General features: G+C 65.9%; 114 protein-coding genes and 1 riboswitch (1 of these 115 running past the window's edge). Of the genes, 47 read left to right on the forward strand and 67 right to left on the reverse strand.

Annotated features, from left to right (window positions below; all coding sequences use genetic code 11):
* The 5 genes from AC1DV8_RS05535 to AC1DV8_RS05555 form a co-directional block, all read right to left on the reverse strand.
* The coding region (locus AC1DV8_RS05535) for a cobaltochelatase subunit CobN (protein ID WP_477156763.1) at window positions 1–2388 on the reverse strand (2388 nt) is incomplete at its 3' end.
* A complete protein-coding gene (cobW, locus tag AC1DV8_RS05540) occupies window positions 2388–3449 on the reverse strand; it encodes a cobalamin biosynthesis protein CobW (RefSeq protein WP_477156764.1) in 1062 nt (353 codons plus the stop codon). The genes cobW and AC1DV8_RS05535, both read right to left, overlap by 1 nt.
* On the reverse strand, window positions 3446–4210 hold the full coding sequence (locus tag AC1DV8_RS05545; RefSeq protein ID WP_477156765.1) for a CbtA family protein: 765 nt from the start codon (window positions 4208–4210) through the stop codon (window positions 3446–3448). Before AC1DV8_RS05545 ends, cobW begins: the two co-directional genes overlap by 4 nt.
* Window positions 4211–4234: 24 nt before the next feature.
* Complete coding sequence (locus AC1DV8_RS05550; protein ID WP_477151010.1) at window positions 4235–4417, reverse strand: CbtB domain-containing protein; 183 nt, start codon at window positions 4415–4417, stop codon at window positions 4235–4237.
* 35 nt (window positions 4418–4452) lie between these two features.
* Window positions 4453–4673: riboswitch (cobalamin riboswitch) on the reverse strand.
* Between the two features lie 20 nt (window positions 4674–4693).
* The gene (locus AC1DV8_RS05555; protein WP_477156766.1) at window positions 4694–5293 is read right to left on the reverse strand and encodes a hypothetical protein; all 600 of its coding nucleotides are present in this window, start codon (window positions 5291–5293) and stop codon (window positions 4694–4696) included.
* Window positions 5294–5414: 121 nt separating this feature from the next.
* Between AC1DV8_RS05555 and AC1DV8_RS05560 the strand changes: the two genes are divergently transcribed.
* The gene (locus tag AC1DV8_RS05560) at window positions 5415–5771 is read left to right on the forward strand and encodes a DMT family protein (RefSeq protein ID WP_477151008.1); all 357 of its coding nucleotides are present in this window, start codon (window positions 5415–5417) and stop codon (window positions 5769–5771) included.
* Here AC1DV8_RS05560 and AC1DV8_RS05565 read toward each other — a convergent pair.
* Together AC1DV8_RS05565 and AC1DV8_RS05570 are read right to left on the reverse strand one after the other, a co-directional pair.
* Window positions 5746–6654 (reverse strand): NAD(P)/FAD-dependent oxidoreductase, encoded by a 909-nt coding sequence (locus AC1DV8_RS05565; protein WP_477156767.1) that lies wholly within the window; start codon window positions 6652–6654, stop codon window positions 5746–5748. The two genes, AC1DV8_RS05560 and AC1DV8_RS05565, sit on opposite strands and share 26 nt — an antisense overlap.
* 68 nt (window positions 6655–6722) lie before the next feature.
* A complete protein-coding gene (locus AC1DV8_RS05570) occupies window positions 6723–7655 on the reverse strand; it encodes a zinc ABC transporter substrate-binding protein (protein WP_477156768.1) in 933 nt (310 codons plus the stop codon).
* Between the two features lie 119 nt (window positions 7656–7774).
* On the opposite strand from AC1DV8_RS05570, the gene AC1DV8_RS05575 reads away from it, so the two are divergent.
* The 3 genes from AC1DV8_RS05575 to AC1DV8_RS05585 are packed head-to-tail and all read left to right on the forward strand — an operon-like array spanning window position 7775 to window position 9833.
* Complete coding sequence (locus tag AC1DV8_RS05575; protein WP_477151016.1) at window positions 7775–8590, forward strand: ATP-binding cassette domain-containing protein; 816 nt, start codon at window positions 7775–7777, stop codon at window positions 8588–8590.
* Complete coding sequence (locus AC1DV8_RS05580; RefSeq protein WP_477151005.1) at window positions 8550–9392, forward strand: metal ABC transporter permease; 843 nt, start codon at window positions 8550–8552, stop codon at window positions 9390–9392. Before AC1DV8_RS05575 ends, AC1DV8_RS05580 begins: the two co-directional genes overlap by 41 nt.
* A 3-nt stretch (window positions 9393–9395) precedes the next feature.
* Window positions 9396–9833, forward strand: coding sequence for a Fur family transcriptional regulator (locus AC1DV8_RS05585; protein ID WP_477151004.1), 438 nt, complete (start codon window positions 9396–9398; stop codon window positions 9831–9833).
* A gap of 3 nt (window positions 9834–9836) precedes the next feature.
* Here the strand turns inward: AC1DV8_RS05585 and AC1DV8_RS05590 are convergent, their stop codons facing one another.
* Window positions 9837–12065 (reverse strand): putative bifunctional diguanylate cyclase/phosphodiesterase, encoded by a 2229-nt coding sequence (locus AC1DV8_RS05590; protein WP_477156769.1) that lies wholly within the window; start codon window positions 12063–12065, stop codon window positions 9837–9839.
* 187 nt (window positions 12066–12252) lie between these two features.
* On the opposite strand from AC1DV8_RS05590, the gene AC1DV8_RS05595 reads away from it, so the two are divergent.
* Complete coding sequence (locus tag AC1DV8_RS05595; RefSeq protein WP_477151002.1) at window positions 12253–12693, forward strand: ester cyclase; 441 nt, start codon at window positions 12253–12255, stop codon at window positions 12691–12693.
* A 118-nt stretch (window positions 12694–12811) separates the two neighbouring features.
* On the opposite strand, the gene AC1DV8_RS05600 is transcribed toward AC1DV8_RS05595, so the two are convergent.
* Genes AC1DV8_RS05600 through AC1DV8_RS05620 form a run of 5 tightly spaced genes read right to left on the reverse strand, consistent with a single transcriptional unit; the run spans window position 12812 to window position 18063 of the window.
* Entirely contained in the window at window positions 12812–13648 is an 837-nt protein-coding gene (locus tag AC1DV8_RS05600; protein ID WP_477151001.1) for a dipeptide ABC transporter ATP-binding protein, read from the reverse strand.
* The gene (locus tag AC1DV8_RS05605) at window positions 13648–14484 is read right to left on the reverse strand and encodes an ABC transporter ATP-binding protein (protein ID WP_477156770.1); all 837 of its coding nucleotides are present in this window, start codon (window positions 14482–14484) and stop codon (window positions 13648–13650) included. The genes AC1DV8_RS05600 and AC1DV8_RS05605 overlap by 1 nt, the downstream gene beginning before the upstream one ends.
* Window positions 14485–14488: 4 nt before the next feature.
* On the reverse strand, window positions 14489–15391 hold the full coding sequence (locus AC1DV8_RS05610) for an ABC transporter permease subunit (protein WP_477156771.1): 903 nt from the start codon (window positions 15389–15391) through the stop codon (window positions 14489–14491).
* Window positions 15391–16398 (reverse strand): ABC transporter permease subunit, encoded by a 1008-nt coding sequence (locus AC1DV8_RS05615; RefSeq protein WP_477156772.1) that lies wholly within the window; start codon window positions 16396–16398, stop codon window positions 15391–15393. The genes AC1DV8_RS05610 and AC1DV8_RS05615 overlap by 1 nt, the downstream gene beginning before the upstream one ends.
* 57 nt (window positions 16399–16455) lie before the next feature.
* Window positions 16456–18063: an ABC transporter substrate-binding protein gene (locus AC1DV8_RS05620; protein WP_477150997.1), complete on the reverse strand. Its 1608-nt coding sequence runs from the start codon at window positions 18061–18063 to the stop codon at window positions 16456–16458.
* Between the two features lie 279 nt (window positions 18064–18342).
* On the opposite strand from AC1DV8_RS05620, the gene AC1DV8_RS05625 reads away from it, so the two are divergent.
* The 3 genes from AC1DV8_RS05625 (at window position 18343) to AC1DV8_RS05635 (ending at window position 20255) form a co-directional block, all read left to right on the forward strand.
* Entirely contained in the window at window positions 18343–18732 is a 390-nt protein-coding gene (locus tag AC1DV8_RS05625; protein ID WP_477156773.1) for a VOC family protein, read from the forward strand.
* A 93-nt stretch (window positions 18733–18825) separates the two neighbouring features.
* Window positions 18826–19752, forward strand: coding sequence for an aldo/keto reductase (locus AC1DV8_RS05630; protein WP_477156774.1), 927 nt, complete (start codon window positions 18826–18828; stop codon window positions 19750–19752).
* A complete protein-coding gene (locus tag AC1DV8_RS05635; protein WP_477156775.1) occupies window positions 19749–20255 on the forward strand; it encodes a hypothetical protein in 507 nt (168 codons plus the stop codon). Before AC1DV8_RS05630 ends, AC1DV8_RS05635 begins: the two co-directional genes overlap by 4 nt.
* Here AC1DV8_RS05635 and AC1DV8_RS05640 read toward each other — a convergent pair.
* The 3 genes from AC1DV8_RS05640 to AC1DV8_RS05650 form a co-directional block, all read right to left on the reverse strand.
* Window positions 20240–20968, reverse strand: a complete 729-nt coding sequence (locus AC1DV8_RS05640) for an SDR family NAD(P)-dependent oxidoreductase (RefSeq protein WP_477156776.1) — start codon at window positions 20966–20968, stop codon at window positions 20240–20242. The genes AC1DV8_RS05635 and AC1DV8_RS05640 overlap by 16 nt on opposite strands.
* Complete coding sequence (locus AC1DV8_RS05645) at window positions 20965–21462, reverse strand: 2,4'-dihydroxyacetophenone dioxygenase family protein (protein ID WP_477156777.1); 498 nt, start codon at window positions 21460–21462, stop codon at window positions 20965–20967. The genes AC1DV8_RS05640 and AC1DV8_RS05645 overlap by 4 nt, the downstream gene beginning before the upstream one ends.
* An 86-nt stretch (window positions 21463–21548) precedes the next feature.
* Complete coding sequence (locus AC1DV8_RS05650; RefSeq protein WP_477156778.1) at window positions 21549–22487, reverse strand: Gfo/Idh/MocA family protein; 939 nt, start codon at window positions 22485–22487, stop codon at window positions 21549–21551.
* Between the two features lie 152 nt (window positions 22488–22639).
* Between AC1DV8_RS05650 and AC1DV8_RS05655 the strand changes: the two genes are divergently transcribed.
* Entirely contained in the window at window positions 22640–22840 is a 201-nt protein-coding gene (locus AC1DV8_RS05655; RefSeq protein ID WP_477156779.1) for a hypothetical protein, read from the forward strand.
* Between the two features lie 36 nt (window positions 22841–22876).
* Here the strand turns inward: AC1DV8_RS05655 and AC1DV8_RS05660 are convergent, their stop codons facing one another.
* Together AC1DV8_RS05660 and AC1DV8_RS05665 are read right to left on the reverse strand one after the other, a co-directional pair.
* Window positions 22877–23185 (reverse strand): hypothetical protein, encoded by a 309-nt coding sequence (locus AC1DV8_RS05660; protein WP_477156780.1) that lies wholly within the window; start codon window positions 23183–23185, stop codon window positions 22877–22879.
* Window positions 23186–23195: 10 nt separating this feature from the next.
* Window positions 23196–24452, reverse strand: a complete 1257-nt coding sequence (locus AC1DV8_RS05665; RefSeq protein ID WP_477156781.1) for a glycerate kinase type-2 family protein — start codon at window positions 24450–24452, stop codon at window positions 23196–23198.
* Between the two features lie 206 nt (window positions 24453–24658).
* On the opposite strand from AC1DV8_RS05665, the gene AC1DV8_RS05670 reads away from it, so the two are divergent.
* From AC1DV8_RS05670 to AC1DV8_RS05700, 7 genes are all read left to right on the forward strand, one after another.
* Window positions 24659–25240 (forward strand): hypothetical protein, encoded by a 582-nt coding sequence (locus AC1DV8_RS05670; protein ID WP_477156782.1) that lies wholly within the window; start codon window positions 24659–24661, stop codon window positions 25238–25240.
* 214 nt (window positions 25241–25454) lie between these two features.
* Complete coding sequence (locus AC1DV8_RS05675) at window positions 25455–25961, forward strand: hypothetical protein (RefSeq protein ID WP_477156783.1); 507 nt, start codon at window positions 25455–25457, stop codon at window positions 25959–25961.
* Between the two features lie 108 nt (window positions 25962–26069).
* Window positions 26070–26792, forward strand: a complete 723-nt coding sequence (locus AC1DV8_RS05680) for a DUF1045 domain-containing protein (RefSeq protein WP_477156784.1) — start codon at window positions 26070–26072, stop codon at window positions 26790–26792.
* Window positions 26770–27906: an alpha-D-ribose 1-methylphosphonate 5-triphosphate diphosphatase gene (locus AC1DV8_RS05685; RefSeq protein WP_477156785.1), complete on the forward strand. Its 1137-nt coding sequence runs from the start codon at window positions 26770–26772 to the stop codon at window positions 27904–27906. The genes AC1DV8_RS05680 and AC1DV8_RS05685 overlap by 23 nt, the downstream gene beginning before the upstream one ends.
* Window positions 27906–28460, forward strand: a complete 555-nt coding sequence (gene phnN / locus AC1DV8_RS05690; protein WP_477156786.1) for a phosphonate metabolism protein/1,5-bisphosphokinase (PRPP-forming) PhnN — start codon at window positions 27906–27908, stop codon at window positions 28458–28460. Before AC1DV8_RS05685 ends, phnN begins: the two co-directional genes overlap by 1 nt.
* A gap of 53 nt (window positions 28461–28513) precedes the next feature.
* Window positions 28514–28666, forward strand: coding sequence for a hypothetical protein (locus tag AC1DV8_RS05695; RefSeq protein ID WP_477150983.1), 153 nt, complete (start codon window positions 28514–28516; stop codon window positions 28664–28666).
* Window positions 28650–28868 (forward strand): hypothetical protein, encoded by a 219-nt coding sequence (locus AC1DV8_RS05700; protein ID WP_477150982.1) that lies wholly within the window; start codon window positions 28650–28652, stop codon window positions 28866–28868. The genes AC1DV8_RS05695 and AC1DV8_RS05700 overlap by 17 nt, the downstream gene beginning before the upstream one ends.
* A 122-nt stretch (window positions 28869–28990) precedes the next feature.
* Here the strand turns inward: AC1DV8_RS05700 and AC1DV8_RS05705 are convergent, their stop codons facing one another.
* Complete coding sequence (locus AC1DV8_RS05705) at window positions 28991–29353, reverse strand: septal ring lytic transglycosylase RlpA family protein (protein ID WP_477150981.1); 363 nt, start codon at window positions 29351–29353, stop codon at window positions 28991–28993.
* 460 nt (window positions 29354–29813) lie between these two features.
* Here AC1DV8_RS05705 and AC1DV8_RS05710 point away from each other — a divergent pair, with 460 nt between their 5' ends.
* From AC1DV8_RS05710 to AC1DV8_RS05740, 7 genes are all read left to right on the forward strand, one after another.
* On the forward strand, window positions 29814–31163 hold the full coding sequence (locus AC1DV8_RS05710; RefSeq protein WP_477156787.1) for an NAD(P)-dependent oxidoreductase: 1350 nt from the start codon (window positions 29814–29816) through the stop codon (window positions 31161–31163).
* Between the two features lie 12 nt (window positions 31164–31175).
* Window positions 31176–32495, forward strand: a complete 1320-nt coding sequence (preA, locus tag AC1DV8_RS05715) for an NAD-dependent dihydropyrimidine dehydrogenase subunit PreA (protein WP_477150979.1) — start codon at window positions 31176–31178, stop codon at window positions 32493–32495.
* Between the two features lie 566 nt (window positions 32496–33061).
* On the forward strand, window positions 33062–34033 hold the full coding sequence (locus AC1DV8_RS05720) for a diguanylate cyclase domain-containing protein (RefSeq protein ID WP_477156788.1): 972 nt from the start codon (window positions 33062–33064) through the stop codon (window positions 34031–34033).
* Between the two features lie 81 nt (window positions 34034–34114).
* Window positions 34115–34618, forward strand: coding sequence for an RrF2 family transcriptional regulator (locus AC1DV8_RS05725; protein WP_477156789.1), 504 nt, complete (start codon window positions 34115–34117; stop codon window positions 34616–34618).
* 30 nt (window positions 34619–34648) lie between these two features.
* Window positions 34649–35113, forward strand: coding sequence for a carboxymuconolactone decarboxylase family protein (locus AC1DV8_RS05730; RefSeq protein WP_477150976.1), 465 nt, complete (start codon window positions 34649–34651; stop codon window positions 35111–35113).
* 193 nt (window positions 35114–35306) lie between these two features.
* On the forward strand, window positions 35307–35684 hold the full coding sequence (locus tag AC1DV8_RS05735) for a hypothetical protein (protein WP_477150975.1): 378 nt from the start codon (window positions 35307–35309) through the stop codon (window positions 35682–35684).
* Window positions 35685–35690: 6 nt separating this feature from the next.
* Complete coding sequence (locus AC1DV8_RS05740; protein ID WP_477156790.1) at window positions 35691–36614, forward strand: DMT family transporter; 924 nt, start codon at window positions 35691–35693, stop codon at window positions 36612–36614.
* 4 nt (window positions 36615–36618) lie between these two features.
* On the opposite strand, the gene AC1DV8_RS05745 is transcribed toward AC1DV8_RS05740, so the two are convergent.
* Window positions 36619–37287, reverse strand: a complete 669-nt coding sequence (locus AC1DV8_RS05745; RefSeq protein ID WP_477156990.1) for a TetR family transcriptional regulator C-terminal domain-containing protein — start codon at window positions 37285–37287, stop codon at window positions 36619–36621.
* 135 nt (window positions 37288–37422) lie between these two features.
* Between AC1DV8_RS05745 and aptA the strand changes: the two genes are divergently transcribed.
* From aptA to AC1DV8_RS05790, 9 genes are all read left to right on the forward strand, one after another.
* Window positions 37423–38754: an omega-aminotransferase AptA gene (gene aptA / locus AC1DV8_RS05750; RefSeq protein WP_477156791.1), complete on the forward strand. Its 1332-nt coding sequence runs from the start codon at window positions 37423–37425 to the stop codon at window positions 38752–38754.
* Between the two features lie 69 nt (window positions 38755–38823).
* Window positions 38824–40320, forward strand: coding sequence for a CoA-acylating methylmalonate-semialdehyde dehydrogenase (locus tag AC1DV8_RS05755; protein WP_477150971.1), 1497 nt, complete (start codon window positions 38824–38826; stop codon window positions 40318–40320).
* Between the two features lie 8 nt (window positions 40321–40328).
* The gene (locus AC1DV8_RS05760) at window positions 40329–41579 is read left to right on the forward strand and encodes a Zn-dependent hydrolase (RefSeq protein ID WP_477156792.1); all 1251 of its coding nucleotides are present in this window, start codon (window positions 40329–40331) and stop codon (window positions 41577–41579) included.
* 80 nt (window positions 41580–41659) lie between these two features.
* Window positions 41660–42082, forward strand: a complete 423-nt coding sequence (locus tag AC1DV8_RS05765) for an endonuclease domain-containing protein (protein ID WP_477150969.1) — start codon at window positions 41660–41662, stop codon at window positions 42080–42082.
* 13 nt (window positions 42083–42095) lie between these two features.
* Window positions 42096–43550, forward strand: coding sequence for a dihydropyrimidinase (gene hydA / locus AC1DV8_RS05770; RefSeq protein WP_477156793.1), 1455 nt, complete (start codon window positions 42096–42098; stop codon window positions 43548–43550).
* A 4-nt stretch (window positions 43551–43554) separates the two neighbouring features.
* Window positions 43555–44355 carry an ABC transporter ATP-binding protein gene (locus AC1DV8_RS05775; RefSeq protein ID WP_477150967.1) on the forward strand — a complete coding sequence of 267 codons (801 nt, stop codon included), beginning with the start codon at window positions 43555–43557 and terminating at the stop codon, window positions 44353–44355.
* Window positions 44356–44358: 3 nt separating this feature from the next.
* A complete protein-coding gene (locus AC1DV8_RS05780; protein WP_477156794.1) occupies window positions 44359–45243 on the forward strand; it encodes an ABC transporter permease in 885 nt (294 codons plus the stop codon).
* Window positions 45240–46355 (forward strand): ABC transporter permease, encoded by a 1116-nt coding sequence (locus tag AC1DV8_RS05785; RefSeq protein ID WP_477156795.1) that lies wholly within the window; start codon window positions 45240–45242, stop codon window positions 46353–46355. Before AC1DV8_RS05780 ends, AC1DV8_RS05785 begins: the two co-directional genes overlap by 4 nt.
* 25 nt (window positions 46356–46380) lie before the next feature.
* The gene (locus AC1DV8_RS05790; protein ID WP_477156796.1) at window positions 46381–47355 is read left to right on the forward strand and encodes an ABC transporter substrate-binding protein; all 975 of its coding nucleotides are present in this window, start codon (window positions 46381–46383) and stop codon (window positions 47353–47355) included.
* Between the two features lie 211 nt (window positions 47356–47566).
* On the opposite strand, the gene AC1DV8_RS05795 is transcribed toward AC1DV8_RS05790, so the two are convergent.
* From AC1DV8_RS05795 to fliK, 6 genes are all read right to left on the reverse strand, one after another.
* Window positions 47567–49546 (reverse strand): PhoX family protein, encoded by a 1980-nt coding sequence (locus tag AC1DV8_RS05795; RefSeq protein ID WP_477156797.1) that lies wholly within the window; start codon window positions 49544–49546, stop codon window positions 47567–47569.
* A gap of 79 nt (window positions 49547–49625) precedes the next feature.
* The gene (locus AC1DV8_RS05800) at window positions 49626–51434 is read right to left on the reverse strand and encodes a putative bifunctional diguanylate cyclase/phosphodiesterase (protein WP_477156798.1); all 1809 of its coding nucleotides are present in this window, start codon (window positions 51432–51434) and stop codon (window positions 49626–49628) included.
* 87 nt (window positions 51435–51521) lie between these two features.
* On the reverse strand, window positions 51522–52004 hold the full coding sequence (locus AC1DV8_RS05805) for a GNAT family N-acetyltransferase (RefSeq protein ID WP_477150961.1): 483 nt from the start codon (window positions 52002–52004) through the stop codon (window positions 51522–51524).
* 36 nt (window positions 52005–52040) lie between these two features.
* The gene (locus tag AC1DV8_RS05810; RefSeq protein WP_477156799.1) at window positions 52041–53093 is read right to left on the reverse strand and encodes a D-TA family PLP-dependent enzyme; all 1053 of its coding nucleotides are present in this window, start codon (window positions 53091–53093) and stop codon (window positions 52041–52043) included.
* A gap of 58 nt (window positions 53094–53151) precedes the next feature.
* On the reverse strand, window positions 53152–53427 hold the full coding sequence (locus tag AC1DV8_RS05815; protein WP_477150959.1) for an EscU/YscU/HrcU family type III secretion system export apparatus switch protein: 276 nt from the start codon (window positions 53425–53427) through the stop codon (window positions 53152–53154).
* Window positions 53424–54614, reverse strand: coding sequence for a flagellar hook-length control protein FliK (fliK, locus tag AC1DV8_RS05820; RefSeq protein WP_477156800.1), 1191 nt, complete (start codon window positions 54612–54614; stop codon window positions 53424–53426). The genes AC1DV8_RS05815 and fliK overlap by 4 nt, the downstream gene beginning before the upstream one ends.
* 367 nt (window positions 54615–54981) lie before the next feature.
* Between fliK and AC1DV8_RS05825 the strand changes: the two genes are divergently transcribed.
* A complete protein-coding gene (locus AC1DV8_RS05825; protein ID WP_477156801.1) occupies window positions 54982–55470 on the forward strand; it encodes a hypothetical protein in 489 nt (162 codons plus the stop codon).
* Window positions 55471–55579: 109 nt separating this feature from the next.
* Here the strand turns inward: AC1DV8_RS05825 and melA are convergent, their stop codons facing one another.
* Window positions 55580–57034 (reverse strand): alpha-galactosidase, encoded by a 1455-nt coding sequence (gene melA, locus AC1DV8_RS05830; RefSeq protein WP_477156802.1) that lies wholly within the window; start codon window positions 57032–57034, stop codon window positions 55580–55582.
* Between the two features lie 87 nt (window positions 57035–57121).
* Between melA and AC1DV8_RS05835 the strand changes: the two genes are divergently transcribed.
* Together AC1DV8_RS05835 and AC1DV8_RS05840 are read left to right on the forward strand one after the other, a co-directional pair.
* Window positions 57122–57985, forward strand: a complete 864-nt coding sequence (locus tag AC1DV8_RS05835) for a helix-turn-helix domain-containing protein (RefSeq protein ID WP_477156803.1) — start codon at window positions 57122–57124, stop codon at window positions 57983–57985.
* Window positions 57986–58102: 117 nt separating this feature from the next.
* Window positions 58103–59890: a putative bifunctional diguanylate cyclase/phosphodiesterase gene (locus tag AC1DV8_RS05840; protein WP_477156804.1), complete on the forward strand. Its 1788-nt coding sequence runs from the start codon at window positions 58103–58105 to the stop codon at window positions 59888–59890.
* Here the strand turns inward: AC1DV8_RS05840 and AC1DV8_RS05845 are convergent.
* From AC1DV8_RS05845 to AC1DV8_RS05950, 22 genes are all read right to left on the reverse strand, one after another.
* Window positions 59887–60708 (reverse strand): HpcH/HpaI aldolase/citrate lyase family protein, encoded by an 822-nt coding sequence (locus AC1DV8_RS05845; protein WP_477156805.1) that lies wholly within the window; start codon window positions 60706–60708, stop codon window positions 59887–59889. The two genes, AC1DV8_RS05840 and AC1DV8_RS05845, sit on opposite strands and share 4 nt — an antisense overlap.
* 2 nt (window positions 60709–60710) lie before the next feature.
* The gene (locus AC1DV8_RS05850) at window positions 60711–61901 is read right to left on the reverse strand and encodes a CaiB/BaiF CoA transferase family protein (protein WP_477156806.1); all 1191 of its coding nucleotides are present in this window, start codon (window positions 61899–61901) and stop codon (window positions 60711–60713) included.
* 145 nt (window positions 61902–62046) lie between these two features.
* Window positions 62047–64143 carry an ADP-ribosylglycohydrolase family protein gene (locus AC1DV8_RS05855; protein WP_477156807.1) on the reverse strand — a complete coding sequence of 699 codons (2097 nt, stop codon included), beginning with the start codon at window positions 64141–64143 and terminating at the stop codon, window positions 62047–62049.
* A 14-nt stretch (window positions 64144–64157) separates the two neighbouring features.
* On the reverse strand, window positions 64158–65348 hold the full coding sequence (locus AC1DV8_RS05860; RefSeq protein WP_477150950.1) for an ADP-ribosylglycohydrolase family protein: 1191 nt from the start codon (window positions 65346–65348) through the stop codon (window positions 64158–64160).
* 86 nt (window positions 65349–65434) lie between these two features.
* Window positions 65435–66859: an extracellular solute-binding protein gene (locus AC1DV8_RS05865; protein ID WP_477156808.1), complete on the reverse strand. Its 1425-nt coding sequence runs from the start codon at window positions 66857–66859 to the stop codon at window positions 65435–65437.
* A 229-nt stretch (window positions 66860–67088) separates the two neighbouring features.
* Window positions 67089–68000, reverse strand: coding sequence for a carbohydrate ABC transporter permease (locus tag AC1DV8_RS05870; RefSeq protein WP_477156809.1), 912 nt, complete (start codon window positions 67998–68000; stop codon window positions 67089–67091).
* Entirely contained in the window at window positions 68000–68956 is a 957-nt protein-coding gene (locus tag AC1DV8_RS05875) for an ABC transporter permease (RefSeq protein ID WP_477156810.1), read from the reverse strand. The genes AC1DV8_RS05870 and AC1DV8_RS05875 overlap by 1 nt, the downstream gene beginning before the upstream one ends.
* Before the next feature lie 3 nt (window positions 68957–68959).
* The gene (locus AC1DV8_RS05880; RefSeq protein ID WP_477150946.1) at window positions 68960–70003 is read right to left on the reverse strand and encodes a LacI family DNA-binding transcriptional regulator; all 1044 of its coding nucleotides are present in this window, start codon (window positions 70001–70003) and stop codon (window positions 68960–68962) included.
* 159 nt (window positions 70004–70162) lie between these two features.
* Complete coding sequence (locus tag AC1DV8_RS05885) at window positions 70163–70381, reverse strand: hypothetical protein (protein WP_477150945.1); 219 nt, start codon at window positions 70379–70381, stop codon at window positions 70163–70165.
* Between the two features lie 218 nt (window positions 70382–70599).
* Complete coding sequence (locus AC1DV8_RS05890) at window positions 70600–70953, reverse strand: hypothetical protein (RefSeq protein WP_477150944.1); 354 nt, start codon at window positions 70951–70953, stop codon at window positions 70600–70602.
* 312 nt (window positions 70954–71265) lie between these two features.
* Window positions 71266–73143 carry a hypothetical protein gene (locus tag AC1DV8_RS05895; RefSeq protein WP_477156811.1) on the reverse strand — a complete coding sequence of 626 codons (1878 nt, stop codon included), beginning with the start codon at window positions 73141–73143 and terminating at the stop codon, window positions 71266–71268.
* Complete coding sequence (locus AC1DV8_RS05900) at window positions 73140–74276, reverse strand: protein-glutamate methylesterase/protein-glutamine glutaminase (RefSeq protein WP_477156812.1); 1137 nt, start codon at window positions 74274–74276, stop codon at window positions 73140–73142. The genes AC1DV8_RS05895 and AC1DV8_RS05900 overlap by 4 nt, the downstream gene beginning before the upstream one ends.
* Before the next feature lie 5 nt (window positions 74277–74281).
* Window positions 74282–75154, reverse strand: a complete 873-nt coding sequence (locus AC1DV8_RS05905) for a CheR family methyltransferase (RefSeq protein WP_477156813.1) — start codon at window positions 75152–75154, stop codon at window positions 74282–74284.
* A 171-nt stretch (window positions 75155–75325) separates the two neighbouring features.
* Window positions 75326–75778, reverse strand: a complete 453-nt coding sequence (locus tag AC1DV8_RS05910; RefSeq protein ID WP_477150940.1) for a chemotaxis protein CheW — start codon at window positions 75776–75778, stop codon at window positions 75326–75328.
* Between the two features lie 11 nt (window positions 75779–75789).
* Window positions 75790–77604 carry a methyl-accepting chemotaxis protein gene (locus AC1DV8_RS05915; protein ID WP_477156814.1) on the reverse strand — a complete coding sequence of 605 codons (1815 nt, stop codon included), beginning with the start codon at window positions 77602–77604 and terminating at the stop codon, window positions 75790–75792.
* 127 nt (window positions 77605–77731) lie between these two features.
* Window positions 77732–79840 (reverse strand): HAMP domain-containing methyl-accepting chemotaxis protein, encoded by a 2109-nt coding sequence (locus AC1DV8_RS05920; RefSeq protein WP_477156815.1) that lies wholly within the window; start codon window positions 79838–79840, stop codon window positions 77732–77734.
* Window positions 79837–80334 carry a chemotaxis protein CheW gene (locus AC1DV8_RS05925; RefSeq protein ID WP_477156816.1) on the reverse strand — a complete coding sequence of 166 codons (498 nt, stop codon included), beginning with the start codon at window positions 80332–80334 and terminating at the stop codon, window positions 79837–79839. The genes AC1DV8_RS05920 and AC1DV8_RS05925 overlap by 4 nt, the downstream gene beginning before the upstream one ends.
* Window positions 80331–82367 (reverse strand): chemotaxis protein CheA, encoded by a 2037-nt coding sequence (locus tag AC1DV8_RS05930; protein WP_477156817.1) that lies wholly within the window; start codon window positions 82365–82367, stop codon window positions 80331–80333. Before AC1DV8_RS05930 ends, AC1DV8_RS05925 begins: the two co-directional genes overlap by 4 nt.
* A complete protein-coding gene (locus AC1DV8_RS05935) occupies window positions 82364–82732 on the reverse strand; it encodes a response regulator (protein ID WP_477150935.1) in 369 nt (122 codons plus the stop codon). Before AC1DV8_RS05935 ends, AC1DV8_RS05930 begins: the two co-directional genes overlap by 4 nt.
* Window positions 82729–83061 (reverse strand): STAS domain-containing protein, encoded by a 333-nt coding sequence (locus tag AC1DV8_RS05940; RefSeq protein ID WP_477150934.1) that lies wholly within the window; start codon window positions 83059–83061, stop codon window positions 82729–82731. Before AC1DV8_RS05940 ends, AC1DV8_RS05935 begins: the two co-directional genes overlap by 4 nt.
* Before the next feature lie 479 nt (window positions 83062–83540).
* Window positions 83541–84590, reverse strand: a complete 1050-nt coding sequence (locus tag AC1DV8_RS05945; RefSeq protein WP_477156818.1) for an HD domain-containing phosphohydrolase — start codon at window positions 84588–84590, stop codon at window positions 83541–83543.
* Between the two features lie 180 nt (window positions 84591–84770).
* A complete protein-coding gene (locus AC1DV8_RS05950) occupies window positions 84771–85544 on the reverse strand; it encodes an SDR family NAD(P)-dependent oxidoreductase (protein WP_477156819.1) in 774 nt (257 codons plus the stop codon).
* Window positions 85545–85731: 187 nt separating this feature from the next.
* Here AC1DV8_RS05950 and AC1DV8_RS05955 point away from each other — a divergent pair, with 187 nt between their 5' ends.
* The 4 genes from AC1DV8_RS05955 (at window position 85732) to AC1DV8_RS05970 (ending at window position 91516) form a co-directional block, all read left to right on the forward strand.
* Window positions 85732–86970 carry an AGE family epimerase/isomerase gene (locus tag AC1DV8_RS05955; protein WP_477156820.1) on the forward strand — a complete coding sequence of 413 codons (1239 nt, stop codon included), beginning with the start codon at window positions 85732–85734 and terminating at the stop codon, window positions 86968–86970.
* A gap of 71 nt (window positions 86971–87041) precedes the next feature.
* Window positions 87042–88109, forward strand: coding sequence for an ion transporter (locus tag AC1DV8_RS05960; protein ID WP_477156821.1), 1068 nt, complete (start codon window positions 87042–87044; stop codon window positions 88107–88109).
* Between the two features lie 121 nt (window positions 88110–88230).
* Window positions 88231–89322 carry a glycosyltransferase family 4 protein gene (locus AC1DV8_RS05965; RefSeq protein ID WP_477156822.1) on the forward strand — a complete coding sequence of 364 codons (1092 nt, stop codon included), beginning with the start codon at window positions 88231–88233 and terminating at the stop codon, window positions 89320–89322.
* A gap of 10 nt (window positions 89323–89332) precedes the next feature.
* Window positions 89333–91516: an amylo-alpha-1,6-glucosidase gene (locus AC1DV8_RS05970; protein ID WP_477156823.1), complete on the forward strand. Its 2184-nt coding sequence runs from the start codon at window positions 89333–89335 to the stop codon at window positions 91514–91516.
* Window positions 91517–91562: 46 nt separating this feature from the next.
* On the opposite strand, the gene AC1DV8_RS05975 is transcribed toward AC1DV8_RS05970, so the two are convergent.
* Genes AC1DV8_RS05975 through AC1DV8_RS05985 form a run of 3 tightly spaced genes read right to left on the reverse strand, consistent with a single transcriptional unit; the run spans window position 91563 to window position 93524 of the window.
* Entirely contained in the window at window positions 91563–92522 is a 960-nt protein-coding gene (locus tag AC1DV8_RS05975; protein WP_477150928.1) for a DUF3618 domain-containing protein, read from the reverse strand.
* A complete protein-coding gene (locus AC1DV8_RS05980) occupies window positions 92522–92938 on the reverse strand; it encodes a phage holin family protein (RefSeq protein ID WP_477156824.1) in 417 nt (138 codons plus the stop codon). The genes AC1DV8_RS05975 and AC1DV8_RS05980 overlap by 1 nt, the downstream gene beginning before the upstream one ends.
* Window positions 92925–93524 carry a hypothetical protein gene (locus AC1DV8_RS05985; protein WP_477156825.1) on the reverse strand — a complete coding sequence of 200 codons (600 nt, stop codon included), beginning with the start codon at window positions 93522–93524 and terminating at the stop codon, window positions 92925–92927. The genes AC1DV8_RS05980 and AC1DV8_RS05985 overlap by 14 nt, the downstream gene beginning before the upstream one ends.
* Window positions 93525–93736: 212 nt before the next feature.
* Here AC1DV8_RS05985 and AC1DV8_RS05990 point away from each other — a divergent pair, with 212 nt between their 5' ends.
* Window positions 93737–94051, forward strand: coding sequence for a hypothetical protein (locus AC1DV8_RS05990; protein ID WP_477150925.1), 315 nt, complete (start codon window positions 93737–93739; stop codon window positions 94049–94051).
* Window positions 94052–94117: 66 nt separating this feature from the next.
* Entirely contained in the window at window positions 94118–94657 is a 540-nt protein-coding gene (locus AC1DV8_RS05995; protein ID WP_477150924.1) for an ATP-dependent Clp protease proteolytic subunit, read from the forward strand.
* A 64-nt stretch (window positions 94658–94721) separates the two neighbouring features.
* On the opposite strand, the gene AC1DV8_RS06000 is transcribed toward AC1DV8_RS05995, so the two are convergent.
* The 7 genes from AC1DV8_RS06000 to AC1DV8_RS06030 form a co-directional block, all read right to left on the reverse strand.
* Entirely contained in the window at window positions 94722–94919 is a 198-nt protein-coding gene (locus AC1DV8_RS06000; protein WP_477150923.1) for a hypothetical protein, read from the reverse strand.
* Between the two features lie 128 nt (window positions 94920–95047).
* Window positions 95048–95287, reverse strand: a complete 240-nt coding sequence (locus AC1DV8_RS06005; protein WP_477150922.1) for a PilZ domain-containing protein — start codon at window positions 95285–95287, stop codon at window positions 95048–95050.
* 317 nt (window positions 95288–95604) lie between these two features.
* Window positions 95605–95787, reverse strand: a complete 183-nt coding sequence (locus AC1DV8_RS06010; protein ID WP_477150921.1) for a hypothetical protein — start codon at window positions 95785–95787, stop codon at window positions 95605–95607.
* Window positions 95788–95967: 180 nt separating this feature from the next.
* On the reverse strand, window positions 95968–96291 hold the full coding sequence (locus tag AC1DV8_RS06015) for an SH3 domain-containing protein (RefSeq protein ID WP_477150920.1): 324 nt from the start codon (window positions 96289–96291) through the stop codon (window positions 95968–95970).
* 673 nt (window positions 96292–96964) lie between these two features.
* Complete coding sequence (locus AC1DV8_RS06020; RefSeq protein ID WP_477150919.1) at window positions 96965–97456, reverse strand: SH3 domain-containing protein; 492 nt, start codon at window positions 97454–97456, stop codon at window positions 96965–96967.
* A gap of 163 nt (window positions 97457–97619) precedes the next feature.
* Complete coding sequence (locus AC1DV8_RS06025; protein WP_477150918.1) at window positions 97620–98105, reverse strand: YidB family protein; 486 nt, start codon at window positions 98103–98105, stop codon at window positions 97620–97622.
* A gap of 9 nt (window positions 98106–98114) precedes the next feature.
* Complete coding sequence (locus tag AC1DV8_RS06030) at window positions 98115–98369, reverse strand: GlsB/YeaQ/YmgE family stress response membrane protein (RefSeq protein WP_477150917.1); 255 nt, start codon at window positions 98367–98369, stop codon at window positions 98115–98117.
* A gap of 129 nt (window positions 98370–98498) precedes the next feature.
* Between AC1DV8_RS06030 and AC1DV8_RS06035 the strand changes: the two genes are divergently transcribed.
* From AC1DV8_RS06035 to katE, 6 genes are all read left to right on the forward strand, one after another.
* On the forward strand, window positions 98499–100040 hold the full coding sequence (locus AC1DV8_RS06035; RefSeq protein ID WP_477150916.1) for a PAS domain S-box protein: 1542 nt from the start codon (window positions 98499–98501) through the stop codon (window positions 100038–100040).
* Window positions 100041–100218: 178 nt separating this feature from the next.
* The gene (locus tag AC1DV8_RS06040) at window positions 100219–100467 is read left to right on the forward strand and encodes a DUF6894 family protein (RefSeq protein ID WP_477150915.1); all 249 of its coding nucleotides are present in this window, start codon (window positions 100219–100221) and stop codon (window positions 100465–100467) included.
* A gap of 1 nt (window position 100468) precedes the next feature.
* Window positions 100469–101209, forward strand: coding sequence for a Crp/Fnr family transcriptional regulator (locus tag AC1DV8_RS06045; protein WP_477156826.1), 741 nt, complete (start codon window positions 100469–100471; stop codon window positions 101207–101209).
* A 52-nt stretch (window positions 101210–101261) separates the two neighbouring features.
* On the forward strand, window positions 101262–101579 hold the full coding sequence (locus AC1DV8_RS06050; protein WP_477156827.1) for a hypothetical protein: 318 nt from the start codon (window positions 101262–101264) through the stop codon (window positions 101577–101579).
* A gap of 127 nt (window positions 101580–101706) precedes the next feature.
* Window positions 101707–102273, forward strand: a complete 567-nt coding sequence (locus AC1DV8_RS06055) for a DUF2934 domain-containing protein (protein ID WP_477150912.1) — start codon at window positions 101707–101709, stop codon at window positions 102271–102273.
* A 118-nt stretch (window positions 102274–102391) separates the two neighbouring features.
* A complete protein-coding gene (gene katE / locus AC1DV8_RS06060) occupies window positions 102392–104503 on the forward strand; it encodes a catalase (RefSeq protein WP_477156828.1) in 2112 nt (703 codons plus the stop codon).
* A 73-nt stretch (window positions 104504–104576) separates the two neighbouring features.
* On the opposite strand, the gene AC1DV8_RS06065 is transcribed toward katE, so the two are convergent.
* The 8 genes from AC1DV8_RS06065 to AC1DV8_RS06100 form a co-directional block, all read right to left on the reverse strand.
* Entirely contained in the window at window positions 104577–105458 is an 882-nt protein-coding gene (locus tag AC1DV8_RS06065; protein WP_477150910.1) for a DUF72 domain-containing protein, read from the reverse strand.
* A 30-nt stretch (window positions 105459–105488) separates the two neighbouring features.
* Window positions 105489–106352 (reverse strand): metallophosphoesterase family protein, encoded by an 864-nt coding sequence (locus tag AC1DV8_RS06070; protein ID WP_477156829.1) that lies wholly within the window; start codon window positions 106350–106352, stop codon window positions 105489–105491.
* Window positions 106353–106355: 3 nt separating this feature from the next.
* Window positions 106356–107288 carry a diacylglycerol/lipid kinase family protein gene (locus AC1DV8_RS06075; protein WP_477156830.1) on the reverse strand — a complete coding sequence of 311 codons (933 nt, stop codon included), beginning with the start codon at window positions 107286–107288 and terminating at the stop codon, window positions 106356–106358.
* Window positions 107289–107312: 24 nt separating this feature from the next.
* Window positions 107313–107690, reverse strand: coding sequence for a hypothetical protein (locus tag AC1DV8_RS06080; RefSeq protein ID WP_477156831.1), 378 nt, complete (start codon window positions 107688–107690; stop codon window positions 107313–107315).
* A gap of 502 nt (window positions 107691–108192) precedes the next feature.
* Window positions 108193–108795, reverse strand: coding sequence for an alkylhydroperoxidase domain protein (locus AC1DV8_RS06085; protein WP_477156832.1), 603 nt, complete (start codon window positions 108793–108795; stop codon window positions 108193–108195).
* 5 nt (window positions 108796–108800) lie between these two features.
* Window positions 108801–109418 carry a CMD domain protein gene (locus tag AC1DV8_RS06090; protein ID WP_477156833.1) on the reverse strand — a complete coding sequence of 206 codons (618 nt, stop codon included), beginning with the start codon at window positions 109416–109418 and terminating at the stop codon, window positions 108801–108803.
* A gap of 18 nt (window positions 109419–109436) precedes the next feature.
* Window positions 109437–110477, reverse strand: coding sequence for a putative FMN-dependent luciferase-like monooxygenase (locus AC1DV8_RS06095; RefSeq protein ID WP_477156834.1), 1041 nt, complete (start codon window positions 110475–110477; stop codon window positions 109437–109439).
* On the reverse strand, window positions 110470–110657 hold the final stretch of the coding sequence (locus AC1DV8_RS06100) for a dipeptide ABC transporter ATP-binding protein (RefSeq protein WP_477156835.1). It continues 1417 nt past the right edge of the window; 188 of the gene's 1605 nt are visible here — the last part of the coding sequence; its start codon lies off the right edge, out of view — the gene reads right to left on this strand; the stop codon is at window positions 110470–110472. Before AC1DV8_RS06100 ends, AC1DV8_RS06095 begins: the two co-directional genes overlap by 8 nt.

Raw genomic sequence — 110657 nt, forward strand, 5'->3', positions numbered from 1 at the left:
CGCCCCCTCCACCAGCTTCGCTGGTCCCCCTCCCCCGCCCCGCGGGGGAGGATCAAGGAGAGATCGGGGGCCGGTCCAGGGGGTGCCAAGATCGGCGGTTAGCGGATCGAAGGCGAGTTTCAGGTCGTCGGCCAGGGCGCGGATGAGGGAGGCTTCGCCGGGGGTGTCGCCGCGGGGGACGCGGGCGAGGGCGACGATGAGGTCGCGCTCGAGGCGGCCGGTGGGGGACTGGCCGAAAATGTGGAGGCCGTCGCGGATCTGGGCTTCCTTCAGGTCGCAGAGGAAGGTGTCGATGCGTTTGAGCGTTTCGAATTCGTCGGGGACGAGGCCGATGTCGCGATCGAGGCGCGCGTCGCGGGTGAAATCGAGGATGCGTTTGCGCAGGCCGGCGAGGCGGCGGCGGTCCATGCCGGAGGCGGCGTAGTACTCGTCCAGCAGGGCTTCGAGGTCCTTGAGGGGACCGTAGGTTTCGGCGCGGGTGAGCGGCGGCACGAGGTGATCGATGATCACTGCGCCGGTGCGGCGCTTGGCCTGCGTGCCCTCGCCGGGGTCGTTGACGATGAACGGATAGAGCTGTGGGAGTTCGGCCCAGAGGGCGGCGGGATAGCTCGCTGCATCGAGGGCGGTGGCCTTGCCGGGGAGCCACTCGAGGTTGCCGTGCTTGCCATTGTGGAGAAGCGCGTGGGCGGCGAACTCGTGGCGCAGCCAGAGATAGGCGGCAAGGTAGCCGTGCGGCGGTACGAGATCGGGATCGTGGTAGCTGGCGGTTTCGTCGAGGTGGTAGCCGCGGGCGGGCTGGACGAGGATGGCGACGCTGCCGAGGCGGAGGGCGGGGAGGTGGAAATTGTCACCGCGGACGAAGGGATCGGCTTTGGGGGCGCCCCAGCGGGTGGTGACTTCGGACTGGATTTTGGCCGGGAGCGTGGCGAAGAGCTCGCGATAGCGATTCACGGGAAACGGGATGCCGGAGCCGCGGTCGGGGTGGGCGTTGGTGGGGCCGGATTGGAGGAGGTCGATCAGGGTGTTGCCGCCGGCCGGGAGATCGAGCGTGGGGCTCCCCCCCACCCTGTCCCTCCCCCGCGAGGGGGCAGGTGACCCGACTGAGAAGCCGGCGGTTTCCAGCGCCTTCAAAATCTCCACTGTCGATTGGGGGGCGTCGTAGCCGACGCCGTTGGCGAGGCGGCCGTCGCGGATGGGGTAGTTGGCGAGGACCAGGGCGACGCGGCGATCGGGGCGCGGGGTGGCGCGGAGGGTGGTCCAGTTCTTCGCCAGCGTGACGGCGCGGCGGATGCCGTCGGGGTCGGGGGCGTAGGCGGAAAGGGGGCACTGGGTGCGCTCGTGCCAGACGGCGTCGTGCTTGTGGCCGACGAGCAGCATGCCGATGCGGCCGTCGAGTTCGGGCAGGACGACCTGCATGGCGAGGTCTTTCGCCGTGAGGCCCTGGATATCGGCGGCCCATTGGGGTTCCGGACGGCCGCCCTGCAGCAGCTGGATCACGGGGGCGTCGATGCCGGCGAAGGGGTTCTGCTTGTCGTCGAGGCCATCGAGCCCGAGGGCGAAGCCGGTGAGGTTGAGGATGGCGCTGGGTGGGTAGGCCGCGAAGGCCGACTGAACGAAGCGGATGCAGGCGGCCTCCTTCAGCGTCGAGACGACGATGGGGACCGGGTTGAGCGATTGGGCTTCGAGTTCTGCGATCAGGGCTTCGAGGGTGGCGGTGCCGGCGCCTTCGAGGGCGGCACGGTAGAAGAGGATAGGGATGTTCGGGTTGGCCGGGGCGGAGAGCTCGTCGACCATGCCGCGGGTGGGGTGCCATAGGCCGAAGCGGTGGAAGGGTTTGGGAGTGACATTAGCGTCGAGCGCCGGGCACCCCCCACCCTTGATCCCTCCCCGCGAGGGGGAGCGAGACGACTGCGCTAGCTGTGCGAAAGCCGCGAGGAGTGCGTCGGCGTTTTCGGGGCCGCCGGCGGTGAAGAGGGTGTGGAGTCTGGTCCAGTCATCGGGGTGGATGGTGGAGCGCTGCTGCAGGATCGGGTCGGGGTTGGCGTCGCCGGGGAGGAGGGCCAGCTGGATCTTGCCGCTGAGGGCGAGGGCGGTGAGTTCGTCGACGCCGTATTGCCAGTAGGCCGGGCCGCCGAGGAGGCGGACGACGACCAGTTTGGCGTGCTGCACCGTCTGGTCGAGCCACAGGTCGACGGAGAGGTTGTGGCTGAGGCGCAGGAGGTTGGCGAGGCGCAGGTCTGCGGTGCCGGAGCGATCGGCCGCGGCGGCAAGCATCATCAGCTCGCTGTCGGCGGCCGAGGCGAAGATGAGCGCAGCGGGCGTTTGGGCGAGGTCGATGGCCTCGCCCTCCTGCTGCAGGGCACCTGCCTGGGCCGCTAAGAGGTGCATCAGGCGGCGGCCGCCACCGCCTGCTGGAGGCTTGCGGTGATGGCGGCGTGATCGAGCGGCGACTCGCCGATCACCACCAGGGCGGTCTGGCGGGCTTCGCCCGGCTTCCACGGTCGGTCGAAATAGGCGGAGACGCGCGGGCCGACGGCCTGGATGGCGAGGCGAGCCGGGGCGCCGGGCAGAGCCGCGAAGCCCTTTAGGCGGAGCACGTCGTGGGCGCGGATGGTCTGCTCGATGGTTTCGAGCAAGTGGTCCTTGCTGGTGACGCCGTCGAGGGTGACCGAGAACGAGTCGAAGTCGTCGTGCTCGTGGCCCTCGCCGCCGTGCTCGAGCTCGTGGTGGCTCTCGCGGCCGGCGAGATTGTCCTCGGTCGAAAGACCCATGCCGAGCAGGGCCGCGACATCGACATGGCCGTTGCGGGCGCGGACGATGCCGGTGCCCGGGCGCATTTCGGCGCGGAGGTGGGTCTCGATGGTGTCGAGATTGGCGTCGGTGACCAGATCGGCCTTGTTGAGGATGATCAGGTCGGCGGCGACAAGCTGATCCTCGAACAATTCGCCGAGCGGGGTTTCGTGGTCGAGCATGGCGTCGGCGGAGCGGAGCGCATCGACGGCCGCCTCGTCATTGGCGAAACGGCCTTCGGCGAGCGCCGCGGCGTCGGCGACGGTGACGATGCCGTCGATGGTGACCTCGGACTTGATCTCGGGCCAGTTGAAGGCGCGGATCAGCGGCTGCGGCAAAGCGAGGCCGGAGGTCTCGATGACGATGTGGTCAGGGCGATCCGGCCGTTCGAGCAGCGCCTGCATGGTGGGGATGAACTCGTCGGCGACGGTGCAGCAGATGCAGCCGTTGCTGAGCTCGATCATGTCCTCCTCGCGGCAGGTCTCGTCACCGCAGCCGGCGAGGATTTCCTTGTCGACGCCGAGCTCACCGAACTCGTTGATGATCAGCGCGATGCGCTTGCCCTTGGCGTGGGCGAGCAGGTGCCGGACGAGCGTGGTCTTGCCGGCGCCGAGGAAGCCAGTGATGACCGTGACGGGAATCTTTTCGGTCGAGCTCATGCGTGGGCACCCTTCAGGGCAAAGGCGGGGGACTTGGCGAAGCGCTCGTTGAGCCAGCCAAGCAGCGGGCCGACGGTCAGCCAGAACAGCGCGCCGGTGGCGAGGGTGGCGGCGGCGAAGCTGGTCGCGAGGTTGGCGGGCACGGTGGTGGCGTGTTCGCCTGCGAGCTGGGGGGCGCCGATGACGTGCGGGGCGAGGATCAGCGCGGCGGCGACAACGATGCCGGTCCAGTTGCGGAGCTTGGCGATGGCCAGCATGCCGGCGCCGGTGGCGATGGCGGTGCCGACCCACCAGACCTGGCGGGCGACGAGATCGGCGGCGGGCATGCCAGGGAGTTCGGGCGGCAGGCCGAAGGCCGGGGCGAGCTGCAGCGCGACGAAGCCGCCGAGGCCCCAGATCACGCCGTTGCGGGCGGTGATCTCGATGCCGGAGAGGACAGAGACGGCAGCGAGGAGGAAGGCGAAGCCGATGCAGCCGAGGAGGTTGGCGAGCACTGTGTAAAAGATGCGCTCAGCCCCATCCTGAGGAGCCCAGGCGTCTTCGTCGTGCTCGTGGGCGGGGGCGGCTTCCTCGTGCGAGTGGGCCGGGGTGGCGGCGTCGTGGGTGTGTTCGGCGGCAGCCTCGGCAGGAGCGGCGTTTTCATAGACCTCGGCGGCGAGGATCAGCGGCGCGACGCGCCACTGCTGCACGGCGCTCATGGCCAAGCCAGCTGCGAGTCCAGCAAGGACCGCAGCGAAGAAGATTCGCTGGAAGAGTTTCATCGATGTCTCGTTTGCTTGACGGCGTCAGTGGCAGGGAAAGCCGAGCGAATGACGCGTGTCGTGCGCACCATTGTGGATGGCCATGTCGCTGGCAAAGCCGACGCCGCCGACGAGGACGAAGCCGATAAACAATGCCAGCACACCTGCGATGACGCGCTGCGAGACAGAGAGACTGGCGACGGACGCCGTCTGAACCTGAGTATTCATATGCCTGCACCCTCCGTGCGGATGAAAAGGGGGGAGTCCCCGGTTGCACGCTGGCAGGTCTCCTGGCTCACGGGTCGTCGTGTTCTCCGGCCTTCCCGACACCTCGCGTGGCATCAGTGGCATAGTCGGAGGGCACTCGCCGCTTACAGTTGCGGGGGCAGCCACGGATTTGGTCCCTGATGGGTACGCCGCACCGTGTTCCCTTTTGATCCCCTCGCCCGAACGGGTCCGAGGAACCAACGTGGGGCTATCGTTACGCCGCGGGAGGGGTCGCGGTCAATCTTCGGCCGCGGCGGAATCGGGATAGCCGACGGTGACCGTGTCGACGCGCGCATCGACCTTTTCGAGCAGCGGCTCGGTGGACGAGATCTGCATATCGCCGGAGATGGCATCGACGTTGAGGTCGGCCGGGTATTCGCCGACGGCGAAACGGGCCGAGACAATGCAGCCATCTGCAGGAGGTGCGAGCTTGCCGCCCTCGAAGATGGCAGCGCCGCCGTAATCCCAGAAGAAGCCGAACATCTGGAACGGCCCGCCATTCAGCGCTTCGACTTCCTTGACCGTGAGGCCCTGCTTCAGGCCGCCCGGCGCAGTGTCACCGGGCGGGACGGTGAAATAGGCGACGCGCTCGTGCTTTTCCTCGTCCCACCAGCCGAACTCGATGGTCTTGGCGGGATCGTTCGGAAAGACCGTGGTGGCGAGTACGGTGGAGCCTTCGGGACCGGGGACGTCGCCGGTCACTACGTTATCCTTGCCGAAGGTCTCGATCAGACGTGCTTCGGAGCTGTCGCCGGCGAATGGGCCGTCGCAGGCGATGTCGGCGGCCATGGCTGGAGCGGCGAGCAGCAGCAGCGGGAACAGGATGAGGGAGCGCATGGTCGACCTCCGTTTGATCCGTCGATTCTAGCGGACCGCGTTGAGTCTGGGCAGGCCTTGCGGCGGAAGCTGGGCGCGGCGATCAATGGGTTGACCCCCAGCTGATTCGCGCAGGTGCCCGATGCCCTTCACCTTCCAGACGGTGATGCCGATCCTGTTACTGATCGGCTCCAACGTTTTCATGACCGTCGCCTGGTACGGGCACCTGAAATTCCCCAGCATGGCGATGTGGGTCGCCGTGATGGTGAGCTGGGGCATCGCACTGGTGGAATACTGGCTGGCCGTCCCCGCCAACCGTATCGGCTATGGCGCCTATACGGCGGCGGAGCTGAAGACCATCCAGGAGGTGATCAGCCTCACGGTGTTCGCCGGCTTTGCGGTGTTCGTGCTCGGCGAGAAGCTGACCTGGAATCACGCCGTCGGATTTCTGCTGATCTTTGCCGGGGCGTTCTTCATTTTCCGGGGACCGTTGAAGTAGCCAGCAGCGACTGGTGGGCGAAAGCGCCTGCCCCTGCCCCATCAGCGACGGCGAAGCTAATGTTGTGCATCGGGCGCGCGGCGTCGCCTGCGGCATAGACGCCGGGGATCGAGGTCTGCTGGGTGTGATCGACGACGAAGAAATCGCCGACTGCGCCGGCCTTGGTCTCGCAGCCGAGTTCGACGCCGAGATTGGTGGAGAAGCTGATCGGGGCGTGGACGAAGATCGCCGCGAGCGGCACTGGCTCCGCAGTGGTAACCACCGAGTTCAGCATGCCGTCGTCGTGGTCGAAACGGACCACCGCTTCCTCGACCAGTTTCACCCGCATATCGGCCAATGCGGCCTGTGCCGTCGGATCGACGGGGGTGCCGTTGGCGAACAGCGTCAGATCGTTGGTCCACTCGGAGAAGAAGCGGGCGAGGTGCAGGATGTCGCCTTCGCGGAGCAGTAGTCCGAGCGGCCGGTCGGCGACTTCGTAGCCGTGGCAATAGGGGCAATGCAGCGCGCTCTTGCCCCAGCATGCGGCCATGCCGGGGATCGTATCGACGCTGTCGGTAACACCGTGGGCGAGGATCAGGCGGCGGGCCGTGAGCTGTTCGCCGGAGGCGAGCTCAAGCGAAAAGCCGTCGTCGACGGCGCTTGCCGAGATCGCCTCGGCGGTGCGGCGTTCGATGGTCTTGTAGGTGTCGAGCTGGCGGCGGGCCTCGGCGAGCAGTTCACCAGGAGCGGCGCCATCGCGCGACAGGAAGCCGTGCGAGTGGGCGGCGAAACGGTTGCGCGGCTTGCCGGTATCGAGCACCAACACCCTGCGGCGGGCGCGACCGAGCTGCGTGGCGGCGGCAAGGCCGGCAAAGCCGCCGCCGATGATGATGACGTCGTACATGGGACGATCCTGTTGGTACGGAGAATGGCAGCGGCGGCGAGACGTTCCCCGCCGGTGCTTCTTCGGCGCTACTGCGCGAGGCAGGACTTGAGGTTGGTGGCGAGGTTCTCGATCAATTGGCGGTAGAGGCCGGGGCCCTCGTCGAGATTGGCGCCCTCGGGGTCGAGCACGCCCTGTTTGGCGGTGGTGCCTTCGGTAAGGACGTTGACGATCCGCGGGTCGAACTGCGGCTCGGCGAAGACGCAGGCGGCGTCGAGGGTCTTGAGCTTGTTGCGGATCTCATTGATGCGATCGGCGCCGGGAGAGACCTCGGGGCTGACTGTGATCGAGCCCGCGACGTTGAGGCCAAAGCGGTTCTCGAAATACTGGTAGGCGTCATGGAAGACGACAAAGGGCCGGTCCTTGATGGGCGCAAGGCTGGCCTCGGTTTCGGCGATCAGTGCATCGAGATCCGCGGTCTCTTTCGCGGCATTGGCGCGGTATGTGTCGGCATGCTCGGGATCGGCGGCGACGAGGCTGCCGGCGATGGCGGTGACCATCACCTTGGCGTTGGCCGGATCGAGAAAGAAGTGCATGTCGGCTTCTTCGCCGTGACCATGATCCTCGGCCGCGTGCGCATGATCGCCGTCGGCGTGCTCCTCGAATGTGCCGCTCTCGCGGGGCGGCAGCAGCTCGATGCCAGGGGCTTGGCTGAGCTCGACGATGGTGGCGTGGGGGGCGAGCGTGGCGATTGAATCCTCGAGGAAAAGCTCGAGGCCATGGCCGGTCCAGAACACCAGGCTGGCCGATTGCAGGGCCTGCGCGTCGGAAGGCTTGAGGCTGTACGTATGGGGCGAGGCGGCCCCCTTGACGATCAGCGCGGGGGTGCCGAGATCACCCATTACCGCGGCGACGAGCGCGTGAAGCGGCTTCACCGTGGCCACCACGTTCGGCACTTCGGCGAGTGCCATGGGTGACCAGCTGAGCGCCGCGGCGAGCGCCAGGAGGAACGGTTTCTGCATCGGAAGACCCCTGTTGGATACGCAGTTCAAAGGCGCGATATGTTATGACATTACGCTTTCGATGTGTTACGCTATAACGTAATGGTAGAACGTCAGCAAGAGACGGAAACGTGAATTTCATGGATGCGCGGAGCGGGCACGAGGTGCTGGTGGATGTGGCCGGTGCCGGGGTCAGGCGCGACGGGCGCTGGCTGGTCGAGGGCGTGGACCTGACGATCCGGCGGCGCGAGATCGTGACGCTGATCGGGCCCAACGGCTCGGGCAAATCGACGACGGCGAAGCTGGTCACGGGAGTGTTGAAGGCGGATGCCGGGACAGTGTCGCGACAGTCGGGGCTGCGGATCGGCTATGTGCCGCAGAAGCTCTCGATCGACTGGACCATGCCGCTGACGGTGCGGCGGCTAATGACGCTGACCGGGAGCTATCCGCGCGAGGAGATCGACGCGGCGCTCAAGGCGACGGGGGTGGCGCACCTCGCCAATGCCGAGGTGCAGCATCTCTCTGGCGGCGAATTCCAGCGCACGTTGCTGGCGCGGGCAATGATCCGCAAGCCCGATCTGCTGGTGCTCGACGAGCCGGTGCAGGGGGTGGATTTCTCGGGCGAGGCGGCGATCTACGACCTGATCGGGCAGATCCGCGACCAGACCGGCTGCGGCATCCTGCTGATCAGCCACGACCTGCATGTGGTGATGGCGGCGACCGATACGGTGATCTGCCTCAACGGCCATGTGTGCTGCCGCGGCACGCCGGAATCGGTGGCCAACAGCCCGGAATATCTCAGCCTGTTCGGGGCTCGCGCTGCGACGGCGCTGGCGGTGTATCAGCACCATCACGACCATACGCACCTGCCGGACGGGCGGGTGCAGGAGGCGGATGGGCGGATCGTCGAGGCGCATGAGCATGTGCACGAGCATGAGGGGCACGACCATGCTTGACGACTTCTTCGCCCGCGCGCTGATCGCCGGGATCGCGCTGTCGCTGGTGACGGGGCCGCTCGGCTGCTTCATCGTTTGGCGGCGGATGTCGTATTTCGGCGATACCATGGCGCACTCGGCGCTGCTGGGCGTGGCGCTGAGCTTCCTGTTCGACATCAACCTGACGTTGGGGGTGTTCGTGGTGGCGGTGGCAGTGGCGGCGGCTCTGCTGCTGCTGCAGCGGCGCAACGCGCTTTCCACCGATGCGCTGCTCGGCATTCTCAGTCATTCGACGCTGGCCATCGGATTGGTGATGGTGGCGTTCATGAGCTGGATCCGGGTCGACCTGATGGGCTTCCTGTTCGGCGATATCCTCGCGGTATCGGTGACCGACATCGCGGTGATCATCATTGGTGGCGTGGTCATCCTGGCGCTGCTGGTGGGCATGTGGCGGCCGCTGCTGGCGGCGACGGTGAATGCCGAAGTGGCGGAGGCCGAAGGCATGCGGCCCGAAGTGACGCGGGTGATCCTGATGCTGCTGCTGGCCTGCGTGATTGCCATCGCGATGAAGATCGTCGGTGTGCTGCTGATCACGGCGCTGCTGATCATTCCAGCGGCGACGGCGCGCCGGTTGAGCTCGACGCCGGAGCAGATGGCGGTGATCTCGGCGGTGATCGGGGCGCTGGCGGTGGCCGGTGGGCTGTTCGGCTCGCTGCGTTTCGATACGCCGAGCGGACCGTCGATCGTCGTCGCGGCGCTTTGCCTGTTCCTCATTTCCATCGCGCTGCCGGTGCAGCTCTGGCGCGCCAGACGGGAGGCCTGAGCCATGGCCCATAGCCACGAAGCCCACCACCACGAACGGCCGCGCGACCTGACGCGCAACCAGGAATTGGTGCTGACGACACTCAACCATGCCGACGCGCCGCTCTCGGCCTATGACATTCTCGACCGGCTGCGCGACGATGGGCTGCGGGCCCCGCTGCAGGTGTATCGGGCGCTGGAGAAGCTGATCGAGCACGGGCTGGCGCACCGCCTGGAGTCGCTCAATGCGTTCGTGTGCTGTGCGGATGCCAATTGCCACGGGCGCAGCAGCGGCACGGCGGCGTTTGCCATCTGCTCGAATTGCGGACGGGTGGACGAGTTCGCGGATCCGGAGGTGACGGCGCGGCTCGCGGCTTGGGCCGGAGAAACCGGGTTTGCGCTGGAGCGGACGACGATCGAGCTGCGCGGTCGCTGCGCCGATTGCCGGAAAGCAGCTGCCTGAAGACTAGCTCGCCTCGCGTAGGGCCTGCTCACCCTGCAGCAGCCGCTCGAGCTGTGCCAGACGCAGCGGGCGGGCGAACAGGTAGCCCTGGAACTCGCGGCAACCGAGGCGCGACAGCAGCGCGGCCTCTTCGCGCCGCTCGACGCCTTCCGCAGTGACGGCGAGGTTCATGGCGAAGGCGTAGATCATGGTGGACTCGACCAGGGCGGCTTGCACCGGATCGCTGTCGATGTCGGCAACCAGAGAGCGGTCGAGCTTCACGCGATCGAAGCGGAACTGCTTCAGGTAGCCGATCGAGGAGTAGCCGGTACCGAAATCGTCGAGGGCAATGATGATGCCTGAGCCGCGCAGCTGCTCGATGAGCTGGATGGCGCGGTCGGGGTGGGAGACGAGGAAGGACTCGGTCACTTCGAGCTGCAGGCGAGTTGCGGCGACGCCCCACTCCTCCAGCGTCGAAAAGACGATCTGTGGCAGCGTTGGGTTGCGGAGCTGCGCCGGCGAGACGTTGACCGAGATCTTGAGATCACCGAGCGGGCCAATCTCCTCGATGGCGCGGCGCAGCGCGAACATGCCGAGATCATCGATCAGGCCCGATGCTTCGGCGGCCGGAATGAACTCGCCCGGCCCCATCGGGCCAGCGGCGCGGCGGTTCCAACGCATCAGCGCTTCGACGCCGAGGATGGTCTGGGTCCGGAAATCGATGATCGGCTGGTACTCGAGGTCGAACTCGCCGGCCTCGAGACCACGCCGGATATCGGCCTGCAGCTCGATGCGGCGGCGGCGTTGGTCCTCGATGGCCGGATCGTATTCGACGGTGTGGTTGCCGCCGGTTTCGCGGGCCCGCACCATGGCCGTCTCGGCCATCCGGATCACCGAGCCAACGTTGTCACGTGTGGTGGGCGCCGCGACGATGCCGATGCTGAGGCCGATCTTCAGCTTCAGATCGCCGACCGGCACGGGGTCGCCGGCCTTGGCCAGGATGCTCTCGGCAAAGCTGCGGATAAGGGGGAGCGCGTCGTCGCCGAAACGGGCGAGCGTTATCTCGGCCGGGCCGGTCCGGGCCATGATCGCCTGACCGCCGCTGACGGCCTCGAAGCGCTTGGCGAGCGCGAGCAGCAGTTGGTTGGAGGCTTCGCGACCATAGAGACCGACCACGTCGATCAGCCCCTCGACATAGATCTGGGCGATGGCCAAAGGCAGCTCGCCGCGCTTTTTGGGGATGAGGCTCGCGAGATACTCTTCGGCTCCGAACCAGTTACGCAGCCTTGTGGTGCTGTCGTAGCGCGCGTTGTACCAGTCTCGCTCATCGGACACGGCGCGCTGTTTGATCGAATGGCGGAAGGCAGCGAGCACCACGAAGATCAGGACGCCGATGATCAGCATCACCAGCACGGCCACCGTCGCGGTGTGGGCGAAGGCCGGATCGCCCGGGCGACGGGGCGGCCAGTCGATGGTGGCGATGGCGGCACCGGCGGCATCGGTGAGGGCCATCGAGTCGTGGCCGGGCTGCGGCACTTCGACGAGGCGCGGCAGCGGTAGCTGGAAGCGGGTGGCAACGTCGCGCAGCATGATGTCGTCGAGCTGGCGGGCGAGCCACAATACCCGGCGTTGATCGCGTGGGATGCTCGCCTGGCCCGAATTGCCGTGCACCACGGCGCCGGCAAGTGCCACGGCTCCCCGCTCATTGCGCGACAGGTGGGCGACAGTGGCGTCGTCGCCGGATTTGGCGATGCCCGATTCGAGCTGTTCGATCAGTTGTGGAGCGCCGCTGAACAGGTCGCTCAGCTTGCCTTTGACCGGGCCGCGACTAGTCTCCCCGAAGACGATGTTGCCGCTGACATCGGTGAGGATGGCGGTGTCGTAGGTGTCGGAAATCCGGGCTGTGGCGCCCCACACAGAGTCGAGCCAGGCCGGATTGGGCTCGATGTAGGTGTTGATGTACGCCTCGGTCCACGTCGCCTCGTCGGCAGTGCTTTCGGCAAGGCCCACCACCGGCGACTCGACGGCCGCGGCGATGGCGCTGTTGCCGCGATCGGAGTCGATGGCGTTCATCTCCTCGCTCATCAGGTGCATGGCGACGAAGACGAGGGCGCAGACGCCGAAATAGACGGCGACCGCGGGGAGCGCGATCCAGAGCGTGAAATTGAGCAGCGGCGATTTCGATCGCGCAGGTTTCTTGGCGCCGCGGGCGCTAGCGGCCAGTGCCAGGGTCCTTGTGGCAGCTTTCGGCAAGTAGAAACACCGGCGTAGGAAGCATCGTCGAAAACTAAGGGTCGCCACTTAACAGCGGCTTAAGCCGGCGCTGCGGGTACGCCTGTGTCCCTCCTGCTGCTGGTGGGGCCTGAGGCGCGGTGCTAGGCTCCGCCTGCGGCGCCACGTGAGGGGGCGCGTGGCGTTCACCCAGAACAGGGAGGATGCCATGACCAAGGACGAACTGAAACGGATCGACGACCAGGGCCTCGCGGCTTGGGACAAGCACGACGGCGCTGCCTTCGTGAACATGCTGGCGGACGACTTCGTCTGGTACGACTGGGCGACGCCCCAGCCAATCCGCGACAAACAGGCGGCCAAGGCCTTCTTCGACGCCTGGATGACCGCGTTTCCCGACCTGCATACGAGGCGCATCAACCAGGTGGTTGGCGACGACGCCGTGGCGAGCGAACTCGAGTTTGTCGGTACCAATACCGGCCCGATGAACATGGGTGGCCAATCGATCCCGCCGACGCAGAAGAAGGTCACCGGGCGCGGCGACTATTTCGCTCGCATCCGCGACGGCAAGATCGTCGAGTTCCGCACCCACTCGGACGTCGCTGGCTTGATGATGCAGATGGGCATGATGCCCAGCACGGCGACGCACTGAGGCGGTCCCTCAGCCGTCGCCTCCCTCCCCCTTGAGGGTAGGGAGCGAGGGAGGGAGCCGTTTCGTGATCCCCGATGGCCCCCGCCCCGCCCCTCCCCTCAACGGGGAGGGGTGCAAGCTATGCCGTAGCGAGGGCGGCCTTCTTGGCGAGCCTTGCCTTGATGCTCTCGACGTCGGCGCGTGGCGTCGCGGCGAACAGGGCCTTGGTGTAGGGGTGCTCGGGGTTGGCGAACAGTTTTTCGCGCGTGCCGGTTTCCACTGCCTCGCCGAGATACATCACCATCACCTCGTCGGCGATGTAGCGCACCACCGACAGATCGTGGCTGATGAACACGTAGGTGAGGCCGAACTCATCCTGCAGGTCGGCGAGCAGGTTGAGGATTTGCGCCTGCACCGAGAGATCGAGCGCCGAGACCGGCTCGTCGAGCACCAGCAGCGAAGGCCGCATGATGATGGCGCGGGCGATGGCGATGCGCTGCCGCTGGCCGCCGGAGAACATGTGCGGATAGCGGTTGAAGTGCTCGGGGAGGAGGCCGACCTTGGTCAGCATCTCGAGCGCGAGGTCGCGGCGCTCGGCTGCCGGCATCTTGGTGTTGAGGAGCAAGGGCTCCATCAGCACGTTGCCGATCTTCTGGCGCGGGTTCAGCGACCCATAGGGGTTCTGGAAGACGATCTGCACCTTGCGGCGCATGGCGGCGGTGACGCCGGTCTTGCCGATATCGATGGTTTCACCGTCGATCAGCAGCTCGCCGGCGGTCTGGCGGTCGATCAGGGTGAGGATGCGCGCCAGCGTCGACTTGCCCGAGCCGGATTCGCCGACAATGGCGAGGGTCTTGCCCTGCTCGAGCTTGAAGCTGACGCCCTTCACCGCATGAACGGTGCGGCCACCCCCAAACAGCGTGCCGCCGATGTGGTAGTCGCGAACGAGGTTCCTGGCTTCGAGGACGGTGGCCATCAGACCGTCTCCTCGAAATTGACGCCGGAAATGGTGGGCAGGCGGTCGCCGGTGGCGTTCTCGGGCAGCGCCGCCAGTAGCGCGCGGGTGTAGGGGCTCTTGGGCGCGGTGAAGAGCTCGAGCACGCTCGCCTCCTCCATCTTCTTGCCCTTGTACTGCACGACGACGCGGTCGGCGGTTTCGGCGACGACGCCGATATTGTGGGTGATCATGATCAGGCCCATGCGGTGCTCGGCCTGGAGGCGCACCAACAGGTCGAGGATCTGCTTCTGGATGGTGACGTCGAGTGCTGTGGTCGGCTCGTCGGCGATCAGCAGCTTGGGGTTGCAGGCAATGGCCATGGCGATCATGACGCGCTGGTTCTGGCCGCCCGACATCTGATGCGGGTAGGACTTCAGCCGCTCCGCCGGGTTGGGGATGCCGACCTGGGCAAGCAGTTCGACGGCACGGGCGCGGCGTTGTGCCTTGTCCATGCCGAGGTGGAAGCGCAGTACTTCCTCGATCTGGAAGCCGACCGTGAAGCAGGGGTTCAGGCTGGTCATCGGCTCCTGGAAGATCATGGCAACGTCCTTGCCGATGATCTTGCGCTTGTCGGCCGGCGACATGGCGAGGAGGTCCTTGCCGTCGAAGGTCATCTTGTCGGCGGCGACGGTCGCGGTGGGCGGCAGGAGGCCCATGACTGCGAGCATGGCGACGGACTTGCCGGAACCGGACTCGCCGACGATAGCCAGCACTTCGCGCGCGTCGACATGCAGGTCGATGCCTTTGACGGCGTTGAACACGCCGACCGAGGTGTCGAAACTGACGGTGAGATTTTTGACTTCGAGCAGGTGCATCGCCTCAGCTCCGCTTGAGCTTGGGATCGAGCGCATCGCGCAGGCCGTCGCCGACGAGGTTGATGGCGAGAACCGTGATCAGGATGGCGAGGCCGGGCATGGTGACGATCCACCAGGCGCTGGTGATGAACTCGCGAGCGCGCGCGAGCATGGTGCCCCACTCCGGCGTCGGCGGCTGGGCGCCCATGCCGAGGAAGCCGAGCGCCGCCGCCTCAAGGATGGCGTTGGAGAAGCTCAGCGTCGCCTGGACGATCAGCGGCCCGAGGCAGTTGGGGAGGATGGTGATGAACATCAGCCGCAGGTGCCCTGCTCCGGCCACTTTGGCCGAGGTGACGTACTCGCGGCTTTTCTCCGACAGCACGGCAGCGCGGGTCAGGCGGGCGAAATGCGGTTGCAGCACCAGCGCGATGGCCAGCACGGCGTTGAACAGGCCAGGCCCGAGGATGGCGACCAGCACGAGGGCGAGCAGCAACGAGGGGAACGCGAGGATGATATCCATCACCCGCATGATCCCGGCATCGACCCAGCCGCGGAAATAGCCGGCGAGGAGGCCGAATGTCACGCCGGTGAACATGGCTAGGCTGACCACGAAGAAGCCGATGAACAGCGAGTAGCGGGAGCCGTGGATCAGGCGCGAGAGGATGTCGCGGCCGACTTCGTCGGTGCCAAGGAAGAACTGCGGTTGCGTGCCACCCGCCCAGGGCGGCGCCATGCGGATGAACTCACGGAACTGCTGGTCGGGCGTGAACGGCGCCAGGAGGGGCGCGAAGACGGCGACGAGGATCAGCAGCACGAAGACCAGGAGGCCGAGAACGGCGCCGTGGTTCATCGAGAAATAGTACCAGAACTCGCGCAGGCCGCTCATGCGGCGGACGGTGGCTGGAGCGACGGTGGTTTCAGCGGCCATCACTGCACCCTGATGCGTGGGTTGATGACGGCGTAGAGGATGTCGACGATGAGGTTCACCGCCATGACGATCAACGCGATGAGCAACAGGCCCGACTGCACCGAGACGTAGTCGCGCTTAGAAATCGAGTCGATCATCCACTTGCCGATGCCCGGCCAGGAAAAGATCGTCTCGGTGAGGATGGCGCCGCCCATCAGCAGCCCGACCTGGAGGCCAATGGTGGTGACCACCGGGATCAGCGCGTTGCGGAAGGCATGGACCCCGACGACACGGCCGGGCTCGAGCCCCTTGGCGCGCGCGGTGCGCACATAGTCCTCGCCCAGCACCTCGAGCATGGCCGAACGCGTTTGGCGCGCGATGACGGCGAGTGGAATGGTGCCGAGGACGATGGCTGGCAGGATGAGGTGCCGAAGCGCGGAGACGAACCCGGCGGGCTTGCCGGCGATGAGGCTGTCGATCAGCATGAAGCCGGTGACGCGCGGGAAGAAGAAGCTGACGGCGATGCGGCCCGAAACCGGGGTCCAGCCGAGATAGCCGGAAAAGAAGATGATGAGCAGCAGGCCCCACCAGAAGATCGGCATCGAATAGCCGGTGAGCGCCACGCCCATCGTGATCTGGTCGAACCATGAGCCGCGCTTGATGGCGGCAAAGATGCCGGCGGGGATGCCGAGGGCGATGGCGATCAGCATGGCGAACAGCGCCAGCTCGACCGTTGCCGGGAACAGCGTCATGAACTCTTCGATCACCGGGCGCTTGGTGGCGAGCGAGATGCCGAAATTGCCCTGCAGGATGCCGCCCACGTAGTTGAAATACTGCTGCCAGATCGGCAGGTCGTAGCCGTACTGGTGCTTGAGGATCTCGTAGCGTTCGGGGGTGACGCCGTACTGGCTGGCCATCGCGAGGATGGGATCGCCGGGGAGCAGGCGGATGAAGGCAAACGACGCAATGGTGATGCCGATGATGGTCGGCACGATCAGGGCGAGTTTCTGGAGGATGAATCGCAGCATTGGGTACGCCAAGGGGCGGCGCCGGTGATGGCGCCGCCCCTTGAACTCTATCTCTAATTATTCGGTCACGTCGACATTGTCGAAGCGGTGAATGCCAAGCGGATCCATGGTGTAACCCAGGACGCGCTTGTTCATCGGCATGAAGACCTTGGAGTGGGCGATGGTCATCGCCGGCTCTTCGGCTTTGAAGATTTCCTGGGCCTTGGTGTAGAGCGCGGTACGCTCGGCCTGGTCGGAAACCTTCTTGGCGTCCTGGATGGCCTTCTCGAAGTCGTCGTTGCACCAGCTCGAGTAGTTGGACACGCCAATGGCCGAGCAGGAGAACAGGGTCGCGAAGAAGTTGTCCGGATCGCCGTTGTCGCCGGTCCAGCCGATCTGGAACGCACCCGGGCGGTCCGGCTTCTTGCCGCGCTCGCGATACTCGGTCCACTCATAGGTGACGATGTTGGCGGTGACGCCGACAGCGGCCCAGTCAGCCTGGATCAGTTCAGCAACGCGCTGCGCGTTCGGGTTGTACGGACGCGACACCGGCATGGCCCAGAGGTCCAGGGTCAGACCGGACACGCCGGCATCAGCCAGCATCTTCTTGGCCGCTTCCGGATCGTAGGCTGTGTCGACGATCTTGTCGTCATAGGACCACATGGTCGGCGGGATCAGGTTCTTGGCCACCTGGCCAGCGCCTTCATAGACCGCGTCGACGATCGCCGTCTTGTTGATGGCCATCGACAGCGCCTTGCGGACGTTGGCGTTGTCCATCGGGGCAATCGTCGTGTTGTACGACATGTAGCCGATATTGAGGCCTTCCTGCTCCAGCACCTGGAGGTTGGCATCATCCTGCAGGCCAGCCACGTCGGCCGGGGCGGGATAGCTCATGATGTCGCATTCACCGGCCTTGAGCTTCTGCGCACGCACCGCGGGATCCGTAGTGATGGCGAAGATCAGGTCGTCGATCGCCACCTTGCCGCGCCAGTAGTCGGCGAAGGCCTGGTAACGGATGACAGCGTCGGTCTGGTAGTCGACGAACACGAAGGCGCCTGTGCCGACCGGCTTGTTGGAGAAGTCGGCGAGAGCGGCCGGGTCGTTCTTGGCCAGCAGCTGGTCGGCGTACTCCTTCGACACGATCGAGGCGAAGTCCATGCCGAGGTTCGCGATCATGGGAGCGTTGGGCTCGTTGAGCGTGATCACGACGGTAAGGTCGTCAGCGCCCTTTTCGACCGACTTCAGGAACTTGGGCATGTCCATGCCCTGGAAATAGTCCCACGAGATGCCCTCCAGGTACTTGTTCCACGGATTGTCTTCCTTCCACTGGCGCTCGAGCGAGAAAATCACGTCGTCGGCAGTGAGGTCGCGAGTGGGGGTGAAGTACGGGGTGGTGTGGAACTTCACGCCGGGACGGAGGTGGAAGGTGTACACGAGCCCGTCGGCAGAAACCTCCCAGCTCTCGGCGAGGCCCGGAATGACGGCGGTGCCGCCATGCTCGAACTCGACGAGGCGATCATAAATGGCGCGCGACGAGGCGTCGAAGTCGTTACCACCGGTCGTCGGACCGGGGTCGAAGTGCGCCGGCGAAGCTTCCGAGCAGAATACGAGCTGCTTGGCATAGACGCTGCCGCCCATCACCGCGACAAGCGCAGTAGCGGCGAGCAGGGTTTTCATCAAATGCATGATGGTTGTCTCCCGAAAAGCATTGCGCCCCGGCGTTCAACGGCAAGGAGTCCCTCGTGCCGGCCGGAGCTTGGCGCGCAACAAAGCGCTTTTTCTTCCGCCACGCAATGGCCCAGTTTGACCGGTTGGTCAAAGCACCGTCGTGGAGAAAGCGATTCCGCAAACTGCGGGATCGCCGCAAACCTGAGTTTTTCGGCAGGTAAATCGGTTGCGCGGCGGAGATCGATCCCACAACCGGGCGATTGACGATTGTGGCCAGGCACCGCAAATGATCGTCGCATGACTCAATCGATCGCCACAATCGCCCTCGTCGTCGCCGACTACGACGATGCCATCGCCTTCTACTGCGGGAAGTTGGGATTCGCGCTGCTCGCCGACACCGACATGGGCGGTGGCAAGCGATGGGTGGCCGTGGCGCCGGCCCGTGGTGGGGCCAAGCTGTTGTTGGCCAAGGCCGATGGGGTGGAGCAGGCCGCCCATGTCGGCAACCAGACCGGCGGGCGGGTGGGCTTCTTTCTCGAGACGGACGACTTTGCGCGCGACCATGCGGCGTATGTGGAGCGTGGGGTGAAGTTCCACGAGGCGCCTCGGCATGAGGTCTATGGCTCGGTAGCGGTGTTCGAGGATCTCTACGGAAACAAGTGGGACCTGATCCAGCCGAAGGGCTGAGCCGGATCGGCGTTCCATCGCTTGTCGCCGATGGATGGCAGGGCTAGGCTCGCGCTCCTTCCTGCCTGTCCTTCGCACATATTGGAGATCATCATGAGCAAGCGCCGCCTTGGCCGCACAGAGCTTTTCATCGACCCGCTGGTTTTCGGCTGCAATGTGCTGGGCTGGACGCTGGAGGAGCAGGCCGCTTATCCGGTGCTGGATGAGTTCCTCGATGGCGGCTTTTCTGCGCTCGATACCGCCGACAGCTATGGCAAGGGCAAGTCCGAGACCATCATTGGCAACTGGATGAAGGCGCGCGGCAATCGCGACAAGGTGCTGGTGTTCACCAAGGTGGGCTCCGATATGGGCCAGGGGCACCGCGACCTCAGCGCCAAGTGGATCGAAGAAGAGGTGGATGCTTCGCTGAGGCGGCTGCAGACCGACTATATCGATCTCTACCAGACGCACTGGCCGGACCCGGAGACGCCGCAGGAGGAGACGCTGGCGGCGCTCGACAAGATCGTGAAGGCGGGAAAGGTCCGCTATATCGGCTCGTCCAACCAGGACACGGCGCTGCTGACGGAGGCCCTCGGCATCTCGAAGGCCAAGGGCTACGCACGCTACGAAACCATCCAGAACGAGTTCAACCTCTACGATCGGGCGAAGTTCGAAGAGGTGCAGGCGACGTGTGTTGCCGAGGAGGTGTCAGGGATCGGCTATTTCAGCCTCGCCCGCGGGTTCCTCGCCGGCAAGTACCGCAGCGCCGCCGACGCGCATAAGAGCCCGCGCGGCCAGACCGTGGTGGAGAAGTACCTCAATCCCAAGGGCTTCCGCATCCTCGAAGCACTCGACGCGGTCAGCAAGCGGACCGGCGCACTGCCGGCCGAGGTCACGCTGGCCTGGATTGCAGCGCAGCCGGGCGTCGGAGCACCGATCGCATCGGCGACTTCGGTGGAGCAGGTGCAAAGCCTGATGCGCGGCGCCAACCTGTCGCTGAGCGCGGCGGACATCAAGGAATTGACGGACGCCGGGAAGTGAAGATCAGCCTCATCTCGCTCTTGATCGCGGCCGCGCTGCTGGCCTCCCCTGCCCTGGCGCAGGAGGCCGGCTGGCACTACTCGCCGCTCGAGGGCGAGGGTGACCGGGCGGCGCTCGGTTGCGGGTTTGGGTCGACGCCGGCTGAATTCGCCTGCCTCGCGGTGCGCTGCGAGGACGATTTCGGGGTGGGGCTGCACATCTATACCAGTCGGCCGGGCGGCGACGCGGGGCGCTGGCGGATCGAGTTCGACAAGGAGAACAGCTACGAACTCGATGCCAAGCCGGATGCCTCGCCATACCATGCGCGCGTCGAAGGCGACGTGGCACCGGTGCTCGACGCGCTGAAGAATGGCGCGATCGCCTATCTCGATCCGAAAGCCGGACCTGAGGTGCCCAAGAATGGCATCTCGCTGGATGGTTCGCTCTACGTGATCAACCAGGCGCTGTATTTCTGCGCGCCGAAGGTGCCGGTGGAGGCATCAGCCGATCAGGCGACCAAGTAGCCGCCGTCGATCGGCAGGATCGCGCCGGTGATATAGCCGGCGAGCGGTGAGCAGAGGAACAGGGCGGCGGGCGCCAAATCCGCCGGAGTGCCCCAGCGGCCGAGCGGGGTACGGCCCATCAGTTCGGCATTGCGGGCCTCGTTGGCCCGGGGAACGACGGTCATCGCCGTTTCGATCCAGCCGGGGGCGAGGGCGTTGACGCGGATCGCCTCCTTGGCGAAAGCGGTGGCCAGCGACTTGGTGAGACCGGCGACGGCGTGCTTCGAAGCGGCGTAGGCCGGGGCGTGCGGCGCGCCGAAGAACGAGAACATCGAGCCGATATTGAGGATGGCGCCGCCCGCGAGCTTTTCGCGGAGGGCATAGGCGGTGCGCATCGAGCCGTTGAGGTTGATGTCGATGACGGTTTCGAAGCCTTCGACGGTGTGCTCGGCGGCGCGGAGGTTGACGCCGGCGCAGTTGATGAGGGCGGCCACGCTGCCGAAGGTGGCGGCGTATTCGGCGACCTGTTCGGTATTGCGGACGTCAAGCTGGGTATAGCGGAAGCGCGGTTCGGCGGCGGCACCGGACTTGACCTCAGCCTGGGTGGCGCCGGTGACGTGGACGATGGCGCCGGCATCGGCGAAGGCGCGGCCGATGCCCTGGCCGATGCCGGAGGTGCCGCCGGTGATGACCACGGTTTTGTTGGCGTAGAACTCGCTGGCCCAGTGGCTCATCGCACGAACTGGTCCACGTAGTCGGCGCCCAGACCCACCTTGTCGTAGTGCTTCTTGCACATGTCGATCTTCGTGAAGACGTCCTCGAAGCCGACCTGCTTGTTGTCCTTATCGAGGTAGACCATGCAGCCGGAGATGTTGAAGAAGGTGATCATCTCCGGGGTGTCGTCGGGGACGGTCAGGGTGTGGATCTCGCCGGGGGGCTCGAACACGTAGGAGCCGGTTTCGGCGACCCAGTCATGCTCGAGATAGTGCCAGCGGCCCTTGATGACGTAGCCATGCACGGGCTGCGGGTGGAGGTGGCGGCTGAGGATGCCGGCGCGGCGGACGCGCAGCAGGTTGCACCACTGGCCCTGCAAGGTGTTGAGGAACAGCGGCCGAAACCACACGCCTTCGGCCTGCGGCACCCAGACCCGCTCGTCCTCCGGGACGGCGGTGATGGCGATTTCCCTGGGCGCCATCGGGTGCGCCGAGCCGTTGAAGGTCTCGTACATGGCGGGTCTCCTCCCCAACTGGTATGGTAGCTTAGGCGGCGCCAGCTAACCCTGCCAGTCGACCTACGTCTAGGCCAGCCGAGTCATTACCAGTGGAACTCCTCGACGTTCTCACGGGCGCCGAGCAGGAAGGCGTCGCCGAGCAGGCGCAGGGGCGAGCCGTCCATCTCGGACTTGCCCTTCTTCAGGAGCTTGGCGAAGCGCTCGTAGATCGCCTCGTACTCCTCGGAGGGGTTGGCGACGGTTTCCTTGCCGTTGACCTTGAGCACGGTGCCGCCTCGTTCGAGCTTCAGCTGCGTGCCCTTGCGGGTCTCGATGGCGACGGTCCAGATCTCGCCGGATTCCTCGAGCCAGTTGAAGCCGGCGCTGAGCTTGGGCTGGTGCTTTTCGGCCGACTTGAAGACGATCTCGGCATCGACCGGGGTCTGGCGGTTGGATGGGAACTTGAGCTTCGCACTTTCGACGAAGACCGGGAACGGCATGATCTTGGTGAAGATCGACATGGCGTTGATGCCGGGATCGCAGACGCCGAAGCCGCCGGGCTCCCACACCCATTCCTGGCCCGGGTGCCACTTGCGGACGCTCTCGCGCCAATCGATGCGGACCGAGGCGACGCCTTCATCCTTGAGGATGAGCTTCGCCGCATCGACGGCGGCGTTGTAGCGGGAGTGCCAGGTCTGGAAGAGCACCTTGCCCTTCTTCTCGCCATAGGTGACGAGGTCCTCGAACTCGGTGATGGTGGGGGTCGGCGGCTTTTCGAGCAGCACATCCATGCCGGCATCGATCGCCTCGCGGACCATGCCGTGGCGGACGCCCGGCGGCGTGCAGATGGCGACGAGCTTGACCTCGGGCATTGCCTTGTAGAGTTCGGCCGGGGTCTTGAACACCGGCACGTCGCGATGGCCGAGGCCACGGGTCGAGACGCAGGCCGCGAGCTCGAAATCCGGGCTCTTGTCGATCACCGACAGGTGCTGATCCTGCGCGATCTTGCCGACACCGATGACGGCGATCTTCTTTTTGGCCATTGCCGAAATGCTCCCTGAAACCGGCGCGCACTTAAGAGGAAGCGGTGGCCGATGTGAAGTTGCTAACTCACAAAAATTGTCCGGTTGTCGAAGGCGAACGCGGTTCCCAGGCGTTTGGAGTAGAATGAAGCCGATGCCGCAAGGAGGTGCCGATGTCCCGGGCATTCGTCAGCGAAGGCAATAGCGTGCCGCAGGTGTTCGCTTCGGCGGAAAGCGCCGAGAGCGCCGCAAACGTGCAGCGCGCCATGGACGGCAAGGATTATGACTACGAGGTGCGMCCGCGCGGTCGCGGCGGCTACATGGTGGCGCGGCTGACCAAGGATGGCGAGTTCGACTCGTGGGTCGAGGAATAGCCTCTCCCCGGAGTCGAGGAATAGCCTCTCCCCGGGCTAGAGCTGGATGTTGACCTGGCCGGCGCCGCGATCACCGGCATCGCCGTAGCGCTTGACGACGTAGCCGCCGCGCGAGGCCGGGGAGGCCTTCAGGACCGGCAGGATCGCATCGAGCATGCGATCGGCATTGTCACCGTAGATGTAGAAGACGCATTCGCCGCCGCCGAACTCGTTGCCGTCGAACTCGCCGAGATTGCCCAACGCGGCGATGATTTCGTCCTCCAGCGCGAACAGCGCCTCACGCTCTGCCTCGGTGCCGAACTGATCGCTGGATAGTTCCAGGTGAACGAGAACGGCGTGGGTCACGGCGCACTCCTTAGCGGATGATGATGGCGCGGAAGTCGTTGACGTTGGTGCCAGTGGGGCCGGTGACGAGCAGGCCGCCGATGGAGCGGAAGGCGTTGTAGGCGTCGTTGTCGGCAAGCGCCCGGCGCGGATCGATGCCGGCGGCGCGCATGCGGCCGGCGGTGTGGCCGTCGCAGATGGCGCCGGCATTGTCCCCTGCCCCATCGATGCCGTCGGTATCGGCGGCGAGGGCGGTGATGCCGTCTACGCCGTCGATGGTCAGCGCGAAGGCAAGGAGGAACTCGGCGTTGCGGCCGCCGCGGCCATCGCCGCGGATGGTGACGGTGGTCTCGCCGCCGGACAGCAGCAGCGTCGGCCGGGTGAACGGGCGGTTGCGCGTCCGAATCTCGCGGGCCAGGGCAGCATGGACCCCGGCGACGTCGCGCGCCTCGCCCTCGATGGCATCGGAGAGGATATGCGGCTCGAGCCCCGCCTGCCGCGCTTCGGCGGCGGCCGCTTCGAGCGACAGGGCGGCGGAGGCGATGATGCGGACGGTGTTGTGCTGGAAGCGGGCATCGCCGACGGCGGGTGCCGGGTTGAGGTCGGAGGCCAGCAGTTCCTCGGCGGCCGGCGGCAGTTTCAGCCGATAGAGCGAGGCGAGGTGACGGGCTTCTGCGCGGCCGGCGGCCAGCGGGACGGTGGGGCCGGAGGCGACGAGCGAGGGATCGTCACCGGGAATATCGGAGACGATGAGTGTTGCGACACGCGCCGGCGATGCGAGTGCCGCGAGGCGGCCGCCCTTGATGGCGCTAAGCTCGTTGCGGATGACGTTCATCACCGAGATCGGGGCGCCGGAGGCGAGCAGCATTTCGTTGACCGCCTGCTCGTCCTCGAAGCTGAGGCCGGGCGCCGGCTGCGGCAGCAGCGCCGAGCCGCCGCCGGAGATCAGCGCCACCACCAGATCGTCATGACTGAGGCCGGAGACCTTCTCCATCAGCCGGCGGGCGGCGAGATAGCCGGCGACATCGGGTACCGGGTGGGCGGCCTCGACGATTTCGATGCGCTCGCAGGGCGTGCCGTAGCCGTAGCGGGTCACCACCAGGCCGGCATGGATCGGGCCGGGCCAGGCCAGTTCGAACGCCCGCGCCATCTGCGCCGAGGCTTTGCCGGCGCCGATGACGATGGTCCGCCCCTTGGGCGGCGGCGGCAGGTTGGCGGCGATGGCGTGCTGCGGCTGGGCGGCATCGACGGCGCGGTGGAACAGCCGTTCGAGAAGGTCGCGATCCATGGCGTTCCAAGGTGCTGATTTGGCGGCATATTGTCGGCGACGAGAGGTGAGCGCAAGCCGCACCACCGAAGGCACCTCGCAGTACACAGTTCGTTCATTTGGCGACAAAATATCCATTCAGCCGCCATTCAGGCGGAAACTACGATCATTGCCACCACCAAATCGCGACAACGTTCGCGAGCACCAACATCTTCGAGGCAGAAAGAATGAACGCCAAAACCATTATCCTCGCGGGCCTGCTGATTACGGCTACTTCGGCGGCCCTGGCGGGCAATATCTATATCCCCATCGACATCGACCCGCCGCACAAGGACGAAGTGCACCTCGGCGATGACACCCCGTCGAAGGGCGGCGGGAAGCCTGAACCGGCGACGAACCACTTTTCCGACATCGAACTGACGAGCCACATCGTCGAGGCTATTGGGCCGATCGGCCCCGGCCCTGCCACGCCGAAGGCGCCCGGCGGCATCCTCGTGGTCGACGACAACCCGCCGATCGTCATCCTCGATGACGGCGTCGGCAGCGGTGGTCCCGGAGCGTTCGGTGTGGACGGCAAGGCGGGCGGCGCCCTCGTGATCAGGCTGGCGTGCATCGTCAAGGCCCAGGGATTGGTGCTGAGCAATGTCGGCGAGACGGATGCGCCTCAGGGCCTCAAGCTGCGTTGGCGCGTGGGCGCGGACAAGGGTTCGCTGCAACTCGACAAGCGGCTCGACGCCGGGCACACGGCCCTCCTGCCGGGCATCGAGGCGACGGCAGGCGAGGCCTGCGGCATCAAGTTGCTCTCCTAGGCAGGCCTGCTGCTGCAGGGCCAGCGAGACACCGGATGCAGGCTTTGGCCTGTGTCCGGCAGGCAACTCTCGCGCATCGTTGTGATGAACCGCGGCTAAATGGTCCCCTCACGGTGAGTTCAACCGGCGGACCATAGTTGCCGTGGTAACAAACCAACGACATAGTCGGGCATCGATCGTGGACGCGATCGATGGGCCTGCGCAGGAAACAACAATGAACCGAATTCGTCCTATCGCGGGCGTCTTGCTCGCGATACTGATGCTGCCGCTCTTTGGTATGGCAGCTTATGCCGGGGAAGTCCTCCCACTCGACCCGGGTGGTGGCCTGCCTCCCATCGATGGAACCGGTCCGGCCGACGAGCATGGACTCCCCCCGCCCGATCCCTCGGGTACGGGCCCAGCAGGTCCGAAGGACAGTGGTGGGGATGATGGCAGCTCGTCCGACTATGTCGAGGAGCCGACACTGCAGACGCGGCACTTCGGCTTCAATGTGGAATTGAGCTGTGCCGTTTCGGGAACGCCGCGGGCGATCGTGGTGGTCAACCACAGCGCGGAAGACCTGCCGCCGGGTACCCGGATCAAGTGGCAGCTGAAGAGCGAGGGCAAGCGCGGCTTCTTTGCGCTGCTGAGCCCGCTGCCAGGCGGCGACACGCTGGTTGCCGACAACGTGCTCGACGGCGGGGCCGACCAGGCCGCAGCTTGCGTGGCGCGGGTCATCTGATCCACGCTGCCGCGCGCTGTGGACGCCTTGCGGGACTGACAAAAAACTGACATCGAACGGGGCTAGTCACCCCCGTTCCTTGCCTGTCCCTCGCCGAGCCGCGACCCGATGCCCGAACGCTTTGCCATCTATTATGCGCCCGGAGCGGATGAGCCGCTGTGGCTGAAAGCCGCCGAGTGGCTGGGGCGCGATCCGCTCACCGGCGCGACGCTTGATGGGCCGCTGGCCGGCACGACGCGCGATGCGCTGTTCGACCGGAGCGTTTCGGCGCGGCGCTACGGCTTCCATGCGACGATCAAGGCGCCGATGCTGCTGCGCGAAGGAAAGTCGCGAGCGGAACTCGTGGATGCGCTCGCGGCGTTTGCCGAGGAAAGCGAGCCGGTGGCGATCGGGCGGCTGAAGCTGGCGCTGATCGACGGATTCCTGGCGCTGATCCCGGCGAACCAGACTGCCGAGTTGACCGACTTCGCCGGCGAGGTAGTGGAGGCGTTCGAGCCATTCCGCGCGCTGCCGTCGGCGGCTGAGCGCGAGCGGCGGCTGAAGGGAGGAAACCTGAGCGAGCGGCAGATCGAACTGATGGATCGGTTCGGCTACCCCTACGTGTTCGAGCAGTTCCGCCTGCACATGACGCTCACCGACCGGCTGCCGGAGACCGAGCGCGAGGCCTATACGCGCGCCGCTGCTGCGCATTTCGGGGCGTTGGCGGAGGCGGAGACGGTGCTGGACAGGCTCGTGCTTTTCCACGAGCCAGAGGCGGGGGCGCCGTTCATGCGCCTCGACGATTTCATGCTCAGTGGGGAGGCCGTCGATGAGCGAGTTCGCGCTCGGTAATGCCAGGATCGTACTCGGCGACGAGGTGATCGAGGGTTCGGTGCTGGTCCGCGACGGAGTGATCGCGGCGATCGAGCCGGGCCCGGCGCGGAACGCCGAGGACATTGGCGGCGACTATGTCATCCCCGGGCTGGTTGAGCTCCATACCGATCATTTCGAGAACCACTACCGGCCGCGGCCGGGGGTGACCTGGAACGCCATCGCGGCGCTGCAGAGCCATGATGCACAGGTGGCGGGCGCCGGCATCACCACGGTGTTCGACGCGGTGCGCATCGGCTCGGACCCCGAAGTTGGCGACATCACCGCGGACGTGCGCGCCATGGTCGAGGCGGTGGCCGAGGCCGATGCGAGCGATCGGCTCAGGGCAGACCATCACATTCACCTCCGCTGCGAGCTCGCAACGCCCGACGTGGCGCAGCACTTCGAGGACAATTGCAGCAACCCGATCGTCGGGCTGGCCTCGCTGATGGACCACACTCCGGGCGCTCGGCAGTACACGACGCTCGAGCACTACATCGCTTATTACCAGAAGAAGATGCGCTTCTCGGACGACGAGATGGCGCAGTACATCGCCGACCGGCAGGCCGAGCGCGACAAGTATGCCGACAAGAACCGCGCAGCGATCCTGAAGCGCGGTCGCGAGATCGGGCTGGCTTTCGCCAGCCATGACGATGCGACAGTCGAACACGTCGACGAGGCGGTGCGCGACGGGATGGCGATTGCCGAGTTTCCCACCACCATGGAGGCGGCGCGCGCCTGCCACGAGGCCGGCATGGCCGTGCTGATGGGTGCGCCCAACGTGGTGCGCGGCAAATCGCACAACGGCAATATCTCGGCGGCTGAACTGGCGCGGGCCGGCGTGCTCGACGTGCTGAGCTCGGACTACGTGCCGTTCTCGCTGATGTACGCGGCGTTCCTGCTGCCGGAAGTGGCCGACAATATCACCCTGCCGGAATCGGTGGGCATGGTGACGGCACGGCCCGCGGCGGCAGCGCATCTCAGCGACCGCGGCGAGATCGCCATCGGCAAGCGCGCCGACCTAGTGCGGGTGCGGCGGACCGATCCGGTGCCAGTGGTGCGCTCGGTGTGGCGCCAGGGCAAGCGGGTGAGCTGATGAGCCACGGCGCCCTCGTCCTTGTGGTCGGACCGTCGGGCGCGGGCAAGGACACGCTGATCGGCGCGGCCAAGTCCGCGCTGGCCGACGATGTCCGCTTCAGCTTTCCGCGCCGGGTGGTGACCCGGACAGCGATGGTGGAACTCGAGGATCACGACAGCATCGACGTCAACGAATTCGGCCGGCAGAAGCTGCGCGGCGCCTATGCGCTCGACTGGGAGGCGCACGGGCTTTGCTACGGGGTGCCGGCGGCGATCGACGCGTCGATGGTGGCGGGGCGGATCGTCGTGGTGAACACCTCGCGCAAGGTGATCGAGCGGGCGATCGAGAAGTACCCGGCCTGCCACGTGCTGCTGGTGACGGCGCGGCCCGAGGTGCGAGCAGCCCGGCTCGCCGGACGCGGGCGAGAGACTGCAGAGGAGGTGGCGGCACGGCTGCAGCGCGAGGGCGCACCGGTGCCCGAGGGCATCGTGCCGACGATCATTGACAATTCGGAGGGGTTGGACGAGGGGATCGCGGGGTTCGTCGCGGCGCTCAAATCCATCGCCGATTGAACCACAGCCGGGACTGGCGCGTTGCCCTTAGCAACAGCGTCACGGGGACCGGCATGACCAGAAGTTCGCTCTACACCGTTATCGCAGTGCTGGCGGCGATCGCCGTCGGCTTCGGCATCTACATCGCCTACCAGGAATCGCAGAAGCCGGCGCTCGAGATCCGCGTCGACGAAGGAGGGATCAAGATCGATGGCAACGGTGGTTGACGAGGCCCAGCGCACACAGCTGATCGAGGAAGCGCTGAAGCATGCGCTGGCGCGCCAGCCGGTGCAGACGGTGGCGGAACTCGACCTCACCAAGCTCGCTGTCGATATCGAGGCGGTGATCGGAGCCGGGGGGCCGCATCCGCTCGACCCGGAAGGTGACGGACTGACGACCGACGAACTCAATGCGGCGAACGATCTGTAAGCCGCAAAAGACAAGGGGCCGCCCGTCTCACCCGGGCGACCCCTGATTTTGTATCTAGCCGGCCCATCCGGACCGCACACTCGAAGCGGAGAAGTCTTCACCTTCTCCTGAGCGCGAATTGGCTAGAGCTTGGCGACGCACACCTTGCCGACACCGGCGTTCTTGGTGCCGAGCTGGGCGGCCGCGGCCTTGCTGAGGTCGATGATGCGGCCCTTTGCATAGGGACCGCGGTCGTTGATCGTGACCTTGATCGACTTGCCCGTGCGCTGGTTCGTGACCTTCACGACCGTGCCGAGGGGGAGAGTCTTGTGGGCCGCGGTCATGGCATTCTCGTTGAACCGCTCGCCCGAGGCCGTCTTCTTGCCGTGGAAACCTGGTCCATACCAGGACGCCCCACCGCACTGATCTGCCATGGCACCTGTGACTGAGGTCATGAGGCCCGTCACGAGGGCTGCTGCGGCGACCAGAACGATTTTCCTATTCAACCTTGGACTACTCACGCTTGTTTACGATGGTCGGACAAGGCTTTGCCGGTGTGGCGACAATATGAACCGAATCTGAACGGAGCGCTTCCAAGTGCAACCGTTGCTGAAATGCATCAGTAGCACTACCGCTGGCCGTTCTATTTTAGCGCGAGATTCCAGAAACTTGTCGGCTCGTCGCCAAGACTCCGGAAGGCATAGTGGGTGCGACGATTTTTCGACTCTGGGCACGTACATCAGGGACGGGAAGGGTTGGCGGAGCGGCAATTGTGGCGCGATCGGGTCCGGAATGGCCGGTTCAGGGGCTCCCCGCTGCGCTGGAATGATCCTGAAACGAGCCGAAAGCGCCGACCGCAGAGTCCCTCCCAGTGCATGCGATTTCTCAATTTTGACCAATTGATAAAATTTCGGAGCTGCGTTAGCGTCCTAGTCTGGAATGGCTCTAAAGGAGAGGGAGCTGCCGATGAGCGGGGGAATGCTCAAGCAAGGCATCGCACCGGGACGTCTTGAACCCGGCCAGTACACACGCAACTTTTCCGACCTGCATCCGGCGCTCGACCGGCACGAGGCTTTCGTCGAAGCCGACAGGTGCTACTTCTGTTTCGATGCGCCGTGCATGAACGCCTGCCCCACCGAGATCGATATCCCGATGTTCATCCGGGAGATCTCGACGGACAATCCGCTGGGCGCGGCCGAGACTATCTTCGAGCAGAACATCCTGGGCGGCATGTGCGCCCGGGTTTGCCCGACCGAGCAACTCTGCGAGGACGCCTGCGTCCGCATGGAGGCCGAGGGCAAGCCGGTGAAGATCGGCCAGCTGCAGCGTTACGCCACCGATATCGCGATGGCGGAGAACGCGCAGTTCTTCGAGCGCGCCGAGGCGACCGGCAAGAAGGTCGCCGTAGTTGGCGCTGGTCCGTCGGGTTTGGCGGCGGCACACCGGCTCGCGGTGCATGGGCACGACGTAACGGTCTACGACGCGCGCCCCAAGGCGGGCGGGCTCAATGAATACGGTATCGCTTCCTACAAGACGCCGGATGGGTTCGCGCAGGCGGAGGTGGAGTATGTCACCGCCATCGGGGGCATCGATATCGAACTAGGCCAGGCGCTGGGGCGCGAACTGTCGCTGGATGGGCTGCTGAAAACCCATGACGCGGTGTTCCTCGGCGTCGGCCTGGGCGGCGTCAACGCGCTGCGGGCCGAGGGCGAGACTGATGGACCCGATGGGCTGGCCGATGCGGTCGATTTCATCGCTGAGCTGCGCCAAAGCACTGACCTGTCGTCGCTCCCGGTGGGACGGCGCGTGGTGGTGATCGGCGGCGGCATGACGGCGATCGACGCCGCCGTGCAATCGAAGCTGCTGGGCGCCGAAGAGGTGACCATCTGCTACCGGCGCGGACAGGAACATATGAACGCTTCGAGCTTCGAGCAGGATCTCGCGGCCTCGAAGGGCGTCACTATCCGGCACTGGCTGCAGCCCAAGCGGGTGCTGAGCGAGAATGGCAAGGTGACCGGGATCGAGTTTGAGTACACCGAGTTGAAGGACGGCCGCCTCGTTGGCATGGGTCACACGCTGACCCTACCGGCCGACCAGGTGTTCAAGGCGATCGGCCAGACGCTCGAAGATGAAACAGCGGCAGGGCTGACGCTCAGTGCTGGGCGGATCGAGACCGACGCCGAAGGCCGCACGTCCCGGCCGGGCGTGTGGGCCGGCGGCGACTGCATCGCGGCCGGCGACGATCTGACCGTCACCGCAGTGGCGCAGGGGCGCGACGCGGCCGAGAGCATCAACCGCTATCTCGCTGGAAACTGAGGGAGTTAAGCCATGGCTGACATCCGCAACAATTTCGTCGGGATCAAATCGCCCAACCCGTTCTGGCTGGCTTCGGCGCCGCCGACCGACAAGGCGTACAATGTCGAGCGCGCGTTCAAAGCGGGCTGGGGCGGCGTGGTGTGGAAGACGCTGGGCGAGGAAGGCCCGCCGGTGGTCAACGTCAACGGACCGCGCTACGGCGCGATCTGGGGCGCCGACCGGCGACTGCTCGGCTTCAACAATATCGAGCTGATCACCGATCGCGACCTGCAGAAGAACCTGCAGGAGATCAAGCAGGTCAAGAAGAACTGGCCGGACCGGGCCGTTGTCGTCTCGCTGATGGTGCCGCTGGCCGAGGAAAGCTGGAAGTCCATCCTCGCCGTGGTCGAGGAGACCGAGGCCGACGGCGTCGAGCTTAATTTCGGCTGCCCGCACGGCATGAGCGAGCGCGGCATGGGTGCCGCGGTGGGCCAGGTGCCCGAGTACATCGAGATGATCGTGCGCTGGTGCAAGGCACACACTCGCATGCCTGTGATCACCAAGCTGACGCCGAACGTCACCGATGTGCGCCGTCCGGCGCGTGCAGCGAAGAGCGGCGGCACCGATGCGGTGTCGCTGATCAACACCATCAACTCGATCACCGGCGTCGATCTCGACAATTTCGCGCCGATGCCGACGATCGACGGCAAGGGCACGCATGGCGGCTATTGCGGCCCGGCGGCCAAGCCCATCGCGCTGCACATGGTGGCCGATATCGCCCGCGATCCCGAGACGTATGGGCTGCCGATCTCGGGCATTGGCGGAGTGACCACCTGGCGCGACGCAGCGGAGTTCATGGCGCTGGGTGCCGGCAACGTGCAGGTTTGTACGGCGGCGATGGTCTATGGCTTCAAGATCGTCGAGGAGATGATCTCGGGGCTATCGAACTGGATGGACGAGAAGGGCCACCGGACGCTCGAGGACTTCACCGGGCGCGCAACACGCAACGTCACCGACTGGCAGTACCTGAACCTCAACTACGTCACCAAGGCGCGGATCGACCAGGAGAAGTGCATCAGCTGCGGCCGCTGCCACATCGCCTGCGAAGACACCTCGCACCAGGCGATCACCAAGGAGAAGGACGGCAAGCGCCACTTCGAGGTGATGGACGACGAGTGCGTGGGCTGTAACCTGTGCGTCAATGTCTGCCCGGTGGAAGACTGCATCACCATGATCCAGCTCGAGCCGGGGATGCTCGACGCGCGGACCAAGAAGGTGGTGGAGCCGACCTACGCCAACTGGACGACCCACCCGAACAATCCCATGCGCAAGTCGGTGGAGCCGGCCGAGTAAAGCAGTTCCCGCGGACGTGCCGAAGCGCCCGACGGCCGTGGGCCCCGGGGGTTCCTGTCAGTCTTGCCGTTTCTTGCGAAGCGGCATGGGCGGGACTTCGTCCCTGTGCCGGTCGTCCGGCAAACTGTACAAGGGTTGGGACTCTCGCCCCGCCCATTGCGAACGGTCTTTTGGCCCGATGGTGCGCAAAGCGGACGCTTCCACCAAACCCTAGAAGCGGCGCCCCGCCCCTAGCCCGAACCCTCCCCGCGGCGCCGCGTAGCGCCTCGCATCGGAGAGGTGGGGGGAGGATAGGAGACGGGCGGAGTGCGGGGATAAGTTTTGCGGAATACCAACTGTCCGAGCAGCGGGTCCCGGCTTTCGCCGGGATGACGGCCGGTGGGTGTGGCATCCTCGTTGCTGAGGCTGCGAGGGGATTAACCGTTCGCTAACCATGCGCCGATGACCGCCTTCATCGCTAAGGATTGGTGAACGGGCAGCCCTCTAGCGTGCGCCAAACGTAGGAGAGGCGCATGGGGCAGAGGGTTCGAGACCTGGTTCGGCCGGTCCGGTCATCGGATGGCGGAGTGCCCCAGGCGGACCTGGCTTTGCCGAACCCGCGGCGGCTGCTGATCGTCGGCATTATTTCAACCGTGGTCCTCGCGCTGACTGTGATCGGCGCGGTGTGGTTCGCGGTGGCGTCGATCGATCAAGCCTCGGTATCCGCCGAAACCGAACGGGCGCAGGTGGCGCTGCGAGTGGTGCTGGCGGACGGGGCGCTGCCGGATGTGGCGACGGCCGAGCGGCTCGCCGAGGATTTCGGTCTCACCGGCGCGCATTTCGTCAGCGGTGGCGCTCGCCCGGGCGAGATCTCGACGACGGTTCCGGGCTCCGATGCCCGGCTTTCGTGGCAGCCGCGACGGTTCGGGACAGAGATGTTCTACAAGCTGGCGCCGATCCGGCTGTTTGCCTGCGGACTGTTCCTGGCGGGCGTGGTGTTTGTGCTGAACCGGCTTTACCGGATCTCGCGAGACCTGGAGAAACGCCGGCAGGCTGCCCAGGAGCTGGCGTCGCGCGACGCGCTGACCGGGCTCTACAACCGACTCGGGTTCGACCAGCAGCTGGCGCGCTCGGCGAGCAACCCGGCCCTGCTCTATCTCGACCTCGATGGCTTCAAGCAGGTCAATGACAGCTTTGGCCACAATGCCGGCGACGACCTGCTGCGCATCGTGGCGCAGCGGCTGACAGGCATCGCGCGCGACGGCGATATGGTGGCGCGCATTGGTGGCGACGAGTTTGCCATCCTGCGCGGGCCGCCGACATCACGCGCGGAACTCGCGGAACTTGCCTCCGATATCGGCCTCGCCCTGAGCGAGCCGGTGAAGCTCGGGCTGTCGCAGATCCAGGTCGGTGCAAGCATCGGCATCGCCATGGGCAGCGCCTATGGCAATGACAACGGCCGGCTGGTCGGCGCGGCCGATGCGGCGCTCTATCGCGCCAAGGCCTTGCCCGGCCACGCTTTCGTCTTCGCAGACACCCCCATGGCCGACGCCGCCTGACTGTCCGGACTCGTGCCGGAACAGCGGACTCGACACCGACACTGATCGTGGATATGTCTTATCCACGATTGGAGTCTGACGATGAAGCTTGGCGATGGTGTGGAACAGGCGATCCACTGCATGCTGATGCTGGCGGGGTTGCAGCCTGACGGCGCACTGCCGGCCGCGGCGCTGGCCGAGTACCACGGCGTGTCGACCAGCTATTTGCTGAAGCACCTGCAGGCGCTGGCGGGCGCCGGCCTGCTTACGTCCGTGCCCGGGCCGCGTGGCGGCTACCGGCTGGGGCGACCGGCCGACAAGATCAACCTGCTCGATGTGGTGCTCGCCGTTGAAGGTGCGGGGCCGGCGTTCCGTTGTGCCGAAATCCGGCAGCGCGGGCCGGATCCCCTGCCCTCAAAATTCTACGCCAAGCCGTGCGCGGTCAGCGCCGCGATGCTGAAGGCGGAGCGCGCCTATCGCGACGAGTTACGCAAGGTCAGCATCGCCGAACTGAACAGCAACCCCGGCACCCCGCTCGGCGACGCCATCGACAAGCGCAGTTGCGCCTTTCTCGAACTGCATGAGCGGCGCCCAGCCGCCGGCTGACCATTTCCCACCAAGCAAAGGACTGATCCCATGCGAGCTCGACTCGACATCTCCAAGGCTGCGCCGGACGCCTACCGCGCAGTGGCAGCACTCGATCGCTTCGTGGTCCGCGAAAGCGGGCTCGAGGCCCGCTACATCCACCTGATCAAGCTGCTGGCCTCGCACATCAATGGCTGCGCCTATTGCGTCGACATGCACACCAGGGAGGCCCGGCACGATGGCCTATCCGAACAGTGGATCGCGCTAGTGAACGTGTGGCGCGAGTCGCCGGTCTACAGCGATGCCGAACGGGCGGTGCTGGGCTGGACCGATGCGCTGACCCGGCTTGCCGAAACGCGTGCACCGGACGAAGCGTTCGAACCGCTGCGCCTCCACTTCACTGACGAGCAGATCGGCAATATCACCATCGCCATCGGCACGATCAACGTCTGGAACCGGGTAGCGGTCGGATCTCGGATGGTGCACGCCATCGCGCCGGTGAGCCAGGCGGCCTGACGGCACAATTATTCGGTGGGCCGGTGTCGATTCCGGCCTGCCCCGCGCGTCGTTGTCCTGTAACTGGAGCATTCACCGTTTCGGTGAAGCGAGGAAGTGCACCAGGTTCTTGATTGGTCGCGCTTTCGAGGCGGAAAAGCCTGCACCTTTTCCTGAAAGCGCTCTAGCGGCGCATCCGAGGGAGTTTTTTTGCATGTTCTCGACGTTACTCATTCTCGCCCATCTCTTGCTGGGCGGCGCCTTCATCGTCTTCGGCGTCCGCAACATCCAGGCCATTCCGGGCCTTGCGACGTTCCTCGCCGGACGCAAGATCACGCAGCCGGACACGGCCGCGAAGTTCGGTGTCGCCTTGCAGATCGTAGGTGGAGCGCTGACGGTGCTGTCGCCGTTCGTGCCGTTTGCCGGTGTGCTCGGCGGGCTGGCACTGATCGTATTCCTGGTCCTCGCCACGGTGCTGTTCCATCCGTTCTGGGAATTCACGGGCGAGGAGCAGAAGCCGCATGTCCAGTCGTTCATCATGAACACCGGCCTGACCGGGGCCTTCCTGCTCGTCGTCGCCTATTCGCTCTAGCCGTCCGTGAGCGTTGCCGGCACGACCATCGACGCCAGCAGCGAGAAGCGCCAGCGCCTGCTGTCGCATCTCGCCATGCTGCTATTTGCGGGGCTGATCGCCGGCTCGTTCACGTTCGGCGCGCTGACCGTGCCCTACATCCACGCAGTGCCGCTGAACGCGCTGCGGTTCGTATTGGCTGCAGCGCTTATGGGGGCGTTTGCGTTTGGGGTGGCGCGACAGAAGTTCGCGTTCCCGGCGGCGCCCTGGCGCTTCGGGATCAACGGCTTCCTGACTGCCGTCTACTTCGTCACCATGTTCATCGCGCTGACGATGACCAAGCCGGTGGCGACAAGCGCGGTCTATACGCTGGTGCCGCTGATGACCGCGGTGACGGCGTATTTCATCGTCGGGCAGCGGTCGGGCTTCGCGGTGCTGATCAGCCTGGTGCTCGCCGGGCTGGGCGCCATCTGGGTGATCTTTCGCGGCGACATCGACGCGTTGCTGCGCTTCGATGTCGGCCAGGGTGAGCTGATCTACTTCGTCGGCTGCGTCGCCTACGCGATCTACACACCGCTGCTGCGCCGCTTCAACCGAGGCGAGTCCGCGCTAGTGCTAAGCTTCTGGACCATGGTGGCGACGGCGGTGTGGATCACCGGCTACGGGCTGCCTGAGATCCTCGCGACCGACTGGGTCCACCTGCCGCCACTGGTGTGGTGGGCGGTGCTCTATCTCGCCATCGGCCCGACGGCAGTGTGCTTTTTCCTGATCCAGTACGCCTCGGCGCGCCTGCCGGCCGCCAAGGTGATTGCCTATGGCTACCTGGTGCCGGCCTTCGTCATCGTGTTCGAGGGACTGGCCGGACATGGCTGGGCGAGCCTCAGCGTCGCTGCCGGGGCGATGGTCACGGTACTGGGGCTGGTGGCGCTGGCGCTGCTGCGGGAGCGCTGAGCGGCTACTTCGGCAAGAGGCCGTGCAGGAAGAGGTTTTCGAGGAAGCGCGCGGCGTCTTCGAAGCGGCCTTCGCCGCCGCGGTCCTTGCCGAGGACGGCACGGACCTGCACGTCAAAATCGGCGTAATGCTGGGTGGTGGCCCAGATCGAGAAGATCAGGTGGTAGGCATCGGTGCGGACGATCTTGCCCGCGGCCATCCACCCTTCCATGACCTTGGCCTTCTCGTCGACCAGCGCCTTGAGGTCGGTCTCCAGCATTTCGAGCACGCGGGGGGCGCCCTGCAGCATCTCGTTGGCGAAGAGCCGGCTTTGGCGCGGGTAGTCGCGGCTCATCTCGAGCTTGCGGCGGAGGTAGGAGCGGAGCTCGGGGACCGGGTCGCCGACCGAATCGATCTCGCGCAAGGGGGCCAGCCAGACGTCCAGCATCTCGGCGAGCAGGCGCTGGTAGATCTCTTCCTTGCGAGGGAAATAGTAGAGCAGGTTGGGCTTACTCATCCCCGCCGCCTCGGCGATCTGGTCGATGGTGGCGCCGCGGAAACCCTCGCGGCTGAACACGTCGAGCGCCGCTTCGAGGATGACTTCCTGCTTCTCGCGCTGGATGCGCGTCTGCGCCCTGGGACGCTTCGACGAGGGTGCCTTTGCGCCCCCTTTGCCGCCTTCCGTCTCCAGCATTTTCACCTTGATCGGCGGCATGGGAGTGATAACGTTTTTTCCAACTGGTCAAATTTCTGGATAACACATCCAAAGGTCAAGCTCCAAATATACTTGACCCACAAACTCAACAAATAGCCTCCGGGGGAGTCCAAGGTGTCCGACCGTCGCAATGTCACGCCAAACGATCTGAGCGCGTTCTGGATGCCGTTCACGGCCAACCGGCAGTTCAAGAAGGCGCCCCGCATGTTCGTCGGCGCCAAGGACATGCACTATACGACTTCCGACGGACGCCAGGTGCTCGACGGCACGGCAGGCCTGTGGTGCGTGAACGCCGGCCATTGCCGCCGCAAGATCGTCGAGGCGATCCAGGAGCAGGCGGCCGAACTCGACTATGCGCCGGCCTTCCAGATGGGGCATCCCAAGGCGTTCGAGCTGGCCAACGCACTGGTGTCGATCGCGCCGGAGGGGCTCAACCATGTGCTCTATACCAACTCGGGTTCGGAATCGGTCGAGACGGCGCTGAAGGTGGCGCTGGCCTATCACCGGACCAAGGGTGACGGTTCGCGGTTCCGGCTGATCGGGCGCGAGCGCGGCTATCACGGCGTCAATTTCGGCGGCATTTCGGTGGGCGGCATCGTCACCAATAGGAAGATGTTCGGCACGCTTCTCACCGGCGTCGACCATATGCCGCACACCCATACGCCGGGGAAGAACCAGTTCACCCGCGGCGAGCGCGAAGGCGGCGGCGAGGACTTAGCGTCGGAACTCGAGCGTATCGTGACGCTGCATGATGCTTCGACCATCGCGGCTGTCATCGTCGAGCCGGTGGCCGGGTCGACCGGCGTGCTGATCCCGCCCAAGGGCTATCTGCAGAAGCTGCGCGAGATCACCAAGAAGCACGGCATCCTGTTGATCTTCGATGAAGTGATCACCGGTTTCGGTCGCCTCGGCACGCCGTTCGCGGCGGACTATTTCGGCGTGACGCCGGATATTCTGGTTACGGCGAAGGGCCTGACCAACGGGGTGATCCCGATGGGCGCGGTGCTGGTCAGCTCGGAAATCCACGACGCGTTCATGCAGGGGCCCGAGCACGTCATCGAGTTCATGCACGGCTACACCTATTCGGGGAACCCGATTGCCTCGGCGGCGGGTCTTGCGACGCTCGAGACCTACAAGGACGAGGGGCTGCTGACCCGTGGGGCGGAAATCGCGCCGTACTGGGAAGATGCGCTGCACTCGCTGAAGGGGCTGCCGCATGTCATCGACATCCGCAACCTGGGGCTGATCGGCGCGATCGAACTCGAGCCGATCGCCGGTTCGCCGACCAAGCGCGCCTTCTCGGCTTTCGTCAAAGCGTTCGAGACGGGCATCCTGATCCGCACCACCGGCGACATCATCGCCCTGTCGCCGCCACTGATCATCTCGAAGGCGCAGATCGACGAGCTGATCGGAACGCTCGCCGGTATCCTCAAGACGCTTGAGTAGAATGGAACGAATGTTCTATATCGGCACCGATAGAACGAACGTTCTACACTCAACGAGCGGAGGTCTGTGATGCAGACGATACAGAATGCCATTGGCGGGAAGCTGGTCACCAGCACCAGCACGCGCACCCAGCCGGTGTTCAACCCGGCCACCGGCGAGGCGATCGCCACGCTGCCGTTGTCGACGCTCGACGAGATCAACGCCGCCGTTGCAGCGGCCAAGAAGGCCCTGCCCGCCTGGGCCAACACCACGCCGATGAAGCGGGCGCGGGTGATGTTCAAGTTCAAGGAGCTGCTCGAAAAGCACGCCGACGAGCTGGCCGAGCACATCTCTCGCGAGCACGGTAAGGTGCATGACGACGCTCTGGGTGAACTGGCCCGCGGCATCGACTGCGTTGACTTCGCCTGCGGTATCCCGCAGCTGCTGAAGGGCGAGTTCAGCCGCAATGTCGGGCCGAACATCGACACCTATTCGGACAGGCAGCCGCTGGGCGTGGTCGCCGGCATCACGCCGTTCAACTTCCCGGCCATGGTGCCGATGTGGATGTATCCGCTGGCGATTGCCTGCGGCAATACCTTCATCCTTAAGCCGTCGGAGCGCGACCCGTCGGCGCCGATGTTCGCCTGGCAGCTGCTGATGGATGCCGGGCTGCCGGAGGGCGTGATGAACGTCATCCATGGCGACAAGGAAGCGGTCGACGCCATTCTCGACCATCCCGACATCAAGGCGGTGAGCTTCGTCGGCTCGACCCCGATTGCCGAGTACGTCTACCGACGCGGCACGCAGGCGGGCAAGCGCATCCAGGCGCTGGGCGGCGCCAAGAACCACATGATCATCCTGCCCGACGCCGACATGGACCAGGCCGCCGACGCGCTGATGGGCGCCGGCTACGGTTCGGCTGGCGAGCGCTGCATGGCGATCTCGGTGGCGGTGCCGGTGGGCGACAAGACCGCTGACGCACTGGTGGCAAAGCTGAAGCCGCGCGTCGAGGCGCTGAAGATCGGCCCGGCGACGGACCGCGACTCGCAGATGGGCCCGATCGTCTCGAAGGTGCAGCGCGATAAGATCGTCGGCTATATCGACGCGGGCGTCGAAGCCGGCGCCGAGCTGGTGGTGGATGGCCGCGGCTTCAAGCTGCAGGGCTACGAGGACGGCTTCTTCGTCGGCGGCACGCTGTTCGACCATGTAAAGCCGGACATGAAGATCTACCGCGAGGAGATCTTCGGGCCGGTGCTCTCGGTGGTTCGTGCCGGGACTTACCAGGATGCGGTCGACCTGATCCACGGGCACGAATATGCCAACGGTACGGCGATCTTCACCCGCGACGGCGACGCCGCACGCGATTTCGCCGACAAGATCGAAGTGGGCATGGTGGGCATCAACGTGCCGATCCCGGTGCCGGTGGCCTACCACTCGTTCGGCGGCTGGAAGCGGAGCATTTTCGGCGACCACTCGATCTACGGGCCCGAAGGCGTGCACTTCTACACGCGGCTCAAAACCGTCACGACACGCTGGCCGGCCGGCATCAAATCCGGCGCGGAATTCAGCTTCCCCAGCCAGAAATAGGACCACCAATGGCAGCTCCCGGCGAAAACCTTCGTATCGACCCCGAGCGCCTTTGGAGCTCCATTCACGAGCTGGCCGAGATCGGGCCGGGGGTTGCCGGGGGCAACAACCGGCAGACCGTCACCGACGACGACGCCAAGGGCCGCGCGCTGTTCAAGCGATGGTGCGAGGCCGCCGGGATGGAGATGGGGCTCGACCAGATGGGCACCATGTTCGCGCGGCGCGAGGGCGCGGAGCCGGGGCTCGACCCGGTGTATGTAGGCAGCCATCTCGACACGCAGCCGACCGGAGGGCGCTATGACGGGGTGCTCGGGGTGCTGGGTGGGCTCGAGGTGATCCGGACGCTCAACGATCTCGACATCCGCACCAAGCGCCCGATCGTGGTGGTCAACTGGACCAACGAGGAAGGGGCGCGGTTTGCGCCGGCGATGATGGCCTCGGGCGTGTTCGCCGGGGTGCTCGAGCAGGCGGACGTCTACACACACAAGGACAAGGACGGGAAGACGTTCGGCGAGGAGCTGGAGCGGATCGGCTGGAAGGGCGACGAAGTGGTCGGGGCGCGGAAGATCCACGCCTACTACGAGTTGCACATCGAGCAGGGCCCGATCCTCGAGGACGAGAACATCGATATCGGCGTCGTGACGCACGGCCAGGGGCTGAAGTGGCTGCAGGTGACGCTCACCGGCAAGGAGGCCCATACCGGCTCCACGCCGATGCCGAAGCGGCGCAACGCCAGCCTCGGCATGGCTCGGGTGATAGAGCTCGTCCACGAGGTGGCGATGGACTACCAGCCGAGCGCCGTGGGCGCAGTGGGGCACATCCAGGTCTATCCCAATTCGCGCAACATCATCGCCGGCAAGGCGGTGTTCACCATCGACATTCGCTCGCCGGACAAGGCGGTGCTCGACGAGATGGACGAGCGCATCCGTGGTGGCATCGAGAACATCGCCGAGGGGCTCGATATCGGCTTCGAGGTCGAGCAGGTCGGGCACTTTGATCCGGTGACGTTCGACAAGACGCTGGTGGGGAATGTTCGGGCGGCGGCCAAGGAGCTTGGCTATTCGCACCGCGATATCGTCTCGGGGGCGGGGCATGATGCGTGCTGGATCAACCGCGTGGCGCCATCGGCGATGATCATGTGCCCGTGCGTGGATGGGCTTTCGCACAATGAGGCCGAGAACATCAGCAAGGAGTGGGCGGCGGCGGGCACCGACGTGCTGCTGCGGGCGGTGTTGGAGACGGCGGAGATTGTGGGGTGAGCGCGCTGGGGGAGCTTCGGGCACGGATTACCTCTCCCTCGGGGGAGAGGTCGGCGCGCAGCGCCGGGTGAGGGGGCCTTATGGGGACGCTCAAGAGCAAGTTCGTCGCACGTGCCCGCTCCCTCAGGGAGAATTCAACCGACGCGGAACGCAGGCTCTGGTCGCGGTTGAGGGACCGCCAACTTCATGGTCACAAGTTCGTCCGTCAGTTGCCCATCGGCTCGTTCATCGCAGACTTTGCTTGTAGAGAGCGCGACCTGATTGTTGAACTCGACGGTGGCCAGCACGCTGCTGCTCAGCTTGATGATATCCGGCGTACCGCGGTGCTTGCCGAGCACGGCTACCGCGTGATCCGCTTCTGGAACAACGACGTACTGACCAATCTAGATGGCGTGCTGCAGATTATCGCCGACAGGCTGGAGAAGGCCCCCTCACCCGGACTTCGCTTCACGAAGTCCGACCTCTCCCCCCAGGGAGAGGTGACCGAGGCCCCACGCGAATGACAGGGAAACTCGAATGACCAGCAAAATCATCAAGAACGGCACTGTCGTTACCGCCGATCTCACCTATGCCGCCGACGTCCGCGTCGAGGGCGGCAAGATCACCGAGATCGGCCAGAACCTCACGGGCGGCGAGATCCTCGATGCCTCGGGCTGCTATGTGATGCCGGGCGGGATCGATCCGCATACGCATCTCGAGATGCCGTTCATGGGGACGTACTCGTCCGATGACTTCGAGTCCGGCACACGCGCGGCGCTCAGCGGCGGCACGACGATGGTGGTAGATTTCTGCCTGCCTTCGCCCAACCAGTCGCTGCTCGAGGCGCTGCAGATGTGGGACAACAAAACCTCCAAGGCCAGCTGCGACTACTCGTTCCATATGGCGATCACCTGGTGGGGCGAGCAGGTGTTCAACGAGATGGCCGATGTGGTCGATCGCGGCATCACCTCGTTCAAGCATTTCATGGCCTATAAGGGCGCGCTGATGGTGGACGATGACGAGATGTTTTCGTCGTTCCAGCGTTGCGCGGATTTGGGCGCGCTGCCCCTCGTTCATGCCGAGAATGGCGACGTGGTGGCGCAGATGACGGCGAAGCTCCTCGCCGCGGGCAACAACGGGCCGGAGGCGCATGCCTATTCGCGCCCGCCGGAGGTGGAAGGCGAGGCGACCAACCGGGCGATCATGATCGCCGACATGGCGGGGGTGCCTGTCTACATCGTCCATACGTCCTGCGAGCAGGCGCATGAGGCGATCCGCCGGGCGCGGCAGGCGGGCAAGCGCGTCTATGGCGAGCCGCTGATCCAGCACCTGGTGCTCGACGAGACCGAGTACTTCAACCGCGACTGGGACTATGCGGCGCGCCGGGTGATGAGTCCGCCGTTCCGCAACAAGCAGCACCAGGATTCGCTGTGGGCCGGGCTGCAGTCGGGTTCGCTGCAGGTGGTGGCGACCGACCACTGCGCCTTCACCACGGCGCAGAAGCGCAACGGGATCGGCAACTTCGCCAAGATCCCGAACGGCACGGGCGGGCTCGAGGACCGGATGCCGGTACTGTGGACCAAGGGCGTCAAGACCGGGCGGCTGACGATGAACGAGTTCGTCGCGGTGACCTCGACCAACATCGCCAAGATCCTCAACATGTACCCCAAAAAGGGCGCCATCCTGGTCGGGGCGGATGCCGACCTCGTGGTGTGGGACCCCAAGCGCAAGAAGACGATCACGGCGGCCAAGCAGCAGTCGGCGATCGACTACAACGTGTTCGAGGGCATCGAGGTCGAGGGGCTGCCGCGCTTCACGCTGACGCGTGGGCAGGTGGCGGTGACCGAAGACACGATCAGCACCGAGCAGGGACACGGCCAGTTCGTGGCGCGCGAGGCGAAGAACCCGGTGAACCGGGCTCTTTCGACGTGGAAGGACATCACGGCGCCGCGCAAGGTAGAGCGCACCGGCATTCCGGCGACGGGGGTTTGAGGGTTTGACGACGGACGGGGGCAAATCGCAGAGCGTGGTCGAGGCCAAGGGTCTCGGCCTGACTTTCAAGACAGCGGACGGCGACGTGGTGGCGCTGTCGGACGTCAATCTCGACATCAAGCGGGGCGAGTTCGTCTCGTTTATCGGCCCATCGGGCTGCGGCAAGACGACGTTCCTGCGCGTCATCGCCGATCTGGAGCAGCCGACGTCGGGGACGATCACGGTAAATGGTACTTCGCCCGCCGATGCGCGGGTCAACCGCTCGTATGGCTATGTGTTCCAGGCGCCGGCACTGTTTCCGTGGCGGACCATCGAGAAGAACGTGGCGCTCCCGCTCGAAATCATGGGCTATGGCGAGGCCGACCGAAAGGCGCGCATCAGCAAGACCATGGAACTGGTGAACCTCGAGGGTTTCGAGAAGAAGTTTCCGTGGCAGCTCTCCGGCGGCATGCAGCAGCGCGCCTCGATCGCGCGGGCGCTGGCGTTCGATGCCGACCTACTGCTGATGGACGAGCCGTTCGGGGCGCTGGACGAGATCGTCCGCGACCACCTCAACTCGGAGCTCTTGAAACTCTGGGCGGCGACGCAGAAGACTATCGCGTTCGTCACTCACTCGATCCCCGAGGCGGTGTATCTCTCGACCAAGATCGTGGTGATGAGCCCGCGGCCGGGCCGGGTCACCGACATCATCGAGTCGACGCTCCCTGCCGAGCGGCCGCTGGAAATCCGCGAAACGCCGGAGTTCCTCGCCATCGCCCACCGCGTCCGTGACGGCCTGAGGGCCGGCCACTCGTACGAGGTCTAGGCGATGAAGACCTCGTGGCGCGACGGCAGCCTGTTCCCGATCCTGATTGTCGTCGCCGCGCTGATCGTCGTCTGGTACGTCGCCGCGGTGCTGATGAACTGGCAGGGGATGTCGGACTTCTACCAGCGCACCGACGTGACCAATGTCAGCTTCAGCCAGCAGCTCAATGACGTGCTGAACGCCGAGAAGCCACTGCTGCCGGCGCCGCATCAGATCGTTGGGGAGTTCTGGAAGACCACGGTCGAGCAGGCCATCACGTCGAAGCGCAGCCTCGTCTACCATGGCTGGATCACGCTCTCGGCGACGCTCCTGGGCTTTGCCATGGGGACGGTGTTCGGCATCGGGCTTGCGGCGTTCATCGTCCACAACCAGGCGATGGACCGCTCGCTGATGCCGTGGATCATCGCCAGCCAGACCATCCCCATCCTCGCGATCGCGCCGATGGTGATCGTCGTGCTGAATGCGGTCGGCATTTCCGGGCTGATCCCCAAGGCGCTGATCTCGACCTATCTCAGTTTCTTCCCGGTGGTGGTGGGGATGGTGAAGGGCTTCCGCAGCCCCGAGCAGATCCAGCTCGACCTGATGCGCACCTACAATGCGTCGCGCTTCCATGTGTTCACCAAGCTGCGCTGGCCGATTGCCCTGCCCTATCTGTTTACCTCGATGAAGGTGGGGGTGGCGGCGAGCCTCGTCGGCGCCATCGTCGGCGAGTTGCCGGCCGGCACCAGCAACGGGATTGGTGCGCGGCTGCTGGCGGGCTCGTACTACGGGCAGACGATCCAGATCTGGTCGGCGCTGCTAGCTGCGGCGTTGCTGGCCGGGGCGCTGATTGCGCTGGTGGGGCTGGCCGAGCGGGTCACCAACAAGCAACTCGGAGCGCGGGCATGACGGCGCTGCAACGGGTTCTAGCTGCCTTCGCGTCTGGTTTCGCGCTGCTGGCGCTGATCTTCGATTTCGCGTCGACTGAAGGGGCGCCGCTGCCGGTGTGGGAGTTTCCCGCGGTCGGGGTGTTCCTGGTGCTCGGCATCTTCAGCCTCATCCGTTTCCGTATTTCGTTGAGCTACTGGGTCGACGGCGTCCTCGCGGCGCTCGGCGCGGTGGGGCTGATGCTGGCGCTCGAAACGCTGCAGCAGGCCGAGCCGGGCTACTGGTTCGCGCTGGTTGCTGCCTGGCTATTTGCCTGGCTGTTTGCGGAGCGATTGTCGCGGGCCATCGTGCGGGGCGAGGCGGCCGAACTGGTTGGGGTGTTGATCCCGGCGATCTTCGGTGTGGCGATCCTCGTCGCGTGGGAAGCAATCACCCGGGGCGGCAATGTGCCCAAGGTGCTGCTGCCGTCGCCATCGGGGATCTGGGAGACGCTGATTGGCAATATCCCGAGGATCGCGGCGGATTTCCAGCAGACCTTCCTCAAGGCGGTGCTAGCCGGCTACGTCCTCGGGTGCGGCGCAGGGTTCCTCGTTGCCATCGCGGTCGACCGCTCGCCGTTCCTGAAGCGCGGGTTATTGCCGCTGGGCAATTTCATCTCGGCGTTGCCGCTGATCGGCATCGCGCCGATCATGGTGATGTGGTTCGGCTTCGACTGGCCGAGCAAGGCTGCCGTCGTCGTCATCATGACGTTCTTCCCGATGCTGGTGAACACCGTGGCCGGGCTGAACGCGGCGGGGCACATGGAGCGCGACCTGATGCGCACCTATGCCTCGGGTTACTGGTCGACGCTGTTCAAGCTCAGGCTGCCGGCAGCGGCGCCGTTCATTTTCAACGCATTGAAGATCAACTCGACTCTGGCGCTGATCGGCGCAATCGTGGCTGAATTCTTCGGAACACCCATCGTTGGCATGGGCTTTCGCATCTCGTCGGAGATCGGCAAGCTCAATGTCGAGATGGTCTGGGCAGAGATCGCCGTGGCGGCGCTAGCGGGCTCTGTTTTCTACTGGCTGGTGGCGCTCATCGAGAGGACAGTCACCTTCTGGCATCCGTCCGTCCGCGGTGGTCGGGCGTAATCAGGGGAAAAGGGAAACGTCAAAAATGAAAAAGCTTCTCGTTGGTCTGGTAGCGGGCGCGCTGGCGCTCGGTGCTACCGCGAGCTGGGCGGCCGATCCGGTCACCTTGCAGCTCAAGTGGGTTACGCAGGCGCAGTTCGCAGGCTATTTCGTCGCCAAGGACAAGGGCTTCTACACTGACGAAGGCATCGACATCACGATCAAGCCGGGCGGGCCGGATATCGCCCCCGAGCAGGTGATCGCCGGTGGCGGCGCCGACGTCATCGTCGACTGGATGGGCGGTGCGCTGGCGGCTCGCGAGCAGGGCGTCGGCCTCGTCAACATCGCGCAGCCGTTCAAGAAATCCGGCTTGCTGATGATCTGCCCGAAGGATGGCCCGGTGCAGACCGAAGCCGACTTCAAGGGTCACACGCTTGGCGTCTGGTTCTTCGGCAACGAGTATCCGTTCTATGCCTGGATGAACAAGCTGGGCATCCCGACCGAAGGCGGCGCCGATGGGGTGAACGTGCTGAAGCAGTCGTTCGACGTGCAGCCGTTGGTGCAGAAGCAGGCCGACTGCATCTCGGTGATGACCTACAACGAACTGGGCCAGGCGATCGACGCCGGCTTCACCAAGGATAAGCTGGTGATCTTCAACTACACCGACCTCGGCAATGACCTGCTCGAGGACGGCCTGTATGCGATGGAAGACAAGCTCGCCGACCCGGCTTTCGCCGACAAGATGGTCCGCTTCGTCCGCGCTTCGCAGAAGGGCTGGGAGTATGCGATCGCCAACCCTGATGAAGCCGCGCAGATCGTGCTCGACAACGACGAGTCCGGTGCCCAGATCCTCGACCATCAGAAGTACATGATGGGCGAAGTGGCCAAGCTCGTCGACGCCAAGGACTTCAAGCTCGACGCGGCCGCCTATGACCGCACCGAGAAAGCCCTGCTCGACCAGAAGATCATCAAGAACAAGCCGTCGGGCGCCTTCACCACGGCGATCACCGACAAGCTCTGAAACTTGGGGTTTCAGGAGTGAACGAGGCGGGGAGCGATCCCCGCCTTTTTTGTTTGAGCTTCACATCGGCGCCATTCCCGCGCAGGCGGGAACCTAGTGGATGCTGCAACACCCGTGGAGGTTGAGAGATCGCGCCGGGCCCCGCCTTCGCGGGGATGACGTTGGTGGGGAGGAGAGTGGCTCCGATGAGAAAGCTGCTCTCCCGGACTCCTCAGCTGCCGACCACGCCTCCGTCGTCCTTGGTGATCACTACCAGCGAGGGACGAGGGCCCTGGCCAGCAATGAAGTCGGGCCAGTTGGTGCCGGCGTCGGCGATGGAGGTGGAGTCCTCGCCGTCTTCGAGGCGGAGTTCGCCGGGGTGCTGGATGGAGAGGAACATAGTCTTGCCGTCGGGGGTGAAGGCGGGCGAGCAGACTTCGGAGCCGACGGGGGGCGAGTAGAACAATTTCGGCAGTGCCTTGCCCGGGCCCTCGGTGTCGGCGACATAGAGCGCATCGTTGAAGCCGGCATCGGGCGGGCCGTCGGTGGTGACCCAGAGGCGGCCGGCGGGATCGACCGAGAGGTTGTCCGGATCGGTGAACCAGCCGTTGTCCGAGGTCTCGGGGTGGCAGAGGGCGTGCGAGGCCGGATCCTTGGGGTCGCCGCAGAGGATGAAGGCATCCCAGGTGTAATCGGTCGCGGCGTGGTCGGGGGCATCGGGAACGCCTGGCGGGGTGAGCTCGAGGATGTGGCCGTCCGGGTTCGGGGCGCGGGTGTTGGCGACGTTGACCTGTTCGCCCTCGTCTCCTTCGCCGGCCGGCAGGCGATCCTCGTTCTCGGTCATGGCGATGTAAACGCGGCCGGTCTTCGGATGCGGCACGAAGCCTTCGGGCGCGTCCATCGGGGTGGCGCCGAGCAGGTCGGCGGCCATGCGGGTGCGCAGCACCACGTCAGACTGGGTGTGGAAACCGTTCTCGGGGGTGAGCGGCCCCTGCCCCTGTACCAACGGCAGCCAGGTCATCTTGCCATCGGCATCGAAGCGGGCGGTGTAGAGCGTGCCCTCGTCGAGCAGGTCCTTGTTGGCGGCCCGGTCGGTGGGGTTCCAGGGCTTGGAGGTGACGAACTTGTAGAGGTATTCGAAGTCGTCATCGTCGCCCATGTAGAGGACGACGCGACCATCCGGGGCCAAGGCGACCTGGGCGCCTTCGTGGGTGAAGCGGCCGAGGGCGGTGCGCTTAACCGGCTTGGCCGCGGGATCGAACGGGTCGATCTCGACCACCCAGTCGAACTTCAGCCACTCGTTCGGCTCGTTCTCGAACTTCAGGCGGGCGTCGACACGGCTCAGGGCGTAGCCGTCATTCTCATCCTCGTCCCAGCCCTGGCGCTCGACCAGTTCCTGGTCGGGGAGCGTGGTGTAGTCGCCGGCGAAGACGTCCATGCCGCCTTCCTCGCCCGAGAGCATCGTGCCCCACGGGGTGATGCCGCCCGAGCAGTTGGAGATGGAGCCGAAGACGATGGTGCCGGTGGGGTCGATCGAGGTCTTCAGCCTGTCGTCGCCGGCGGCGGGGCCGGAGAGGCGCATCTCGGTGCCCATGTGGACGCGGCGATTGTACTGGCCGTCAGTGACCACCTGCCACTCATTGCCAGTCTTCTTGATCTCGACCACGGAGATGCCGGTGGAGCCAGCGACGGCGCGGATCTGGTCGTCGGTCAGCTTTTCCTTGTAGTCCTCATCGGTCGTGCCGGGGAACATCAGGTAAGGCGCGGCGTACTCGTGGTTGACGACGAGCAGGCCGTGATCGTTCGACTGGCTGCCCTGCGGCAGCGGCAGGAAGGCGGTGAAATCGTTGTTGTAGCCGAACTGCCTTTCGGCGGCGGCGCCATCGAGCGTCGCGAGATCGAACTCGGGGCTGTCAGCGAACAGCTTGTCGCCCCAGCGCAGCAGGACTTGGCGCGAGTAGCCCTCCGGCCAGTGGTCGTTCTTGTCGGTGACGCGGGTCAGTTCGGGGAAGGTGAGGCTGGAGACGGAGTTGGCCTGGGCGAAGGCGGCGCCGACGCCGAAGCTGGCGCCGGATGCGGCCACGGCGGTGCCGGCGAGCAGGCCCTTCAGCACAGAGCGGCGCGAATAACCTTCGGCCATCAGGTCGGAATATTTGGTGGTGAATGACTGGCGGCGCGTCGGGCGCGCGCGCGTCTTCAAACGATCGGTCATTGCGACGCTCCTGAAAGTATTCAGGATGGGTGCACCCGGCAAAAGACGCTGCTGTGACGAAGCGATGACGCTGGAATGACTAGCCGGCGGCCTTCTGCGCCAGGGGCGCTTCGGGCATCGCGTCGGAGGTGCCGAGGACCAGCCGCCGCACCGCCTCGCGCGTCATCGGGTGCGAGATCAGGTAGCCCTGGGCCTCGGTGTAGCCGGCGGCGTGAACACCGCGCAGCTGCTCGGGAGTCTCGATACCCTCGGCGGTGGTCTCCATCTCGAGGCGCGCGCCGATATCGGCAACCGCGCTGACGATGGTCTTGGCGCCCTCGGTGCTTTCGAGCGCGCGGACGAAGGTGCCGTCGATCTTGATCTTGTCGAAGGGGAAGGCCAGCAGGTAGCCGAGCGCCGAGAAGCCGGTGCCGAAATCGTCGAGCGCGATGCGGACGCCGAGGGCGCGGAGCTGGCGGAGGGTGTCGAGGCTCTGCTCGGAATTCTCGAGGAAAACGGACTCGGTGATCTCGATCTCGACCCGCTCATGGGCGATGCCGGAGGCGGCAAGGGCTTGAACGAGCGTGGTGATCAGGCTGCCGCGCACCAGTTGGACGGACGAGACGTTGACGGCGATCTTGAGGCCGTCGGGCCAGCGCGCCGCCTCGGCCAGGGCCTCGCGGATGACCCAATCGCCGATCGGGACGATCAGGCCCGTGTCTTCGGCGACGGGGATGAAATCGCAAGGCGGGACGAGGCCGCGGTCGGGATGCTGCCAGCGCAGCAGGGCCTCGAAGCCCGAGAATTTGTGCGTCCGGAGGTTGAGAATTGGCTGAAAGTGCAGCTCGAACTCGCCAAATTCCAGTGCCCGCTTGAGGTCCACCTCAAGGCGGCGGCGATCGACGGTGACGCGATTGAGTTCAGGCTCGAAGAAGCGGACGCTGCCCCGGCCGTCGCGCTTGGCGGCGTAAAGCGCCACGTCGGCATTGTGCAGCAGCTGATCGGTGTCGATCCCGTCCTCGCCGGCGATGGCGATGCCGATGCCGACCGCGATGGTGAGCACCTGGCCGTCGAGGTCGTAGGGCGCGAGCGTCGCTTCGCAGAGGCGCTGCGCGAGGTCCTGGGCGCTCTCGGCGGTGCCGCCGCGGTGCAGCACGGCGAACTCGTCGCCGCCCATGCGGGCCGCGGAGTCCATGGGGCCGAGGCAACTGCCAAGCCGGGCCGCGAACTGGCGCAGCAGGGCATCGCCGGCGGCGTGGCCGAGCGTGTCGTTGATCGGCTTGAAGCCATCGAGATCGAGGCAGAGCACGGCGAAGCCGGTGCCGGCGAGGTTTTCGAAGGAATTGCCGATGCGGCGGTAGAACAGGGTGCGATTGGGCAGGCCCGTCAGAGCATCGTGGTAGGCGAGGTGGGTGAGCTCGGCCTGCATGTTGTGCAGCTCGGTCACGTCCTTATGGGTCGAGATCCAGCCGCCATCGTCCATTGGCTGGTGGGTCATCGAGATGACCTGGCCGGAGTTCAGCCGGTGGATGCCGCCGAGGGTGCGTTGCTCGTGCACGGCGCTCAGGCGATCAGCGACATAGTCGTCGGCGTCGTCGCCGACATGGGTGTTGCCGGCGACACGGGCTTCGAGAATCTGGCGGAAGCTGGTGCCACGTTTCCCCAGGGCGGGCGGCAGGCGATAGATGTCGAGGAACTGGCGATTGCAGAGCACCAGCCGGCCGTGGCGATCGTAGAGCGAGATGCCGTGTGCCAGGTTCTCGAGGATGGCGCGGAGGCGCAGGTCCTGGGCATGGAGCTTGCCGCGGGCCAGCGACAACTGGCGCCCGAGCTTCAGCAGCGCGGCTGCATCACCTTCTGGTGGTGCGGCGTCCGGCGGTGGCGCGGGAGTGTTCCCGGTCTTGGACAAGGCGCTGGAGACCCAGAGATTCCAGGGAAATCGAGGCTGTGAGCCTAGCGCGGCCGAGTAAAGACTAGGTTAGTTCGCCTGCTGCATTCAGCTCGACTGAGCCGGACGCAGCATCCCCTTGTAAAGGCCAGGTTTCGAGTCGGGGATCAGCAGCGCGTCGAGCCGCTTCTGGTAGAACTCGACCGGGCCGGGGGCGCCGATGACGGCGTAGGCATAGCCCGCTTCGCGCATGCCGCGCAGGGTGACGATCAGCAGGGCTTCGCCGATCCCCTGCCCACGCGCCGCCTCGTCGACGCCGGTGGGGCCGAAGAAGCCCTTGGCGGTCGCGTCGTGGCAGGCGAAGCCGAGCAACTGGTTGTCGCGGACAGCGAGCCAGCAGGTGACGGGGTGCTGGCTCATCGCCATTTCCACCTCGGACACCCAATAGGGGCTGAAATGCCGGCCCACCCACTCGGTGACCAAGTGCCGCTCAGGGGGAAGCGCCCGGCGCAGGGTAACGCCGGCGGCGATCACCTTTGCTTCGGATGCGATTTCCGGCAGGTCATACAGCCGGACCAAGAGGTCGCCCATCTATGCTATCGCCCACTGCCTGTGCCGGAAGGATACCTAGTCGACTCGTCCGCGCGCCGCAACGGGCACCACTTCCTTGACCTCGTCGCCGGAGATCAGGGTGACGGTGTCGAACAGGTTGGAGATGACGCAGGCGTGGTTGGGGACGATGCGCAGGCGCTCGCCGACGCGCGGCCAATCGGAGGCGATGGGCAGCTCGATGACGCCGTGCTCCTCGGAGAGGCCTTTCACCGTCAGGTCGGTGCCCATGACGAGGCCGTAGCCCTCCATGTTGAGGAGGTCCGAGGTCAGCGACTTGGAGCCGGCATCGATGACAATGCGGGTGGCGGTGGGGCGGCTGACGACGGTGGCGAGGACGGTGAGCGCGCAGTCGTCGAGACCGGCGACCTTCTCCCGCACCTGGAAGCGATCGTAATAGATGTAGGTGCCGGGGCGGCGCTCGGTGACCGGAGCCGCGGCCGGCGCCCACATGTCGGGGCTGTTGCCGGAAGAGACGCGCGGCACGGCGATGCCGGCCTGCTGGAACAGCGCGACGGCTTCGCTGAGCCAGGCATTGGATTTGTCGACACCATGTAGCGGCGGATAGGTCATCAGGCCGCCGAAGCGCAAGCCGGGAGCGAGGGCGATCTGGCGGGCGAGCGCCAGCGCCTGGGCCGGCGTCTGGACGCCGCAGCGACCGCCGCCGGAGTCGCACTCGATCAGCACGGTGAGCGGCTTGCCGTCGGTGAAGGTCGCCGCATAGCCGGCGAGCGTATCGGGGCTGTCGGCAGTGACCGAGAGGGTGATGCGCTCGTTCAGCGCCTTCAGCCGCGCCAGCTTTTTGGGACCGAGGATATTGTAGGGGAGGAAGATGTCGATAAGGCCGGCATCGGCCATCACCTCGGCCTCGCCGAGCTTCTGCACGGTGATGCCAACAGCGCCGAGCTCGACCTGGCGCTTGGCGAAACGGGGCAGCTTGTGCGTCTTGATGTGGGGACGGAGCGCGTAGCCCTGCTTGTCGGCATGCGCCTGGGCCCGCTGCAGATTGGCCTCGACGCGATCGATATCGATCAGGACGGTGGGCGTATCGAGGTCGGCAATGTTGGGCATGACGCGGGCTCCGGAAAGTTGGCGCGTCACTTCGCCCGGACGGGGGGCGGAATGCAAGCTAGAGGCGCGCGTGGCTGGCGCGGAGGATGAAGCCGATGATTTCGGCCACTGCCTCGTAGAGCTCGATGGGGATCTGCTCGTCGAGCTCGACGCCGGCCAGGGCTTCGGCCAGGGGGCCGTTGGAGTCGATGACGACGCCGTGCTCCTCGGCCGTTTCGACGATGCGCCGGGCGAGTTCGCCGCGGCCCTTGGCGATGACGCGGGGCGCATCGCGGGTGCCGCGTTCGTATTCGAGGGCAACGGCGAGGCTGATGGGCTTTTCGGCTTCGCTCATCGGGCGCTATCCAGCAATTGGCCCGGGGCGCGGGCGGCGGGTTGCGGGACGCCGCGGCGGACGCGGACGGCGCCGACATCGAGGCCGTGACGGGCCAGCGCCGGAGCGAGCTCGGGAAGCATGGCCTCGAGGGCGTCGGCGGTGGCCGGTTCGGCGGCCCAGAGCGCGATGCTGGCAGTACGGCCGAGCAGCGCGAGCTCGGCCCCGACTTCGCCGGTGACGGTGAAGTTGAGAACGAAGCGCATGCGCCAGCCACGTTCGGCCGGGGTGCGCTTGTGCTTGCCGTCGCGCTCGACCAGCAGCTGAAGGATGCCGGTCTCGGCGCCGAGCTGCATGGGGACTTCGACGCGGAACTCGGCGGCGGGGGCCGGCGTGTTGAGGCGGGCGGCGTCGGGCGGGTTGGAGGCGAGCTGCAGGAGCTTCAGGCGGGAGAGCGACGCGTCAGTGTGGCCAAGCAGTTGGCGGGCGGTTTCGAGAGGTTCCTCCGAGGCTGGAACCGCCGGCTGGGGCGACGGCGCTCGGACGGGCCCGCCTTTCAGCGGAGGCGGCGGGCGGCGGGTGACCGGGGCGACGGCTTCGGTCTCGCTGCCGAGAAAGGCGGCCAGCGCCGAACGCAGCTGGAGCAGCGCGGACTTGGCGTCGGTCGTGATGCGGGCACCCGGCTCGGTGATAACGCCGGCGCGGAGGACGGCATCGCGGATGGATCTACCGTCGGGCGGAGCGCGGTTGAGATCGAGGCGACCGGCGAGGATGCGGGCGATGGCCTCGAGGGCCGGGCGCGGCAGCGCAGAGGCGGCGGGAGCGGAGAGAGGCGCGAGGCGGGCGAGGAGCGGCAGGACGGTGTCCTGGCGGGCGGCGGCTTGAACCGGATCGGCGAGAATCTGGGTGAGCGAAGGTGAGGTGGCGGGCGGGGGTGGGCGTGGGACCGGTTGGGTTGCGACGGACGGTGCGGGCGACTGCGGCAGGGCCTGTGGGGCGGCGGGTGGCACGGGCGCCAGGGCGGTTTGCGCCGCGGGAGCTGGAGCGGGAGCCGATGCCGGCGGAGGGACGGATGGCGGCGCAGCGAGATTGGTCCCGATCGGCTGCGGCGGCGAGGCGGCGAGCGTGGGACCGGTGAGAAGTGGTGCGGGTGCTGCGGGGGTGGTCGGCGCGGTCTGGGCGGCCAGGAGGGATGGCGCTGGTTGCACGGTTGCCCCAGGAGTTACCGGCGGAGGCGTTGGGATCGCGGACGTCGCGACTGGAGCAGGCGTGGGGCTTACGCTGCCTGTCGGCGGAGATGGCGCTGGTGCGGCGAGCATTGGGGGCGGTGGCGGTGTCGCTGTGGTGGTGGCCGGGGTCGCTGTGGGAGGTGATGGCAGGGCGAGAGGGGCCGGTTGAGCGGCGACCGGTTGGGCCGATGGAAGCGTGCCGACTTGCGACACTGCCTGCGTGACTTGAGGCGCTGGCGCCGAGGGTAGTGCGACCTGAGACGTCGACGCTTGCGGTGTTGTCGCCTGCGGCGGGGTGGTCGGGGGTGACGGCGGGGTTGCGGCCGGCTGCGGCGGAAGGGTCGCCGTGGGACTGGGTGCTATCGGCGCCTGGCCGGGCACTGGCAGCGGGATGGTCGCTGACGGAGATACGGGACTCGATGTGCTCGGCGGGAGCGGCGTCGGTGCGGCGGGTAGCGACTGGGTTGGCGGTGGCGCGGGTGGCGCCGGTTGGGCGGCGGGTGGCTGGGGCTGGACCGCGACGGTCACAGCGGGTTGGCCGTTCGGGGTAGCGGCAATCCTGAGTGCCACGGCCGTGTTGACCGGCAGCGGCGTCTCGAGCTTCAGCACGAAGGTTTCGGTGCCGGCGGTGAGTTGGGTGAGGCCGCCGGCGAGCTGGGCTGTGACCTTGGCGTCGATGGTCTGGCCGAGGCGGAGGATCAGGGCGTCGATCGTGGCGCGGGCCAGTTTCACCGCCGCCAGCGCCGGATCGGCGGTGGGTTCGGTACGGCCGGTCAGCTGGAGGAGCGCGGTGGCGACATCGGACATGCCGCCACCATGCAGGGAGTCGGGTTAACGGGAGTTAACTTGTGGGACCGCACAGGCTGGTGGCTGGGGACCCCACCCCTGTCCCCTCCCCGCAAGGGGGAGGGAGACGTTCACACCGGCTTCAGCGCTGGCAGCCCTCAGTGATGGGCGCCCTTCATTTCGCGCAGTTCTTCGACCGAGCGGACGACCTTGCGGGCGGCGCCGGCCCAGTCCTTGGTCTTCACGGTGCCCTTGGCGAGGCGTTCCTTGGCGGCCGGCACTGCGTCGGCATATTGCGGCAGCCACTGGGCCTGGGCGACCACCATTTCGTCGACCATCTGCCAGACTTCGTCCGGGGTGCAGATGGCGCCGACCAGCGGGTCGTGCAGCACGGCGAGCTTGAGCATGTCGATATTGCCGGTCATTGCTGCCTCGACGCTCATGCGCTGCACCGAGATCGACACCGAGCAGGTGGCGGCGCAGGCGATCGGCAGTTCGATGCCCTCGACCATGTTGATGCCGAAGCGATCGACGAAGCCGGGGCTTTCGATGATGGCGTCGGCCGGCAGGTTCTTGATGATGCCGTTGTTGCGGACGTTGAAGTGACCCCGATAGGTGCGGCCGGTCTCGCGCGCCTCGATGATGTAGCTGGCGTGCTCGCTGGTACGCTTGTGCTCCGACAGCGGCTTGGTGGCTTCGGCCTTGAACTTCGGGAAATCGGTTTCGAACCAGTTCCGGCGCTCGGTGGAGTGGCGGAGATAGCCGCCAGTCTCGCCATGGATCCAGTCACTCATGTCGATCCAGCGCGAGATTTCCTCGGGCCGCTTGCGGTACCAGGGCAGGTATTCCGAGAGGTGGCCGTTGGACTCGGTCGAGTACACGCCAAAACGCTTCAGGACGTCGATGCGGACCTTTTCCTGCTTGGAATAGACCGGGTGATTTTCGAAGCCGGCGATCAGCTCGTCGGCCTCGATCTTCCGGCCCTTGGCGCGGATGTCGATGTACCAGGTCTGGTGGTTGATGCCCGAGCAGACATAGTCGAGCTCATCGTCGCGCACGCCCAGCACCTGGGCGATCTGATGGGCGCCGTGCTGGACGCCGTGGCAGAGGCCGACGACGTCGACGCCGCCATAGAGATCGGCGGCCCAGGTGTTCATGGCCATCGGGTTGGCATAGTTCAGGAACAGCGCGCCGGGCTCGGCGACCTCGCGGATGTCCTTGCAGAAATCGAGGATCACCGGGATGTTGCGCTGGCCATAGAGGATGCCGCCGGCGCAGATGGTGTCGCCGACGCACTGGTCGACGCCGTATTTCAGCGGAATGTTGACGTCAGTGGCGAAGGCCTCGAGCCCGCCGACGCGGACGCAGCTCATGATGTAGCGGGCGCCGGTGATGGCCTCGCGGCGGTTGGTGGTGGCGGTCACCTTGGCCGGCAGGTTGTTGACCGCAACGATCGACGAGATGATCTGGTGGATCATGTCGAGGTTGTGGGCATTGAGATCGGTCAGCGCGAACTCGACATCGGCGAATTCGGGCACTTTCAACAGGTCAGAAATGAGGGTCTTGGTGAACCCGACCGACCCCGCGCCGATGACCGCGACTTTGAACGACATGCCGTTCCTCCCTTTTCTGTTGGGCTCCATCTAGCGGCAGAGGGGTCGGCAGGTGTAGAGGAAAGTCATGCGCTAGCGGGTAATTTCATGCTGTCCGATCTCATTGCCTACGGGCACAAGGTGCAGGCGATCGCGCCGCCGCGCGGCCCGCTGGGCTTTCATGTGATGGCTACGGGCGCCGGGTTCGAAAAGCGCGCCAACGAGGTCTACAACTGGGAGGGACTGAAGCGCGGGGATGCGCCGTTCGTGATCATCCAGCACACCATCGCGGGGCGCGGCGAGCTCGATTATGCGGGGGCGCGGCACGTCCTGCTGCCGGGCTCGACGATGGTCCTGAGCTTTCCACATGCGAACCGCTACTGGCTCGATCGGGGGCAGACCTGGGAGTATTTCTGGATCGGCGCCAACGGACGCGAGGCGCTGCGGCTGATGCGGACCATCATCGACCTCAAGGGCCCGGTGGTGACGCCGTCGGCGGCTACGGTGGACCGGATGGCGGATGCGTGCCTGAGGCTGATGGGAGCGCCGGAGCTGCTCAGCGGCGACATTTCGGCCGCCGCCTATGCAGCGATGATGGCGCTGCATGACGGGCTGTTCGGCGCGACGCCCGCGACAACGACGGTCGCGCCGCCGATTGCGCGGGCGCAGAGCTTCATCGCGGCTCATCTGGGCGAGCCGCTGGGGGTGGACCGGCTGGCGCGGGTGGCTGGGCTTAGCCGGGCGCATTTCGTGCGGCGCTTTGGCAACGAAGCGGGGAAAAGCCCGGCGGATTTCGTGTTCTCGGCGCGGATGGAGCGGGCGACGCGGCTGCTGATCGCCACCGACCAGCCAGTCGGCGCAATTGCCGCGGCAACCGGATTTGCCAATGGCAACTACTTTGCCAAGGCGTTTCGGCGGCTCAATGGCATCTCGCCCAGCGAGTACCGCGCTGCTGCTGCGGCGGGGCGCTGACGACATTGACAATCAACCAAATCAGCCGTTCCTACTTACTGGTCATTTAGGAGTTGCTTATCCAATGACTGCCTAGCATGGCAGCCGCCCGAACTGCCCCACGTTCCGAGGGCCCCAATGGTCGTGAAGCGGTCTCCCGTCCACCACTTCGCTCGCGCCGAGCCGCCGGAGTCGCTTGCCGCATTGGTGGCGGCCAACGAGCGGCTGCAGGAGTTTGCGGCGGAACTGGCCGGCGAGCAGGCGCGGGCCCGAGTGGAGCGCACGTGGTTGCGCACCATGATCGACCAGGTGCCGGACTATCTCTACATCAAGGACAAGGACTGCCGGTTCGTCATCGCCAACCGCGCGGTAGCGGCTGACCTCGGGCATGGCGACCCGAACATGCTGATCGGCAAATCCGACCTCGAGCTGCATCCGATGCCGCTGGCGCGGCGCTATTACGAGGATGACCTGAGCGTCATACGCGACGGCAGGTCGCTGATCGACCACGAGGAATATGTGGTGCGGCCGGATGGCTCGCAGATCTGGCTCTCCACCTCGAAGCTGCCGCTGCGCGGGCCTAACGGCTCGATCATCGGGCTGGTATGCAGCGCGCGCGACATCACCGAGCGTCGCCGCACCGAGGCGCATATCCATTTCCTCGCCTATCACGACTCGCTCACGGGGCTAGCGAACCGGGCGCAATTCGAGCGCGACCTGGAATCGTTGACCGCTCGCGCGGCGCTGGGCACGCCGGCGACGCTGGTGCTGATCGATATCGACCGCTTCAAGCACATCAACGACACGCTCGGGCATGTGGCCGGCGACGACCTGCTGCGGCAGCTGGCGAACCGGCTGTTCCAGCTGGTGGGGCCGGCGGGCGTGTTGGCCCGGCTCGGCGGCGACGAGTTCGCCATCCTATTGTCCGGTCCGGCGGCGGGGGCGGCGGAATCGATCTGCGCAGCGATCCTGCTGCAGTTCGGCCAGCCCTTCGTGCTGTTCGACGATCCGGCATTCATCACCGCCAGCTTCGGTATCGCGCAGTGGCGGAAAGGGTCGGATGCACTGGGCATGCTGCGCGAGGCCGACATTGCGCTCTATGAGGCCAAGTCGCGTGGGCGAGCCCGCTGGCAAGTGTTTGCCGAGCAGATGGCGGAGAGCGTCGAAGAGAAGCGGCGGATCGAACAGGACCTGCGGCGAGCCCTGACCGAGGGGGGCGAACTGCAGCTCGAGTATCAGCCGATCATGGCTGCCGACAGCCGGACGATCGTCGGTGCGGAGGCGCTGGTGCGCTGGCAGCACCCGGAACGCGGCCGACTGGGCCCGGATACGTTCATCGGCGTGGCGGAGGAACGCGGACTGATCGAGAAGCTGGGCGAATGGGTGTTCGAGGAAGCCTGCCGGATGCTGGCTCAGACGCCGATCCCGTGGGTGGCGGTCAATGTGTCGCCGCTGGAGCTCAGAAGCCGGCGCTTTGTCGACCGGGTGATCGAGTCGCTGGCGGCCCGGCGCATCGATCCGCGGCGGCTGCAGCTGGAGATCACCGAAGGAGTGCTGCTGGACAATTCCGAGGCGACCGTGGCGGGGCTGACGCGGCTGCGGGAGGCCGGAATCCGGCTGGCGCTCGATGATTTCGGCACCGGCTATTCGTCGCTGAACTACCTCCGCCGCTATAATGTCGACAAGCTGAAGATCGACCGCTCGTTCGTGGGGCAGCTGGGGAAATCGGGCGATGCCGAGGTGATCGTGCGCACCATCATCGACCTGGCGCGGTCACTGAACATGAAGGTGACCGCCGAGGGCGTCGCCACCGAGCAGCAGCGCGACTATCTGGTGGCGCGGGGCTGCCATGAGTTGCAGGGCTTCCTGCTGTCGCAGCCGCTGCCGCTCGAGGAGTTCCTCGAGTTTACGGGTATCGCCGCCTAACTCTCCAGGATTTTCCGGGCACGGGCAACGATCGGAGCGTCGACCATCTTGCCGTCGAGCTGGAAGGCGCCGGGTTGCTCGGCCGCGGCGGCAACGACATGGTGGGCCCAGTCGCGCTCGGCCTCGCTGGGGGAGAAGCCGGCGTTCAGCACGGCGACGGCGGATGGGTGGACGCAGGTGGCGCCGTCGAAGCCGTGGGCCTTGGCTTCCGCGGCGGCGGCGGCGAGGGCGGCGAGATCGGTGTAGTCGGCGCTTGACTGCAGCAGGCCGAAGCTGAGCTTGCCCTCGGCCTTGGCGGCGTAGTGCAGCAGCAGCTTGGGGTGGCGCAGCACATCGGGGGTCGGAGTGGCGCCGAGTTCGGTGGCGAGGTCTTCGCTGCCAAGCAGCAGGCCGATGACGCGGTGATTGGCGGCGATGGGGCGGGCGTCGAGCAGTGGGGCAGCGCCTTCGATCAGCGCAAGGAATGACATCGCAGTGCGGCCAAGCTTCGCTTCTTCGGCACGGAGCGTACCGGCGAGGGCATCGAGCGCGGCGGACGAACCGGCCTTGGCCACCATCACGCCGGCAGCACCGGCGCGGCAGGCGGCGAGGGCGTCGTCGCGCTGGCGGGTGCCGGAGTTGATGCGGACGAAGACGGTGGCGCCGTTGCGCCCGACCGAGGGGACCGTCGTCGCCAGGTGGGCGCGGGCGGCCTCCTTATCGACTTCGGGCACCGCGTCCTCGAGATCGAGCACGATGGCGTCGGCGCCGCGCTCATGCGCCTTGGCGATGAAGCGTTCGGAGTGGGCAGGGACGTAGAGCAGCGAACGGAGGGGCATGGTCAGGCTCCGACGGTGGTTGGATCGATACCAGCTTCGCGGAGGACTTCGGCGGTGTGTTGACCGAGATCGGGTGCGGGACGGCGGAAGGTGCCCGGGGTTTCGGAAAGACGCGGTAGGATGTTGTGCATCGGCAGCGAGCCGAAATCCTTGTCTTCGACATCGATGATGATGCCGCGGTCATGGAAATGGGCGTCGGCGGCGATGTCGGCGATGGAGTAGATCGGGCCGACGGTGGCGCCCGCCTCGCGCATGATGCTGAGGGCTTCGTCGTGGGTGTGGTGGCTAAACCATTCGCCGACGGCTGCGTCGACGAGGTCGCGGTGCTTCACGCGATCGGAATTGGTGGCGAAGCGCGGGTCGGTGTTCATCTCGGGTTTGCCGATGACCTCGAAGATGCGGCGGGCGACCTGGGGGGTGGAGCCGGAGAGCGCGACGTACTGGCCATCGGAGCACTTGTAGACGTTGCGCGGCGAGGCGGTGTTGGAGGCGGAGCCGGAGCGCTCCTTGACCTTGCCTGTGACCTGATAGATCGCGGCCTCGGGGCCGAGGACGGAGTACATCGGCTCGAGCAGGCTGAGGTCGATGACCTGGCCCTTGGCACGCCCACGGAATCGAGCGAACAGCGCGGTGACGGTGGCGTTGGCGCCGTAGACGCCAGCGATCATGTCGGCGAGGGCGAGCGGCGGGAGGATCGGTTCGCGATCGGGAAAGCCGGTGCGGTAAGCGAAGCCGGACATGCCTTCGACGATGGTGCCGAAGCCGGGAAACTGGGCATAGGGCCCGGTCTGGCCGAAGCCGGAGATGCGGACGATGATGAGGTTGGGGTTGGCGGCGAGGAGGGTTTCGGGGCTCAGGCCCATCTCCTCGAGCGTGCCGGGGCGGAAGTTCTCGATGAAGACGTCGGCGGTGAGGAGGAGCGCCTTGAGCGCCGCCATATGCGGCGCTTCGCGCAGGTTGAGGGCGACCGAGCGTTTGTTGCGACCGTAGGTCTTCCAGTAGAGCGAGTGCCCGTCATCACGCCACTCGCGCAGCGGATCGCCTTGCGGCGGCTCGATCTTGATGACGTCGGCGCCGAAGTCGGCGAGTTGCAGGGACAGCATGTTGCCGGCGACGAGGCGCGAGAGATCGATGACGCGGATGCCGTCGAGGGGGCCGGCGGCGGTAGGGTTGAAGGGGATGGGGTCGGTCATTGCTGGGTCCGGTGCGTGGGGCACCCCCACCCTTGATCCCTCCCCACAAGGGGGAGGGAGACGACTGAGGGTGCGGCGGACTCGATGGACCTCCCTCCCCCTTGTGGGGAGGGAATGAGGGTGGGGGGCCACACGCTCCGGGTCATCAGATTTCGACCACTTCGAGTCGGCTGACAGTCATGCGACCAGCCGATGCCATGCGGAGACCGGCCTGGCCGTAGCGGAATGCGCTGTCCTTGGCAGTCACGAGCTCCTTGCCGTCTACGCTGAGGCTGAGGGCATCGCCCTTCACGGTCAGCGCCAGCTTGTGGGCCTCACCCGGCTTCACCGCGAAGGGCGCATGAGCCAGGACGGTGGTGCCGTGGTCCTGCTTGAGGATCACGGCCTCGCCGTTCTCGAAGCCGGCCGCATAGAACCGGGACGTGCCCTGGACGCGGGCGGCGACGAGGTGGGACTTACCGGCGAGCGGGGTGAGGTCGGCGGTGACGGTCACGTCGCGGAGGTAGCCGTTGCCGGTCCAGGCGTCGGCATCTTCGGCGGTGTGGGCGTGGATGGTGCCGTCCTGCAGGCTCCAGTGGCCGCGGTTCCAGGTGAAGCGGGTGATGCCGCCCCATTCCTGCTTTTCGGTCTTGGGGTCGATGGCGAGCTTGCCCTTGCCCGAGACCGAGAACTCCGAGAGGAACAGCCGGCCGAGGAACTTGAGGCGGCCGAAATACTCGACCAGTACGCCGATCTCGTCGATGGCTTCGTCGCCCTCGGGGATGGTGAACTCGTAGTCCTGCCAGCCCTCGGAGCTGGGGACGTGCCAGGCGCCGGTTTCGACGATCTCGCCGGAGATGGCGCGGCGAACATAGGGCGCGACGCGCAGGTTGCCGTCGCCGTTCCACGGGTCGAGCTGCAGCTTGAACTTTACCGTCTGGCCGGCGTCGGCAAGGGGCGTAAACATCGGGCGATAGCGCTCGTCGTCGAAATCGGCGCGGCGGTAGAAGGGCTTCCAGAACACACGACCGCCCTGCCCGCGTTCGAGACGGTCGAGTAGCACTTCGAGGCTGCCGCGCGAGTTCGGGCCGGCCTTGGTGGTCGAGGCTTTGACCTCGATCTGGTTGAAGGGCTCGGTGCGGAAGGCGTGGGTGGCGCCGGGGGCGTCGAAATCGAAGCGGACGCCGCGGCGCTCGAAATCCTCGACCCACTGTGCGGGCGGTTCCTTGCCGTCGAGGCGGAGGGCGAGGACGGTGAGTTCGCGGGCGAAGCTCGGGATATCGACGACGTTGAGCGTGCCGATGACGCCCGACGCGATGACGAAGTCGTTGATCGGCTTGCGGTATTTGTCCCAGTTCGGCTGCACGCCCTGGAAGGTGCCGACGATGGCGCAGGCGTTGCCGGCGTTGCAATCGGTGTCCCAGCCGGCCATGGTCGCGATCTCGGCGGTGCGGGTCAGCTCGCCCTCGCCGTAGAGGATGGCCATCACCGTGACGCCGGCATTGGGGATGATGTGGCAGACGCCGGGGTAGCGGTCATAGCCCCAATCGGCGGTGAGCATGTCGCGGCAGAGGCGCCAATCGGACGGGTTGGCCTTGTGGAAGTCGATCACGGCGCGGGCGACGCGGGCGTAGGTCGAGTTGGCGTCGATGGTCGAGAGGCCGGTTTCAACGATCTCGTCGATGGATTTCGCGACGAAGGCTTGGGCGATGGCGGCGGCGCAGAAGCGGGCGCCGTTGAGGCCATCGCCGTCATGGGCGACCGAGGCGGCCATGGCTGACATTTCGGCGGCGCGTCTGGGATTGCCGGGGTTCACCCAGCCCCAGCTGTCGATGAAGATCTGGCCGCCAATCTGCTCGGCGACAGTGGTGCCGTTGGTGGCGATGGAACCGGACTCCGGTGCTTCCATCCCGGACTTGAGGTTCTTGTAGGCGGTGTGCTCGGTGGAGTTGCCGAAGCCGCCCCACCAGTACATGCCGTGCTCCTCGGCGGCGTAGTTGAGCCAGGTGCGACCGACATCGGCGGCGGTGGCCTTGAGCCCGTAATCGCGCAGGGCGCGGATGAAATAGACCGGGCCGTTGGTGTCGTCGTCGGCGGCAAAATTCTTGAAATCGCGGAGGTACTGGGTGACCTCGCCATAGGTGTTCCGGATGCGCTCGTAGCTCCAGATGGTCGGCTCTACCGGCGCGCCGAGGCGGACGCCGATGGCCTTGCCGATGAAGCCGGCATAGATGCGGTCGAAGATTTGGGTGGTCGAGAGCATTGGGATTCCGATGGTCAGATGAAAACGACGTCGCCGGCAGTCACTTCGGCAAAGAGGCTATCGCGGCCGCGTTCGGCAGCCTCGCGGGCCCGCCGGTCGGCGAGGAGGATATCGGTGGTGGTGGCGGCGAAGCGATCGGCCGCGGCGGTGAGGTCGAAGCGGTTGGCGCTATCGAGCGTGGCACGGTCGGCGGCGTCGATGATGCTCTCGCCGTGCAACGCGCCGAGGATGGCGCCGGCCATGACGCCGATGGAGTCGGTGTCGCGGCCGGAATTGATGCCGTCCTCGATGCTGGTGCGAAAGGCGCCGTTGTTAACGAGGGCGAAGCCCAGCGCCAGCGGCAGCTCTTCGATGGCGCCGAGGCGGGAGGGCTGGTAGGCAGTGGAGAGACGGCCGACTTTGGCAACGGAATGGTTGACGTCGTCACCCATCGGCGAGAACGGGGCGATCGCAGAATGGAATGCGGCGACGACCTCGGCGTGGTCACTGCCCTTCAGCTTCGTCGCGATATCGGCGATCTCGGCGATGGCGTTGCGGGTGCCGTCCTTGGCGAGGCCGAGGACGGTTTCGACGATCGTGTCGATATTGGTGCCGGGGACGAATGCGGCGGCAACCGCCGCGGCGAAGACGCCGGCTGCTTCGAGGCCGTAGCTTTCCTGATGGCCCGCGGCGAAGGCGATGGCCTCGTCATAGGCGGCGCGCGGATCGCAGGCGTTCACCACGCCGATGGGGGCCACGTACATCGCTGCGCCGCAATTTACCATGTTGCCGATGCCGCCCTGGCGGGGGTCACAATTGGCCAGCTGGTGGCGCTGGAATATCCACTTCTCGGGGTAGAACAGGCGGTCGATCAGGTTGGCCTCGCGCTGCATCTCGGGGATCCAGCGCGGCGTCCAGGCGATCTGGCGGACCATGCCGTCGGCCATGTCCCAGGCGTCGAGATGGCGCTTTTCTGCGGCGTAGATGTCCATCAGCGCCAGCGTCATCAGCGTGTCGTCGGTGACGATGCCGTTGCCGCGGATGCGATGGTTCCGCTGCTCGGGCGGCAGGTCCATCTTGTGCCAGCGCGCTTCGAGCGAGGTGACGCGGCCATAGCGGGCGCGGATATCGGCGGCCGACAGCTTTTCGACCGGGGCGCCGAGCGCGTCGCCGAGGGCGATGCCGTGGAGCATGGCGCGGACGCGGCCGCGGAGGGAACTGGGCATGGTGGTCTACTTCCGCTTGTCTACTTGGTTCACCGCTCCGCCCGCGGTCGTGGGAGGACGCCGCGGGCGGTAGCGATGGCCGAGCCTTAGCCGTTCAGCTTGGTCCGGGCATACTCGTTGAGACGGTCGCCGCCGGCGGCCTTCCATTCGGCGACGAAGGCGTCCCACTGGTCCATCGAGGCTTCGCCGGAGATGAACTTGTAGACCCAGGCGCGATAGACGTTCTCGGTCGCATCGAGGTCAGCGGCGTAGTCGGCGGGCCAGACGAAAGCGTTGTCCGGCTTGAACCAGGTCGTGATGTTCTTCAGCGACTCCTGGGCGGCGGCAGACTTCCACTCCACCGGCGGCACGAAGTTGGCGGCCGCGAAGAAGCGGGCGTACCAGGTGCTCATCTTGTCGGTGATCGTGTAGGTGTCGCCGGACTTGGTGTATTCCTCGCCCTCGAAGCCCATCCGGTCCATCATCTGGCCTTCGGTCGACGCCATGAAGTCGAGGAGTTTTGCGACTTCTTCCTTGTGCTGCGACGTGGTGGAGATGGCGAAGCCGCGGCTTTCCTTCGACACATCGGTCGCCGAAAGACCTTGGCCGCCGGGGCCCTTCGGGATCGGCAGCAGTGCCAGTTCGATCGGGGCTTCCGGATGCGCCTGGCGCATCTTGCCGCCGTAGATGTCGATGACTTCCGCTGAGGAGCCGAAGATCACGCCGGCCTTGCCGGTGTAGAACTTGTCTTCCTTCACGTCGAACTTCGAGGTGACGTATTCCTTGTCGTAGAGGCCCTCGGCGCCGAGCTTGGCGTACCAGGTGAGCTTGGCCTTCTCGGCATCGGTGATGCGCGAGCTCACCCACTCGCCGGCCGCGTCCTTCATCCAGGTGCCGGTGATGCCGAAGGCCTGGTTGAAGATCGAGTCGAGCTCGTTTGTGTTGTCGGCAGTGGTGACACCGAAGGTGTTGCCCGGGGTGCCGTCGCCATCGAGATCGGCGTCGTGGATGGCCTTGAAGAAGACCTCGTACTCATCGACCGTGGTCGGTGCGGCGATGCCGAGCTTTTCCAGCCAGTCCTTGCGGATCACCGGCTGCGGGGCGCGGGGCGGGTAAACGTACAGCAGATACGGGTAATTCTTCAGGCGCTCGACATTGTGCGGCCAGAGCGCGGCCTTGAGGTTGGGCGACTTTTCGATCCAGGGGGTGAGGTCTTCAAGGATGCCCTGGTCGGCCATCTTGGCGTCGCCGCCCTGGAAATAGATCAGATCGGGGATATCGCCCGAGAGCAGCATGACGCCGAGGGCGTCGGCATAGCCGGACGACGGCAGGTCGACGATCTGGATGTCGAGATCGGTGCCCTGGGCCTTCAGCGCCGCTTCGATGCGCTCGATGTGCGCGACGTCGGGTGGGTTGGTCGAGAGCAGGTCCTTGGACACCAGGCGGATCACTGTCGGGTCAGCCAGGGCCGGCACCGCCAGCGACAGGCTTAGCGCCAGCGCAGTCGTGGTCAAAAGCAGGGTCTTAAGCATGGATTCTCCTCCGTTTATGCTTGTTGTTTGCGTCGGGTGTCGGCCCAACCACCGCCGTCATCCCCGCGAAGGCGGGGATCCATCTCGCGGTCGGCGCGGGGGGCAAACTGGGTCCCCGCCTTCGCGGGGATGACATCGAGTGGAACTCTCCGACCGGCGGTCATCCGACCGCGCGAGCCATCTGGTTTGAGAGAGGACGCCCTGCGGCGAATAGGTGCGTAGGCGTTTCTCATCCCTTGAGCGCTCCGCTCATGGTGCCCTTGGTGAAGAACTTCAGGATCAGCGGATAGATGGCGAGGATGGGGAGGATCGTGATGATGATCATCCCGGCCTTCAGCGCCTTCAGGTTGATCTGCGCCACGCCGATATTGTTGGCGGCGTTGTCGGCACCGACGATGGCCAGCTTGTCGCCCTCGACCACGAACTGACGCAGCACGACCTGCAGCGGGTACTTGGTCTGGTCGTTCAGGTAGATCATCGCCCGGAAGAACTCGTTCCAGTGGAAGACGAGGTAGAACAGGGCGATCGTCGCCAGCGCGGGCTTGGCCAGCGGCAGCACCACCTGGAAGAAGATCTGGAAGGCGTTGGCGCCGTCGAGCTCGGCGGCCTCAAGCAGCTCTTCGGGGATCTCCTCGAAGAAGCGGACGAGGATGATCAGGTACCAGGCGTTCACCGCCTTGTAGAGGATGACGCTCCAGTAGCTGTCGAGCAGACCCATCCGCTTCATCAGGAAGTAGTCTGGGATGATGCCCGGCTCGAAGACGATGGTGACGAGGACGAGCAGGAAGATGATCCGGCGGCCCGGCAGGTTCGGCCGCGACAGGCCCCAGGCCATGAGCGCGGTGCCGACCACGCCGATGAACGTCGCGGTGCCGGTGATGAAGATCGAGTTGAGGATGCCGCGCTGCACGTTCGGGTGCTGAAGCAGCAGCAGCCACACATCGAGCGAGAAGCCCGAGGGCCAGATGTCGAGACCGCTCTTGCCCGCGACCTGGCTCGGATCGGAGAAGGAGACGGCGAGCAGGTTGAGGATTGGCTGCAGCATCAGCACGACCATCGCGAGGAGCGTCGTGACGATGATGGCGTACTCGATGCGCTCGAGCGGCGTGCGGCGGATCGCGGTACCACGGGGCGCTGCCATCACCAGACTCCCTTGCCGGTGAGGCGCTTCGAAACGAAGTGCGCGCTGAGGATCAGGATCATGCCGAACACGGCCTTGAACAGGCCCGCAGCGGTGGCCAGCGAGTACTCCCCGGTGCGGAGGCCGATGCGGTAGACGTAGGTATCGAGGATATCGATCTGGCCGCGGTTCACGTCGTTGAGGAAGTTGATGACCTGGTTGAGGTCGGCGCTGAGGAACATGCCCATGTTGAGGATGAAGAGCGTCGCGATGGTCGGCACGATGCCGGGGATGGTGACGTGCCAGACCTTCTGCCAGCGGTTGGCGCCATCGAGTTCGGCTGCCTCGTAGAGCGACTGGTCGATGCCGATAATGGCGGCGAGGTAGAGCAGGCTGTCCCAGCCGGCCGAGCGCCAGATCTCAGAGAAGACCAGCACCCACCGGCTCGAGTTGCCATCCGTCATGAAGGCCACCGGCTTGGCCCCGAAGAAGCCGGTGATCTGGTTCACGGCGCCGTCCGACGGCGACAGGATGGCGATAAACACGCCGGCGATCACCACCCAGCTCAGGAAGTGCGGCAGATAGATCGCCGACTGCACGAACTTACGCAGCTTGCCGCTGCGTACCTCGTTGAGCAGCAGCGCGACGACGATCGGCACGGGGAAGACGAAGATGATCTTCAGGGTCGAGATGATCAGCGTGTTGGCCAGCACCTGGTAGAACACCGGCGAGGCGAACAGCGTCTGGAAGTGCTTCAGTCCCACCCAGACATTGGGAGGGATGATACGGACCTGCTCGAACGCCATCTTGGCTTCCCAGATGGGGAAATAGTGCCAGACGAGAAAGAAGATCAGGCCGGGGGCGAGCATGACGTAGTAGGGCCACCAGCGGCGGAAGCCGGTGGCGAAACTCCCCGATCTGGGAACGTTCCCACTCCTCGGCGCAATGGACGTCGCGTTTTGCTCTACGCTCGACATGGACTAGTTCCTCCCCGCTCCTGCGACGCGCAGGGGCGTGTGGGCCGACAGGTCGGCGAGTGAGCCTCGCTCTATCAGGCGGCACGGCAGATAGGTGCGGCCATCCTGCGGACGGCCGGCGATTTCATCGAACAGGGCCTGGGCGGCGCGGCGACCCATCTCGCGCGCCGGCTTCTCGATGGTGGTGAGGCCGGGCCAGGTGAAGGCGCCGGCGGGCACACCGTCGAAGCCGAGAATGGAGACGTCGCGCGGGCACTCGCGGCCGGCTTCGCGGGCGGCAAGCATGGCGCCGAGTGCGATCAGGTCGTTGGCGCAGAACACCGCGAGATGGCCGATCGGGCGGCGCGCCATCAGGCGCTGCATGGCGGCATAGCCGCCCTCGAAGGTGTAGTCGCTGTCCTCGGTGAGGAGGACAGCCGGATCCACGTCGCGCTCGAGGCAGTGCTCGTGCACGGAACGGAGGAAACGGGCGCGAGCCAGGCGGGACTTTGGGCCAAGGATCAGCGCAGGGGCGCTGTGGCCAAGGGCATTGAGGTGATCGAGACCGAGGCGCACCGCCTGGGCGATGTCGGAGCCGATCGAGGGGGTATCGGGGAAGCGCTCGGCGCTCGAGCCGATCAACACGAAGGGCAGGCCGAACCGGCCAAAATCGTCGACATTGTCGGAGACCGGGTTGACGATGGCGCCTTCGACCCGGGCCTGGCGCAGGGCGCGCAGGTGGTTGGCTTCGCGAGCGTGATCCCAGTCGGAGGAGAACACCAGCAGCGAGGCGCCGTTCTGCTCGACAACATCCTGCGCACCGCGCGCCACTTCGGCCCAGAATGGGTTGGTGATATCGGGGATGACGAGGCCGAAGAGGCCGGAGCGGCCGGAGCGCATGCCGACCGCCAGGTGGTTGCGCTCGTACCCGGCAGCGACAGCGGCCTTGCGGACCTTGTCGCGCGTCGCCTCGTTGACGTCCTGGGAATCGGTGAGGGCGCGGGCGGCGGTGCTTTTGGACACCCCGGCGAGCTTGGCCACATCGATGATGGTGGGCCGTCTGCCCATGCAACCTCCCGTGCCGTTTCCGGCATCTGCTGGGAACGTTACCGGAAGTTAGCGCGCGAGTCTAGGTCAGGAGAGCTGCCGTGAGTTTGGCGGCAGATACGCCCCAGATGACAGCATCCTGAACAGCATTTTCGGTGTGATGCGGCGGCAGCGCGGGAGCTAGTGCTCTTTGGGCAGAAGGCCGCGGCGACGCAGTTCCTCGCGCACGGCGACGAAGCTTGGAACGTTGGTGATCAGTTGCGCATCGCCCAGCGGCACGAGCAGCCGCAACAGGGTGGCGTCGGAGAAGGTGCTGAGACGATGACTGTCGAGCTGCTCGTCGCTGTCGCGCAGCATGGCAAGCAATTCCGCAAGTTCGCGGTCTTCCTGGTCGCTCATCGGATGCCCCGTAGCCTGACCTATAGAGGAAGCGGATTCTGCTCTCGTATATACGCATTAACACCTAACCCGGACGCGCTGCGTCGGCAAGGGACCGGCGACGGTCTCTTGCAAGCGCAAGCTGTTTGGGATCGTGGCTGGCGGGGCTCGGAGCCTGGCGCGAAGCCAGCCCCCGCCCGGCGGAAAGCCGTTTGCCGAAGGCCGGGCTTCGGTGCGCGTCAGTCGCGGGCCGCGCCGGTGCGGTAGGTCAAGGCGTTGTCGGTGGAGGCATCGGCCTGGGCCTCAAGCTGACGCAGCTCGGCGACGATCCGCGCGATGCGCTCGCGCCACTCGGTGTTGCGGCGGATGGTTTCGGCTATGTCGGGACGCCGCGGGTCGAACAGGCCCAGCGTCGCCAACTCGTTGTCGATGAGATCGAGCGAACATTCCGCCTCGGCCAGGGCCCATGGATCGGGCATGCCGTCGGCTTCGGCGGCGGCGACGTGACGCTCCAGACGCTCCACGTCGGACTGCCAGTCAAACAGAGTGATCAATTCCGTGTCCGCGCGGGCGCGGCTGTATTCCTGGTGCATGGGCATCTCCCCGTTGTGTCGTTCGTGTTGCACATCGATCGGATGCCGATGGATTTAGTCGGGCGGAACGACAGTTCAAGAGGATCGGGGGGCAGCGGACGCGAGCTACGTACCACCGTTAAACGGCCCGCTGCCTTAGTCCCGAAACGAAGACAGACTAGCGGGCCGTTGGGGCCGCCGCATTTCAGTTTGACATAGAGGGGCGCGGAAGGGGGACGGGGGTCGCGCCTGGCGTCGCTGGCTCCGCAGCTCACCCTTCATCCCGTCCCCGCGACGGGGAGGGAGACGCAAGAGCTGCCACTTGGGGAGCGGTTAGAAGAAGAGGTCGTCCAGGGCGTCGCCGGTGCCCTCTGCTGGTGCGTCTTCCACCTCGATGCCGGTGAAGGCGTCGTGGAGGCGGCGCTCGGCATCCATGGTGTAGCGCTTGCGGAGGGTGGACAGGAAGGTATCGAGGGTGTGGTCGCCCCCTCCACCATGCTCCGCATGGTTTCCCTCCCCCGCCGCGCGGAGGAGGATCACAGCCGCGATGTTCAGTTCGACGTCGCTTAGGGCTTCGGAGATGGCGCTGTGGTTGGCGAGGCTGTCGACGGCGCCGCCGAGGCGTTCGGCGACGCGGGGACCGTCGGCGTAGAGCTCGACCAGGGCCTTTTTCATCCGCATGCCGACGGTTTCGAGCTGGGTGAGGGCGGCGGTGGCTTCGCGTTCGAGATCGCCGACGCGGCCGGCGCCGGCGCCCGTGGCATTGGTGAAGGCGGCAGAGAACTGAGCCGCTTCGTTGAGGCGCTCGACCGCTTCGTGGGCGGAGGCGACGGTTTCGCCGGTGAGCGTCCGGAGCTGCTGTGCGATGACATCGAGGGCACGGCCGCGGGGGCCGAGCTGGGCACATTTGACGGCGGCATTGAGGGAGACGAGGCGCATCTTGTACTCGATGTCCTGCACGGCCTCGACGTGATCGAGCAGCACCTTGACCGTTTCGGAGACGGCGCCGGCGACGCGATCGAGCTTCTCGCGCTCACCTTCGCAATCGCGCAGCACGGTGACGGCGCGGCGGACAGCGCCATGGAGCTCGGAGAGGGCGGAGCGGTTCTCCGCCGAGCCGTAGACCTGGCGGGCGTGCTCGAGCACAGCTTCGACATCGGCGGCGAGCTGGGTGAGGGCGTCGGCGCCGGAGGCCATTTCGACGGTGAGGGTTTCGCGGGCGGCGGCGAGCTGCTGGCGCTGGAGTTCGGTGATAGGGGCGGCGAGGGACGTATCGAGCGTGGGGTCGCCCCCTCCACCAAGCTGCGCTTGGTCCCCCTCCCCCGCGGCGCGGGGGAGGATCAAGGCGGAGAGATCGCGCAAGGCGGCTTCTACGTGTTCGACGCGTTGGCGGGTGGCGTCGCCGACTTGCAGGGCCATGACGGTGGTGGCGACCTTGTCCGCGATGGCGCGGGACATCTGGCCGGTGATGGCGCTCGAGCGGACCGAGGTGAGCCGCTGTTCGGTGACTTCGGCGAGATCGACCTCAAGTTCGGTCGCGAGGGCCGAAAGGGTGTCGCGATGGCCCTGCTCGAAGGTGGCGCGGGCGGCCGCGGCTTCGCCGACGACGATGGTGAGCGCCTCGTAGGTGCGCGAGAAGCGCTGGATGGTGGTGGCGGCGGACTCGGAGAGCTGCGCGATATCGGTGGTGAAGACGCCGAAGTCTTCGAGCTCGTTGACGACGCTCGCGGCGACCACACGGGCGTTGATGGCGACGATGCCCATCATCTTCACGGTGCGGCGCAACTCGGCGATCGGGTGCGCGGCGCCGCGGAGAGCCTCGACCAGCCGGTTGAGGTCGGCCTGTTCGGCGCCGAGCGTGATGGAGATTTCGCCGGCGCGGCGGCCGACGATGCCGAGACGATCGGTGGCCTGGCTGAGGTCGGGGCCCTCGAGGTCGATGGGGAGCGCCTCGAAGGTCTCGGTGAGGCGGGAGAGGATCTCGGCACACTCGGAGAGGCGGCTGCCGACGGAAAGGAAGGCGCCGTCGATGGCATCGCGCGGGGCGGCGAGGTCTGAAGCGATGGCGAGAATGCGGTGCGGGAGGTCGCCCGTGTCGTGGAGGTTATGTCCGAGGGACTGGTCGCCCCCTCCACCACCCTCCGGGTGGTCGCCCTCTCCCGCCGCGCGGGAGAGGATCATGGAGAGATCGGTGGCTGAGGACGAGGTCATGCGGTGTCCTTTTGCGGGGCACGGGCGGCGTAGGTGGTGATTTCGGTGGCGACGCGCTTGAGGGCGACGATTTTGCCGGCGGCGCCGAGCGCGATGGCTTCCTTGGGCATGCCGAAGACGACGGAGCTTTCCTCGTCCTGGGCGAGGGTGGCGGCGCCGGCATCCTTCATTTCGAGCAGGCCCTTGGCGCCGTCATCACCCATGCCGGTGAGGATAATGCCCAGCGCGTTGCGGCCGGCGGCGTAGGCGGCGGAGCGGAACAGCACGTCGACCGAGGGGCGGTGGCGCGACACATGCGGGCCATCGATGATGTTGACGGTGTAGCGCGAGCCGGTCCGATGCAGCGCCATGTGGCGGTTGCCCGGCGCGATCAGCACGCGGCCGGCCTCGACCACATCGCCATCCTCGGCTTCCTTCACTTCCATCTGGCAGAGGCCATCGAGGCGGCGGGCAAAGGCGGCGGTGAAGCGCTCGGGCATGTGCTGGACGATGACGATGCCGGGGGTGCCGGCAGGGAGCGCAACGAGCACGTCGCGCAGCGCCTCGGTGCCACCGGTGGAGGCGCCGATGCAGATTACCGGATCGGTGGTGGGCATCGAGGTGGCGGCGGAGGCGGCGCGGGCGGCTGAGCGCTGCGGGATCACCACGTCGGCGGTGAGCTTGGCCTCGACCTGGAGTTTTGGCGCCGGGGGGCGGACGCGCCCCTTCAGCCGGGCATGGGCAGCGGATTTCGCGGCCTCGCAGATGCGTGTGCGGGACTCGTGGAGGAACTGCGCGGTATCGATGCGCGGCTTCTGCACCACATCGACGGCGCCGGCTTCAAGCGCCTCGATCAGGGTGTCGCTGCCCTCGCCGGCGTGGGAGGAGCAGATCACCACCGGGATGGGGCGCTGCGACATGAGCTTCCTGAGGAACGTGATGCCATCCATGCGCGGCAGCTCGATATCGAGGAAGATCACGTCGGGCACTTCGGCGCGGATGCGCTCGACGGCGATATAGGGATCGGCGGCGGTGGCCATGACCTCGAGATCGGGGTCGGAGGCGATGATGTCCGAGAGCGTGGTGCGCACGGCGGCGGAATCGTCGACGATGAGCACGCGGATCTTGCGGTCGGGTTCGGCGGACAGCGGCATTTGACTCAGAGCTTCTGGAACACGGCGGGAGCGACCTGGCGGACGGCGAGCGAGGTGCCGATCATCGACTCGGAATGGCCGAGGACGATGTAGCCACCCGGCCGCAGATGGCCGACGAGGCGGGCAACGACGGCATCCTGATCGGCCTTCTCGAAGTAGATCAGCACGTTGCGGAGGAAGATGACGTCGACGTCGCGATCGAACGGATAGGTCTGGTCCATCAGGTTGAGATGGGCGAAGCGGACCAGGCGCCGCAGCTCGGGGACGATGCGGACCTCGCGGCGGGCGCCGGGGCGGCGGGCATGCATGACGTAGCGCGCCTGCAGCTCGGGTGGCACCGGGGCGATCATTTCGGCGGAATAGACGGCGCGGCGGCCCTGGGCCAGCACGGCAGTGGAGATGTCGGTGCCGAGTATGGCGAAGCGGAAGTCGCTGCGCTCCGCCGCGAGTTCGTCGAGCACCATGGCGAGGGTGTAGGCCTCGGCGCCGGTGGAACTGGCGGCGCTCCAGACCTTGAGCAGCGGGTTGCGCTCGCGCGCCTTGAGCAGCGAGGGCACCATCTCAGCGACGAGGAAATCGAAATGCTCGGCCTCGCGGAAGAAGTCGGTCTTGTTGGTGGTGACGGCGTTGATCAGGTGGGTGAGTTCGCGCTCGAGCCCGCCCTGCTTGAACAGCATGTCGCAATAGGCGGCGAAATCGGCCTGGCCGAGGGCGCGCATGCGCTTGCGCAGCCGACCTTCGACCATCAGCCGCTTGCCGGGCGGCAGCTTGATGCCCGCCTCGCCCTCGATGAGCTTGGCGATGCGGGAGAAATCGAGGGCGGAGAGGTGGTCGTCGCCGTCGTCGATGGGGGCGGGTTTTTGGGCGAGGCTAGGCATGGGGGGCCTCTCCTGTGCTCATCGACAGGCCGGTGCAAGCCGACCCCCACCCCTGTCCCCTCCCCCTGAACGGGGGGAGGGAGACCCCTGCATCGAAGCCGGCAGTGATCGTCTCCCTCCCCATTCTTAGGGGGAGGGGACAGGGGTGGGGGTCGGCCTGCACCATGGTTCTCACGCCGCTTCCGCCACGCTGCCGAGCAGGCGGTCGAGGTCCAATACCGTAACGAAGCTGCCGTTGCGGCGGCCGATGCCGGCCACCGAGTGGTCGCGCCAATTGCCGGAGATGGACGGGGGCGGATCGAGCTGGTCGGCGTCGAGCACGGTGACCTCGAAGACCCGGTCGGTGCGGAGGCCGACAGTCATGGTGCCGGCGCCCGCATCGACGTTGAGCACGACGATGCGGGTGTTCTCGGTGTCGTCGGCTTCGGGCAGGCCGAGGGTAAGGCGCAGGTCGAGCACCGGGATGCCCTGGCCGCGCACATCGGTCATGCCGAGCAGGTTCGGCGGGGCCTGCGGCAGGCGCGCCACCGGCCGCATCTCGAGGATCTCCTGCACCTTTTCGACCGGGGCGGCGAACAGCTCGCCGTTGACCCCGAGGGTCACGTATTGCGCTCGTTCGGCCATCGCCGCTCTCCTCAGGCCGCGCCGCGACGGGTGAACTCGCCGTCGAGCTCGTCGCCGGCGTCATCGATATCGAGATCGAAGCCGCCATTGCCGCCAGCACGGGCGGCCGGGCGCAAGCGCGGGGCCATGTGCGGAGACTTGGCCATGATCTCGCTGCGGAGCGCGGTGGTGCGCTTGGCCGCCGGCTTCTTCGGCGCCTCGACGGCGGCGTCGCGGCCGGTCTCGATGCGGAAGTAGCTGATGGCGTTCTGCAGCTGCTCGGCCTGGCTCGCGAGTTCCTCGGAGGTGGCCGACATTTCTTCGGCCGCCGAGGTGTTCTGCTGGGTGACCTTGTCGAGCTGCTGGATGGCGGTGTTGATCTGGGCGGCGCCGGCGTTCTGCTCGCGGGCGCCGGCAGTGATCTCTTCCACCAGTTCGGCGGTGCGCTGGATGTCGGGCACCAGGCGGGTCAGCATTTCGCCGGCCGACTGAGCGGTCTTCACCGTGGTGTCGGACAGGGTGGAGATCTCGGCGGCGGCAGCCTGGCTGCGTTCGGCGAGCTTTCTGACCTCGGACGCGACCACGGCGAAGCCGCGACCGTGTTCGCCGGCCCGGGCGGCTTCGACGGCGGCGTTGAGCGCCAGCAGGTCTGTCTGGCGGGCGATCTCCTGCACCACCATGATCTTCTGGGCGATGGTCTGCATGGCGGTGACGGCATTGTTGACCGCCTCGCCGGAGGCGATCGCATCGGCGGCCGACTGGCGGGCGATCTTTTCGGTCTGGAGCGCGTTGTCTGCGGACTGCTTGATGGTGGCGGCCATTTCTTCCATCGAGGCGGATGCCTCTTCGGTGGACGAGGCCTGCTCGGTGGCGCCCTGGCTCAGCTGCTCGGCGGTGGCCGAGAGCTCCTGCGAACCGGCCGAGACGTTGTTGGCCGAGGTGATGGCTTCGGCGATGACGTCGCGGAGCTTTTCGACCATGCGCTGCAGCGCGAGGCCGAGCGTGTCGCGATCGGAGAGCGGCTTGGGCTCGACGGTGAGATCGCCATCGGCGATGCGGTCGGCGATGGCAGCGGTGACCCGGAGGTTGCCGGTCATCACGTTGACGGTATCAACCAGATCCTTGATCTCGTCATTGGACCTGATCTCGATGTCCTGGTTGAGATCGCCGATGGCGACGGCGCCCACCACTTGCTTGATCTTGCCGAGGCCGCGGCTGATGCCGAGGATGATCACGGCGGCAGCGGTGATGGCGATCAGGGTGGAGCCGACGAGCAGCGCGGTCAGCAGCAGCGAGGAGGAGCCGTAGAGGTTCTCGGCGCCGCTGATGGCCTCGTCGAGCTGGGAGTTGTTGAGGGCAACGATCGAGTCGAGCGCGTCGACCGACTGGGCGCGCACTTCGGCGGCCTTGCCGGCGGCGAGCGCAAATGCCTCGGCGTCCTGGTTCAGCAGGGCCAGGCGGCGGACCTCGGCGTGCTGCACGAGATAGGCGTCGTAGGCGGCGGTGAAGGTCTCGACCAGCGGCTTGCCCTTTTCGCTCGACAGCTCATGCAGCGCGGCGGCGTCGGTCTTCACCGCGGCGATGCGGGTGTCCATCGAGGCGATCAGCTCGTTGAGGCGGGCAAGGTCCTGGGCGAGGATCAAGTTCTTCTCGTCGCGGGCCACGGTGAGGGTCGAGACCTCAAGCCCCGAGGCGAGCTGGATGCGCTTGACGTTGCCTTCCATGGCGGCGCTGAACGAGGCGTTGAGCTGGCCCAGGTTCATCAGCGCGATACCCATGCTGACGGCGCTGAGGACGATAACGGCGGCGAAAGCTGCGATCAGCTTGGCCTTGATGGTAATTCTCATGGCGTGGCCCCCTTAGCCCACGGACGCGCGTTCTGCGGTCCCTGCCCAAAATAATGCAGTCAGTACTCGGCGTTCTGCGGATAGAACCGGGGCGGCGGAGGCTGCCCCGGTTGTGGTGTCGTGGACGTCAGGCGGCGCCGCGGCGGGTGAACTCGCTGTCGAGGTCGTCGCCCATGTCGTCGAGCTCGAGATCGAAGCCGCCACCGGATGCGGCGCGGGACGGCGCTTTCTTCCGCGTCAGGTGCGGAGCCTTCTGCAGGATCTCGTCCTGCAGCTGGGCGGCGCGCCGGGTGCGCTGCGGGGCGCGATCGTTGGCGGGCGCGGCGACGCGGGCCGGCTGCTGGCCCTGATCGATGCGGAAGTAGCTGATGGCGCTCTGCAGCTGTTCGGCCTGGCTCGCCAGTTCCTCGGAGGTGGCCGACATTTCTTCGGCTGCCGAAGTGTTCTGCTGGGTCACCTTGTCGAGCTGCTGGATGGCGGTGTTGATCTGCGCGGCGCCGGCATTCTGCTCGCGCGAGCCGGCGGAGATTTCTTCCACCAGTTCGGCGGTGCGGCGGATGTCGGGGACGAGCTTCGACAGCATGTCCCCGGCGGAGCGGGCGGCCTTGACCGTATCGGTCGAGAGGGTGGAGATCTCGGCGGCGGCAGCCTGGCTGCGTTCGGCGAGCTTTCGCACCTCGGAGGCGACCACGGCGAAGCCACGACCATGTTCGCCGGCACGAGCGGCTTCCACAGCGGCGTTGAGCGCCAGCAGGTCGGTCTGGCGGGCGATCTCCTGCACGACCATGATCTTTTCCGCGATGGTCTGCATGGCGGTGACCGCGTTGCCGACGGCTTCGCCGGAGGCATTGGCATCGGCGGCCGACTGGCGGGCGATCTTTTCGGTCTGCGACGCGTTGTCGGCCGACTGCTTGATGGTCGAAGCCATCTCTTCCATCGAGGCGGATGCCTCTTCCGTCGAGGACGCCTGCTCGGTGGCGCCCTGGCTCAACTGCTCGGCGGTGGCCGAGAGCTCCTGCGAGCCGGAGGCGACGTTGCGGGCGGCGGCGGTGACTTCGGAGACGACCTCGCGGAGCTTCTGCGTCATCAGGTTGAGCGCGTCGATGACGTCCTTGATCTCGTCGTTCGACTTGACCTTGGCCACAGCGCTGAGATCGCCGGAGGCGACGGCGTTGGCGAGACCAAGGGCGGCGCCGAGCGACTTCGAGATCGAGACGATGATCCACAGTGCGGCGAGGACGGCGACGACGATCGAGCCGATGAGCAGGCCGACGAGCAGCGTCATCGAACTCTCGTAGAGCTGCCTCGCCTCATCATCGGCGGCGTTCAGCAGCTGCTTGTTGTGATCGATCATGGCCGTGAGGACGCTGTTGACGTCGCGCCGCAGCACGGCGGCGGCGTCGGCGGCCTGCACCGCGTTGTAATCGCCACGCTGGATCGAGATATCGACGGCCTTGTCCATTGCCACGACGAGCGCGGCATAGGCATCGCTGGCGGCGGCCAGCAGCGGCGCCTCGGTGGCCGGGACGATGCGCTGCAGGGTGGGGAACAGCTCGGCGAGGCTTGCCTTGCCGGCCGTGAAATCGGCGTACCACTCGTCCTGCTTGGCGGGGAGCGAGGAGGCGAGCAGCACGTTGCGCTGCTGGCGGAAGGAATCGGTGATGGTCATGAAGGCCTCGGACGCCGCCCTGAAGGCGGGGAAGGCCGAGAGGTCGCCGGCCGAGACCCGCTGCGAGAGCGCGTTGACCAGGGCACCCATGGTCTCCTCGACCTTGCCGAGGGCGCCGCTGCCATCGGTGGTGGTGATGGTGAGGGCCTGGGTGTCGGTGTTGAGCCTCGCCAGATCGAGGGCCTTGGTCATTTCGGCGCGGTAGGCAGCCAGCTTGGCCGCGTAGTCGGGGAAGAGGCTGCGGACCTCCTCATCGCTGACATTGCCATCCAGGGTCGTGAAGAGGCCGTCGATGTCGGTGAACTCGGCATCGATTTTGTTGACGTAGTCATCGATCACCGCCGAATCATCGGTGATGATGGCGGCGCGGACTCGGGAGCCGAGGCTTTCAAGGTGGGTCTGCATGTCCTGCATGGTGAGGACGTTGGCCGAGCGGACGTTGACGATGGTGTTCAGCGACTGGTTGAGCTTGTCGAGGTTCTGTAGCGCGATGCCCATACTGACGCCGGACATGACCACGACGGCGCCGAAGACGGCGGCCAGTTTTGCTTTGATGGTAAGCCTCATGATGCGGCCCTTTCTTCTGACGCTGCGGGCGAGCCGCTTCTGCGACCCTCAAGTTCGAAAATGCGGTGGATGTCGGGGATGATGATGAAATCGCCCCGGCGCTTGCCGATGCCGCGCACGTAATCGGGTCGCCAGCGCATGCCGACGCGCGGGGCCTCCTCAATGGCGGCGGGCTCGATATCGGTGACGTCGTAGACCTTGTCGGCAAGGATGCCGACGACGCTCGGCTCGCCGTCGATCTCCGTCTCGATGACGACGATGCGGGTATCCTGGTCGGCCGCGGCGCTGCGCATGCCGAAGGCAACCTTGAGGTTGGTGAGCGGCACGACGCGGCCGCGCACATTGATGAGTCCGGCGGCGAAGGGCGAGGCGTTGGGCACCTCGGTGACCGGCACCAGATCGAGGATCTCGCGCACGCTCTGGGCTTCGATGGCGAAGAGCTCGTCATCAAGCCGAAGGGTCAGCGCACGCATCGGTTGGGTGAACGCGGTCATGCGGCGGCCCTCCCCTCGGCGCTTCTGAAGCGCTCCTCATGGGCCTGGCCGTAGGAGACCAGCCGTGAGGTATCGAGGATCAGCGCCACGGTGCCGTCGCCCAGGATGGTGGCGCCCGAGAAGGTCTCGAGGTCGGTGTGGAGCTTACTGAGCTGCTTGATGACGGTCTGGTTGTTGCCGATGATCTGATCGACCACGAGACCTGCCCTGCCCTCTCCCGAGGAGATGATCACCACCTTCTGGTGGGTTTCCGGCTCGCCAGGGGTGTTGAACATGTCTCGGAGGCGGAGGAACGGCACCAGGCTACCGCGGATATCGAGGAAGTTGCGGCCGCGCGACTGGGTGCCGGCGGTGACCGGCAGCTCGACGCACTCCTCGACCGCAGAGAGCGGGATCGAGTAGCGGCCATTGCCGACGCGGACCAGCATGCCCTCGATGATGGCGAGGGTAAGCGGCAGACGGAGCGTGGCGGTCGTGCCCTCACCCGGCTTGGTGGAAAGCTCGATCTTGCCGCGGAGGCCATCGATGGTGCGCTTGACCACATCCATGCCAACGCCGCGTCCCGAGAGCGAGGTGACTTCCTTGGCGGTCGAGAAGCCCGGCGCGAAGATCAGCTGGAACAGGTCGTGGTCGGCGATGCGGGATTCCGGCGTCAGCAGCCCCTGCTCTTCCGCCTTCTGGCGGATGCGGGCGGCGTTGAGGCCGGCGCCGTCGTCGGTGACCGAGATCGCGACCTCGGCGCCGGCATAGACGGCGGAGAGACGAACGGTGCCCTTGATCGGCTTGCCGGCCTTGATGCGCTGCTCGGCGGTTTCGAGCCCGTGGTCAACGGAGTTGCGGATCAGGTGGACCAGCGGATCAGCGAGCCGCTCGATCATGGTCTTGTCGAGCTCGGTGTCCTCACCGGTGGTGATGAACTCGATCTCCTTGTCGAGATCGCGGGAGAGGTCGTGAACGAGGCGGCGGAAGCGCGAGAACAGCGAGCCGATCGGCACCATGCGGATGCCCATGGTGGTGTCGCGCAGACCGGAGCTGAGGCGCTCCAGTTCCTCGGCGATGGTCTTCAAGTTGCCGTCGGAACTCTGGGCGGCCATCTGGGACAGGCGGGCCTGGGCGATCACCAGTTCGCCGACGCGATCCATCAGTTCGTCGAGCCGTTCGGCCGGGACACGGAGCGAGGTGGAGCCGCGTTCGACGGTTTCGGATTTCTGTTCCTTTGGCTCGCGGGCGGCGCGAACCGGGAGCGCCTCGGCAACCGGCTCGTCGGGTTCCGCGACGGGCTCGTCCTCGGCGAGGATGGCCAGCACCGGCGAAGGCACCACTTCGGCGGCGGCGAGCGGCTCGATCGACAGCTCCATCCCGTCCTTCAGGAACAGGAAGACGTCGTCGAGCGCGGCGGTCGGGTCGGGGTGGGTGAGATCGACCTGCCAGGCGAGGTGGCAGGCTTCGGGGTCGAGGGCGTCGAGGGTCGGCACGCTGTCGATCAGCGCCGTCACTTCGCGGGGGCCGAGGTCGGCGATCTCACCGAGCAGCAGCAACGGGTTGGTGCCGTGGAGCAGTGCGGCCTCAGGGAGCTTGAAGCGGATGCGCCAGCGGCCGGTCGGTTCGGGGGCGACATTGGCGGCGACGGTCGCGCTTTTCGCCATGGGCGCCGCGGGGAAGCGGTCAGGCTCGACGATGTCGCGCAGCGCCGCGAGAATGGCCTCGCCGGCATCGGTCGCGGCATCGGGGGTTTCGATCAGGTGGTGGACGTGGTCCTTGGCGTCGAGCGCCACGCCGACCAGGTCAGGCGTGATCGGCGACAGACCCTTGCGGACCCGGTCGAAGGCGGTTTCGAACTCGTGGACGAATGCCGCGACGTCGGTGAAGCCGAACATCGCGCCACTGCCCTTGATGGTGTGGAGCGCCCGGAAGACGGAGTTGACCAGGTGGGCGTCGGCGGGGTTCTGCTCGAGATCGAGCAGGCCCTGCTCCAGCTGCTCGAGCAGCTCGCGGGCTTCCTGGCGGAAGGTTTCGGTCGGATCGGAACTCATGCGCCGGTCACCTTCTTGATGACGGCCAGCAGTTGGTCCTGCTTGAAGGGCTTCACGATCCAGCCGGTGGCGCCGGACTCGCGGGCCTGGCGCTTCAGTTCCTCGTCGGACTCGGTGGTCAGCAGGATCACCGGGATGCCCTTGCCGGCGGGGTGCTGGCGGAACTTCTTGAGGAACTCCAGCCCGTTCATGACCGGCATGTTGAGATCGGTGATGACGGCGTGGACGGTCTCGGTGGTGGCCTTGTTGTAGCCCTCGAGCCCGTTGCCGGCCTCGAGCACGGTGAGGCCGGCGCTTTTCAGCGTCATGGCGACCATCTGCCGGATGGAGGCGGAATCGTCGATGGTGAGGATGGTCTTGCTCATGCCGCCTCGCGGGTGGTGATGGTCCAGGACAGGGTGGGCACCAGCGGCCGGCCGGCCTCGGTGAAGAAGCCAGCGCGGACCAGGGCCCTCGCCATCGGCGTCGCGGCAGCGGCAGCGAGGCTGAGGCTGCGGCCGGAGGCGGCGGCGGTCTTGGCGGCGGCAACCAGCAGCTGCAGCGTGCCGGCGTCGACGCTCTCGACGTCACTGGTGTCGATGACGATCGACTCGTGCTCAGCCAGCGCCTTGGCGAGGCGCTGGTGCAGCTCGGAAATGTTGCGCAAGGAAAGGTCGCCGCTCAAATGGAGCGGGTGCGGAGGTGGTCGCGACATGGGTTCTTCTGGCCCCGGATGAGTATGCTTCTGCGATACGAAACGTCTTGCGGTAGGCGCAAAGCGACAGCCTGCGGCGAAGCGACGTGTTCTGTCGCACCGGCCGAAAACAGTCCCCGCGTCCACGGAATTGCTGTTTGCCCCTGATGACAACGATGATCGGCGGTATGTGTTAAGTCTCAATTACCGCTAAGCAGTATTTGGTAGAATTATGCAGATGAAGTAATCGCAAGTATTATTGCTGCTGATATGAATCCTACACATCACGCCGCATCGGCTGCGGGAATCGTTGCGTGACTCCGAGCGAGTCGTCGAATGCTTGCCGGGAGTCACCGCGAGCACCATTCGGGCGACCAATACTGCGGATACTGCCGTCGTGAGATCACGGTGCAGACGAGCGCACGGCATAGTGCGGGGCCTCGTCCAGTGGGTGTCGCGGCGGCGTGATGACGAGGACTTTGCGGAACAGGAAACCGGTTTCACCCGGCGAGGCGGACGTTCTCTGGGACGGCCGACATCAGTGCGACGATTTCGGGCCAGCGGAGTTCGAAGGCGGCCACACAGGCCGGGTCGAAATGGGTGCCGGAGAGCGAGACGATCTCGCGGCGGGCCTCCTCGATGGGCCAGGCGCGCTTGTAGGGACGCTCGGAACAGAGGGCGTCGAAAACGTCGGCGATGGCGACGACGCGGGCTTCGACCGGGATATCGGTGCCGGAAAGGCGATCCGGGTAGCCGGCACCGTCCCAGCGCTCGTGGTGGCTCTGGGCGATCAGTTCGGCGGTGCGGATGACTTCGGAGGAGCCATGCTCAAGGATGCGCGCGCCGATCGAGACATGGGTGCGCATGATCTTGAGCTCGTCCGGCGTGAGCTTGCCGGGCTTCGAAAGGATGGCGTCGGCGATGCCGATCTTGCCGATGTCGTGCAGCGGCGCCGCGAGATAGATGACCCGGCAGCGCTCGGGGCTGAGCCCGATGGCGGCGGCGATCAGCGAAGAGACCTGGGCGACGCGCGAGACATGCTCGCCGGTGTCGCCGTCGCGGTATTCGATAGCGCGCGCGAGGCGCCAGATGATCTCTTCCTCGCGCTCGACCAGGTGGCGGGTGGCGCTCTCGACCTCGCGGGCGAGCCAGGCGGCGCGGTCGGCGAGCTCGATCTGCGACTGGCGCAGCGCGAGGAGATTGCGCACGCGGGCCTGCAACTCGGTGGAATCGAACGGCTTGTTGACGAAATCGGTGGCGCCGGCGGCGATGGCACGGACGCGCAAAGCCGGGGCATTGTCGGAGGTGACCATGACGATGGGCACCAGCCGGTACGCTTCCTGGGCGCGGAGGCGCCGGGTCAGCTCGACGCCGTCCATTTCGGGCATGACGTGATCGACGAGCACAAGATCGAACTGAGTGGTGGCGGCGAGCGCCAAGGCCTTGGAGGGCAGCAGGCAGGAGGCGATCTCGATGCCATCGAGCGCACCGATCACATGGCCGAGGAAGGCCAGGCTCGATCGCGAGTCATCGACAATTAGCACACGCACCGGCTGAGCCCCTACAAGCCGCTGTTGACCGCTGCAGCTAAGCAGGGGCGAGTTAACAATATCAAAAACTGCGTTGTTGCCTGAGGACGACGTTACGGGTGGTTACTGATTTGTATTTGTATAATTTAAGGTCAGCCGCAATCAGGTCTGTGGAACGGCAGTTGACCAGGTGGTCAAAAGCTAGCGGGCAGTCCAGCCGCCATCGATCAACAGGGTCTGGCCAGTAATCAGGCTGGCGGCGGGGGACGCGAGGAAGGCGACGGCGCCGGAGACCTCTTTGGGCTGGCCGACGCGGTGCAGCGCGGCGATGCGCTCGACCACGTCGTCGCGGAAGCCGGGGCGGCCGAGGGCTTCGGCGGTGCCGTCGGTTTCGATGAAGGTGGGGGCGACGGCGTTGACGGTGATCCGATGCTTGCCCCACTCAACGGCCATGCACTTGGTCATGTGGGCGACCGCGGCCTTCGACAGGCAGTAGATGCCCTCGCCGGGGAGCGCGATGAAGCCGGCCTGCGAGCTCATGTTGACGATGGCGCCGCCCCTGCCGCGGGCGATCATGTGGCGGGCGACGCGTTGGGCGATGAAGAAGCTCGCCTTGACGTTGAGATTGATGGTGAGGTCGAACTCGTCCTCGGTGAAATCCTCGATCGGCCCCTCGGTGCCGCCGCCGACATTGTTGACGAGGATATCGAGGTGGCCGAGCGCGGTGATGGCGGCATCGACTGCGGTGTAGGCCTGGGGCAGGTCCATCACATCCATCTGCAGCGGCACGGCGCGGCGGCCCAGCGCTTCGATCTCGGCTTGCACCCCGGCGCCGGAGGCGATGTCGCGCAGGCCCAGCGCGATGTCGGCGCCGGCATTGGCGAGGGCCAATGCGATGGCGCGGCCGAGGCCGCGGGCGGCGCCGGTGACGAGCGCGGTCTTGCCGGTGAGGTCGTAGCTGGGCAGGTCGGTCATGTGGTTCCCCCTCGTTCGTGCGATGACACAGATAGTGGCATGCACCGCGCCGGTGCGGCAGGTAAAACCGCCTCGACGCATCCGGCGACGCTCGCTAGAAAGCTCGCACCGCTGCAACGTTGCAGCGCAACGAGGATCGCATTCGCCCGGGCCAGTTCCCCGGGGGCGACCAAGAGGGAGCTGAAGCATGCCGGCCACGACCACCCAACCCTGGCGCAACCGTCCGTATCACCGGCGGTGGCTGCTGGAGCAGGCGGATGCGCTGTTCGGGTTCTTCCAGAACCGCGCCTTCAACCCCAAGGGCGGCTTCTTCGATCTCGATCCGACCGGCAAGCCGCTGAACACCGACAATCCGGTGCGCGGCATCCACTCGACGGCGCGCATGGTGCACTGCTTCGCCATCGGCAGCCTGCTGGGCCGGCCGGGCTCGGACCTGATCGTCGACCACGGCATGAAGTTCCTGTGGGAACGGCACCGCGACAGCAAGGCGGGCGGCTATTTCTGGACCGTAGACGACAACGGGCCGCGCGATGGGCGGAAGCAGGGCTACGGCCACGCCTTCGTGCTGCTCGCCTCATCGAGCGCCAAGCTGGTGGGACATCCGCTGGCCGACAGGATGCTGGCGGATGTGACCGAGATCCTCGAGACCAAGTTCTGGGAAGAGCAGCACGGCGCTATTGCCGAGGAGTTCAACGCCGACTGGTCGGTGATCGCGCCGTATCACGGGCAGAACTCCAACATGCACCTCACCGAGGCGCTGATGGCGGCGTTCGAGGCGACCGGTGAACGCAGTTATCTCGACAAGGCCGAGCGCATCGCCGACCTGATCATCCGGCGCAAGGCGGGCGAGAACGGGTTCCGCGTGGCCGAACATTTCGACGGCAACTGGGTGGTGGACAAGAGCTATCTCGGCGACCAGATGTTCCGGCCGCCCGGCACCACGCCGGGGCACTGGCTCGAGTGGTCGCGCCTCGTGCTGCAGCTCTGGGCGCTGGGCGGCAAGCAGCACGCCTGGATGCCGGACGCGGCCGAAGCGCTGTTCGCGCAGTCGATCGCGCTGGGCTGGGACAAGGCGAAGGGTGGGTTCTTTTACAACCTCGACTGGAACGACAAGCCCGACATGCGCGATAAGCTGTGGTGGCCGGCCTCCGAAGCGATCGGCGCCGCGGCGTTCCTCTGCGAACACCGGCCGAGCGCTTTCCACGAGGAGTGGTACCGCCACATCTGGGACGTCATCGCCAGCTCGTTCATCGACGAGACCAATGGCGGCTGGCACGAGCAGCTAACGGAGGACCTGAAGCCGAGCTACACGCTGTTCGGCGGCAAGGGCGACATCTACCACGCGCTGCAGGCGTGTTTGATCCCGCTCTATCCGGCGACGGGGAGTTTGACGAAGGGCTTGCTGGCGGAGATTTCAGCACGGTAGGCGTTGTTGCGGAGCCGGGTGGACAAGCGGCCTGCCGACGATAATGTCCCCTGTGGCAAGGGGGAACGGCTATGAGCGGGGAGGAGGCTGGACCGGCGAGCGAAGCAGCGGGCGGCGGCTTGCGGTCTCGGGCCTATCGCGCACTGACCGGTGGCCTATCGGGCGAAGGTCGGCTGTCGCGGACGAACATCGTCCTGATCGTCTTGATCATCGCTTCGATCCTGTTTGCCATCGCCGACAGCGAAGAGACGATCGCCGGACCCTACACGCAGGTGTTCCGGGTTATCGAAGCCGGCTTCGGCATTATCTTTCTCGGCGAGTATCTGCTGCGGGTGTGGGCCAGCGCCGAGGATCCGCGCTATGGCGGCGGCATCAGGGGCATGCTGCGGTTTGCGCTCACGCCGGCGGCGATCATCGACCTGCTGGCGCTGTCGCCCCTGTTCTTCGCAGCCATCGGCAGCGAAGCCTATGTCCTGCGACTGCTGCGGCTGTTGCGGATACTTCGGTTGACCAAGATCGGCCGCTATTCCAGCGCCGCCGCCGACATCTGGCAGGCGGTGCGGCTGCGGCGGTACGAGCTCGGCATCAGCCTCGCCGCCGGGCTGTTCCTGATGCTGGTGTCGTCGGCCTGCCTCTATGCACTGGAGGGAGCCGACCAGCCCGAGAAATTCGGCAGCATTCTGCGCGCCATGTGGTGGTCGATTTCGACGCTGACTGTCGGCTACGGCGACGTCTATCCCATCACGGTGGCCGGCAAGGTGTTCGCCAGCATCACCGCGCTGATCGGTATCGGACTGGTCGCGGTGCCTACGGGCATCATCGCAGCAGCCTTCGGCGAGGTGCTGAGCTTACGGGCGAAAGACGATGATGGGGGTCCGCCCGCCACCGTCGATCGCGCTGCGTTCGACCAGGCGATCGAAGCGCAGGTGGCCCGCGCAGCGGAGCAGGGGCGGCCGCATGTCGAGATCAATGCCGGAGAGCTGCATCGCCAGCTCGGTGGGTATCCGGGGACGTCGCATCGAATGCCGGTCGCCTGCGCCGCACTGCGGGCGGCCATGAGGGATGGCGACATGGTGAGCTTCGAGCCGCCGAAGGGAAACGGCGCCGCCCTCACAGTGCGCTATGAACTGAGGCGCTGAGCTCACGCCGGTGCCCTCCCGCGGGGCGAGGCCGCTGCCGGTTTAGGGGCGGCCGGCGAAACCATGTGCAGTTCGGTGCGTTCTCTCAGCGAACCCCGCATCACCGATCTGAGGTCAGGCCATGAAAATCGCCCAGGTTGCCCCGCTATTCGAGAGCGTTCCGCCGAAGCTCTACGGGGGCACCGAGCGCGTCGCGTCCTATCTCACCGAGGAACTGGTGCAGCGCGGGCACGAGGTGACGCTGTTCGCGAGCGGCGACTCGGTGACCTCGGCGGAGCTGGTGGCGTGTTCGCGGGCCGCCTTGCGGCTCGATCCCAGTATCGAGACCCCCCTGCCCTATCACATCGCCATGCTCGACCGGGTGATGCAGCGGGCGAACGAGTTCGACATCGTGCACTTTCATACCGAGCTGATGCACTACCCGATGATCCGGGCGTTCCAGGGGCGCACCCTGACCACCCAGCATGGGCGGATGGATCACCGGGATCTCGAGCCGTTCTACAAGCACTTTTCCGATGCGCCGCTGGCCGCCATCTCGCGCGACCAGCGCGAGGCGCTGCCCCAGGGCAACTGGGCGGGCACGGTCTATAATGGCCTGCCGCGCGACATGCTGCAGTTCGGGGACGGCGAAGAGGGGTACCTGGCCTTCCTTGGGCGCATCTCGCCGGAAAAAGGGCCCGATACCGCGATCGAGATCGCGACCCGGGCCGGCCTGCCGTTGAAGATCGCAGCCAAGATCGACACCGTCGACAAACCCTATTGGGACCAAGTGATCGAGCCGCTGGTTCGGAGCCATCCCAATGTCGAATATGTCGGCGAAGTCACCGAGCGGCAAAAGTCCGAGTTCCTGAGGAAGGCGCTGGGCGTGCTGTTCCCGATCACCTGGCGCGAGCCGTTTGGCCTCGTGATGATTGAAGCCATGGCCTGCGGCACACCGGTGATCGCGTTCCGCAAGGGCGCCGTTCCCGAGGTGATCGACGAGGGTGTGTCGGGTTTCGTCGTGCACACCGCCGCCGAGGCGCTCGCCGCCATACCGCGACTGGCGGAGCTGGACCGCAAGGCCGTCCGCGCGGCGTTCGACCGGCGGTTCACCGCCGGGCACATGGCGGATGGCTACCTGGAGATCTACGAGGAACTGCTGGCCGCCGAGGAGCATGGCGCGCCGGCACCGCGTCGTAGCGACCCGGACCTCAGGATCGTCACCTCGCACTAGGAGGCACGGCATGGAGCAGGCAGCTCCCGAGAGCGCGCCGGAAGGCGGCGCGGGCATCATCCCCGCTTCGGTATCGCTGCCGGAACGCCGCACCCGCACGCTCAAGCACGACGACAGCTTTGCCGTGTTCGACCACAATGGCGACGCGCTGGCGGGGCCGGGGCGGCCGGAGGGCATCTTCCATCACGATACGCGATACCTGTCGCAGCTCTACCTGACCATCGGCGGACAGCGCCCGTTGCTGCTGAGCTCGAGCATGCGGGCCGACAACGCCATGCTCACCTGCGACCTGACCAATCCCGACTTCTTCGACGCGCCGGGCAAGGTAGGGTTACAGCACGATCTCATCCATATCCGGCGTTCGCGCTTCCTGTGGCAGGGGAGTTGCTTTGAGCGGCTGGCGGTTCGCAACTTCGACCAGACGCCGCATCGGGTATCGCTGTCGGTGTGGTTTGCCGCCGACTTCGCCGACTTGTTCGAGGTGCGCGGCAGCCACCGCCCGCAGCGCGGCACGCTGAACCCGCCGACCGTCACGGACGCAGCGGTTCATCTCTCCTACACCGGGCTCGATGCCGAACGGCGCGAGACGGTGCTGCGGTTCGATCCGCAGCCGACGCGGCTCATGGCCAACCAGGCGGTGTTCGAGATCGACCTGGAGGCCGCCGAAACGTTTGCCGTGTTCATCGAGGTGCACTGCGGCTCCGAGGACGATCGGCCAACCGGCCGCATGGGGTTCCTGCGGGCGCTGCGCGACTCGCGCCGGGCGCTGCGGCTGGGCACCTCGCGCGCCGTCGAGATCGAGAGTTCGAACGACCTGTTCGACGAGACGACAAGCCGTGCCGTCGCCGATCTCTACATGCTCGTTACCTCGACGAGCGACGGGCCCTATCCCTATGCCGGCATTCCCTGGTTCAGCACGGTGTTCGGCCGCGATGCGCTAATCACCGCGATGGAGATGCTGTGGATCGATCCGGCGATCGCGCTCGGCGTGCTGCGGCACCTGGCGGCGCTGCAGGCCCGCGAAACGGACCCGCTCAGCGAGGCGCAGCCGGGCAAGATCCTGCATGAAGCGCGTGGTGGCGAGATGGCCATACTCGGCGAGGTGCCGTTCCGCCGGTATTACGGCAGCGTCGACTCGACGCCGCTGTTCGTGGTGCTGGCCGGCGCCTATCTCGAGCGTACCGGCGATCTCGAAGCCATTCGGTCGCTCTGGCCCCACATCGAGGCGGCGCTCGGCTGGATCGATCAGTACGGCGATCTCGATGGCGATGGTTTCGTCGAGTATGGCGGCGGGCGGCCGGGCGGGCTGGCCAACCAGGGCTGGAAGGATAGCCACGACTCGGTGTTCCACGCGGATGGCAAGCTGGCCGGTGGGCCGATCGCGCTTGTAGAGGTGCAGGCCTATGTCTATGGCGCGCAACTCGCGGCGAGCCAGATGGCGCGGCAGCTGGGCCGGGACGAGTTGTCAGTCGACCTGCGGCATCGGGCGGAGGGGCTGCGCGAGCGGTTCGATGCGGCCTTCTTCGATGCCGAACTCGGCACCTACGTGCTGGCGCTCGATGGCGAGAAGCGCCCGTGCCGGGTGAAGAGCTCCAATGCCGGGCACGCGCTCTATACCGGCATCGCCTATCTCGAACGGGCGGCTCCGGTGGTTGCGACGCTGATGGCGCCTACGTCCTACAGCGGGTGGGGCGTTCGGACGCTGGCCTCGACCGAGGCGCGCTACAATCCGATGAGCTACCATAACGGCTCGGTGTGGCCGCACGACAATGCGATGATCGCTGCCGGCTTCGCGCGGTATGGCTTCCGGCGCCATGCCGCTCGCATCTTCGAGGGGCTGTTCGCCGCGTCGTCGCAGACCGACCTGCGCCGGCTGCCGGAGCTGTTCTGCGGCTTTCCGCGGAAGAGCGGGCAGAGCCCTACTTCGTACCCCGTCGCCTGCTCGCCGCAAGCCTGGGCCGCCGCAACGCCGTTCTCGCTGCTGCGGTCCTGCCTTGGGCTGGTGTTCGACCCGGCCAATGCCGAGATCACCTTCGATCACGCGGTGCTGCCGGGCTTTCTCGACGAACTGGTGCTGCGCAAGCTCAGGGTCGGCGCGGGGCAGCTCGACGTGGCCATCCGCCGCGCCGGGGCAGAGACCGCGATCAATGTGATGGAGCGGCGCGGGCCTGCGCGCATCCTGATCCGGGGGTAGCAGAGGGGGAAGGCTTTGCCACCGGTGGCGGCAAAGCCTGTTGGCGTCAGTGCAGCTCGGTGCTGCGGGGCGCCGGCTCCTCGAGCAGGTCGTCGTAGACCTGGGCGGCGCTCTCCTTACCCTTCTCGTAGAGCTCGGCGGCGCGCGCCTTGCCTTCCTCGTAGATGCCGGAGGCAGCTTCGGCTGCGGCCCGGCGGGCGTCATCGGCGGCCTTGCCGACGAGGCGATCCTCTTCGGCGGTATGCGGCAACGCTGCGCCGACCGCCGCACCGGCGGCGAAGGCGAGTGCGCCGGCGATCAGCGGCTGGTTCTGGAACGTGTCGACCACCATCCGACTGGCCCGATCCATCTGATGCTGAGCCGCGCCACCGAGCACCTGGGCCTGGTGGCCAACCTCGCCCATGGCGGCGCCGACGCCGTGCCGCATGTCGTGCCAGCGGTGCGATGCCCAGCCGGCGGCCTCGTCGAAGCGATTGCCGGCCTCATCCTGGAAGTCTCGCACGCGATGGCCAGCGTCGTCGATGAAGCCGCCGAACTTGCGTCCGGCACCATCGACGAAGGCGCCTAGGCGATGGCCGAGTTCATTGGACTCCGCCTTGTAGCGCCTGCCGCTCATGTCCTCGAACTCGCTGTACCACTTGCCGGCCTGATCTTCCTGGTGGCTGATCCGCCGCATGCCACCCGATACGGTGGCGTAGGGGTACTCGGGCTCATCCTGTGGCCGGACCTTCGGCGTGTCGCGGTTGCCTAGGCTGGGTCCCTGCCCCGACATCAGCCAGATCAGGCTGATGCCCAGCAGCGCTGCCGGCAGCGGGTTGTTGGTGATCGTGGCGCCGAGATTGGAGGCCAGCTGCTGGCCGCCGCCCTTGGTGTAGGCCAATGCCTCGTCCACCAGCTGCCCAGGGGTCAGGCGCTGCCGGATCTCGCCGATGCGGTCTTCGACCCGGCGGCGCTGCTCTTCGACCTCGCGTTCCAGCTGGGCCGAGTCTTTGTCAAAGCTGCTCATCAGAAACTCTCCTTTACGACCTCAGCGTCGCGCGCCAGCGAGTGGGTCGTGCGCTTGAGGTTGAGCCGCGAAGCCTTCCAGGCGTCGAGGCTGCGGGAAATGAAGGACCACGCGATGCCGCCCACGACGAGCGCCACCACCAGCGAGGCAACGAAGCCGGCGGCGTCATCGGACATGCCGAAGGCGACCAGAGCCCATGAGAGCCCCGTGACCAGCGCGGCGAGAAACACACCCACCGCACCGATGGCCAGGACTGCTCCGACGGCAAAGCCCTTGGACGCGTCCAGGGCGACATCCAGCTTCTCGCCGGCCTCGCTTTTCGCGAGCTCGATCTCCTTGCGGAACAGACCCGAAACGTCGTTGGCCAGCGACCCGAAGAGATCCGTCAGGGACCGGTGTTGCTCATATTCCGTCATCTGGACCTCCCATCACCTGCCCGTCACCGGCGTTCGGCGTAGCGGCCGGCCCGTAGGAGGGCCGCGGAACGGGGGACAGGCGATTGTCCGATGCGTCGCGCCGCGAGGCGCTGGCGCGGACAAAGCGGCTCGCCGCAAAGCCTAGCAAGGCGGCTGCGCCGATGAAGGCTGCCGGTTGCTTCCGGCCAAAATCCTGCACCATGGCGAGGATGTCGTCGACATCGTGGTCGCGCACCGTGGAGGTGAGCCGCTGGGCGCCATCGGCGATCATGCGGACGTAGTGCGCGCTGCTGTCGTCCTGGCTCTCCAGTTCGCCGGCGACCTTGTCGAAGGCCCGGGAAACGCCATCGAGCTGGCCGGCCAGCAGCTGCTTTTGCTCGCTCGCCATGCCCTTGGTCTTTGCGGCGACTTCATCGAACTGGGCCTTTGCCTCCTCGCCGAGCAAGGCGGCCTGCTCCTTCACCTCCTCGCCGAGGTCGGCAAGGTCCTTCTGCGCGGTCTGCGCCAGATCCGCGGTATCGTCGCGCACGCGTTCGGGCATCGAGCCCGGTAGTCCTGAACTCGAGGGATAGTCTGGGGTGCTCATCGCACTGCTCCTGTTTGGGATCAGATGCGGCTCGCTGACGGACGCTTCGCCTAAGCCGATGCAAGACCAATGAGCAGGAAGCGCCGAAGTTCCGGAGGTTTGCGCGAAAACGCGCAGAGAGTGGTCGGGAGCCCAGGTTGCGCGGCAAAGCTGCGGAACCGGCGTTTCCTCCCGGGAGTTAACCTGCAACTGCCCGATCCCAGGAGAGTGCGATGACCATCTATCGTCTGGTGCCCGCGGCCGCCCCCGACGATCCGGGCTGGGACCGCGCCCTGAACCAGGGCGAGGTCGTGGTTCTCGCCCATTCCTCGGGCGAGGCCCGCGCGATTGCTGCGCTCGAGGAGGCCAGCCAACTGGTCGGCCGCGTACCGCTGTCGATCACGCAGGTCATCGCCAGCGCCTTCCGCGACGAGAAGCTCTATTCCGTGCACGAGACGTCCGGCACGGGTTTCGAGGACACCGGGCCGGCTCGGGTGCTGCGCGGTGAATTCAGCTTTCCCGACAACTTCGTCGTCCACGTCGATTGAGCAGAACATCACGAAACAGGCTGGCCTGAGGCGCGGAACTCGAACGGTCACTTCGCTGGAGGGGAAATGTCGGATTCCGTCGCCTATTTTGGCTTCACCGGGTTGATCGAGCCGAGCGGGGTCGGGCGCATCGCGGCCGCCTTGAACTCGGCCGCCAATGCCGAGGTGGGGACCGTTCACCTCGCCTTCTCGTCCAACGGCGGCTATGTCGCGGATGGCATCTACCTGTTCAACCACATCCGGGCGCTGCCGCTGCACCTGGTGGTCTACAATACCGGGAGCGTCAGTTCGATCGCGGTGTCGGTGTTCCTCGCGGCAGGCGAGCGATACTGCTCGAGCCACGCGATGTTCATGATCCACCCGACGACGATGGGGGGTGCCGAGATGACCGCGCGCCGGCTGCAATCAACGCTGGATGCGGCACTGGCGGACGATGATCGCACGGACAATATCCTGCGTCAGCGCTCCACCATCCCCGAGGAGGTGCTCGCCGCGCGACGCCACAGCGAGATCCACATCTCGCCCGCGCAGGCTCTCGAGTTCGGGCTGGTCCAGGCGGTGCGCGAGTTTACGCTGCCAGGCGGGCAGCAGATCGTTCAGATCTAAGGGGGTCGCACTCATTGTCTGCACTCGTGCGGCCGGTGGTTTCCCACCGGCCGAGCCGGTCGTTTCAGTGCTTGTCGGGGTTGGGGCGGTTGCTGGAATCGCGCTTCATGTCGTCATCCATCTGCCGCTGGCCCTGGCGGTTCTGGTCGCCCTGCTGGCGGCCCTGATCGGCACCGCCGGACTGCTGACCACCCTTGCCGCCCTGCCGTCCGGCCTGGCCGGACTGCTTGTTGCGGTTCGCATCCTTGTTCTGATTGGGCATGGTACTCCTCCAATTGATGCCGGACGCTGCGGCAGACATAGAACTTCGGCTGACAGCGATTGTTCCGCGAAAATGCGAAATTCCGAACCCGACGCGTCGGGTCTGCTGGAGGCACGGCTGAAGGGCGGTCAACCGTGATGAAAGCGAACGGTGATCGCGCCCCGGGAGCGGCGAACCACGGAGCACCGGACATTGCCGCCGTTGGGCACGACTAGGTCGAAGCTCGAGGGTGGCTGCGAGTTGGGCGAGATGTGCAGAAGAGCCCCAGTCCGCGAGGCATTGTGGATGGCGCAGGTCGCCACCCCATCGCCCATCTGGATCAAGCCCTGCAGTATCCGCTGTCGCGGCGAGTTCCAGATGTCCGGCATGCAATCTCCGTGAGAAGCGTCAAGGCGATCTAACTTGGGCCGCTGGCGAGTGGTTCCGGCAGGGCTGGTATGCTGGATGCGCGTGGCCGGCCGATGGACCATCCTGGGTCCAATCGGGGCCTGGTCGGTTCAGCACTTAGCCACCGAGCTCAGGGCCCAAGCCGACACTATAGGCAACCACCAGCATCGAGATCGAGAAGGCATAGAGGGTGATCAGCGCGAGGGATCTCAGCATGGTTCGGGCTCCGGGTTGGTGGGGAATGGCCGGCGGCAGTGGACTGCCAGCCGACCATCTGCATCGGGTTATTCAGATGGCGTCACTGGCCATCAGGTTTGACGTCGACGGTCACGGCCGGAACATCGATATCTACCGTCTTCGAGCCGAAGCTGCCGTTGAAGTAGAGAAACAGTCCGATAGCGATGACGATGACGAGCAGGATGCCAGCGACGACACCCACCGCTCCGCCACCCGAAGTAACAATGGTTTCACGATCGGCCATTTGATTTCTCCATACATGTGGACCTGTCCAGACAACGTCCAGGGGTCGTGCTCGTTCCGAAAACTGCTGTGATTTCAGTGTGATAGTCGACTTGTACGCGCGCATGCCGAACGACGCCGAGAGGTATCGACGTCGGCGGCCGGCTACCCCGGGCCCCGAGGGGTTCGACTTGCGAGCCCACTAGTGGACTTGCGCCATCTGACCCAGGGGACTGAGAAACTTGCCGTAGACCCAGCCCGCGCGGCCATCCTCGGCAGTGATCATCACCCAGCCGCGTTCGGTCCTGCCGACCGTCACCCTGGTGCCGCCGCCGAGCAGAAAGACTTGCCGGCTGGTCTTGACCGGCGCTTCACGGACGCGGAGCGACTCCACGGCGACGGAATGGGAAAAGGTCGATGCCGGCGACGAAGCCATTGAACCTGGCGGGTTGGGGGCTTTGATCGTCACCGGCACCGATTTCGCGATGTTCAAGTCGTCGGCCTTCGCCGTCGGCAGATAGGCCACGTAGCTGGGCTTCAGGTTGGAGGTCTTGACCGGAGCTATCGAGGCAACCCTGGCAACCGTATCCGCGGTAAAGCTGAGGCCGGATACAGTAAGCGCTCCCGCAAGGAGCGCCGCGCCACAGAACAGAGCGATAGAAACAATTGGTCGACGCATTCTTTGTGTCAGATCCTTGTGTCCAGATCCTTGGGAGAGCGGCGACCGCCGTGTGGGGCACCGAGAGGGAACTCGCGGCCGCCGCTCCTGGAGAAACAAGCTCGCTGAGGGCGCCTGGTTCCTGACCCCAGACTTCAGGCCCACTTGGCATGGCGACCTAAGTCGCTATGACATCTCAAAGAAAATGCGGAACCGGTCACAAGTATTCGAGTTAGTTTACTGTCCGATACATGCCGCCGCTTGTGTCGAACACCCCGCACAGCGGGGTCCACACTGATGGTCAAACCCCCATTGCTCAACCAACGGGGGTTTGATCGTCTTTGGGGACAAGAATAACGAGGCTACGGAGAGGCGATCTACAGGCGTCAGAGGGCGTTCGTCTGGGAAGGGTGCCTGCCGGCCCTGCTCGCGGCATCCGCGGGATACAAATAACGGCGGGCGCCCTGGTTGAGGGCGCCCGCAGCCTGATGCCCTAAGTTGCGGCGGAGCTGGGCATCATGCGGACCTCTCAACAGGCCCGTTACTGAAGCTGCGCTTGCAGCTGTCCGGGGTCAGCAAGGTGCTGACCGGAAGCAGCAGGGCGCAGGAACTTTCCGTAGACCCAGCCGGTTCGGCCGTCTTCGGCGGTGATCAGCATCCAGCCGCGTTCGGTGCCGGAGACGGTCACCGTGGCGCCGCTTTGCAGACCAAACACCTGCGGGCTGTCCTTGGCTGGGCCCGACCGAACGCGGAGCGAGTCGACGGCGACGATGAATGCGGGCGCGCTGCCCGGAGGCGGTTCGGTGGTCATGGATACCGGCACGGCCGGGACGGACTTGGCGACGTTAAGATCGTCCGCCGAGGTGACGACGGTCGAAGCCACGTAGCTGGGTCGGATGTTGGCCCTGACGGGCGTGAGGCTCGCCATCTGCGCTACCGTGCCGGCCGTGAACGTCAGGGAACTCACGGTTAGCGCGGCGGACATGAGGAAGGCGGCACACAGCACAAAGAATGCGGCGATCGTTCGGGCCATTTTCAGCTCCGTTGTCGCTCAGGCCACCGCATTGTGGAGAACTAAAATCCCGATCGGAACAAAAGGTTCCGGAACCCTGTGAGGTCGGAGGAATAAGAGGACTGTGATGGGAACGCCGCGCCGCCAGTAGGAGCGGACCGCCTTGCGGTCCGCCCGTTTCGTGTCAGATCTGGAAGTAGCCGCGGGCCTGGTCTTCGGTGGGCATCTGACCGTCCGGGGTCATCTTGTCGACAGTTTCCGGTATCGCCGTCGCCAGCCGCTGAAGCAGCTCGTCACGGGAGAGGCCGGTGCGCTTCGTGAGTTCGGACAGGTTCTCGTCGCCGATGGCCTGTGCCACCTCGTCGGGGCCAAGGCCGCGGGTGGGGACATTGGGGTTCACCCAGGAGTCGGCCGTTTCGGACTGGCCGGAGGACTTGAAGCGGTCAAGAAGATCACCGAGGCCACCTGTCAGCACGTTGCCCGATCCATTGCCGCCGCCGAGCAGGTCGCCAAGACCGCCGAGCATGCCGCCCAGGCTGCCTTGCGCATTCGGATCGGTGCCGGGCTTCTGCAGCCCCTTGAGTGCTTCGCCTATCTTGTCGCGATTCTGGTAGCCAGCGACGGCCAGCAGGCCGAGCAGCGCCAGCATTGAAGGCATGCGGTTTGCCATGAGGTCCTCCTATGCCCGGCGGCGCGCGACCGCGCCCCAGACGAAAAGTACGATGACGGCGCCGACAACAGCGCCGATGAGGCCAGCGCCTTCGCCTGCCGAGTACCAGCCCAGCGCCTGGCCAAGAAAGGTCGCGACGAAGGCTCCAACGATCCCGAGGATCGTCGTCAAGACGAAGCCTGACGGGCCTCCAGATCCGGGCACGACGAACTTGGCGATAACGCCTGCGACGAACCCGATGAGGATTGTCCAAAGGATACCCATGCTTCACTCCCTGTGGTTGATCGCAAACCAACCAGCAGGGGGTCAAAGGGTTCCGTTGCTCCGCCGCTCTCGCCTGCCGGAACCTCCTGCCCCCAGCGGCGTTGGATGAGGCTGTCAGATAGGACCGAAGTGACGAAATCCGAGAACTATGCCGATTCACTTTCGATCGATGGGCGCTACCGCCTACTGGTAGAGGCCATTACCGACTACGCCATCTACATGCTCGATCCGACCGGCCGGGTCGCCAACTGGAATGCCGGCGCCCAACGATTCAAAGGGTACACCGCGGACGAAATCATCGGCACAAACTTCGAGGTGTTTTACGTCGATGAGGACAGGCAGAACGGCCTGCCGGCGCAGAACCTCAGACGCGCGCGTGAAGAAGGCCGTATCGAGCAGGAGGGATGGCGGCTCCGAAAGGACGGAACGCGCTTCTGGGCCCACGTCGTTATTGACCGGATCATGGATCCGAGCGGCCAGATTGTCGGCTTCGCCAAGATAACGCGCGACCTCACTGAGCGGCGCAACACGCAAGCGGAGCTGGAAGCGGCCCGTGAAGCGCTCTTCCAGGCGCAAAAGATGGAGGCGATCGGGCAGCTGACGGGCGGGATCGCCCACGATTTCAATAACCTGCTGATGGCGGTGCAAGGCAGCCTCGAAACCGTGATGAGACGGCTGCCGGCCGACAACCCTCATCTGCCATTTATCGAGAACGCCTTGAAGGGCGCGAGGCGCGGAACGGCGCTCACGCAGCGGATGCTGGCATTTGCGCGGCGCCAGGAGCTGACGATGGTTGCGATCGACATCGGCGCGCTGGTGCTGGGCATGCGCGACATGCTGGAGCGCTCGCTGGGCCCGTCCATACTCGTCGGCCTGCGGCTGCCGGCCAACGCCCCCAAGGCACGCTCGGATCCTGCCCAGCTGGAAAACGCCATCCTCAACCTGGCGCTCAACGCGCGGGACGCGATGCCCAATGGGGGATCCATTACCCTCTCCACCGCAGTGCGAAAAGCATCTCCGGGGTCGGAACCGCGTCCCGGCCACTATCTGGTGCTGGCCGTCGAGGATGATGGCGAAGGCATGGATGAGGTCACCCTTTCACGTGCTACCGAACCGTTCTTCACGACGAAGGAAGTGGGACAGGGGACCGGCCTGGGCCTGGCGATGGTCCACGGCCTCGCCATGCAGTCGGGCGGTCGCCTGCACCTGGAGAGCAAAAAGGGACAGGGAACCCGGGCGGAGATCTGGCTGCCCCTGGCCGAGGGTCAAAGCGAGGTGATGGTGGAAGCAGAAGCAAAGGCGCCACATGGCGGGCGCGCGCTCAGCATATTGGCGGTGGATGATGACCCGCTAGTGCTGATCAACACCGTGGCCATGCTCGAAGATCTTGGTCACCAGGTCACCAGCGCCGGATCCGCACGAGAGGCTCTGGAACTCATCGAGGGTAACCGGTTCGACCTGGTCGTCTCCGACCAGGGCATGCCGCACATGACCGGGCTGCAGATGATGGACGCCATGCGTCTAAAGGGGCACTTGATGCCGACGATCGTCACGACGGGCTATGCCAGTTTGCCGAAGACGGATGTGGCGGTGACCACGGTGTCCAAGCCGTTCGGACTCGATGAGCTGGAAACGGCCATCGCGGAGACGATGGTTGAGCCGGTGCACTAACCGTCCGGCCTCGAGATCGGGCAGAAGGATCGGCGGCTCAACGGGATAGAGCCTGACCGGGTCAATGCCGGCGCGATGGAACACATGTTCGGGAGACTCGTTGCAAGCCAGGGTGTGCGTTCGACGCGCACGCAATGATCTGCCCTCCGGTAGATCTCCAGCAGCGGCAGGGCGGGACATGAAGTTCTATTTCGACATCCGAGACGGCGCCGAGTTGACGCGCGATGACATCGGCGTGGAGTTGCCGGATGCAAACGCCGCCCGGCTGCAGGCCACCATCGCACTGACCGAGATGGCGCGTGACTATCTGCCTCGGGACGGCGACGAGCGGCGGCTCTCGATCCATGTGCGCGACGCCGATAGCCCACAGTTCGACGTCACGCTCGACTATGAACTCGAGGACCTTCGCGAGAAGGACGGCAGCTAGCATGGCCAAGCCGGCACTCGAGGAGTTCGATCCGTTCTTTGCCATGGTTTCTGTGCGGGACGACCTGTCGGATGAAGAGCGGGCGATCGTCCTGGCATCGGCAGGCGACGCCCAATCGTTCGCCGCTGGCGAGGATATCGTTAGCCAGGGGGATCGGCCTTTCAACAGCACCCTGGTGGTGAAGGGGATGACCGGCCGGTATTCCACCGTCGAGGATGGCGGGCGGCAGATCACGGGGCTCCACGTTGCCGGAGATTTTGTCGACCTCCACTCTTTCCCGTTGCAGCTGATGGACCACTCGGTCACGGCGATCACCGCATGCCGCATCGTGAGCTTTCCGCATACGGCCCTCCTCAAGATCACCGAGCGGTTTCCTCACCTGACCCGAGTGCTGTGGCTGCTGACGCTGCTCGATGGCTCGATCCATCGACAGTGGATGGTCACGAAGGGCCGTCTGACCGCGGACGAGCAGATGGCGCATCTGTTTTGCGAGCAGTTCGTCCGGGCGCAGACGGCAGGGCTCGCCACGGGCAACCGGTACCCATTTCCGCTGACCCAGACGCAGTTCGGCGACGCCCTCGGTCTCTCGATCGTTCACACCAATCGGACGCTCCAGCGCCTCAGGCGTACGGGAACGATCGAGTGGCAGGACGGCGTGGTGAAGATCAACGACTGGCCGTTGCTGCAGGAACTGGGGCAGTTCGATCCAACCTACCTCCACCTGGAAAAGCACCGTCGCTAGCTCATTAACTTAGTGAAATGCGCGACGACCGCCCGCCGTCTAGCTTGGGCGGATGACCGACAGCAGCCGTGAACGAAGCCCAAATCCCGACGTGGTCGCCCACCGACGGGCAAGCGCGCTGGTGGCGCCATTTCTTCCCAAACTGCAGCAATGGAACCTGTACGCGGCCAGTTCGGCGGCCAGGGAAGCCTCCCGCCTTACCACCGAGAGAGAGCGAGATACGCTGCGCGGTCGGCGGCTAGAGGTGATCGCCGAGGTGCAGACCGAGTTCGTTCGGTTTAGCGAGGCCATCGCCGCGGAGCCTGCCCATGCCCGCATCGCGGACGTGGACGCGGCGTTTCGGCGGCTGTTGAGGACGCTCGATTTCTAGTCTCGATGCCTCGGCCGGTCCCACCTCGACTGGGATTCGCTGTGGCCGAGCGGCAGTTTCGCCGATGGCGGCAACTTTTCGGGGCGCCGCAGATTGTCTTGGGAGCCCCATGAAGGAGCCACGAGAAATGACCTTTCCCATCGACCCCGCCCAGCGCCAGCCAAAGGGTGATCACAACCGGCGCCTCTCGCTCGGACTCGATCCGGAGCAGTTCGCCTTGGCAGCCGGGATTACCGTTGACGAGCTGCGCGACTACGAGAACACCTGGCCGGACCACGAATTCAGTCCGATGATCGCGCAGCGCGTCGGCGAGGCCCTCGAGCGTCTCGAGTTGGAACTGCCGAACTCCGAAGCTGCTGGCATCCAGCAGCTGCAGGACCGAGCGGCCCACGACCATGAGCCTATTTCCCTGATCGTTGACCCGTCGATCGAGCAGTCGATCCGCGATACCGCGTATTATCTCTGGGAGTATGATGGCCGTCCCGAGGGACGCGACGAGGAATACTGGCATCGCGCCCGGGAAGCCTGGATGGGGCAACAGGCCCTGGACCAGGGCTTCGACTCCTCGATTGCGGAACCCGACCCCGAGATCGTCGACCGGGCGGTCGAGACAAGCCGGCAGATCGGGCTGCAGCGCCCGTTCAACAAGGACCCGGAAGAGAACACCAGCGGCGGGTTCAACCAGAAGCGCTAGCCCGCGCAAGGGAGCTGGAGCAGCCGGCATCGGACCGTGCCGCTCCTGCTCGGCGACGTTTGGAACGTTCCTTCCGTAGCGAGCTTCCTCCTTGGCGATCTCACCAAGGGAGCTACAAATGACACGGAAAGCGGCCGGCAAATCTGAGCAAGCGAAATACGGAGATCAGCGGGTCGCGCGCGGCTCCGGGGGAGAGACCCACCAGACCGCCGAAGAAGGCTACGAGACGCTCACCACCCAGCAGGGTACGCCCGTCTCCGATGACCAGAACACGTTGCGCCAGGGCGCACGTGGGCCGGCCCTGCTCGAGGACTTCCACTTCCGCGAGAAGATCTTCCACTTCGATCACGAGCGCATTCCCGAGCGCGTCGTGCATGCCCGCGGCTATGGCGCCCACGGATATTTCGAGACGCTCAAGCCGATCCCCGAGCTGACCAAGGCCGACCTGTTCCAGCGCAAAGGCGAGAAGACGCCCGTCTTCGTCCGCTTCTCGACCGTCGCCGGCAATAAGGGATCGTTCGACCTGGCGCGCGACGTTCGCGGTTTCGCGGTCAAGCTCTACACGCAAGAGGGCAACTGGGATCTCGTGGGCAACAACATCCCGGTGTTCTTCATCCAGGATGCGATGAAATTTCCCGACGTGGTCCACTCGGTGAAGCAGGAACCGGACAAGGATTTCCCCCAGGCGCAAAGCGCCCACGACAACTTCTGGGACTTCATCTCGCTGACCCCCGAAGCGATGCACATGATCATGTGGGTCATGTCGGATCGCGCCATCCCTCGATCCTTCCGCTTCATGGAGGGTTTCGGCGTCCACACCTTCCGGCTGGTGAACGCGGCGGGGAAATCCACGTTTGTGAAGTTCCACTGGAAGCCAAAGCTGGGATTGCAGTCGGTGGTGTGGAACGAAGCAGTCAAGATCAACGGCGCCGACCCGGACTTTCACCGCCGCGACCTGTGGAACGCCATCCAGGCGGGCGATTTCCCGGAGTGGGAGCTCTGTCTCCAGACGTTCGACGAGGCGTTTGCCGAGGCCTTCGACTTCGACGTGCTCGACCCCACCAAGATCATCCCGGAAGAGCAGGTGCCAGCCGTGCCAGTCGGGCGCCTGGTGCTCGACCGGATGCCCGAGAACTTCTTTGCCGAGACCGAACAGGTCGCGTTCATGACGCAAAACATCGTCCCGGGTATCGAGTTCTCGAACGATCCGCTGCTGCAGGGGCGTAACTTCTCCTACCTCGATACGCAGCTGAAGCGGCTGGGCGGTCCGAACTTCACCCACCTGCCGATTAACGCGCCAAAATGCCCGTTCCACCATTTCCAGCAGGACGGCCACATGGCTTTCCACAACCCGCGGGGCCGGGCGAACTATGAGCCCAACTCGTGGGGGCCGGAAATCGGCGGGCCGCGGGAATCGCAAGAGCGCGGGTTCGCCACCCTGGTGCAGGAGCCTGAAGGGCCGAAGCTCCGGCAACGTCCGGAGAGCTTTGCCGACCACTACAGCCAAGCCCGGCAGTTCTTCGACAGCCAAACCCTGATCGAACAGCGCCACATCGCCGACGCACTGGTGTTCGAACTATCGAAATGCGAAGTCCCGAGGATCCGGGAGCGTATGCTCGGCCACCTGCAGAACATCCACGACGAGCTGGCGGATGCGGTGGCGGAGGGACTTGGGGTGGCCCAGTTGCCGGCCCCGGCCGATGCCGCGATCACCCCTCGTACCGACCTGGCGCCGTCTGACGCGCTGAGCATTCTCAAGCGCGGACCGGCCTCGTTCAAGGGACGCAAGCTGGGCGTGCTGATGACGGACGGCGTCGACGCGGTGCTGCTCGGCGAGTTGCGCAACGCTGCGGCGGCGCAGGGCGTGACCGTCGAGCTGATTGCGCCCAGCGTCGGCGGCGTGGTGGCGAATGATGGCACGACGATCCGCGCCAACCACAAGATCGACGGCGCGCCGTCGGTGGTGTTCGACGCGGTTGCCCTGCTGATCGCGGACGAAGGTGCGCTTGGCCTCCTCAAACTTCCGCCCGCCCGGGATTTCGTTTCCGACGCCTACGCCCACTACAAGTTCGTGGGCTTCACCGCCGCGGCCACCAAGCTGTTCGCCAAGGTTGGGCTGCCGGAGGATCTCGACGACGGCTTCATCATCCTCGAATCCGCCGCCGACGCCAAGGCCTTCCTGAAGCGCTGCGCCGACCTCCGCTTCTGGGACCGCCCGGACGGAGCCTGAACGCGGGAATGGCGGAACTGGGGGGCAATAATGTCGCTCGGCTCCGCCATAAACCGACTGATGGCGTCCGCGGCTAAGTCGCCGACAGGATTTCGGCCAGCATCATCGCGTTCTTGATCGCATAGCCGTCGAAGTCATTGTTGAAGTAGATCCACACGCGCTTGGCTGCGACCGCGCGAATCCGATGAGCCCAGTCGGTCAGTTCCTCGTGGCTGTAGTCGTGCCGGTACCATCGCTCTACGCCGTGAAAGCGGACGTAGATATCGTCCGCCGTCTTGATCACGGGATCCGGCAGACGGGGCCCGCTGCAGGAACAGAAGATGGCGCCGGCGTCGCGGAACGCCACATAGACCTCGTCACTCCACCAGCTCGGATGGCGAAACTCGACAACGTTACGGCGGGCGGGATCCAGCTGCGCCAGGATGTTCTGCAGCCGAGCAGGCGAGTAGTGGTAACTGGGCGGCAGCTGAAACAGGAAACAGCCCATTAGCGGCCCTAAGAGATCAGCGATATGACCGAAGTCGCGTACCAGCGTCGCCGTGCCCTCGAACTTCTTGATGTGGGTTATGAGTTCCGACGCCTTGACGGTGTAGGTCATTTCCCGGCCTTCGGCCTGTCTACGCCATGACTGCACAGTCGCCAGCGTCGGCCATGAATAAAACGGCGCGTTCAGCTCAACGGTGCTGAAATGGTCGGCATAGTGCGAGAACCAGTTGCTGGTCGGCAGCTGGGTTGGATAAAAGTGACCCCGCAGGTGCCAGTAAAACCAGCCTGAACATCCGATATTCAGTGCGGGCGGTGTCGACGGCTGCCGAACGATGCCGGCGGTTTCGGCGAGCAAGCGAGCGTTGTGCATCTTGCTAGCCCGCAGGAGTGTGATCTCGCGTTGCTTGACGCGCCGTTCGGCCTTTTTCGCTCGGCGCTCCTCAACGGTCAGGGTTTGCGTTTCGGCCATGTCGTCAGAACCAGCCTGGACGCGGATGGTTCAAGAAGGGCCGACCTGACCTTCAGACGGCATTGCTTCTGACGAGGCAGAGGCGGTTTCTCTCGTCACCCAGCCGGAGGTGCTCCAGTCGCGCACTGTCACGGTTATGCGGCCCTGCTCGATGTCGATGAGGTTGTAGCCGTTGGGCTCGCCGCGAAGGCGGGTTGAAATCGTGGATGACGCCTGAGCCACGAGAATCGGGGCCAGCGCGGCGCGCCGGAGTCCCGAGGGTGCGCCTTGGGCGATCGATCCAGGGTGCTCGTGCTTGCGCACGTAAGACAGATGAAAGTGCCCCGACAGCACCAGGCGGATGCCGAGCCGGGTGAAGGTTTCGAGGGCTAGGTCGGCGCGCTTGACCAACCTCATGGGCTTTTCGGCGACCGTTTCCGGCTGCATCAGCGGGTGATGCGCGACGACGATCCGAAGCGCGCCGGGTGATGCACCTTCGAACTGCCGCTCCAGCTCGTCCAGCTGGTCACGGTTTATCGATCCGTGCGCCCAGTTCAACCCGGCCCTGAGGCGCCTCGAGGTCTTGATCCCGGCGATCGCCACGCCTCCTATCTCGGTGAAGGGTTCGAGGTCATTCGCGATGTACTTTCGATAGAGACCATATGGATCGAGGAAGCGGCGGACGAGGTTGCGCGCCGGGACATCGTGGTTGCCGGGGACGGCAAATACGGGTGTGCTCAAGGTATCGAGAAACGCTTTGGCAACCCGAAATTCCTCTTCGGAACCCACCTGGGTAAAGTCCCCGCTGACGACGACAAGGTCGGGGTGCTGGCTGGTCAGGTCGTCGGCCAACCCTTCGGCGAGCCGCGTATCGTGGTGGCCGAAATGCAAGTCGGAGAGATGACAGATCCGCATGGCTCAGGATGCCTCGAGGGGAGGTGCCGCTTCGGCAGGTTCCGGGGGCGCCAGGATCGTTAGCGCCAGCGGCAGGACGCGGAACCTCAGCGGGCCGGAGAGGGCGACGATCTCACCGTCCACCATGGCGCGTATGCGCAGCCATCGCGTCCGCACGACGACGGCGCGGACGTTTTCGATCGTCAGGACATCGTCGTTCCGCCACGTCCCCAGAGCCATCTCCACGGCGAGCCGCAGCGCATCCCGAACGGTGAGGTGCCGCAGCAGGTAGATGCTGAGGGTGCCGCCATCCAGCCGTTGGCGCTGAAACAGCTGGCCCAGCCCCTCGGCGTAGTCGTTGTTGGCAACCGCGATGGACTGGACGCGCTCGATACGCGGCTCGCCGTCCCTTGTGGCTATTTCAGCGGCGAAGCGGCGTACGCGCGACAGCCGACGGATCAGGTGACCAAGGAAGCCGAGCCTTGCGGCGAAGTCCTCTCGGCCACGCAGTTTTTCTCGCGCGGCGGCTATGCCGGGCACGGCGCCGATGACAACCTTGTGGAGGAAGATGCGGCCGTTGATTTCGCCGACGTCCATGCGGCGCGGCACCATCGCATCAAGGGCGCCGAACCAACCCTCGAGGGTTGAGGGAATCGACAAATCCCGGGCCAGCAGATTGGCCGTTCCCAACGGCAGCACTGCCAGGGGCCGCCCGGTCTCGATGGCAACGCCTGCCATGCCCGTCGCCGTTCCGTCGCCACCTGCCGCCAGGAGAATGTCCGCCGTGCTGTTTCGAGCGAGGCGCAGCCGATCCTCGAATGATCGGTTCGGGTCAGCGTCGAGGCTGATCGGGTCCCCGCGCTCTGCGAACAGCGCGAGCAGCCGGTCGGCAGTAATGCCCTGCCGCATCGCGCCGCCAGAGTGTGGATTCAGGAGCACGTGGTATTTGGTGCGCATCCGTTACCTTTGGTTCGCCCGGGATCACCGCACGTGACGGCCCTCAGCCAAACTGTGGTTCGGCATCTTCCGACGCAGGTCCTTCAGCAGCTCGGCGACCTGGTCCATTGACCTTCGCGTATCCTCAACTCGGCTCAGCGGCGGCAGGTTGCCGGTTCGCGCAGAAAAGTCGCGGCGCGTGCCCTCGATTTCCTCGACCAACTCGTCAATGACCCTGCCGAGCGCACGTGAGGCATTGCCGTCGAGCCGTCCGGATGTCACCTGGCGCGTGATGAAGGCGGCCTTGCGGTGGTATGTCGCGAGCAGCGGGCTGAATGGAGCGATGACTTGTTCTTCATGCTCGCGCTCGACAGCACGCGATGAACGTGCCCTGCGCTTAATGGCAAGATTGCTGTCGCCCATGGCGAGCTCCCTGAGGCGGCGAGCCGCCCCCGTTGATGCGATTGAAACTATGCCAGCAGCCACACCAGCGTTATCGGCAGAGCCATCGCGCCGGTGAGCACGACCAAGGCGCCGAGCCACCAGGCCCAATTCAAGGCCAATGGTCGCTTTAGTGAAGGGTTGCCCATCCGGGCCTCTTTCCGAGCTCCACCAATAGGATGTGACGCAGCATCTCCAGACGCGTCACCCCTGCGAGGCGAGCCAGATAATCAAGGCGTTCGACCTGCCCTGGGACCACGGCTACGGCGACGCGCTTGCGTGAGGTGCGGTTGGCTCGATTGCTCATGCAAGCACAAGACGCCCCGGGGGTATGGGAGTCAAAGTATTACCGAGTGAGGCCGTTACTCACTGTCGTAATTCAGCGGTAGCCGCCGAGGCGCATGCTGTTGATCCTCCAGCACTCGGAGTCACGAGCGCTGGAGGCATTCTTCGAGGACTTCCGTCTCTCCATGCAGATATCGTCTTAGCCGACAGCCGGGGTGGGTTCGCCGATCGACAACATCAGCCGGTTGGCCCAGTTGAAGAAGGCGGCCGCCTGGATCAGGTCGGCAATGGCGAAATCGTCGAGGCCCTGCTCGCGAAGCGACGCGATCTCGGTGGGGCCGAACTCGGAGGGAGTGGCGGTGAGCTTGACCGAGGCATCGACCAGTTCGTTCCAGCGCGGGCCGAGGTCGACGTTCACGCCGTCGGCGAGGAGCTTGTCCACGTCCTCGCTGCGCTTCGAATAGGTCGAAGCGAAGCGGGCGTGGACCGAGGCGCAGAAGATGCAACCATTGTAGCGGGAGGTCGCGGCGGCCGCGAGTTCGCGCTCGGCGCGAGGCAGGCCGGCATCGGGGTTGTAGAAGATGTCCTTGTCGGTGCGGGTGCGCGCGCCGAGGATGTCGGGATCGCGGGCCAGCAGCATGAAATAGGGCGACTTGGCACGGCTCGCCTCGGTGAGCCCGTCCCAGTGGCGCTGGGTCAGTTCCTCTTCCTTCAGCGGCTCGAGCCAAGGGGCCCAGCCGATATTGGCCTGGGTGAAGGCGACGGGGCGGTTGGGGTCGTTGTAGGTGATGGCTTGGGTCATGTTGCTCACTCGGCGGCGACGGACTGGGTGTCGACGGCGGCGAGCGCCCGCAACCCGGTGACGACACGGATCTGGAAGGAGAGGAAGGCGACGAGCTGGCTGAGCGTGACGATATCGTCGGTCGACCAGCCGGCATTGAGCAGCGCCTGGAGGGCGGCAGAGCTGGCGTCGCGGGGGCGGAAGACCAGCAGGTGGGCATGGACGAGCGCCGCTTCGAGGCGGCCGAGCACGGCGCGGTTGGCCGGATCGGGGGCGTAGAGCAGGCCGGGCGTGTCCTCGGCCGTCAGCGGGCCGGCGGGATAGGTGCCGTAGGGACCGGAAGTTTCGCCGCGGCGGATTTCGGCGCTGATGGCGCCGAGCAGGCCGGCGCGGTCATGGTGGCCGAGGGCCTCGCGGTAGAAGGCGGCGACCCCCTCATTGCGATGGAGGCCGGCAACGAAATAGGCGACGGCGAAGCGCTCCTCGATCAGCACGGTGCCGGGCGTCGCGGGCGCAAACAGCGCGTCATAGCTCGCTTGCGCGTTGTCGCGGGCCTGCACGCGGTTGCGGCGGACGGTGTCCAGCCTCGAACCGGGGACGATGCCGACCAGCCGGTCGATAATGTCGATCTGGGTGTGGCTCATGGGATTCCTCCTTCTAAATTAGCGGACGACGCTGAGGCGCGGGGCCGGCTTGTCGGCCTTCTGCCAGCCGAGCTGCGGCGCGACATGGGCGGCGATCAGTTCGATCGAGCGCAGCACCAGTTCGTGCGGCGGATCGACCGAGTGCACCTGGAAGACGATGTCGGTGACGCGCGACAGCGTCGTGTCGCGATGGAGGCTCGCCAGAACATCCTCGATGGTGCCGACATGGGTGTCGGTGGCGGCGATCAGGTGGTCGAGATCGTCGCTCTCGAAGCGATGGCCGCTCTTGGCGAGTCCTGCAGCGGCCTTCCTGAGCCCGATCTCGGCATAGTGCCGAGCTTCGTCGCGGTTGTCGGCGACGAACAGGGTGCGCGAGGCGACGATGCGCGGCGTAATCTCGCGCGGCAGGTGCTCGTAATAGGCGTCGACGATCGGACGTTGCAGATCGGCGAGGCTGGCCCTGGGGTTGTCGGCCGGCCGTGGCTGGGTCCGCGACAGCATCAGCCCGTCGCCGGCCTTGCCGGCCCGGGTACCACCGGCGACCGAAAACGTCGCCTGCCAGAAGCGTTCGAGCAGATGCGGCGCGGCGGGATAGAGCTTGGTGTCGCCGGTGATTGGCGAGCCGGAGAGCGCGGTGCGGAAGGTGGCGAGGTGCTTGTCGTAGATGGCGTTCTTGTCGGCCACGTCGAAGCCGAAGGCCGTGAACGAGGACGGCGTGCCGCCTGAGCCGAGGCCCAGCTCCAGACGGCCGCCCGAGAGCAGGTCGAGCACGGCGGCGTCCTCGGCGGCGCGGATCGGCTGTTCGAGTGGCAGGGTGATGATGCCGGTGCCGAGGCGGATACGCGAGGTGCGTGCCGCGACATAGGACAGGAACACCAGCGGCGACGGCAGGCCGCCCTCGTCGCGATGGAAATGGTGCTGCGCCACCCAGGCGGTGTCGAAGCCGTGCTGCTCGGCGTGGATGATCTGGTCGGCGGCGTTGTGGTAGCGCTCACCGGGGCTGGTGTCATCGAGCAGCCGGGTGAAGAAGCCGAGGCGCTTCGGGATGGTGTCAGGCATTGGCGTGGCTCCGCTTTCCGGGAATGGCGTCGATGAGTTCGCGGGTGTAGGCGCTTTGCGGGCGAAGGAAGACCTCCTCCACCCGGCCGGCTTCGACCTGCCGGCCATTGTGGAGGACCGACACGGTGTCCGAGATCTGCCGCACCACGGCGAGATCGTGCGAGACGAAGAGGTAGGTGA

The organism is Devosia sp. P3_B2 (assembly GCF_056402875.1).

Excerpts from the sequence above, each read along its gene's own strand:
- AC1DV8_RS05730 (WP_477150976.1), top strand. The coding sequence starts at position 34,649 with ATGCGAGCTCGACTCGACATCTCCAAGGCTGCGCCGGACGCCTACCGC.
- AC1DV8_RS05675 (WP_477156783.1), top strand. The coding sequence starts at position 25,455 with ATGAACCGAATTCGTCCTATCGCGGGCGTCTTGCTCGCGATACTGATG.
- AC1DV8_RS05785 (WP_477156795.1), top strand. The coding sequence starts at position 45,240 with ATGACGGCGCTGCAACGGGTTCTAGCTGCCTTCGCGTCTGGTTTCGCG.
- AC1DV8_RS06045 (WP_477156826.1), top strand. The coding sequence starts at position 100,469 with ATGGCCAAGCCGGCACTCGAGGAGTTCGATCCGTTCTTTGCCATGGTT.
- AC1DV8_RS05940 (WP_477150934.1), bottom strand. The coding sequence starts at position 83,061 with ATGTCGCGACCACCTCCGCACCCGCTCCATTTGAGCGGCGACCTTTCC.
- AC1DV8_RS05760 (WP_477156792.1), top strand. The coding sequence starts at position 40,329 with ATGGCAGCTCCCGGCGAAAACCTTCGTATCGACCCCGAGCGCCTTTGG.
- AC1DV8_RS05965 (WP_477156822.1), top strand. The coding sequence starts at position 88,231 with ATGAAAATCGCCCAGGTTGCCCCGCTATTCGAGAGCGTTCCGCCGAAG.
- AC1DV8_RS05970 (WP_477156823.1), top strand. The coding sequence starts at position 89,333 with ATGGAGCAGGCAGCTCCCGAGAGCGCGCCGGAAGGCGGCGCGGGCATC.
- AC1DV8_RS05985 (WP_477156825.1), bottom strand. The coding sequence starts at position 93,524 with ATGAGCACCCCAGACTATCCCTCGAGTTCAGGACTACCGGGCTCGATG.
- AC1DV8_RS06070 (WP_477156829.1), bottom strand. The coding sequence starts at position 106,352 with ATGCGGATCTGTCATCTCTCCGACTTGCATTTCGGCCACCACGATACG.
- AC1DV8_RS05640 (WP_477156776.1), bottom strand. The coding sequence starts at position 20,968 with ATGAGCCACTGGGCCAGCGAGTTCTACGCCAACAAAACCGTGGTCATC.
- AC1DV8_RS05900 (WP_477156812.1), bottom strand. The coding sequence starts at position 74,276 with ATGCCGCTGTCCGCCGAACCCGACCGCAAGATCCGCGTGCTCATCGTC.
- AC1DV8_RS05735 (WP_477150975.1), top strand. The coding sequence starts at position 35,307 with ATGTTCTCGACGTTACTCATTCTCGCCCATCTCTTGCTGGGCGGCGCC.
- AC1DV8_RS05610 (WP_477156771.1), bottom strand. The coding sequence starts at position 15,391 with ATGGCCGCTGAAACCACCGTCGCTCCAGCCACCGTCCGCCGCATGAGC.
- AC1DV8_RS06075 (WP_477156830.1), bottom strand. The coding sequence starts at position 107,288 with ATGCGCACCAAATACCACGTGCTCCTGAATCCACACTCTGGCGGCGCG.
- AC1DV8_RS05570 (WP_477156768.1), bottom strand. The coding sequence starts at position 7,655 with ATGCAGAAACCGTTCCTCCTGGCGCTCGCCGCGGCGCTCAGCTGGTCA.
- AC1DV8_RS05895 (WP_477156811.1), bottom strand. The coding sequence starts at position 73,143 with ATGACCTCGTCCTCAGCCACCGATCTCTCCATGATCCTCTCCCGCGCG.
- AC1DV8_RS05955 (WP_477156820.1), top strand. The coding sequence starts at position 85,732 with ATGCCGGCCACGACCACCCAACCCTGGCGCAACCGTCCGTATCACCGG.
- hydA (WP_477156793.1), top strand. The coding sequence starts at position 42,096 with ATGACCAGCAAAATCATCAAGAACGGCACTGTCGTTACCGCCGATCTC.
- AC1DV8_RS05685 (WP_477156785.1), top strand. The coding sequence starts at position 26,770 with ATGAGCGAGTTCGCGCTCGGTAATGCCAGGATCGTACTCGGCGACGAG.
- AC1DV8_RS06095 (WP_477156834.1), bottom strand. The coding sequence starts at position 110,477 with ATGCCTGACACCATCCCGAAGCGCCTCGGCTTCTTCACCCGGCTGCTC.
- AC1DV8_RS05560 (WP_477151008.1), top strand. The coding sequence starts at position 5,415 with ATGCCCTTCACCTTCCAGACGGTGATGCCGATCCTGTTACTGATCGGC.
- AC1DV8_RS05790 (WP_477156796.1), top strand. The coding sequence starts at position 46,381 with ATGAAAAAGCTTCTCGTTGGTCTGGTAGCGGGCGCGCTGGCGCTCGGT.
- AC1DV8_RS05845 (WP_477156805.1), bottom strand. The coding sequence starts at position 60,708 with ATGCCCCTCCGTTCGCTGCTCTACGTCCCTGCCCACTCCGAACGCTTC.
- AC1DV8_RS05575 (WP_477151016.1), top strand. The coding sequence starts at position 7,775 with ATGGATGCGCGGAGCGGGCACGAGGTGCTGGTGGATGTGGCCGGTGCC.
- AC1DV8_RS05650 (WP_477156778.1), bottom strand. The coding sequence starts at position 22,487 with ATGGCCAAAAAGAAGATCGCCGTCATCGGTGTCGGCAAGATCGCGCAG.
- AC1DV8_RS05700 (WP_477150982.1), top strand. The coding sequence starts at position 28,650 with ATGGCAACGGTGGTTGACGAGGCCCAGCGCACACAGCTGATCGAGGAA.
- AC1DV8_RS06085 (WP_477156832.1), bottom strand. The coding sequence starts at position 108,795 with ATGACCCAAGCCATCACCTACAACGACCCCAACCGCCCCGTCGCCTTC.
- AC1DV8_RS06040 (WP_477150915.1), top strand. The coding sequence starts at position 100,219 with ATGAAGTTCTATTTCGACATCCGAGACGGCGCCGAGTTGACGCGCGAT.
- AC1DV8_RS05545 (WP_477156765.1), bottom strand. The coding sequence starts at position 4,210 with ATGAAACTCTTCCAGCGAATCTTCTTCGCTGCGGTCCTTGCTGGACTC.
- katE (WP_477156828.1), top strand. The coding sequence starts at position 102,392 with ATGACACGGAAAGCGGCCGGCAAATCTGAGCAAGCGAAATACGGAGAT.
- AC1DV8_RS05810 (WP_477156799.1), bottom strand. The coding sequence starts at position 53,093 with ATGCCCAACATTGCCGACCTCGATACGCCCACCGTCCTGATCGATATC.
- AC1DV8_RS05565 (WP_477156767.1), bottom strand. The coding sequence starts at position 6,654 with ATGTACGACGTCATCATCATCGGCGGCGGCTTTGCCGGCCTTGCCGCC.
- AC1DV8_RS05695 (WP_477150983.1), top strand. The coding sequence starts at position 28,514 with ATGACCAGAAGTTCGCTCTACACCGTTATCGCAGTGCTGGCGGCGATC.
- AC1DV8_RS05875 (WP_477156810.1), bottom strand. The coding sequence starts at position 68,956 with ATGTCGAGCGTAGAGCAAAACGCGACGTCCATTGCGCCGAGGAGTGGG.
- AC1DV8_RS05815 (WP_477150959.1), bottom strand. The coding sequence starts at position 53,427 with ATGAGCGAAGCCGAAAAGCCCATCAGCCTCGCCGTTGCCCTCGAATAC.
- AC1DV8_RS06065 (WP_477150910.1), bottom strand. The coding sequence starts at position 105,458 with ATGGCCGAAACGCAAACCCTGACCGTTGAGGAGCGCCGAGCGAAAAAG.
- AC1DV8_RS05905 (WP_477156813.1), bottom strand. The coding sequence starts at position 75,154 with ATGCCTAGCCTCGCCCAAAAACCCGCCCCCATCGACGACGGCGACGAC.
- AC1DV8_RS05630 (WP_477156774.1), top strand. The coding sequence starts at position 18,826 with ATGAGCAAGCGCCGCCTTGGCCGCACAGAGCTTTTCATCGACCCGCTG.
- AC1DV8_RS05550 (WP_477151010.1), bottom strand. The coding sequence starts at position 4,417 with ATGAATACTCAGGTTCAGACGGCGTCCGTCGCCAGTCTCTCTGTCTCG.
- AC1DV8_RS05860 (WP_477150950.1), bottom strand. The coding sequence starts at position 65,348 with ATGCCCAGTTCCCTCCGCGGCCGCGTCCGCGCCATGCTCCACGGCATC.
- AC1DV8_RS05925 (WP_477156816.1), bottom strand. The coding sequence starts at position 80,334 with ATGACCGCGTTCACCCAACCGATGCGTGCGCTGACCCTTCGGCTTGAT.
- AC1DV8_RS05990 (WP_477150925.1), top strand. The coding sequence starts at position 93,737 with ATGACCATCTATCGTCTGGTGCCCGCGGCCGCCCCCGACGATCCGGGC.
- AC1DV8_RS06080 (WP_477156831.1), bottom strand. The coding sequence starts at position 107,690 with ATGGGCGACAGCAATCTTGCCATTAAGCGCAGGGCACGTTCATCGCGT.
- AC1DV8_RS05840 (WP_477156804.1), top strand. The coding sequence starts at position 58,103 with ATGGTCGTGAAGCGGTCTCCCGTCCACCACTTCGCTCGCGCCGAGCCG.
- AC1DV8_RS05910 (WP_477150940.1), bottom strand. The coding sequence starts at position 75,778 with ATGGCCGAACGAGCGCAATACGTGACCCTCGGGGTCAACGGCGAGCTG.
- AC1DV8_RS05865 (WP_477156808.1), bottom strand. The coding sequence starts at position 66,859 with ATGCTTAAGACCCTGCTTTTGACCACGACTGCGCTGGCGCTAAGCCTG.
- AC1DV8_RS05915 (WP_477156814.1), bottom strand. The coding sequence starts at position 77,604 with ATGAGAATTACCATCAAGGCCAAGCTGATCGCAGCTTTCGCCGCCGTT.
- AC1DV8_RS05960 (WP_477156821.1), top strand. The coding sequence starts at position 87,042 with ATGAGCGGGGAGGAGGCTGGACCGGCGAGCGAAGCAGCGGGCGGCGGC.
- AC1DV8_RS05605 (WP_477156770.1), bottom strand. The coding sequence starts at position 14,484 with ATGCACCTGCTCGAAGTCAAAAATCTCACCGTCAGTTTCGACACCTCG.
- preA (WP_477150979.1), top strand. The coding sequence starts at position 31,176 with ATGGCTGACATCCGCAACAATTTCGTCGGGATCAAATCGCCCAACCCG.
- AC1DV8_RS05835 (WP_477156803.1), top strand. The coding sequence starts at position 57,122 with ATGCTGTCCGATCTCATTGCCTACGGGCACAAGGTGCAGGCGATCGCG.
- AC1DV8_RS06010 (WP_477150921.1), bottom strand. The coding sequence starts at position 95,787 with ATGGCCGATCGTGAAACCATTGTTACTTCGGGTGGCGGAGCGGTGGGT.
- AC1DV8_RS05645 (WP_477156777.1), bottom strand. The coding sequence starts at position 21,462 with ATGTACGAGACCTTCAACGGCTCGGCGCACCCGATGGCGCCCAGGGAA.
- AC1DV8_RS05725 (WP_477156789.1), top strand. The coding sequence starts at position 34,115 with ATGAAGCTTGGCGATGGTGTGGAACAGGCGATCCACTGCATGCTGATG.
- AC1DV8_RS06025 (WP_477150918.1), bottom strand. The coding sequence starts at position 98,105 with ATGGCAAACCGCATGCCTTCAATGCTGGCGCTGCTCGGCCTGCTGGCC.
- AC1DV8_RS05595 (WP_477151002.1), top strand. The coding sequence starts at position 12,253 with ATGACCAAGGACGAACTGAAACGGATCGACGACCAGGGCCTCGCGGCT.
- AC1DV8_RS05580 (WP_477151005.1), top strand. The coding sequence starts at position 8,550 with ATGAGCATGTGCACGAGCATGAGGGGCACGACCATGCTTGACGACTTC.
- AC1DV8_RS05890 (WP_477150944.1), bottom strand. The coding sequence starts at position 70,953 with ATGCACCAGGAATACAGCCGCGCCCGCGCGGACACGGAATTGATCACT.
- cobW (WP_477156764.1), bottom strand. The coding sequence starts at position 3,449 with ATGAGCTCGACCGAAAAGATTCCCGTCACGGTCATCACTGGCTTCCTC.
- AC1DV8_RS05555 (WP_477156766.1), bottom strand. The coding sequence starts at position 5,293 with ATGCGCTCCCTCATCCTGTTCCCGCTGCTGCTGCTCGCCGCTCCAGCC.
- AC1DV8_RS05855 (WP_477156807.1), bottom strand. The coding sequence starts at position 64,143 with ATGCTCTCGACCACCCAAATCTTCGACCGCATCTATGCCGGCTTCATC.
- AC1DV8_RS05795 (WP_477156797.1), bottom strand. The coding sequence starts at position 49,546 with ATGACCGATCGTTTGAAGACGCGCGCGCGCCCGACGCGCCGCCAGTCA.
- melA (WP_477156802.1), bottom strand. The coding sequence starts at position 57,034 with ATGTCGTTCAAAGTCGCGGTCATCGGCGCGGGGTCGGTCGGGTTCACC.
- AC1DV8_RS05765 (WP_477150969.1), top strand. The coding sequence starts at position 41,660 with ATGGGGACGCTCAAGAGCAAGTTCGTCGCACGTGCCCGCTCCCTCAGG.
- AC1DV8_RS05885 (WP_477150945.1), bottom strand. The coding sequence starts at position 70,381 with ATGAGCGACCAGGAAGACCGCGAACTTGCGGAATTGCTTGCCATGCTG.
- AC1DV8_RS05625 (WP_477156773.1), top strand. The coding sequence starts at position 18,343 with ATGACTCAATCGATCGCCACAATCGCCCTCGTCGTCGCCGACTACGAC.
- AC1DV8_RS05600 (WP_477151001.1), bottom strand. The coding sequence starts at position 13,648 with ATGGCCACCGTCCTCGAAGCCAGGAACCTCGTTCGCGACTACCACATC.
- AC1DV8_RS05935 (WP_477150935.1), bottom strand. The coding sequence starts at position 82,732 with ATGAGCAAGACCATCCTCACCATCGACGATTCCGCCTCCATCCGGCAG.
- AC1DV8_RS06050 (WP_477156827.1), top strand. The coding sequence starts at position 101,262 with ATGACCGACAGCAGCCGTGAACGAAGCCCAAATCCCGACGTGGTCGCC.
- AC1DV8_RS05930 (WP_477156817.1), bottom strand. The coding sequence starts at position 82,367 with ATGAGTTCCGATCCGACCGAAACCTTCCGCCAGGAAGCCCGCGAGCTG.
- AC1DV8_RS05950 (WP_477156819.1), bottom strand. The coding sequence starts at position 85,544 with ATGACCGACCTGCCCAGCTACGACCTCACCGGCAAGACCGCGCTCGTC.
- AC1DV8_RS05880 (WP_477150946.1), bottom strand. The coding sequence starts at position 70,003 with ATGGGCAGACGGCCCACCATCATCGATGTGGCCAAGCTCGCCGGGGTG.
- AC1DV8_RS06005 (WP_477150922.1), bottom strand. The coding sequence starts at position 95,287 with ATGCCGGACATCTGGAACTCGCCGCGACAGCGGATACTGCAGGGCTTG.
- AC1DV8_RS05745 (WP_477156990.1), bottom strand. The coding sequence starts at position 37,287 with ATGCTGGAGACGGAAGGCGGCAAAGGGGGCGCAAAGGCACCCTCGTCG.
- AC1DV8_RS05710 (WP_477156787.1), top strand. The coding sequence starts at position 29,814 with ATGAGCGGGGGAATGCTCAAGCAAGGCATCGCACCGGGACGTCTTGAA.
- AC1DV8_RS06030 (WP_477150917.1), bottom strand. The coding sequence starts at position 98,369 with ATGGGTATCCTTTGGACAATCCTCATCGGGTTCGTCGCAGGCGTTATC.
- AC1DV8_RS05850 (WP_477156806.1), bottom strand. The coding sequence starts at position 61,901 with ATGACCGACCCCATCCCCTTCAACCCTACCGCCGCCGGCCCCCTCGAC.
- AC1DV8_RS05680 (WP_477156784.1), top strand. The coding sequence starts at position 26,070 with ATGCCCGAACGCTTTGCCATCTATTATGCGCCCGGAGCGGATGAGCCG.
- AC1DV8_RS05780 (WP_477156794.1), top strand. The coding sequence starts at position 44,359 with ATGAAGACCTCGTGGCGCGACGGCAGCCTGTTCCCGATCCTGATTGTC.
- AC1DV8_RS05755 (WP_477150971.1), top strand. The coding sequence starts at position 38,824 with ATGCAGACGATACAGAATGCCATTGGCGGGAAGCTGGTCACCAGCACC.
- AC1DV8_RS06020 (WP_477150919.1), bottom strand. The coding sequence starts at position 97,456 with ATGGCCCGAACGATCGCCGCATTCTTTGTGCTGTGTGCCGCCTTCCTC.
- AC1DV8_RS05980 (WP_477156824.1), bottom strand. The coding sequence starts at position 92,938 with ATGACGGAATATGAGCAACACCGGTCCCTGACGGATCTCTTCGGGTCG.
- AC1DV8_RS05615 (WP_477156772.1), bottom strand. The coding sequence starts at position 16,398 with ATGCTGCGATTCATCCTCCAGAAACTCGCCCTGATCGTGCCGACCATC.
- AC1DV8_RS05670 (WP_477156782.1), top strand. The coding sequence starts at position 24,659 with ATGAACGCCAAAACCATTATCCTCGCGGGCCTGCTGATTACGGCTACT.
- AC1DV8_RS05870 (WP_477156809.1), bottom strand. The coding sequence starts at position 68,000 with ATGGCAGCGCCCCGTGGTACCGCGATCCGCCGCACGCCGCTCGAGCGC.
- phnN (WP_477156786.1), top strand. The coding sequence starts at position 27,906 with ATGAGCCACGGCGCCCTCGTCCTTGTGGTCGGACCGTCGGGCGCGGGC.
- AC1DV8_RS05620 (WP_477150997.1), bottom strand. The coding sequence starts at position 18,063 with ATGCATTTGATGAAAACCCTGCTCGCCGCTACTGCGCTTGTCGCGGTG.
- AC1DV8_RS06090 (WP_477156833.1), bottom strand. The coding sequence starts at position 109,418 with ATGAGCCACACCCAGATCGACATTATCGACCGGCTGGTCGGCATCGTC.
- AC1DV8_RS05665 (WP_477156781.1), bottom strand. The coding sequence starts at position 24,452 with ATGGATCGCGACCTTCTCGAACGGCTGTTCCACCGCGCCGTCGATGCC.
- AC1DV8_RS05975 (WP_477150928.1), bottom strand. The coding sequence starts at position 92,522 with ATGAGCAGCTTTGACAAAGACTCGGCCCAGCTGGAACGCGAGGTCGAA.
- AC1DV8_RS05585 (WP_477151004.1), top strand. The coding sequence starts at position 9,396 with ATGGCCCATAGCCACGAAGCCCACCACCACGAACGGCCGCGCGACCTG.
- AC1DV8_RS05920 (WP_477156815.1), bottom strand. The coding sequence starts at position 79,840 with ATGAGGCTTACCATCAAAGCAAAACTGGCCGCCGTCTTCGGCGCCGTC.
- AC1DV8_RS05805 (WP_477150961.1), bottom strand. The coding sequence starts at position 52,004 with ATGGGCGACCTCTTGGTCCGGCTGTATGACCTGCCGGAAATCGCATCC.
- AC1DV8_RS05995 (WP_477150924.1), top strand. The coding sequence starts at position 94,118 with ATGTCGGATTCCGTCGCCTATTTTGGCTTCACCGGGTTGATCGAGCCG.
- AC1DV8_RS06055 (WP_477150912.1), top strand. The coding sequence starts at position 101,707 with ATGACCTTTCCCATCGACCCCGCCCAGCGCCAGCCAAAGGGTGATCAC.
- AC1DV8_RS06000 (WP_477150923.1), bottom strand. The coding sequence starts at position 94,919 with ATGCCCAATCAGAACAAGGATGCGAACCGCAACAAGCAGTCCGGCCAG.